This window comes from Neorhodopirellula pilleata (assembly GCF_007859915.1).
In the GTDB taxonomy this organism is placed as follows: domain Bacteria; phylum Planctomycetota; class Planctomycetia; order Pirellulales; family Pirellulaceae; genus Rhodopirellula; species Rhodopirellula pilleata.
Map to the genome: position 1 here is coordinate 574872 of NZ_SJPM01000001.1, position 115343 is coordinate 690214.

93 protein-coding genes and 1 pseudogene (2 of these 94 cut by a window edge) are annotated in these 115343 nt (G+C 55.3%); 54 read left to right on the forward strand and 40 right to left on the reverse strand.

The genetic code is table 11. The annotated features are described in order from the left end of the window. Window positions 1-538, forward strand: partial view of a hypothetical protein gene (locus tag Pla100_RS01860; protein ID WP_146575971.1) — the 3' portion only. The gene continues 80 nt to the left of window position 1, outside the view; the window shows 538 of its 618 coding nt (coding positions 81-618); the start codon falls outside the window, past its left edge; the stop codon is at window positions 536-538. A 326-nt stretch (window positions 539-864) separates the two neighbouring features. Here Pla100_RS01860 and Pla100_RS01865 read toward each other — a convergent pair whose 3' ends face one another. Beyond that, the gene (locus Pla100_RS01865; protein WP_146575972.1) at window positions 865-1224 is read right to left on the reverse strand and encodes a hypothetical protein; all 360 of its coding nucleotides are present in this window, start codon (window positions 1222-1224) and stop codon (window positions 865-867) included. A 421-nt stretch (window positions 1225-1645) separates the two neighbouring features. Between Pla100_RS01865 and Pla100_RS01870 the strand changes: the two genes are divergently transcribed. Then, entirely contained in the window at window positions 1646-2449 is an 804-nt protein-coding gene (locus tag Pla100_RS01870; protein WP_261344775.1) for an Rpn family recombination-promoting nuclease/putative transposase, read from the forward strand. Window positions 2450-2944: 495 nt separating this feature from the next. On the opposite strand, the gene Pla100_RS32350 is transcribed toward Pla100_RS01870, so the two are convergent. From Pla100_RS32350 to fliP, 5 genes are all read right to left on the reverse strand, one after another. Next, window positions 2945-3553 (reverse strand): pentapeptide repeat-containing protein, encoded by a 609-nt coding sequence (locus Pla100_RS32350; protein ID WP_146575974.1) that lies wholly within the window; start codon window positions 3551-3553, stop codon window positions 2945-2947. A 704-nt stretch (window positions 3554-4257) separates the two neighbouring features. Beyond that, window positions 4258-5337, reverse strand: a complete 1080-nt coding sequence (locus tag Pla100_RS01880) for an EscU/YscU/HrcU family type III secretion system export apparatus switch protein (protein ID WP_146575975.1) — start codon at window positions 5335-5337, stop codon at window positions 4258-4260. A gap of 3 nt (window positions 5338-5340) precedes the next feature. Further along, window positions 5341-6231 (reverse strand): flagellar biosynthetic protein FliR, encoded by an 891-nt coding sequence (locus Pla100_RS01885; protein ID WP_231602563.1) that lies wholly within the window; start codon window positions 6229-6231, stop codon window positions 5341-5343. Continuing rightward, the gene (locus Pla100_RS01890) at window positions 6231-6497 is read right to left on the reverse strand and encodes a flagellar biosynthetic protein FliQ (RefSeq protein WP_146576564.1); all 267 of its coding nucleotides are present in this window, start codon (window positions 6495-6497) and stop codon (window positions 6231-6233) included. The genes Pla100_RS01885 and Pla100_RS01890 overlap by 1 nt, the downstream gene beginning before the upstream one ends. A gap of 11 nt (window positions 6498-6508) precedes the next feature. After that, window positions 6509-7300: a flagellar type III secretion system pore protein FliP gene (fliP, locus tag Pla100_RS01895; RefSeq protein WP_231602729.1), complete on the reverse strand. Its 792-nt coding sequence runs from the start codon at window positions 7298-7300 to the stop codon at window positions 6509-6511. A 473-nt stretch (window positions 7301-7773) separates the two neighbouring features. Here fliP and Pla100_RS01900 point away from each other — a divergent pair, with 473 nt between their 5' ends. Beyond that, window positions 7774-9546, forward strand: coding sequence for a TolC family protein (locus tag Pla100_RS01900; RefSeq protein ID WP_146576565.1), 1773 nt, complete (start codon window positions 7774-7776; stop codon window positions 9544-9546). 63 nt (window positions 9547-9609) lie between these two features. Here the strand turns inward: Pla100_RS01900 and Pla100_RS01905 are convergent, their stop codons facing one another. Next, complete coding sequence (locus Pla100_RS01905) at window positions 9610-10299, reverse strand: response regulator transcription factor (protein ID WP_146575977.1); 690 nt, start codon at window positions 10297-10299, stop codon at window positions 9610-9612. A 237-nt stretch (window positions 10300-10536) separates the two neighbouring features. Here Pla100_RS01905 and Pla100_RS01910 point away from each other — a divergent pair, with 237 nt between their 5' ends. The 11 genes from Pla100_RS01910 (at window position 10537) to Pla100_RS01960 (ending at window position 19719) form a co-directional block, all read left to right on the forward strand. Next, on the forward strand, window positions 10537-11088 hold the full coding sequence (locus Pla100_RS01910) for a Na+/H+ antiporter subunit E (protein WP_146575978.1): 552 nt from the start codon (window positions 10537-10539) through the stop codon (window positions 11086-11088). Beyond that, window positions 11085-11438 (forward strand): monovalent cation/H+ antiporter complex subunit F, encoded by a 354-nt coding sequence (locus Pla100_RS01915; protein ID WP_231602565.1) that lies wholly within the window; start codon window positions 11085-11087, stop codon window positions 11436-11438. The genes Pla100_RS01910 and Pla100_RS01915 overlap by 4 nt, the downstream gene beginning before the upstream one ends. Continuing rightward, a complete protein-coding gene (gene mnhG, locus Pla100_RS01920) occupies window positions 11435-11791 on the forward strand; it encodes a monovalent cation/H(+) antiporter subunit G (RefSeq protein ID WP_146575979.1) in 357 nt (118 codons plus the stop codon). Before Pla100_RS01915 ends, mnhG begins: the two co-directional genes overlap by 4 nt. Continuing rightward, entirely contained in the window at window positions 11788-12351 is a 564-nt protein-coding gene (locus Pla100_RS01925) for a DUF4040 domain-containing protein (RefSeq protein ID WP_146575980.1), read from the forward strand. Before mnhG ends, Pla100_RS01925 begins: the two co-directional genes overlap by 4 nt. After that, complete coding sequence (locus Pla100_RS01930; protein WP_146575981.1) at window positions 12348-12842, forward strand: Na(+)/H(+) antiporter subunit B; 495 nt, start codon at window positions 12348-12350, stop codon at window positions 12840-12842. The genes Pla100_RS01925 and Pla100_RS01930 overlap by 4 nt, the downstream gene beginning before the upstream one ends. Further along, window positions 12839-13327, forward strand: a complete 489-nt coding sequence (locus Pla100_RS01935) for a sodium:proton antiporter (protein WP_146575982.1) — start codon at window positions 12839-12841, stop codon at window positions 13325-13327. The genes Pla100_RS01930 and Pla100_RS01935 overlap by 4 nt, the downstream gene beginning before the upstream one ends. Then, window positions 13324-14832 carry a monovalent cation/H+ antiporter subunit D family protein gene (locus Pla100_RS01940; RefSeq protein ID WP_146575983.1) on the forward strand — a complete coding sequence of 503 codons (1509 nt, stop codon included), beginning with the start codon at window positions 13324-13326 and terminating at the stop codon, window positions 14830-14832. The genes Pla100_RS01935 and Pla100_RS01940 overlap by 4 nt, the downstream gene beginning before the upstream one ends. Further along, window positions 14832-16361 (forward strand): proton-conducting transporter transmembrane domain-containing protein, encoded by a 1530-nt coding sequence (locus tag Pla100_RS01945; protein ID WP_146576567.1) that lies wholly within the window; start codon window positions 14832-14834, stop codon window positions 16359-16361. Before Pla100_RS01940 ends, Pla100_RS01945 begins: the two co-directional genes overlap by 1 nt. Then, window positions 16358-16708 carry a hypothetical protein gene (locus Pla100_RS31455; RefSeq protein WP_231602568.1) on the forward strand — a complete coding sequence of 117 codons (351 nt, stop codon included), beginning with the start codon at window positions 16358-16360 and terminating at the stop codon, window positions 16706-16708. Before Pla100_RS01945 ends, Pla100_RS31455 begins: the two co-directional genes overlap by 4 nt. Further along, entirely contained in the window at window positions 16692-18407 is a 1716-nt protein-coding gene (locus tag Pla100_RS01955) for a Na(+)/H(+) antiporter subunit D (RefSeq protein ID WP_146575984.1), read from the forward strand. The genes Pla100_RS31455 and Pla100_RS01955 overlap by 17 nt, the downstream gene beginning before the upstream one ends. A gap of 748 nt (window positions 18408-19155) precedes the next feature. Then, the gene (locus tag Pla100_RS01960) at window positions 19156-19719 is read left to right on the forward strand and encodes a hypothetical protein (RefSeq protein ID WP_231602569.1); all 564 of its coding nucleotides are present in this window, start codon (window positions 19156-19158) and stop codon (window positions 19717-19719) included. A gap of 5 nt (window positions 19720-19724) precedes the next feature. Here the strand turns inward: Pla100_RS01960 and Pla100_RS01965 are convergent, their stop codons facing one another. Beyond that, window positions 19725-20510: a class I SAM-dependent methyltransferase gene (locus Pla100_RS01965; RefSeq protein WP_146576570.1), complete on the reverse strand. Its 786-nt coding sequence runs from the start codon at window positions 20508-20510 to the stop codon at window positions 19725-19727. Window positions 20511-20819: 309 nt separating this feature from the next. Between Pla100_RS01965 and Pla100_RS01970 the strand changes: the two genes are divergently transcribed. Next, window positions 20820-22139, forward strand: coding sequence for a hypothetical protein (locus Pla100_RS01970; RefSeq protein WP_146575985.1), 1320 nt, complete (start codon window positions 20820-20822; stop codon window positions 22137-22139). A gap of 5 nt (window positions 22140-22144) precedes the next feature. Here the strand turns inward: Pla100_RS01970 and Pla100_RS01975 are convergent, their stop codons facing one another. Genes Pla100_RS01975 through Pla100_RS01985 form a run of 3 tightly spaced genes read right to left on the reverse strand, consistent with a single transcriptional unit; the run spans window position 22145 to window position 24361 of the window. Continuing rightward, window positions 22145-23134 (reverse strand): type I phosphomannose isomerase catalytic subunit, encoded by a 990-nt coding sequence (locus Pla100_RS01975; protein WP_146575986.1) that lies wholly within the window; start codon window positions 23132-23134, stop codon window positions 22145-22147. 42 nt (window positions 23135-23176) lie between these two features. Next, on the reverse strand, window positions 23177-24058 hold the full coding sequence (locus tag Pla100_RS01980; RefSeq protein WP_146575987.1) for a hypothetical protein: 882 nt from the start codon (window positions 24056-24058) through the stop codon (window positions 23177-23179). Between the two features lie 57 nt (window positions 24059-24115). Further along, entirely contained in the window at window positions 24116-24361 is a 246-nt protein-coding gene (locus Pla100_RS01985; RefSeq protein ID WP_146575988.1) for a hypothetical protein, read from the reverse strand. On the opposite strand from Pla100_RS01985, the gene Pla100_RS01990 reads away from it, so the two are divergent. The 6 genes from Pla100_RS01990 (at window position 24346) to Pla100_RS02015 (ending at window position 30799) form a co-directional block, all read left to right on the forward strand. Then, window positions 24346-25020 (forward strand): hypothetical protein, encoded by a 675-nt coding sequence (locus Pla100_RS01990; protein WP_146575989.1) that lies wholly within the window; start codon window positions 24346-24348, stop codon window positions 25018-25020. The two genes, Pla100_RS01985 and Pla100_RS01990, sit on opposite strands and share 16 nt — an antisense overlap. 219 nt (window positions 25021-25239) lie before the next feature. Next, complete coding sequence (locus Pla100_RS01995) at window positions 25240-25944, forward strand: metal-dependent hydrolase (protein WP_146575990.1); 705 nt, start codon at window positions 25240-25242, stop codon at window positions 25942-25944. Next, a complete protein-coding gene (gene hisC / locus Pla100_RS02000; protein WP_146575991.1) occupies window positions 25941-26999 on the forward strand; it encodes a histidinol-phosphate transaminase in 1059 nt (352 codons plus the stop codon). Before Pla100_RS01995 ends, hisC begins: the two co-directional genes overlap by 4 nt. A gap of 467 nt (window positions 27000-27466) precedes the next feature. Further along, the gene (hisB, locus tag Pla100_RS02005; RefSeq protein WP_146575992.1) at window positions 27467-28054 is read left to right on the forward strand and encodes an imidazoleglycerol-phosphate dehydratase HisB; all 588 of its coding nucleotides are present in this window, start codon (window positions 27467-27469) and stop codon (window positions 28052-28054) included. Window positions 28055-28141: 87 nt separating this feature from the next. Then, the gene (locus Pla100_RS02010) at window positions 28142-29431 is read left to right on the forward strand and encodes an outer membrane protein assembly factor BamB family protein (protein WP_231602571.1); all 1290 of its coding nucleotides are present in this window, start codon (window positions 28142-28144) and stop codon (window positions 29429-29431) included. 27 nt (window positions 29432-29458) lie between these two features. After that, complete coding sequence (locus tag Pla100_RS02015) at window positions 29459-30799, forward strand: hypothetical protein (protein ID WP_146575994.1); 1341 nt, start codon at window positions 29459-29461, stop codon at window positions 30797-30799. A gap of 247 nt (window positions 30800-31046) precedes the next feature. Here the strand turns inward: Pla100_RS02015 and Pla100_RS02020 are convergent, their stop codons facing one another. After that, window positions 31047-32294, reverse strand: coding sequence for a Gfo/Idh/MocA family protein (locus tag Pla100_RS02020; protein ID WP_231602572.1), 1248 nt, complete (start codon window positions 32292-32294; stop codon window positions 31047-31049). Window positions 32295-32550: 256 nt separating this feature from the next. On the opposite strand from Pla100_RS02020, the gene Pla100_RS02025 reads away from it, so the two are divergent. Continuing rightward, the gene (locus Pla100_RS02025) at window positions 32551-33129 is read left to right on the forward strand and encodes a DedA family protein (protein ID WP_231602573.1); all 579 of its coding nucleotides are present in this window, start codon (window positions 32551-32553) and stop codon (window positions 33127-33129) included. 72 nt (window positions 33130-33201) lie between these two features. Continuing rightward, window positions 33202-34533, forward strand: a complete 1332-nt coding sequence (locus Pla100_RS02030) for a NupC/NupG family nucleoside CNT transporter (RefSeq protein ID WP_146575997.1) — start codon at window positions 33202-33204, stop codon at window positions 34531-34533. Window positions 34534-34761: 228 nt separating this feature from the next. Here the strand turns inward: Pla100_RS02030 and Pla100_RS02035 are convergent, their stop codons facing one another. The 7 genes from Pla100_RS02035 to Pla100_RS02065 all read right to left on the reverse strand — a co-directional run bounded on the left by Pla100_RS02035 (window position 34762) and on the right by Pla100_RS02065 (window position 42323). Further along, window positions 34762-34977 carry a hypothetical protein gene (locus tag Pla100_RS02035; protein WP_146575998.1) on the reverse strand — a complete coding sequence of 72 codons (216 nt, stop codon included), beginning with the start codon at window positions 34975-34977 and terminating at the stop codon, window positions 34762-34764. Next, a complete protein-coding gene (locus Pla100_RS02040; RefSeq protein ID WP_197167706.1) occupies window positions 34955-35734 on the reverse strand; it encodes a hypothetical protein in 780 nt (259 codons plus the stop codon). Before Pla100_RS02040 ends, Pla100_RS02035 begins: the two co-directional genes overlap by 23 nt. A 703-nt stretch (window positions 35735-36437) precedes the next feature. Continuing rightward, entirely contained in the window at window positions 36438-37661 is a 1224-nt protein-coding gene (locus Pla100_RS02045) for a glycosyltransferase (RefSeq protein ID WP_231602574.1), read from the reverse strand. After that, window positions 37658-38104: a DUF423 domain-containing protein gene (locus Pla100_RS02050; protein WP_146576000.1), complete on the reverse strand. Its 447-nt coding sequence runs from the start codon at window positions 38102-38104 to the stop codon at window positions 37658-37660. Before Pla100_RS02050 ends, Pla100_RS02045 begins: the two co-directional genes overlap by 4 nt. A 6-nt stretch (window positions 38105-38110) precedes the next feature. Continuing rightward, window positions 38111-39295, reverse strand: a complete 1185-nt coding sequence (nadA, locus tag Pla100_RS02055) for a quinolinate synthase NadA (protein ID WP_146576001.1) — start codon at window positions 39293-39295, stop codon at window positions 38111-38113. Between the two features lie 249 nt (window positions 39296-39544). Further along, a complete protein-coding gene (speA, locus tag Pla100_RS02060) occupies window positions 39545-41623 on the reverse strand; it encodes a biosynthetic arginine decarboxylase (protein ID WP_146576572.1) in 2079 nt (692 codons plus the stop codon). Between the two features lie 241 nt (window positions 41624-41864). Next, a complete protein-coding gene (locus Pla100_RS02065; protein WP_146576002.1) occupies window positions 41865-42323 on the reverse strand; it encodes a hypothetical protein in 459 nt (152 codons plus the stop codon). A gap of 248 nt (window positions 42324-42571) precedes the next feature. Here Pla100_RS02065 and Pla100_RS02070 point away from each other — a divergent pair, with 248 nt between their 5' ends. Continuing rightward, window positions 42572-44071: a DASH family cryptochrome gene (locus Pla100_RS02070; protein ID WP_231602575.1), complete on the forward strand. Its 1500-nt coding sequence runs from the start codon at window positions 42572-42574 to the stop codon at window positions 44069-44071. A 113-nt stretch (window positions 44072-44184) separates the two neighbouring features. On the opposite strand, the gene Pla100_RS30285 is transcribed toward Pla100_RS02070, so the two are convergent. The 7 genes from Pla100_RS30285 to Pla100_RS02100 all read right to left on the reverse strand — a co-directional run bounded on the left by Pla100_RS30285 (window position 44185) and on the right by Pla100_RS02100 (window position 49907). Then, window positions 44185-45981: a sialate O-acetylesterase gene (locus Pla100_RS30285; RefSeq protein ID WP_197167641.1), complete on the reverse strand. Its 1797-nt coding sequence runs from the start codon at window positions 45979-45981 to the stop codon at window positions 44185-44187. A gap of 176 nt (window positions 45982-46157) precedes the next feature. Beyond that, window positions 46158-46646 (reverse strand): hypothetical protein, encoded by a 489-nt coding sequence (locus Pla100_RS02080; RefSeq protein WP_146576003.1) that lies wholly within the window; start codon window positions 46644-46646, stop codon window positions 46158-46160. Further along, window positions 46543-46917 (reverse strand): FAD-dependent oxidoreductase, encoded by a 375-nt coding sequence (locus tag Pla100_RS32355; RefSeq protein WP_146576574.1) that lies wholly within the window; start codon window positions 46915-46917, stop codon window positions 46543-46545. Before Pla100_RS32355 ends, Pla100_RS02080 begins: the two co-directional genes overlap by 104 nt. Before the next feature lie 45 nt (window positions 46918-46962). Continuing rightward, window positions 46963-47100 (reverse strand): hypothetical protein, encoded by a 138-nt coding sequence (locus tag Pla100_RS30290; RefSeq protein ID WP_197167642.1) that lies wholly within the window; start codon window positions 47098-47100, stop codon window positions 46963-46965. A 220-nt stretch (window positions 47101-47320) separates the two neighbouring features. Further along, complete coding sequence (gene arsA / locus Pla100_RS02090) at window positions 47321-49099, reverse strand: arsenical pump-driving ATPase (protein ID WP_146576004.1); 1779 nt, start codon at window positions 49097-49099, stop codon at window positions 47321-47323. Between the two features lie 31 nt (window positions 49100-49130). Then, window positions 49131-49505 carry an arsenite efflux transporter metallochaperone ArsD gene (gene arsD, locus Pla100_RS02095; RefSeq protein WP_146576005.1) on the reverse strand — a complete coding sequence of 125 codons (375 nt, stop codon included), beginning with the start codon at window positions 49503-49505 and terminating at the stop codon, window positions 49131-49133. A gap of 75 nt (window positions 49506-49580) precedes the next feature. After that, window positions 49581-49907, reverse strand: a complete 327-nt coding sequence (locus Pla100_RS02100; RefSeq protein ID WP_146576006.1) for an ArsR/SmtB family transcription factor — start codon at window positions 49905-49907, stop codon at window positions 49581-49583. 779 nt (window positions 49908-50686) lie between these two features. Between Pla100_RS02100 and Pla100_RS02105 the strand changes: the two genes are divergently transcribed. Next, a complete protein-coding gene (locus Pla100_RS02105) occupies window positions 50687-52108 on the forward strand; it encodes a sulfatase family protein (protein WP_390620554.1) in 1422 nt (473 codons plus the stop codon). A gap of 303 nt (window positions 52109-52411) precedes the next feature. Here Pla100_RS02105 and Pla100_RS02110 read toward each other — a convergent pair whose 3' ends face one another. Then, window positions 52412-53593, reverse strand: coding sequence for an AraC family transcriptional regulator (locus Pla100_RS02110; protein WP_146576007.1), 1182 nt, complete (start codon window positions 53591-53593; stop codon window positions 52412-52414). Window positions 53594-53969: 376 nt separating this feature from the next. On the opposite strand from Pla100_RS02110, the gene Pla100_RS02115 reads away from it, so the two are divergent. From Pla100_RS02115 to Pla100_RS02160, 10 genes are all read left to right on the forward strand, one after another. Continuing rightward, complete coding sequence (locus Pla100_RS02115; RefSeq protein WP_231602576.1) at window positions 53970-54389, forward strand: hypothetical protein; 420 nt, start codon at window positions 53970-53972, stop codon at window positions 54387-54389. 16 nt (window positions 54390-54405) lie between these two features. Continuing rightward, window positions 54406-54771 carry an alpha-L-fucosidase gene (locus Pla100_RS02120; protein WP_146576008.1) on the forward strand — a complete coding sequence of 122 codons (366 nt, stop codon included), beginning with the start codon at window positions 54406-54408 and terminating at the stop codon, window positions 54769-54771. Continuing rightward, on the forward strand, window positions 54768-54965 hold the full coding sequence (locus tag Pla100_RS02125) for a hypothetical protein (protein ID WP_231602577.1): 198 nt from the start codon (window positions 54768-54770) through the stop codon (window positions 54963-54965). Before Pla100_RS02120 ends, Pla100_RS02125 begins: the two co-directional genes overlap by 4 nt. A gap of 67 nt (window positions 54966-55032) precedes the next feature. After that, entirely contained in the window at window positions 55033-57072 is a 2040-nt protein-coding gene (locus Pla100_RS02130; protein ID WP_231602579.1) for a sulfatase-like hydrolase/transferase, read from the forward strand. A gap of 23 nt (window positions 57073-57095) precedes the next feature. Further along, window positions 57096-57380, forward strand: coding sequence for a hypothetical protein (locus Pla100_RS02135; RefSeq protein WP_146576010.1), 285 nt, complete (start codon window positions 57096-57098; stop codon window positions 57378-57380). Further along, window positions 57370-57888, forward strand: coding sequence for an alpha/beta hydrolase (locus Pla100_RS02140; RefSeq protein WP_146576011.1), 519 nt, complete (start codon window positions 57370-57372; stop codon window positions 57886-57888). The genes Pla100_RS02135 and Pla100_RS02140 overlap by 11 nt, the downstream gene beginning before the upstream one ends. Further along, window positions 57885-59321, forward strand: coding sequence for a sulfatase-like hydrolase/transferase (locus Pla100_RS02145; RefSeq protein ID WP_146576012.1), 1437 nt, complete (start codon window positions 57885-57887; stop codon window positions 59319-59321). Before Pla100_RS02140 ends, Pla100_RS02145 begins: the two co-directional genes overlap by 4 nt. Beyond that, on the forward strand, window positions 59318-60565 hold the full coding sequence (locus Pla100_RS02150) for a hypothetical protein (RefSeq protein ID WP_146576013.1): 1248 nt from the start codon (window positions 59318-59320) through the stop codon (window positions 60563-60565). The genes Pla100_RS02145 and Pla100_RS02150 overlap by 4 nt, the downstream gene beginning before the upstream one ends. Further along, window positions 60562-60885 (forward strand): hypothetical protein, encoded by a 324-nt coding sequence (locus Pla100_RS02155; protein ID WP_146576014.1) that lies wholly within the window; start codon window positions 60562-60564, stop codon window positions 60883-60885. The genes Pla100_RS02150 and Pla100_RS02155 overlap by 4 nt, the downstream gene beginning before the upstream one ends. Next, window positions 60878-62056: a putative glycoside hydrolase gene (locus Pla100_RS02160; RefSeq protein WP_146576015.1), complete on the forward strand. Its 1179-nt coding sequence runs from the start codon at window positions 60878-60880 to the stop codon at window positions 62054-62056. Before Pla100_RS02155 ends, Pla100_RS02160 begins: the two co-directional genes overlap by 8 nt. A 318-nt stretch (window positions 62057-62374) precedes the next feature. On the opposite strand, the gene Pla100_RS02165 is transcribed toward Pla100_RS02160, so the two are convergent. Both Pla100_RS02165 and Pla100_RS02170 read right to left on the reverse strand, forming a co-directional pair. Further along, window positions 62375-63505 carry a DUF1559 domain-containing protein gene (locus Pla100_RS02165; protein ID WP_315853430.1) on the reverse strand — a complete coding sequence of 377 codons (1131 nt, stop codon included), beginning with the start codon at window positions 63503-63505 and terminating at the stop codon, window positions 62375-62377. Between the two features lie 147 nt (window positions 63506-63652). Then, window positions 63653-65194: an IS1380 family transposase gene (locus Pla100_RS02170; RefSeq protein WP_146576017.1), complete on the reverse strand. Its 1542-nt coding sequence runs from the start codon at window positions 65192-65194 to the stop codon at window positions 63653-63655. A gap of 219 nt (window positions 65195-65413) precedes the next feature. Between Pla100_RS02170 and Pla100_RS02175 the strand changes: the two genes are divergently transcribed. From Pla100_RS02175 to Pla100_RS02235, 13 genes and pseudogenes are all read left to right on the forward strand, one after another. After that, window positions 65414-66493, forward strand: a complete 1080-nt coding sequence (locus Pla100_RS02175) for an MMPL family transporter (RefSeq protein ID WP_197167643.1) — start codon at window positions 65414-65416, stop codon at window positions 66491-66493. A gap of 101 nt (window positions 66494-66594) precedes the next feature. Further along, on the forward strand, window positions 66595-67293 hold the full coding sequence (locus Pla100_RS02180) for a FadR/GntR family transcriptional regulator (protein ID WP_197167644.1): 699 nt from the start codon (window positions 66595-66597) through the stop codon (window positions 67291-67293). Beyond that, a complete protein-coding gene (locus tag Pla100_RS02185; RefSeq protein ID WP_146576020.1) occupies window positions 67290-70391 on the forward strand; it encodes a DUF1553 domain-containing protein in 3102 nt (1033 codons plus the stop codon). Before Pla100_RS02180 ends, Pla100_RS02185 begins: the two co-directional genes overlap by 4 nt. A 110-nt stretch (window positions 70392-70501) precedes the next feature. Then, entirely contained in the window at window positions 70502-71938 is a 1437-nt protein-coding gene (locus Pla100_RS02190; protein ID WP_146576021.1) for a DUF1501 domain-containing protein, read from the forward strand. Between the two features lie 50 nt (window positions 71939-71988). Then, window positions 71989-74891, forward strand: a pseudogene (locus Pla100_RS02195) (DUF1553 domain-containing protein). Window positions 74892-74937: 46 nt separating this feature from the next. Further along, complete coding sequence (locus Pla100_RS02200; protein WP_146576022.1) at window positions 74938-76383, forward strand: DUF1501 domain-containing protein; 1446 nt, start codon at window positions 74938-74940, stop codon at window positions 76381-76383. Then, window positions 76380-78890: a DUF1592 domain-containing protein gene (locus Pla100_RS02205; protein WP_197167645.1), complete on the forward strand. Its 2511-nt coding sequence runs from the start codon at window positions 76380-76382 to the stop codon at window positions 78888-78890. The genes Pla100_RS02200 and Pla100_RS02205 overlap by 4 nt, the downstream gene beginning before the upstream one ends. Window positions 78891-79007: 117 nt before the next feature. Next, window positions 79008-79358 carry a four helix bundle protein gene (locus tag Pla100_RS02210; protein WP_146576024.1) on the forward strand — a complete coding sequence of 117 codons (351 nt, stop codon included), beginning with the start codon at window positions 79008-79010 and terminating at the stop codon, window positions 79356-79358. Between the two features lie 176 nt (window positions 79359-79534). Further along, window positions 79535-80890 carry a DUF1552 domain-containing protein gene (locus Pla100_RS02215; protein WP_146576025.1) on the forward strand — a complete coding sequence of 452 codons (1356 nt, stop codon included), beginning with the start codon at window positions 79535-79537 and terminating at the stop codon, window positions 80888-80890. 183 nt (window positions 80891-81073) lie between these two features. Next, a complete protein-coding gene (locus tag Pla100_RS02220) occupies window positions 81074-82363 on the forward strand; it encodes a hypothetical protein (RefSeq protein ID WP_197167646.1) in 1290 nt (429 codons plus the stop codon). A gap of 227 nt (window positions 82364-82590) precedes the next feature. Beyond that, entirely contained in the window at window positions 82591-83712 is a 1122-nt protein-coding gene (locus Pla100_RS02225; RefSeq protein ID WP_197167647.1) for a hypothetical protein, read from the forward strand. 626 nt (window positions 83713-84338) lie between these two features. Further along, window positions 84339-84950, forward strand: coding sequence for an RNA polymerase sigma factor (locus tag Pla100_RS02230; RefSeq protein WP_146576026.1), 612 nt, complete (start codon window positions 84339-84341; stop codon window positions 84948-84950). Between the two features lie 133 nt (window positions 84951-85083). After that, entirely contained in the window at window positions 85084-89763 is a 4680-nt protein-coding gene (locus Pla100_RS02235) for a protein kinase domain-containing protein (protein WP_146576027.1), read from the forward strand. Between the two features lie 185 nt (window positions 89764-89948). Here Pla100_RS02235 and arsS read toward each other — a convergent pair whose 3' ends face one another. Continuing rightward, window positions 89949-90992, reverse strand: a complete 1044-nt coding sequence (arsS, locus tag Pla100_RS02240) for an arsenosugar biosynthesis radical SAM (seleno)protein ArsS (protein ID WP_146576578.1) — start codon at window positions 90990-90992, stop codon at window positions 89949-89951. 345 nt (window positions 90993-91337) lie between these two features. Between arsS and Pla100_RS02245 the strand changes: the two genes are divergently transcribed. Together Pla100_RS02245 and Pla100_RS02250 are read left to right on the forward strand one after the other, a co-directional pair. Further along, on the forward strand, window positions 91338-92117 hold the full coding sequence (locus tag Pla100_RS02245; protein WP_146576028.1) for a TVP38/TMEM64 family protein: 780 nt from the start codon (window positions 91338-91340) through the stop codon (window positions 92115-92117). A 5-nt stretch (window positions 92118-92122) separates the two neighbouring features. Next, window positions 92123-93640: a mercuric reductase gene (locus Pla100_RS02250; protein ID WP_146576029.1), complete on the forward strand. Its 1518-nt coding sequence runs from the start codon at window positions 92123-92125 to the stop codon at window positions 93638-93640. Here Pla100_RS02250 and Pla100_RS32360 read toward each other — a convergent pair. The 4 genes from Pla100_RS32360 to ftsY all read right to left on the reverse strand — a co-directional run bounded on the left by Pla100_RS32360 (window position 93623) and on the right by ftsY (window position 97087). Next, the gene (locus Pla100_RS32360) at window positions 93623-93877 is read right to left on the reverse strand and encodes an ECF-type sigma factor (RefSeq protein ID WP_146576030.1); all 255 of its coding nucleotides are present in this window, start codon (window positions 93875-93877) and stop codon (window positions 93623-93625) included. The genes Pla100_RS02250 and Pla100_RS32360 overlap by 18 nt on opposite strands. A 24-nt stretch (window positions 93878-93901) precedes the next feature. Then, window positions 93902-95164, reverse strand: coding sequence for a hypothetical protein (locus Pla100_RS02260; RefSeq protein WP_231602583.1), 1263 nt, complete (start codon window positions 95162-95164; stop codon window positions 93902-93904). Window positions 95165-95474: 310 nt separating this feature from the next. Then, window positions 95475-96056: a tRNA-(ms[2]io[6]A)-hydroxylase gene (miaE, locus tag Pla100_RS02265; RefSeq protein WP_146576031.1), complete on the reverse strand. Its 582-nt coding sequence runs from the start codon at window positions 96054-96056 to the stop codon at window positions 95475-95477. A 5-nt stretch (window positions 96057-96061) separates the two neighbouring features. Then, complete coding sequence (ftsY, locus tag Pla100_RS02270; RefSeq protein ID WP_146576032.1) at window positions 96062-97087, reverse strand: signal recognition particle-docking protein FtsY; 1026 nt, start codon at window positions 97085-97087, stop codon at window positions 96062-96064. Between the two features lie 164 nt (window positions 97088-97251). Between ftsY and Pla100_RS02275 the strand changes: the two genes are divergently transcribed. After that, the gene (locus tag Pla100_RS02275; RefSeq protein ID WP_146576033.1) at window positions 97252-100878 is read left to right on the forward strand and encodes a protein kinase domain-containing protein; all 3627 of its coding nucleotides are present in this window, start codon (window positions 97252-97254) and stop codon (window positions 100876-100878) included. Window positions 100879-101243: 365 nt separating this feature from the next. Here Pla100_RS02275 and Pla100_RS02280 read toward each other — a convergent pair whose 3' ends face one another. The 4 genes from Pla100_RS02280 to Pla100_RS02295 form a co-directional block, all read right to left on the reverse strand. Next, window positions 101244-103349 carry a hypothetical protein gene (locus Pla100_RS02280; RefSeq protein ID WP_146576034.1) on the reverse strand — a complete coding sequence of 702 codons (2106 nt, stop codon included), beginning with the start codon at window positions 103347-103349 and terminating at the stop codon, window positions 101244-101246. Between the two features lie 40 nt (window positions 103350-103389). Next, window positions 103390-104685, reverse strand: a complete 1296-nt coding sequence (gene hemL, locus Pla100_RS02285) for a glutamate-1-semialdehyde 2,1-aminomutase (protein ID WP_146576035.1) — start codon at window positions 104683-104685, stop codon at window positions 103390-103392. 556 nt (window positions 104686-105241) lie between these two features. Continuing rightward, window positions 105242-105499 carry a hypothetical protein gene (locus Pla100_RS02290; RefSeq protein WP_146576036.1) on the reverse strand — a complete coding sequence of 86 codons (258 nt, stop codon included), beginning with the start codon at window positions 105497-105499 and terminating at the stop codon, window positions 105242-105244. Continuing rightward, window positions 105496-106179, reverse strand: coding sequence for a HEAT repeat domain-containing protein (locus tag Pla100_RS02295; RefSeq protein ID WP_231602585.1), 684 nt, complete (start codon window positions 106177-106179; stop codon window positions 105496-105498). The genes Pla100_RS02290 and Pla100_RS02295 overlap by 4 nt, the downstream gene beginning before the upstream one ends. Window positions 106180-106309: 130 nt before the next feature. Between Pla100_RS02295 and Pla100_RS02300 the strand changes: the two genes are divergently transcribed. Beyond that, the gene (locus Pla100_RS02300; RefSeq protein WP_146576038.1) at window positions 106310-107725 is read left to right on the forward strand and encodes a hypothetical protein; all 1416 of its coding nucleotides are present in this window, start codon (window positions 106310-106312) and stop codon (window positions 107723-107725) included. A gap of 404 nt (window positions 107726-108129) precedes the next feature. Continuing rightward, the gene (locus tag Pla100_RS02305) at window positions 108130-110976 is read left to right on the forward strand and encodes a PAS domain-containing hybrid sensor histidine kinase/response regulator (RefSeq protein ID WP_146576039.1); all 2847 of its coding nucleotides are present in this window, start codon (window positions 108130-108132) and stop codon (window positions 110974-110976) included. Here the strand turns inward: Pla100_RS02305 and xylB are convergent. Then, on the reverse strand, window positions 110936-112459 hold the full coding sequence (gene xylB, locus Pla100_RS02310) for a xylulokinase (RefSeq protein WP_146576040.1): 1524 nt from the start codon (window positions 112457-112459) through the stop codon (window positions 110936-110938). The two genes, Pla100_RS02305 and xylB, sit on opposite strands and share 41 nt — an antisense overlap. A 194-nt stretch (window positions 112460-112653) precedes the next feature. Between xylB and Pla100_RS02315 the strand changes: the two genes are divergently transcribed. Continuing rightward, window positions 112654-114036, forward strand: a complete 1383-nt coding sequence (locus Pla100_RS02315; RefSeq protein ID WP_231602587.1) for an ABC transporter substrate-binding protein — start codon at window positions 112654-112656, stop codon at window positions 114034-114036. Window positions 114037-114169: 133 nt separating this feature from the next. Here Pla100_RS02315 and Pla100_RS02320 read toward each other — a convergent pair whose 3' ends face one another. After that, window positions 114170-115343: the 3' portion of a DUF11 domain-containing protein gene (locus Pla100_RS02320; RefSeq protein ID WP_231602588.1), read on the reverse strand. It continues 1652 nt past the right edge of the window; the window shows 1174 of its 2826 coding nt (coding positions 1653-2826); its start codon lies beyond the right edge, outside the window; the stop codon is at window positions 114170-114172.

Below are 115343 nucleotides of genomic sequence, written 5' to 3' on the forward strand. Positions count from 1 at the left end.
GAAAACGCAGACATTCGCTTTGGGACGTTATGAGAGCTACCTTTTCAAACCTACTGACCGACTGATCTTTATCGTCGGAAAGGCGAGTGCAAGCGAAAGCAATCGGTCCGCAGTCGGGGAAAATATTGAGCTAGAGCATCCGAACGGCGATGTCGTTTTTGTGCACAGTGGTCCTGGTATCGCTGTCGATCCAAATGATGAGATAATATGTGTCTTTCACGAGGACAGCGTGCCCGCTGATTGGCACTATGATCCCGAGGGCGGGCTGCTGGTTCTAATTCAAGACATCAGTAGTTCGCGTAAGGCGAGCTACCAAGTGAAGATACTTTCAGCTGACTTGCAGATGGCACAGAATCTGACCAACGAATTTCAGCGAGGCCTTCGTAATTTGGACATCGGACATGGAGATCGCGTGAACACTTCAATTTTCGACCGAGAGAAAAGAGTTCTTGAGTTGAGATTTAGATCTGGCGTGGTCGTAGAAGCCTTTTTCTCTAGTGATCACGTTGAAGTCGGGCTCGCACCGGGGTCCAGCTAGGTTTTCGGTTTTCAGCGGAGAACGATTGCAACGTCCAATCAAAAGAAGAATAGGAACCAGTCTATTCAGGGTGGTCATGACTGAGCGGTGGCACGGCTGGAAACTTTCCTGGGTGACACAGCGTGCTCAGTGTGACTGATAGAAAGCGGTCACTTTTGCTTTGCCGAAGTCTTTGAGAAGTTGGCAGGCGGCGGCGTGGAAGACACGTTGGAACGTGATTTCGGTGATTTGGTGACGCTTTGCTTGAGCCGGCGCGTGCGGCGATCCCAACGCAGTTCGTGATTCTGAATGCGAGTGAGGGGGATTCGTTGGGTGCGTGTGTTGAATCATGGTGGTGGACGCGGTTTCGTGGATACCGTGGCGGTGGCTGGACGGGGCGCGCCGGCGTGAGCATCCAAGGCGGCTTGCGAGCAAAAGTGCGACGGCATGCCGGCGGGTCGGTTGCGAGGCGCGACGGCAAGTTCACCGACTAAGTACGCCAGCACCAGACGCAGCCACGGCATGAAGTGCATTGCCTGAGCGCCCGTCAGTCGACCGTGCACCGCCATCGGTGTTTCGCCGTGACTGCAACGAACTCGATAGGACGTCTGACCCTCACGGCGGAGGCTCGCGCTGGGATCAGACGCGGGATTCGGGATTGACGGACGGTTGAAATCCGAATCCGGAGTTTGACCTTTGCGAAACACCTTCCCGGGCTTGAGCAATTTGTTCCGCTCCCCTTACGCGTTAAGCGTTATTAGCCGGTGGTCGAGCGAAGCGAGTACCACCGGACAACAGAACGCCACATCTCCTTTGGCCCCGAACGGGGACGCAGCACATTCACTCCGGATGCTGCGCCCCCGTTCGGGGTCGACGTACATTCATTTCTTCCCAATCCACAGGTGCGCTGCGCGACCTGTGGCTAATTGCTTGGATCCCTTCGGGATCGTTGAGACGAGATTGCCGAGCAGCGGTTTTGATGTTTGGGAGGCTGACGGTGGAGTGAGGACTCACTTCGGATTCGTCTTGCAGTTCTGGCAGGAAGATTGAGGGCAGGGAAATTGTTGCCGATCTTCTTCCTGCCCTCAATCTTCCTGCCAGTAAACGGATGACTCAATAAGCGAACCAATCAACCCGTTCAGTTACCAAGAGTTTGCCGAAAGCAAACTAATCGTGCTCGATGTCCGGTGCCGCGACGATGCCGGCCGTTGGTTGAACGTGGAAATGCAGGTATCCGTTTATGCCGGTCTGATCGAACGGCTCGTTTACTATGCCTGCAGCATGTACGTCGACCAACTGTCTCCCGGCAGCAACTATGCCCTGGCGTCCCCGTCGATCTCGATCTGCCTGCTCGATCGTGTGCTTTTTGCGAAATCAGAGCAGCCACACCATCGGTTCCAAATGATCGATCGCAAGAGCGGCAAGGAGTTATCCAACGCGATCGAAGTCCATACGGTAGAATTGACGAAGTTTTCACTCGACGAGCAGACGATCGCCGGCGCAAGTAAACTGCAACAGTGGTCGTTTTTGCTGCTTTTCGCACAAAACTACGATGCCGCGACGCTTCGCCGGTTGCTGCCCGGCATCGAGTTTGAGACTGCCATCTCCACGATCGAAATCATTTCCGCCAAAACGGAGAACAAACAAATGTATGACCAACGCGAAAAAGCCCAGCGAGACTACGAATGGGCCATCTCCGGCGCCCGTGAAGAAGGACGAGAAGAAGGACGGGAGGTGGGACGAGAAGAAGGACGGGAGGTGGGACGTGAAGAAGGACTTGAACGCGGAATCATTGCCGGTCGGATCCAGACGCTGCAAGAAATCCTGGGAGATGCACCTACGACGACGGCTTCCTTAGCTGAACTTCACCTGGACGCACTTACGACCCAACTTGCCGCTTTGCAGCAACGTCTCCGCGACCGCCAAGCTTAACCCAACTTCACTTACGATGATCGAAGCTGGGGATCTCGGGGACAGAGCACTTTTTCAAGGGTAGCCTCGTTAACCTGTCCGACGAATACTGATTGAAACGATTTGGACGCTCTGTTTCTTTCCCAATCCATCAAGGCTTTGCCATGGTCCGTCTGGCTCGTCGTGAAACGATCGATCCCAATGAGATTGTCGTCGCCCATGTTTGCACTCGCACGGTTCGCAGGTGTTTTCTGATGGGCCAAGACGAAACGTCTGGAAGAAATTTCGACCACCGGAAGGTCTGGATTGAGGAATATCTCAAACACTTCGCGAGATACTTCTCGATCGACTTACTAGGCTTCGCAATTCTCTCGAACCATGCTCATTTGATTCTTCGCACGCGACCCGATGTGGTGGCGACCTGGAGCAATGAGGAAGTCGCTCGGCGGTGGATGATGCTCTGCCCGCATCGAAAGAATGCGGATGGATCACCCTGCCAGCCGACTGAGCCCGAAATCAAGTCCATCGCAGGGTGTCCAGTGAAAACCAAAGAAATCCGCGAGCGACTTTCAAGCATCTCGTGGTGGATGCGGTTGCTATGCCAGCGGGTCGCGATGAGGGCAAACCGCGAGGAAGATGAGGCGGGCAGATTTTGGCAGGATCGATTTCACGCAACGATTTTGACCGACGAGGCCGCGTTGTTGGCCTGCGTGGCATACGTGGACTTGAACCCGATCCGGGCGGCGATGTGTGAAAAGCTTGAGGACAGCGATCACACTTCGGTGCAGCGGCGGATCGAAGCCCAACGTTCAGAAGACCAGAGTTCAGAAGACCAGAGTTCAGAAGACCAGAGTTCAGAAGACCAACGTTCAGAAGCCCAACGTTCAGAAGACCAGAGTTCGGAAGCCCAGTGTGTTGAAGAATCAAATCCCGATCGCGAGACTGCTGATTCGTTTTTGGCCCCGCTGAGCATCGACCAGCAATCCGATCCGGTAGGGCCTTGTGTTTCGTCGAGCGCGTTTCGGTGTAGCGACAGGGGTTTTCTGGCGATGTCGTTGGAGGATTATCTGTTGCTATTAGACTGGACGGCCCGTCAGTCGGTCGACGGAAAGCGAGGCACGACACCGGTCTGTGTTCCGCCGATTTTGCAGCGTCTTGGGATTGCCCAGTCTAGTTGGTGCGAACTGGTCAGCGACTTTGGCAAATTGTTTTCTTGCGTCGCAGGCAAGCCCACGGTGGTCGATTCGATGCGAACGCCGCACGGACATCGACGAATGTACCTTCGCCGCCGCGCCCGCGAATTGATGACGGCATAACCGCCGTTTTTCGATTCCTCTTCCTGCGGTCGCTCTTCCGGTTTCGTTAATTTCTCGGAGCTTGGCGGTTCCACCTTATCGATCCGCGCTGATCGACACGATCAGCTTCCCGACGGGCGGATGTTCAGGCCGATATTCGTTACCTGAGCGAGGGCAATCGGCGCACAAAAACTGCAGTACCACCGTCGGGTGGCTGTCAACATTATGCGAAAGTAGTATATCCCTTTGCTCGCTTTCCATGCGAAAGTCGTATGTCCCTTTGCTCGCTTTCCTTTGCTCGCTTAAATCGCCGACGACGCCATTCGGTTGTAAAGGGCATTATTCCAAAGCTTAAACTTAAACCTCAACTTATACTTAAACCCGCTCCTCATACGACGACCGACGGATTGAGATTCGTGCTCGGTTTAGGTTTAGGTTTAGGTTTAGGTTTAGGTTTAGGTTTAGGTTTAGGTTTAGGTTTAGGTTTAGGTTTAGGTTTAAGTTTAAGTTTAAGTTTAAGAGCCGACCCGCCGCTTACGCGGCTCGTTGGGCTTGGGGGATGGATTTGCCTTGCAACTGATACACGTAACGCAACACTTCGGCGACGGCTTGGTACTGGTCGATCGGGATTTCTTGTCCGACATCGACGGTTTTGTAGAGCAACTGGGCTAGCGGTTTTCGCTCGACGACGGGGATGCCATGCTCCAACGCCGTGCGACGGATCTTTTGCGCGATCACGCCGGCCCCTTTCGCAACGACGATCGGCGCGGGCATGGAGTGTGGATCGTATTTAATCGCGATCGCCAGTTCCGTTGGATTGCTCACGACCACGTCCGCCGTTGGGACATCGTTGCTCGCCCGGCTCATCGCCAACTGGCGGGCGACTTGACGCCGACGCGCCGCAACCTGAGGGTCACCTTCGGTGTCCTTCATTTCGTCGCGGACTTCTTGGTCGGTCATCTTCAAGTCTTCTTCGTGCTTCCACTTCTGAAACGCCCATTCCAAGAGTGCCAAGACGAACAACCCCGATCCGATCCACAAGCAGACCCCGACTAACGTATGAAACATTCCCGCCGCGATCTGCGGTACCGACAAAGCGGCCATCGACATGACTTCGTCCATGTGGGTCTTGAGCGCGAAGTACGCGACAACCCCGATCAGGGTGATCTTGAACATCCCAAAGATCAACCGCATCACACCTTGCAGCGAAGCAATCCGCTTGGCGCCCGACAACGGATCGATGTTGCTCAGTTTGGGAATCAGCTTGTCTGGGGACAAGATCAAACCCGCTTGGGTGACGTTGATGATGATCGCACCGATGAACATCAATAGTAGAATGGGGGCCGTCGCGATCGCGAGACGATATGCCAAACGTAATAATTCGTTCGTAGCTTCCTGCGGCGTGTAAGCGATCAACCGAGAATTAGACAGCGCCGCTTCGATCCCCCCCGCCATCGCCGCCGAAGTGCGAGCGCCGATCGTTTTCATCGCGAACAACGCGGCTAACAGCAACGCCGCCGACGTCAGGTCTTGGCTCTTAGCGACTTGCCCTTTCTCTCTCGCCTGACGTCGCTTGCGTTCAGACGCGAAATGCTTCTTATCTCCATCAGCCATCGCTTAGTTGTCCGCCACAGCGAGATCGGCTGGCGCATTCACCGGTAGCGTTTCGCTTTGAAGCCACACCGCCGACAAGCGGTCCACGCCATTGGTGAGATCGTCTTGGAAAATCCAAGTCACCGAACCGATCGTCAATGCGGTCACAACTAGTAACGCTAGGGCGTTGACGCTCAGCCCGATCGCGAGAACGTTGATCTGCGGCATGGTGCGGCTGATCAAACCGGTGACGAGGTTGCTGAGCAACAACGCGGCGACGACCGGGGCGGAAACCCGCACGCCCGACGCCATCGCGCCGCTCATGCACTCGATCACCGAATCCATGATCGAAGAATGAAATACGATGTTCCCCGCCGGCAAGCGATCAAAACTTTCCACCAACAAACTCAGCACGACCCGGTGTCCACCCGAGATCAGCATGATCGCTGTGACCAACATGCCGACAAACTTCGCGATGGCGGGCATGCTTGCTTGGGTCGTGGGATCGACTGCGTCGCCGAGCTGCATCCCGCCAGTGCTTGTGATCGCTTCGCCTGCCAATTGGACGCCTGTGATGATGATTTGAACCGTCGCACCGATCAGCATCCCGATCACGCCTTCGCGAACGACCGCGAGCGCTAGATCAATTAAGTTGGTGATCTCGGGCAACGTTTCCATGCCGGGACGCTCGGCGAGCGTCGGCATCAACAGCATGGTCATGGTGATTGCGAGCAACAACCGCACCCGCCGTGGCACGCCCGAACCGATCGCGGGCAACGCCATCAAGACCATTCCCAAACGTGTCAACACCAGGATGCCGACGACCATGTGAGTCATCAACCAATCAAAGAACGGCTGCAGTGCGAACGGCTGCAGGGCGGGCGGGCCGTCGAGATTCGCGACCACTTCGATCATCACAATCCACCAGCATCTTCGAACACGCGTCGGGTGAACTCGAGCATCCGAGTCATTAGCCAGGGCAAACAGGCGACCAGCACGGCCGCCATCGCAAGCAACTTGGGCACGAACGATACCGTTTGATCTTGAATCTGGGTCAACGCTTGTATCAAGCCGATCGCCAATCCGGCCGCCATACCCACGATCAACATCGGAGCCGCGATCACGATCGCGATGATCAACGCTTCTCGAGCAAGGTCCACCGCGGCCGAGGTTTCCAACATCGCCAACAACATCATCCGATCGTCCCGAAGCTGTTCATCAACATCTCAACGACCAACCGCCAGCCGTCGACCAACACGAACAACAGCAATTTAAACGGCAGCGAAATCACCGCCGGGGGCAACATTAACATGCCCATCGAGATCGTGACGCTCGCGACGACCAAATCCACGATCAAGAACGGCAAATAAATCTGAAACCCCATCAAGAACGCCGTTTTTAATTCGCTCAAGATGTAGGCGGGCAACAACACCCGCATCGGGACATCCGAGAACGTGCTCGGCAGTGGTGCGTCTGGGTCCATGTAGCTGTAGAACAAATGCACGTCATCGTGGTTGCCGGCCACGTCGATTTGCCGCGACATGAATTCCCGGATCGGAATCGCGCCGGCGTCGTAGGCTTCCTCGAGTGTCATTGAAATCTCAGGGTCCGTATACGGCGCGATCGCATCGTCGTACACGCGGTTCCATACGGGGGTCATCACAAACAACGTCATGAACAACGCCACACTCGTCATCACCTGACTGGGCGGTAAAGATTGCAAACCGATCGCCTGTCGCAGCAATCCCAACACGATGATGATGCGAACGTAACACGTCGTCATCAGCAAGATCGCCGGTGCCATCGACAGGACCGTCAACAGCAACATGATTTGCAGACTGCCCGTCATGCCCTCCGGGCTGGTCCATTGTTCCGGGCCACCGGCAAGAAAATCGAGCGGTTTGGTTTCATCGTTCGCTTCGTCGGGCGGATCCAGATCGTTGCCTTGGCCGACGCGAACGGGCTCGCGGCCCAATACCTTCACGGTACCGTCGTCTTCAGTGGTTGCTTCCTCACCGACGGTCTGTGACCAAACGGGTGACTGGAAAGACCCGACGAGGCACGCGAGCACCACAAGCGAACAGCGAAGAAGCGTAAATGATTTCAGATTCGGAAACACTGGAAAGAGACCGCCGGTACAAAAACCATTGACGAGAGACCGCCGGACTTTAAAGAAATTCGCTACTTTGCCGAAAGATCGGAATTGCCGGAAGTTTCGCTGGATACGTTTGTGCGGGTTTGTCGAATAACTAGAGGATTGTGGATTGTGTCGTTCACAACGTTTCGTCGTTTGCGCAGCGATTGACCTTGAACTCCAGCCCTCCGTATCCCGTTGCAACGGAACGACCTCGCAATCGAGCGGGGCGCGGTGGAGTGTCGCGCCGTCGAAAATGCGGATCGTGGCTGTCCACCGTTTTGTTCGTTGCGACTTGGTCGGTCATCACGGGTGTCTTGTTGATGACGATCGCCAGCGTGATCGGATGTCGTCACCCCAGTTCGAGCTCCCTGAAAGTTTGGCAGGAAACACTCGGAAACCGGACGACCGAGATCGACGCGATCATGGCGAAAGTCGATGCCGGTGCTCCGCCTGTTGAAATTCCGACCGTTCCTTCGCCGCCGATCACGATCCGTGACGCCGAATCGCTCAAAACAGCCCGATATCGCGATCTGACGCTCAGTGAAACGATCCGGATTGCCTTATCCAACGCGGAGGTGCTCCGTGACCTCAATGCCACCGTGCTGCGGGCGCCCGATCAATTGGCAACCGATGAAACCTTGCCCTTGGTTCAACTGAATCCACAAACCGGCATCGAGGCGGCCCTGTCGGCGTACGATGCTCAGGTCTACGCATTGGGCAAATGGCAAAACAACGACCGCCAGTTCAACAACCGATTCTTTGGCGGCGGGGCCAACGCGTTCCAACAAGATACCCATGACTACGTTTTGCAGTTGAGCAAACGAACCGCCACGGGGGCTCAGATCGCCATCCGCAGCATCACGGATTACGATTCGAACAATGCCACCGGGAACGAAACACCTAGTGCCTGGCAGACGCAGTGGCATGCCGAGCTTCGCCAACCGTTGTTGCAAGGTGCCGGCTTGACGTTCAATCGCATCGGTGGTCCCGCAGCACTGCCGGGAGTCTACAACGGTGTCCTGATCGCCAAAACCAATAATGACATATCGGTTACCGAGTTCCGACGCGACGCGAGGAATTTCGTAAGCAACGTGATCAACGCGTACTGGGATTTGGCGTACGCCTACCGCGACGCGGACGCTCGTGCCGAAGCCTTGGAACGTGCCCGCACGACTTGGCGGAGCTACGAAGCGCAAAAAACGTCCAATCGTCGTGGCGGGGCGGCCGAGGCTCTCGCACGCGAGCAGTACTATCGATTCAAATCCGAATATCAAGACGCCGTAGCCGGCAAACTCGTCGGTCGCACCCAAGTCAACAATGCTTCCTCGGGCGGAACGTTTGCCGGGATCGGCGGCGTGCTTGCCACTGAACGCCGCCTGCGACTTTTGGTGGGGCTGCCGATAAGTGACGGTGAGTTGCTACGCCCGATCGACGAACCGATCACTGCACCGGTGATTTTCGACACCGAATCGCTCAGCGTCGAAGCGATCCGAATGCGGGAAGAGTTGCAGCAACAGCGTCTCCAAGTACAAAAGCGGGAAATGGAATTGCTCGCCGCCAAGAACTTCTTATTGCCTTCTCTGGATCTCGTCTCGATCTATCGCGTCCGAGGTCTCGATTCGCAACTGGCCGGTTCGGGTAGCGCGTTGTCCGAACTCGGTGACATGGACTTTCAGGAATACGAAGCGGCGTTGGAGTTCAAAATGCCTGTCGGATTCCGGCAAGCTCACGCGGCGGTCCAGCACGCTAAACTACAAATCGCCCGCGAGCGTTCGGTACTGCATGAACAAGAACGGCAAATTCTGCACGACCTGTTGTCCACCGTCGCCGAGGCCGACCGCGCGTTTGCCTTGGCCGAAACCAGCCTGAACCGATATCTCGCCGCGAAGGATGCCTTGGATTCACTCGACGCGAATCGACAAGCAGGGCTGCCGATCAGCTTGGAACAATTGCTCGACGCCCAGCGGCGATTGAGCGAATCGCAGACACGTTATTACTTGGCGGTGACCGAGTACATGGTGGCGATCAAAAATGTGCAATTCGAAAGTGGCACGCTGCTACAAGACGCACGCGTGATGGTCGCCGAGCTGTGATGCCCGGCTGTACTGTGAGCGCTGAGGCTTTGATACGAACTGCTCAATGAATCGCTTGTCGATTCAAACGAAGTCGTCAGTGTCGTGATCCTCGTCTCCTTCACCTTCTCCCTCGCCTTCAAAAAACTCGTCTGCGTCGGGGGTGCGGGGGTCTCCGGGGGCGCGTTTTCGTAACTTGCGTTGCAACGACCGGCGGTGAATCCCTAACCGTCGTGCGGCTTCGGAAATGTTGTTATTGCAGTCTGCGAGGACCCGATGAATATGTTCCCACTCATTGCGAGCGAGCGATGGGGCGGGAAACGCCAAGCCTCCCTCGGGGATCAACGGCTCGTCGCCACGGACGAATGCGGACAAAATGTCGTCCGCGTCGGCGGGCTTGCTCAAAAAATTAACGGCACCGGCACGAACGGCGTCGATCGAAGCGGGGATACTGCCGAAACCCGACAACATGATGATGCGGCAATCGGGTTTGATTTCCAGCAGCTTGCGTAATAAATCCAGGCCACTGCGTCCGGGCATCCGCAGGTCGAGAACCGCCAAATCGGTCGGCGCGCGAGTGAAGATACTCACCGCTTCTTCATAATTCGAGGCCGTTCGGACGGCCAGACCACGGCTTTGCATCGCGATCGCCAAGCGATCTCGCAAGATTTCCGTATCGTCGACCAGCAGGATCGACTCCGCGCCGACCATCTCAGCCGTGCAGACGAGGTTACCGGATTGAGGAGGATCAGAAGGGGTGGAAGGGATGCTCATGAGCACAAATGGGGGCATGGACAGAGTGACATCGTCGTGACACGGTGATTGCACAGACGCAGAACACTCATCGTAACGAAAATCGTCACCAACGCGTAGTCTGGCCGCGTTCGATCGTCGAGTCCCACCGCCGGTCCGCCAAACAGAATATTGCGATTGGCCTTGCAATGTTTTTGACGACAGGTTAACTCTGCCGCATACGGATATCCATCTTTTATTTGCAATGAATGCTCGGCCGTGAAGTTCGCCGTCTCCCTCCTCGCCATTCTCGTCGCCAACTGGTTGTTGTGGTCAGGTCACTTCGACAACCTGTTCTTGATCGCACTGGGGATGGGTTCATGCGTTTTGTGTTTGTTGTTGGCACTACGGATGCGAATCGTCGACGACGAAGGCACTCCGATCCAGCTTGGATTGATTCGCCCCTTTCTTTGGTACGCCCCCTGGCTGGCCAAAGAAATTGTGAAGTCCAACGTCGAGGTCGCCAAGATTATTCTGTCGCCGGTTATGCCGCTGCGGCGGAACCTGATTCGCGTCCCGACGAAACAGAAGTCCGAAATCGGCCGGGTGATCCTCGCCAACTCGATCACGCTCACGCCGGGAACGGTTTCGGTGCGTTTGCAAGACAAGACGATCCTCGTGCACGGTTTGAACGTGCAAGGCAGCGCCGACGACATCAGCGGTGAAATGGGGGATCGGATCTGCAAACTAGAAGGTTGCGACCGAATCGATAAAACGGGTGTTGGCGGCGCGAGTGCTGGCACCTCGAGTGACAATGGAGCCAACACGTGAGCACTGGGTTTACCGAGTTGACTAACGGCATCCTCGCGGTGACTTCGTTTGCGGTGCTAGTCACGATGACGTTGGCGTTGATCCGCGCGACGCTTGGGCCAACCGTGTTCGATCGTGTTCTGGCATTGAACATGTTTGGAACGAAGACCGTGTTGTTAATTTGCGTGGTCAGCTTCATGAGCGGACGCAGCGACTTTCTCGATCTGGCATTGTTGTACAGCTTGATGAATTTCATCGGCATGGTCGCGTTGCTGCGATTCACTCAGTACAACGACTTCGGTGGCGAGCAACATGACGAGCTTGGGCAGCGGATTCCCGAATCTTCCGCCAAGCGAAAGGTCTCGGCATGATCGTTCTGGAATTCATAGGCTGTTTCTTTTTGATCGCCGGTGCGGTTTTTTCGATCATCGGCGGTGTGGGTTTGGTGCGGCTACCCGAGTTTTTTTCTCGGATGCACGGCGGCGGTATCACCGACACGATGGGGGCCGGGTTGGTCGTCATTGGGTTGATGTTTCTGGCCGGTCCGAACCTGATTGCGTTCAAGCTAGTTGTTATTTTGTTCTTCTTGACGGTCACCAGTCCGAGTTCCTGTCACGCGCTTGCGAAGTCCGCGATTACGCACGGCTTGAAGCCTGAATTGGACGTCGAGTGCGATACGCCGTTGGATGAAACGGTCGCCTTGGATGAGGTCCGGCGAAAATGAATTTGATTGTATTTGCCATCTTGGCGTTATTGGCGATCACCGCCGTCGCGATCGCCCAATTGCGAGAATTGTGGGCGGTGATCATGTTCACGGGGATCTACAGTTTTCTGTCTGCGAGCTGGATGCTGATTCTCGACGCACCCGACGTGGCGTTTACCGAGGCGGCCGTGGGAGCTGGAATCTCGACGGTTCTTATGCTCAGCACTGTATCGCTGACCGGCAAAGCCGAAGACATTCCGCGGAAGTCTTCTTGGTTGCCGTTGATTACCGTGCTGTTCACCGGCGCAGCGTTGATCTACGGCACCTTGGATATGCCACATTTTGGGTCGCCCGATGCACCCGTCCAGGTTTACCCAAGCCCAACGTTTGTCGAGCGATCTCAAGATGACATGCACGGACTGCCCAACGTCGTGACGGCGTTGTTGGCCAGTTACCGTGGTTACGACACACTCGGTGAGACGACGGTGGTCTTGACCGCCGGAATCGCGGTCTTGTTGATCCTGCGCCGCGAGGACGAGAGCCAAATCGACAGTGACACGACGAACGAGGAAATACTGTGAAGTCATTTCCGATCATTCGGGTCATCACCAAGTTATTGATCCCGTATATTTTGCTCTTTGCGTTCTACGTTCAATTCCACGGCGACTATGGGCCCGGTGGCGGTTTCCAAGCGGGCGTGATCTTTGCCTCCGCGTTGATTCTTTACGGCTTGGTATTCGGTCTCGGATCGATCAAACGGGTCGCTCCGCCGATCGTGATCGAGAAGTGCATGGCGTTGGGTGTCATGGTGTACGCGGGGACCGGTGTGTTAACGATGGCGTTGGGTGGGAAGTTCCTCGACTACAACGTTCTAGAACATCACGTCTTGCCGAGTTGGCACTTGCCGTCCGGGCAACATCTCGGCATTTTCTTGGTCGAGATGGGCGTGGGCATCACGGTGACCTCTGTGATGACGATGATTTTTTACGCATTTGCTTCACGCGGTCGAACGGAATTCAACGGATCGGCGACCACAAGCCGGGCGAATCACGGAAGGAAATCGGTTCGATGAATTGGGAACAAGTCTCCGGACTGTACAACTACTGGGTTGTGATCTTCTTGATGATGACCGGCTTCTACATCGTTCTTGCACGCAAGAATTTGGTGAAGTCGGTAATCGGGTTGAACATCTTTCAAACCTCGGTGTTCTTGCTGTACATCACGATGGGCAAGGTCGACGGCGGAACGGCCCCGATTATCCCCCCGGAAATCGCTGCTGCTGCCGCACACGGGCATCAAGAGCACGCCGTCGATGCGGCTCATGACGCACACATCGCTGATGCAGGGCATGTTGCCGACGTGATTCATGATGCTGGCTTGACGCACGATGCGATCGAGATCGTTTATTCGAATCCGTTACCGAGTGTCTTGATGCTCACGGCGATTGTGGTCGGGATTGCGACAACGGCACTTGCGTTGGCGCTCGTCGTTCGGATCCGCGAAGACTACGGTACGATCGACGAAGAACAAATTTTACGATTGGACCGCGGCGAATGATGGACGCGATTCTGACTCATTTGCCCGTTCTGGCGATCGTGCTTCCGATGTTGGCCGCGCCGCTGTGCGTGGTTCTGCATCATTCGCGGGCCGCGTTCGTGCTCGCACTCGTGGTTTCGGCACTGACGTTTGCGTGCAGCGCCGGATTGCTCAGCCAAGTCTGGTCGCTCAATCAATCAGGACTTCCTGCATTTATCAGTTACGAGTTGGGCAACTGGGCTCCGCCGTACGGGATCGAGTACCGTGTCGATCTGTTGTCGGGGTTTGTGATGACCTTCGTGTCTGGGATCGGCATGATTGTACTCGCCTATGCTCCTGCTAGCGTGGACGATGAAATTCCGCGATCGAAACACTATCTGTTCTATGCGACGTACTTGTTATGCATGACCGGGTTACTCGGCATGTGCGTGACGGGTGACTTGTTCAATGTTTTTGTATTCCTTGAAATATCGTCGCTATCCTCGTACGCGCTGATCAGTTTGGGTCGTTCACGGCGTGCACCCTTGGCGGCGTTTCAGTATCTGATCTTGGGCAGTATCGGGGCGACCTTCATTTTGATCGGCATCGGTTTGCTGTATCAAATGACCGGTACGTTGAACATGGCTGACATTGCCGCACGGCTTCCGCATGATCACGCGCCGCGAACGATCTTGGTTGCTTTCTCGTTCTTGATAATCGGGTTATGCGTCAAGATGGCGGTTTTTCCGCTTCACACGTGGTTGCCCAATGCTTACACCTACGCTCCATCGGTCGTCACCTGTTTTGTAGCCGCTACAGCAACCAAGGTATCCGTCTATGCGTTTATTCGATTGATCTACGGCATAATCACACCGGGGTTTGCGTTCGATACATTGCCATTGGACAGCGAACTGATGTTCTTTTCTTTGGTCGGAATCTTCATCGCTTCGATCGCGGCAATTTACCAAGACAACGTCAAGCGTTTGCTCGCTTACTCCAGTGTGGCTCAGATCGGATACATGTTACTCGGTATTTCAATGGCCACCCCGACAGGATTGACCGGGGGAATCGTTCACATGTTCAATCACGCCCTGATCAAAGGCGGACTGTTCATGGTTGCCGGTTGCTTTGCGTTGCGACTAGGCAGTGTCCAGTTGTCAGATTGGAGGGGTGCTGGCCGCACGATGCCGTGGACGTCCTTGGCGTGGGCGATCGGCGGTTTGGGACTCATCGGCGTCCCGTTGACGGTCGGGTTTGTTAGTAAGTGGATGTTATTAACCGGCGCGTTCGAGTCAGGCCGTTGGTCGATCGGATTGATGATGTTGTTATCGTCATTGCTAGCAGTAGTTTATGTGTGGCGCGTGGTGGAGACGCTGTACTTTACCGAACCGAGCGCGGCAGCCAAGAGAGCGACCGAGGCACCGCTAAGCATGTTGATCCCGACCTATGTCTTGATCTTCGCCACACTCGTCTTTGGCGTTTGGACACCCTGGTCCGCTGGAATCGCTCATCAGGCCGCGATCGCGTTGTTGGGAGTCACGCCATGATGTCGCCCGAGAACATGATTTGGATTTCACTGCTGCTTCCATTGATCGCGGTCGGATTGATCGTCTTGTTCGGCAAGGTACCTGACCTGCGTGACGGTTGCTCGGGTACGGTGGCGGGTTTGTTGTTCATCGTGGTTTGCTCATTGGCGGTGGGCGTGTTCGATGGCGAGCGTCCGGCCTGGTCGATCGGCGAGATGTTGCCAGGCTTCGAAATCGCATTCCGGGTCGAACCGCTCGGAATGCTGTTCGCGATCGTCGCATCCGGTTTATGGATTTTGACCACGGCATACGCGGTTGGGTACATGCGTGGTCATCATGAAGAGCATCAGACACGATTTTTCGCATGCTTCGCGATCGCAATTTTTGCGGCGCTGGCGGCAGCATTTTCGGCGAACTTGTTCACCTTGTTTGTTGCCTACGAACTGATGACGATTTCGACGTATCCATTGGTGACGCATCATGGGACGGAGGAGTCCAGACGAGGCGGTCGCATCTATCTCGGCATTTTGCTGTCGACGTCGATCGCATTTTTCATGTTGGCAATCGTATGGACCTGGGCGCTCGCCGGAACGCTTGACTTTCAGCTCGGTGGTATCTTGGCCGATGCGTACCAAAGCGACCGTATTTCCGACACGGGGTTGGGCGTTCTTGTCGGCCTGTTTGCCTTCGGTATCGGCAAAGCGGCATTGATGCCTTTCCATCGATGGCTACCCGCCGCCATGGTGGCTCCGACACCGGTTAGCGCCCTATTGCACGCCGTCGCGGTGGTCAAAGTCGGCGTGTTCTCGGTCATGAAGGTATGCGTTTACATTATCGGCATCGACTTGTTGCGAGACACCGGCGTGAGCCTTTACTTAGCGTACGTCGCAGGTTTCACTCTAGTGGTTGCATCGTTTGTGGCGATGACGAAGGACAACCTGAAAGCCCGTCTTGCCTATTCGACGATCGGTCAGCTCGCTTACATCACGTTGGGCGCGTTCTTGGCAACGCCTAGTAGCGTTATAGGTGGTGGAATGCACATCGCGATGCACGCGGTCGGCAAGATCACGTTGTTTTTCTGTGCGGGTGCGATCTACGTTGCCGCCCACAAAAAGAACATCTCGGAGATGGAGGGTCTCGGTCACAAGATGCCGTTCACGTTTGCGGCATTTCTGATCGCGTCGGTCAGTATCATCGGCTTGCCGCCCGGCGGAGGTGCCTGGAGCAAGTGGTTGCTCGCGGTCGGAACCGTCGAGACCGATCAGTTAATTCTCACGGCCGCTTTAATGCTCAGTTCTCTGTTAAATATCGCTTACCTTATTCCGATTCCCATGCGGGCATTCATGCCGGCAAGAAACGGGAAGGCAGCATCGACGTCCCATCACGCCGCTGGAGAGGCGGTCAATCGTGAAGGATGGATTTCGCAAATCGACGAAGCCCCGCTGATGTGCGTTGTGCCATTGTGCATCACAGCCCTGGGCAGCGTTGCTCTGTTCTTCGCGGCGCAATGGATCTACGAAGTGCTCTTACCGATCACCCTACAGCCATGAAGACTCCCAAACGAACCGGCAAACGGAATGCTCCGACGCCGCAGAATGCAATCGCGGGCGAATACCACGACGCCGACACCCATCGGCATGTCACGCCGGCGGATGCGTCTTGGTTCGAACGCCCCGAGAACGTTAAGAAGATAATCGTTGCGTTGGTGATCGTTTGCGTCGCGTTGGTTGCAGCCGAATTTTTCTACACGAACCATCATCCCCACTTCGGTATCGAATCGAGTTTTGCGTTTCAGGCGTGGTTCGGTTTCGTCACCTTTGTCGTGATCGTTTTCTTGGGGCGAATGCTACGTTTGATCGTATCGCGACCGGAGGACTACTATGACCGTGATCGCTAATCTGCCACCGGGATTCGTGATGATGGTGGGTGCGTTATTCGTACCGCTGTTTTCACGTCGGATACAACCCTGGGTGGTGCTAGTTCTCTCGTCGATTAGCTTGGCCTTGTTCGTGATGACGCCGGCCGATATTTACGGCAAGATGGAACTGTTCGGTGCGGAACTCAACATCGTTCGTATTGACAACCTTTCAAGACCGTTCGGTTTGGTGTTTCATCTCGCGGCGATCGTCTCAGCGATCTATGCCCTGCACGTTCAAGACACTCGCCAACATGTGGCAGGCGTGCTGTACGCGGGTGCGGCGATCGGTGCTGCGTGTGCCGGTGATCTGATCACGTTGTTCGTGTTCTGGGAACTGACCGCGATCTCGAGTGTGTTTCTGGTTTGGGCGAGTGATTCGGAAAGTTCCTACCGAGCCGGCATGCGTTATCTGATCATTCAGGTTGGGTCAGGCGTTTTGTTGCTATCCGGTGCGATCGTTCAGTATGTAGAAACAGGTTCGGTATTGTTTGTACCGTTCGTCGAAAATGGCTCAGGCGATCGATTGACGTTGGCCGGACAATTGGTACTCGTCGCATTTGGAATCAAGTGCGCGTTTCCGTTGTTGCACAACTGGTTGCAAGATTCGTACCCCAAGGCAACGGTCACGGGCACCGTGTTCTTGAGCGCATTCACGACGAAACTTGCGGTCTACTCGCTCGCTCGCGGATTCGCGGGATTTGAGCCTCTGATCTATGTCGGGTGCACGATGACGTTGTTTCCGATCGTTTTTGCGGTGATCGAAAATGACTTGCGTCGGGTGCTCGCCTACAGCCTCAACAACCAACTCGGCTTCATGGTTGTCGGCATCGGGATCGGGACCGAGTTGGCCATCAACGGGACCGTGGCACACGCGTTTTGTCACATCATTTATAAGTCGTTGCTATTCATGTCGATGGGAGCGGTCTTGTATCGAGTGGGGACAACGAAAGCAACAGAGTTGGGCGGATTGCACAAGTCGATGCCATGGACGACCGGATTTTGCCTGATCGGTGCGGGAGCCATTTCGGGATTCCCTCTGTTGAGTGGATTCGTGAGCAAGTCGATGATCATTTCGGCGGCCGGTGAAGAGCATTTACTCGGTGTTTGGATTGTGTTGTTGATCGCGTCGGCCGGTGTGATGGAACACTCGGGGATCAAGATTCCATTCTTTGCGTTCTTTGCCCACGACAGCGGCAAGCGTCCCAAGGAAGCACCGTGGAACATGTTGCTCGCCATGGGGATCGCTGCGGTCGGATGCGTCACGTTGGGAATTGCCTATCCGTTGCTTTATGCATTGCTTCCCAATGATGTTGAGTACCACCCCTATACTGCGGCCCACGTGGTGACGATGTTGCAACTGTTGATGTTCGCGACGCTCGCGTTTGTGGTTTTGATGAAGACCGGGCTGTATCCGGAAGAGAAACGTGCGACGGTCTTAGACACGGATTGGTTTTATCGCGTAGCCTCGCCAACGATTCTGGGCGGCTTGATCGGAGGTATTGCCGCCGTGGACCGCAGCATTCGTTGGGCATTCTTGGCCGCACTCAGGGGCGTGCTACAGACTGTGGAGGAGGGATTTAACGAAACAGGCCTATTCGGACGAACTTGGTCGACCAACACGATGGCGTTTTGGGCCACGGTACTGCTGGGCGCCTCGTTGATCGTCTACTACCTGTAGTGGTTCGTCAAAATCTAATTTTAGGGTGAGCCGAACGCGCTAGCGTCGGGCGTTGAGCAATGCCCGCGGCTAGCGGGCTGTTGATTTAATCGTAACCCGAAGCGTCAGCGAGGGATTCATCACCATTAAGTCCTTTGTATGTATCCCTCGCTCACGCTTCGGGTTTCGATGAGGACTAAATCAACAGCACGCTAGCGCCGTCGGCTCACTTCACTAACCCTAATTTTAGGGTTTGACGAAGCAGTAGTTTTTCGCCGCGTGTTCGCCGTAAAGCCTCGTTCACCCGGCCTAGATCAGCTAGCGTCACGTTCGGGGTTCCGAGAACGCAATTGATACAAGCCCGACGCGCGCGTTTTGAAGTTGTGCTAATCGCGAGTCAAGCGTACTCGTACTCAGTGAAATGGTACTCGTACTCAATGAAATGGTACTCGTACTCGAAACACACGCACGAGCACGAGCACGAGCACGAGCACGAGCACGAGCACGAGCACGAGCACGAGCACGAGCACGAGCACGAGTGCCCGGCTCAACGGGAGATTCCGGCCCCTTGGTTTGCGTTGCGTAATTTCAAAGCTCACACATCGGGTTACGAGAAAAGGTTGGAAAACTTTGACGATTGGGGGGACGATGGAGGGTTCAGGAAGATCGACCCAATCTGCGAGCCTGGATCGTCGATCTTGACCTAGGTGTTGTTGCGTTGACGTGTTGGTCAGCGTCGTGCGTCTTAGGGAAAAGGATTTCAATCGCGATGGCTTTCACATTTCAACGAAAATCGACCATCTTGATGTTCTTGGCCATGGCAACGGTCTCGGCGACCGCGACGGCTGATTTCGGCAGCTGGTTACATCGCCAGAAGATGACCTACTTCCGTAATAGTGCATGGCCGGATCCATTTACCGAAGCCGACGCTTTGGATGTGGTGGAGCCGTTCGAGATCATGAAGCAAAACGGATGGCGTTCGCACAATACGATCGGCAACAACCTATTCCGTGCTGAAGACGGCGCGTTGCTCGCATCGGGCCAGAATCGCGTTCGTTGGATTGCGACCCAATGTCCTGAGGCGCATCGTGAAATCCACGTTCTTGAGGGACGCTCGGCGGAGGAAACGGCAAACCGCATCGCTTCGGTTCGTGAGGCGATCAAATTGCTTGACCAGGAAGGTGCACAACCACGTGTTTTCGTAACGAGCATTGTGCCTTCAACGACTCCAGGTGCGATCGCCACGAAGATCAATCGTGATCGCTTGGAACAGATGGCTGCACCGAAACTGCCGACGACAACGGCATCAGGCCAAGCTGGTGTGACCGAGTAGACCGTTTACGAATCGGGTAACCACAACGTACCCGCACGTTCGCTGCGAAATGTTCGATCGGCTTGTCGCCGTCTCGCTTTGATCCTGACGTAGGGCGGTACATAGTTCGCTCGGTCGGCGAACGAATTCGGGCTTGCTTTAGGATCCGCATGCATCGGTTCGATCAGATCCTCGATGACAAAGCCCGACCGGCAAAGACCGCCGATCATGTCTTCCCAACGGTGCAAGAACTCGGTGGCACCGGGTTCTCGCAAACGATTGGCAACGGAACTCGAGATTTTCGGATCGGGCACCGGCGCGGACCGATAATAAGCGTGATCGATCGCATAACGTCCTGAAGGACGATCGATCGACGTCTGCAGACTGACGGGCGACTTGTGCTGGCTGATGTAGAGGCCGCCATCGCGCAACACGGTCGCGACCTGCTGGTAAACGACGACGATGTCGGGCAGGTAGCAGGTGCTAACTGGATGGACGACCAGATCAAAGTCTGCACCGGCGAGCATCGAAAGATCGTCCATCGACCCTTCGATCAAGCGGACCGAATAACCTCGTTTTCGGGCCGCTTCGCGATCAAGTTCCAGCATCGCAGGGCTCAGGTCGACGACCGTGACATGCGCCCCTGCGGCCGCGTAGAGGCAACTTTGCCGTCCGCCTCCTCCGGCGAGGCAGAGCACTTTCCAGCCCTGAATCGAGCCTCCGAGCCATCCGATCGAATCGACCGTTCGCAGCGGGTCGGCGAGTTCCGCATCCGAGACAATCCGGCAAAGTGGCGCGTCGGCGGCGGCCATTTTTTGATAGCACTGCCGGTTGGCCTGCAAAATCGTTTCGCGAATTGGTTTCAAGGGACTGGTTTTGTCGTGAAAATCATGGTTTCGGGGCCGCTACGCACGGTCCCAGGGCTGGTTCATGGGCTAATTTACCTAATCTAGGAACTTTCCGCCCGTTGACGGCATCTCACCCTTGGCAACGATCCCGTTGCCCCGGCGCAAGGATCCCCACTCTACCCGCATGGATGCACCGCGTCGTTCCTTTTCGAATTGACCTTTTTTTCGAATATTAAGTTCATTGACGCGTCCCGATGATCGAGACCAGACACTATGTCAGATCCTAAAATTGATTTTCAGCAGCTTCTGAGCGACCATCTCGACGGATGGCTGGCGGGGGAAGATCTGGAAACACTTCAAAAACAACTTCACGACGACGCCGGATTGCGAGAACAGTACGAGGCGATGCTTGGCGACCGCAAAGCACTTCGTGCGATGTTTTCCCAGCCGCACCCGAAATCTCTTCCACCAGACTTTGCCCGCACAGTAGCTGCCCAAGCTGCCCGCCGACGAGACGAAGTGGATGGATTGAATGCACCTGCGAGTCCGACCGAAACGCATCGATCATGGCGACGTCGTATGGTAATCGCAACGGTCGTTGCCACTGCTGCGGCGGTGCTGGCGATGATCTCGATTCCGTCCGGCGTTGGCATTACACCGCCCCGGTTGGCCAATAGCGAGAGTGGCTTAACAGGCGTGATGCCGCTTTTGCCGAACGGCGATTCGAAAACGAATGATTCCGATCCAAGTTCGCTCGAGCGATCCACGCTCATTCCGATGGAACAATTGGCCGATGCATCGGTGGATTCGGATTCGCCAGTCGCATCGAAAAGACCAAACGCAATGCCTGACGTGGCAGAGCAGACCAAACCGGAAGAACGTATCGCATCGATTCCCTCTAAGGAGCCACGCTCGATCGCGTCGACCGGAACTGGCCAGCCCGAAACACGCCGAGCAATGGATGTTTCGACCGCTGTTGCCATCTCACAAACACCGGATGATACGCTGTCGGGTGCAGTCTTGGTTTACGACGTACGTTTGACCTCGCGTGGTCGCATCACACAACCGCTTAGTCTGGCGATGCAACGGGTTGGTTTAGCCGAAACGACGCGGCAACCGATCGATCGTTCGTTGATCGAAGCTGCTAAAAGCGTTGACACGTTCGATCCCGAATCGAACTTTCAAGTTCTCTACCTGCGTGCATCCGCCAAGCGATTGGATCGATTGTTCGAATCGTTGCTTCGTGATAGGGAGAATGTTAGCTCGGTGGCGTTGTCACTGGTGACGGATTCGCCGATTTTAAAGTTGACCGACAATTTGGAACGTGTCGACTCGACGTTGATTCGACGTGAAGATCGCGGCGTCGTCCGTCAACGTGCGGCGAGCTACCAATTGGAATCGAACGAGGGAAGCGAGTTAGCAGTGCTGCGTCGTTTGCTTGATGGCCAGACCTTCGTTCCAGTGACTCCCGGATTAACTGGATTTCCACGATCTGGAAACGGCGATGCTGGAGCCGAAACGGACGGACGTTCGGATCTGGACGGTGCAACTGATCGCGACATCATGAGTCGCGTGCTAGTCATCATCCGATAGGGTTCTTATTTTGGTGGCGACATCCATAGTGCCGCGCCTTGAATGACTCGCAGTTCACAGGCCGACATTGCCGCAGGCAATAACGTAGTCGCTCCCGTGTCGATGACGGTCGTCTTGCCGTCATGAATTAAACTCGCCTGACCGGCGATCACGGATATTAAATGGCACCGGTCGTCTCCACCAATGGTCGCATCGCCCGTGATCCGGTGCAGGTCGAAACGATCACATCGCACCAGTGTTTCTACTTCCCCAGACCTAGCCAAATCGCTGGAGCGAAGAGGCGTGACCGGGTCAACCGGACCACGATCGAAATCAGTTACGGCGAGTGATGATTCGATATGCAACGGTCGGGATCGACCTGTCGCGTCGGTGCGGTTCCAATCGAATAGTCGGAAAGTCGTGTTGCTGGACTGTTGAATTTCGGCAACGAGAAGACCGCCTCCCAAAGCGTGTACGGTGCCGGCGGGGATGAAGATGCAATCCCCGACGTTCGGATGAAAGGCATGGAGAGCTTTTTCCGTAGTCCCGGATGCGATGTGAGTGGCAAGGGATTCGCGATCGATTCCCGCCTTCAATCCGGCGTAAATGACGCTTTCCGGTTCGCTATGAAGGATGACCCATGCCTCGGTCTTGCCCAGATCCGGGGGCGTTAACTTCGAACCCTGTTCGTCGTTCGGGTGAACCTGCACCGAAAGGACCTGGTTGCAATCGAGGAACTTGAACAACAACGGAAACGTTTCACTGCGGTTTGGATTCATCGCCCAAGCGTTACCCATCAACTCAGCCGTTCGCTCGCGATATAAACCGCCGAGGGTCGATCCGGAGAGCGGGCCTTCGGCGACGACGCTTTGATCAGCCCCGTGATCAACGATCTCCCAAGACTCCGCGTAATCGTTGGCGTCGCCGATGGTTTTGCCTAACGAATCGTTCAACCGCCGCCCTCCCCAAATCGCTTGTTTGATCAAAGGGCAAAAACGCAGAGGTTCAGTAAGCATGAGATCGCATTGGAAAGAGATGGACAAAGACGCAAGTCGAATTCATTCGCCTTGGAAAATGATCGATTGAAGTCGATCGATCGACGCTTGCGTTTGTCCGTGGTTTCGCAGCGGTGGAATCCGATCGCAGAATTTTGCGTTGACACCTTTGGTGCGCAGATAGCGTTGGAGTTCACGTGGGTCACCGTCGCGGTACGCTTCGGCGTCATGATAGATTCGCGGTCCGTAGGTCGCGTCGACCAATCGCTCGATCACCATCGTCCACCAATTCAGCCAATCAAGACTCTCAGGGGACCCTTGGCTAACGTTTTCTTGCGAGGCTCGAGTGAGCGACTTGAGTTGTTTTTGGACAGCCGGTGGCAAACATGGGTCGAGCGTCGTTGCTTCAAACTGCATCGCACTGAGCAGGCTGTCTTTCGGGCAGCGTTGCACGTACGCGTCCAACAAAGATCCTCGCCAACTGCCTTTTTCGATCGGAGTTCCCGCAGTGATTTCCATCGCGATGAGATCGGCCAACTCGACATAGATGGCTTCGACGGTTGCTTCGAAAATCGCCGACGCGGGCGGAGCCGATTTGGCCGTCAGCAGAGAAACCGTCACCCGCTCGAGCAACCAGATTTGTTGCTCGGGTTCCCACATCGAATACCAATGCGGCGTTTCAAAACCGAATCCATCCGACGAGTCATCTGCATCCGAATGGTCGATCGCAAAATTCTCGGGATCGTGAAGCGGATCCCTCAACCATGCCGCCAATTCCTCGGCGAGCGGGTTGGCGGTGGCGGAATCGTCAAGCCCGTCTTGTTCGTCATCGATCCGGGCGTTGATATCGATCACCAATTGATCGACCATCATGCCGACCGCGCCGCGAAACAAATTCGCTTCATCTCCTTCGAGGCATCGCAAGCCATTGGTCAGAGGCCACATAGGCGGTCACCGAAAGGAACTAAGAAGAGAAGCAGACGACGTACTATTTTATCTAGCTCAAAAGTAATCAACAGTCGCCAGCGAAGCAAATGTTTCAACGGAGTCAAATTTCTCAGGAAAGACGATTCTAGCAATTATGATGTTCAGCAGATCGACAGAGCAAGGTTTTGTCCACACTTTGCGATCATCGCCGTCGAATCCGCCGCCAACGGTAATTAACGTGAGTCCGTGACACGATTCCCTGGCTTTCCCTTCCCTGTTCATGATCGTCGAAAGATTAGCTGAAAATGAAGATTCACTCATGCGCCTCGCTGTTTGCTTTGGTTGCGATCGCCGCCGCCGTGTCATTGCCCGGCATGATCCAGGCTCAAGAAACTCCGAAGGCGGAACCGGGCAACACTGAACCCGCTAAGGCGGAACCAGTCAAGGCAGAACCGACCCGAGCTAAACCGCTGTCCCCCGCTAATCCGACCGTCCGCCCGCTAAGTGTCACCGTCGGCCTGGTCAGCGCCGACGAGATCGAGGGGACCCTGACGGACACGACGCAGTTGCAGATGCAAACCTCATTCGGCACCGCCAGCATCCCACTCTCGGAAGTCGCCGGCATTCGTTTCGCATCCGCCAACGATGCAACGACAACGGTCGTGATGCTTAACGGCGATTCGATCACCGGGGCCACCGATGTTAAGCTAATCACCGTGGAAACCGAATGGGGCACGGCTTCGATCAATGGACCAAGCATCACGTCTATCATGCTCGTTCCTGGTCTGAAATGGAACCCTCAATCGGGGCTCAATGGGAATCGTTGGAGCCTTTCGGACGAAAAGGAAGAGACGCCGCCAGCCCCTAAACCGTCTGCAACCCCCGCACCGGCTCCCCGGTCGACGCCTGTCCCGAGCAATCAGGCTTTCCCTTCGCAAGGCAGTTTCAATAGCAGCGGCCAGTTCTTCCCAGGAAACTAGTGCTTCATCCACATTTGACTTGAGGGTGTTAACAACGTGGCTCGACGGTCCTCCGTCGAGAATCACGGTGGGGACCACCGTGCCACGTTTTCAGCCAACCCTCATTTTAAGTAATGACGGAGCACGATCGCTTATCCCGTCGGCTTGCCGGGTTGGAAAATCGGGCGTGATTCGTCACGCTAAGGGGAGTTTGTTTGTTCCCTCAGAATGAGACGTCTCATGCCTTTGGTTCTGACTTGGCTTTCGCACGCCTCCTGGCTGGTCGAGACCGATTCGTATCGCGTGTTGCTCGACCCGTTTTTCACCGACAATCCGGCCGCGGCCGTGAAGGCGGATTCGTTCGATTCCATTTCCCATGTCCTGGTCTCACACGGGCATTTTGACCACATCACCGACGCCGAATCGATCGCGCGACGGAACCGATGCCCGATCGTGTCGAATTTCGAGATCGCCGAGTGGTTTGCCGCCAAAGGGTTCGGATGCGATGATTTGCCGGCCCCGATCGGGATGAATATTGGTGGCCAAACTTCGCTGCCATTTGGGAGCCTGCGAATGGTACCGGCGGTCCATTCGAGCGGATTGCCGGATGGAAAATATGGCGGGCAGGCTGCCGGATTCGTGCTCACCGTCGGCAAACAGCGCGTCTATTTCGCCTGCGATACGGCTTATTTCAGCGACATGAAGTATTACGCCAAAGGCGTCGACGCGGCGGTTTTGCCGATCGGCGATCTGTACACGATGGGCGTCGACGATTGCATCCAATCGATCCGCCTGATCGAACCAACGTTGGTGTTGCCGACTCATTACGGTACCTGGCCACCGATCGATCAAAATCCGCAAACTTGGGCCAAGAAAGTCCGCGAACAAACCGCCGCGAAACCGATCGTGTTGAACGTCGGTGAGCGTTACGAGGTGGGAACTTGAACTACCGCAGCGCACTAGCGCAGATGAAACCTTACACGCCCGGCGAACAACCGCCGCCGGGCAAGTTCATTAAGCTCAATACGAACGAGAACCCTTACCCGCCAGCACCTGCGGTCGTCGAGGCGATTCGGGCGGCGGCTTCGGGCCCGCTGAATCGGTACCCCGATCCGGTCGCGACTAGTTTTCGCCGAGCTGCGGCCGATGCCCTTTCGTTGCCGGGACCGGAATGGATCCTGGCGGGCAACGGGAGTGATGAGATTCTGACGATCCTCGTTCGCGGATTCGTAGGCGAAGGACAGAAACTGCGTCTGCCGTACCCCAGTTATATTCTGTATCGAACCTTAGCGGACATCCAAGGTGCCGCTTGGGAACAGACTCCGTTTGTCGACGATTGGAAGTTACCCGCCGCATTCGGTCACAGCGATGATGACTTGAAGTTGGTGTTGTTGCCGAATCCGAATTCGCCCAGCGGCACGATCGTCCCGCCGGATGAAGTCGCTGCGATCGCCGATTCACTCACGTGTCCGCTCGTCGTCGATGAAGCCTACGTGGATTTTGCCGACGATGATTGCCTCGACTTGGTGCGGCAGAACGAGAACGTCCTGGTGACCCGCACGATGTCGAAGTCTTACGGCTTGGCGGGCGTGCGATTTGGGTTCTTGGTCGCCCAACCACAAGTGATCGCCGAACTTGCCAAGATCAAAGACAGCTACAATTGCGACGCGATTTCGATCGCCGCAGCCACCGCCGCGATCTCGTCACAAGATTGGCTTGCAGACGTGGTCGCCAAGATGAACACGACGCGCGATCGGATGGCATCCGAACTGTCCGCGATGGGTTTTCGCGTTACACCGTCACACGCGAACTTCGTATGGTGCCAACATTCCTCCGGCCGACACTCGGAGATTTACGAGTATCTCAAACGTAATCAGATCCTGGTCCGCTACATGGCGTTTCCCGACTGGGGCGACGGCTTGAGAATCAGTGTCGGAACGGACGACCAAATCGACGCCTGTTTGCTCATGATCGGCCGAGCCATCGGATCGTTAGGTTAGCCGTATCGTAACCCGCAGCGTGAGATCAATAAGTGAAGTATTTGTAGTGGATGATCCAGCGATGCTTAGTGACGTATTATTAAGGTGGCATAGGCTTCCAGCCTCTTTATACCCCACATCTTTTTGACCCCCACGAGCTCGTCTCGTGGGTGAATAAGGTTCGCAAGCTAGACAACGACGCCCTCCCAACCTTCCGATTTTCACTTGTGCTCGCCGCTTCAAGCGGCGAGCACAAGTGAAAATCGGAAGGTTGGGCGAATTGCGGCTCGTGTCTAGCTTGCCAACCTGGGCTTCCTGTCAGACGAGCTGGCAGGGGAGCATTACACAAGGACTTGTGGGGTATAAAGAGGCTGGAAGCCGATGCCACGTATTGTTCACGCGATCCTCAACGGGTCGTCAACTTCAATCTTCAATCTTCAATCTTCAATCTTCAATCTTCAATCTTCAATCTTCAATCTTCAATCAGAATGCCAAGAACCGCCACGATTCAGCGCCGAACCGGCGAAACCCAAATCGAGCTTTCCGTTGACCTTGACGGCACGGGCAGTGGTTCGCGTCGAACCGGCGTCGGTTTTTTCGACCACATGCTTGATCTGTTCGCGAAACATTCGTTGATCGATTTGACCGTTCAAGCCACCGGCGACCTTCACGTCGACGACCACCACACGACCGAGGACGTGGGCATCGCGTTGGGAACAGCGATCGACCAAGCACTCGGGGATCGAGCGGGCGTTTATCGCTACGGCCATTTCACGTTGCCGATGGACGAATGCCTGGTCACCTCGGCGGTCGACATGGGAGGACGGTATGCGTTCGAATACCACGCGCCGATCGGGGCTTCGAAGATCGGAACGTTTGACAGCGAACTGGTGGAACATTTCTGGCAATCCTTCGCGGCGAACGCGAAGTGCAATTTGCACGTCGTTTTGCACCACGGCAAGAACGCTCACCACATCTCCGAGTGCGTCTTCAAAGCAACCGCCCGAGCGATCCGGATGGCGGTCGAAAAAGATCCACGAAACACCACTATCCCGTCGACCAAGGGTGTGCTTTAGAATACCGTCAACGGGCAGGGAAGCCTGAAGTTCGATTTGACGCAATTCATGTCTCTGCCAACTGATCCAAAAACAAACTCCAACGCCATGACGAAGTCTCGATTAATTGCCTTGTTACTGTTGTTCACCGGTATGTCGACCGGTTTCGTGAACGCCGCCGAAACGGATTGGCCTCAGTGGCGAGGTCCGCAACGCGACGGACATGCCGCCCCGCAGTTGTTGGCCCAATCTTGGCCAACCGATGGACCGGCGTTGAAGTGGGAATCGAGCCAAATGGGTCGAGGCTACAGCAGCATGTCGATCGTCGACGGGCGCTTGTTCACGATGGGTGCCGACGAACAGAACTGCTTCGCCGTGTGCTTGGACTCACAAACCGGTAAGAGTCTTTGGAAAACGAACGTCTCGCGAGCCGGTGCTAACGGTGACTACAACGTCGGCTGGGGCGCGGGACCACGCAGTACACCGACGATCGACGGCGATCAAGTGTTTGTGCTCTCGGACGTCGGCACCGTCGCCGTATTGAAAAAGGATTCCGGCGACGTCTTGTGGTCCGTTGATTTGGTCAAAGAGTACGGTGGCCAGATTCCCAAGTGGGGATACAGTGAATCGATTCTCATTGACGGCGACCGTGTGATCGTTTGCCCCGGTGGAGCGAACTTCATGGTCGGATTGGACCGGCAATCCGGACGATTAGTTTGGCAATCGCGGGGTTACGACGCGCCCTCGCATTATGTCTCGGTGATCAAAGGCAACTTTGGCGGCGTGAACTATTACGTCACCGCATCGAATAAAGGGGTGGTCGCATTTGATTGTCAGAACGGAAACAAGCTGTTCGAGAATCCGACCACTGGCAATGACGTCGCCACGATCCCAACTCCGATCGTGACCGGCGATTTGGTCTACCATACGAGCGACTACGGGGCCGGGAACGTGTTGCTGAAACTGACCGCCTCGGGGAACACCCTTCGCGCTGATCAAGTCTATCACCTCGACGGCAAGACCATGATGAATCATCACGGTGGCGTCGTCTTAGTCGACCAAGTCATCTACGGATTCACGAAAGCCAACGGGGGAACCTGGATGGCCCAAGACCTTCCCTCCGGCGACACGTTGTGGGAAGAAAAACTGCGTGGCAATAAGAGCGGATCGATCGCCTATGCCGACGGTCGATTGTATTGCTACAACGACGGTGACGGAACGGTGATGTTGGTCGAACCGAGTCGCAAGGGTTTCCTAAACAAGGGGACGTTGACCCTGCCCAAACAAACGTCGATTCCGCGTGATCGCGGAGCGATCTGGGCGCACCCGGTGATTGCCAATCAAACCTTATTCATCCGTGACCAAGATTTGCTGTTCGCGTTCGAGATCAAGCGATAAAGGATCGGTCGTTTGAATGGCCAGTCCATGACGCCGTCGCCGAAGACGTTTCCGTTGCGATTGGCGACCGCGATTGCGGCGTTGATGCTGGTCTGTTTCGTTAGCGGACGGATGACACCCCACTTGGTGTCTGATACACCAAGCTACATCGACTATCGGTTCGCTTCAGCCGATGAAGTCGCTCGTTCGGTCCGCACACCCGGTTACCCGTTACTGATTCGGGCGAGCGAGTTGCTTTTCTCGTCGGGTGAGTCTTCGTTGCAGGCACTGGTGATTTTCCAGATCGTCGTGCATGCGATCGCCGTCACCGTTTGGCTTGACGAGTTGTTCCGATGGTCGGTGCCACGCCGCGCCGCCATTGTCGGCTGTATCGCCTTCGCCGTTACCAATACCTTTTGGGACCACATCAATACGATCGCGACGGATTCAATTTCCATGTCGCTTGGGATGATCATCGCGGCACTCGTCGTGCGAGTGTGGAGAGTCGGGAACTCATGGCGAACAACAATCGCGATCGGAACGCTGGTGATCGCGGTGATTGCGATTCGTCCCGCCTATCTTTTTCTGATGCCGTGGATGTTTGCGGCGATGATGTTTCGCCCTGCCGGTTCAGCTTATGTGGTTGGACGAACGCGATGGTTCGACGCGATCGGGATAATCATGCTGCCGCTGGTCGCGTTGATTGTCTGGTGTGGATTCCGCGGGTCGGTCACCGGTGACTATGGAATCTTGCCCTTCGGTCATCAGAACATGGCCGCCGTCACCACTCAATTGCTCGACAACGATGAACTCGCTGATCTGACGAAGGAGCGATTCGATCCGCCGCTTGCCGATCTCGGAGCCGCCATCGGCCGCGCCCGCTGGGAGGTGATGGACATGCATTCTCGAGCGGACAGTTACATGTCGTTGGAAAACCGCTGGGACGAAATGACCTATTCAATCGTCATCCCGGCAGCGGAAAGGGTGATCGGCGGGGATGTCGTGGTCCAGCATCGAGCGTTGTCAAAGCTCGACTCGGCGATTGTTGCCGAGTATCCCTGGCGATATGCCAAATGGCTTGCATTGGCGATTCGACGCGGAGTTTGGGGGTCGGCCGCGAACATGGTGATGCATCCGGTTTATTTTCCATGTTGGATTGCGTTGGCGGTTTGGGCTTTCGTCTGGTCAACCCGTAGTTCGGTACAAAAGAACGCGATCGATTGGTCTCCGATCAAGCCACTCGTGATGGTCACCGTCAGCTACGCGCTCATGAAAATCACATTCGTCGCACTCACGAGCCCGCCGATCGGACGTTTCTCCGACGCGGCGATGGCGCTCGTTCCGATGTTGGTTGGCGTTGTGGTTGCTCAGCTGAATTCATCGCGTTGATACGCAAGTCGTCCAACGTAGCGGCTATTCTTGACGGAACCGACAATCGTAACCCGCTGCGTAAACGAGGGATTCCTGTTTATCCCTCGCTTGCCGGGCTGTTGATTGAGTGCACGATTGGGCGTTTTCGTTTAACGGCAAGCCGCAGGCATCGGCGTTCTCAAACTCTGTCGCCTGCGGCTTGCCGTTAAACGACTAAATCAACAGCCCGTTGCGCTGCGGGTTACCGTAGGATCAAGCTCGGAATTCAATTCATTTTGACGGGTCGCGATTGACGGATCGATTCGTCTAACGCCGCAAGAATCCGCATGTCTGCGAGTCCTTCTTTTCCTGGCGTGCGGTTGGCTTGGTTGTTGATGATGCACTGTGAAAAGTGATCCATCTCGGATGCAAATTGGTTGACGGCCGAAAGCTCGTGCTGGATCACCACGTTCGGTTCGTCGGAACCGGACGGCTGGTGAGTCATCAGTCGCTGTCCGTTGTAGCTGAACGCGGGCGATAGTTCGATCACGCCGTCGGCGCACGCAACGCGATAGAAGTCGCTGCGATGGGTATTAAAACTGCAGTCCAAGTTCGCCAGGACTCCTGAGGGAAACTTCAGCAAGCACGACACACTTTCGGGGACTTCGCGAAACCGCGGATCGTCGCCGGGTTGATGAGCGTGAGCGAACACCTCGACGGGTTCTTCGCCGGTCACGTATCTCGCCGCATTGATCGGATAAACACCGACATCGCCGACCGGCCCGCCTCCGAGCTCACGTGCCAAGCGAATGTTAGGGGCATCGACATTGATGCAAAAGCTACCGCTGAATGTCTTGATCTCGCCAAACCGCTTTTCGTCGCACATTTGCATCACTTTGCGATTGAAGGGTTCGTAGTGCAACCGATAAGCGATCATCAGTTGCCGATTGACTTGCTCGGCGGAGTCCATCATCCGTTGGCACTCGTCGATCGAAACCGCCATTGGCTTTTCACACAAGACATGCTTGCCGGCCTCAAGGGCTCGGATGGTGTACTCGGCGTGCATCGAGTTGGGCAGCACGATGTAGACGATGTCGATCCGATCATCGTTGGCGATTTCATCAAAATTGTCATATTGGTAGATCGCGTCTTTAGCGACATCGTAGGCCTTTGCGACCGTTTTGGCTTTGGCAGGATGACCGCTGACCAACGCCCGCGGTTCACTGTAGTCGCACAGGCCGAACGCCGGCATGATTTGGCCCAGTGCGAGTTGCCCCAGACCGACGACGGCCCAGCCCATTTTCTTTTTGGGAACTTCCGGGATCGGCAGGTTGGGCGGCTGATCGTTGGGCGGAGCGAGCGGAATCTTGTTTCCGGTCGTTTCGATCGTGTTGCCGCCGACGGGCTGAATCTGCGAGGAGCTGGCTGAGTTGGACGGTGACGGAGAAGACGAATCGCTAGCTCCTGCTTGCTGACTCGCGGTCGCTGCGACGGCCGCAAGGCTGGCGAATTGCGTGAAGTTGCGGCGTGACATGGGCTGGGTCATTTTCAGTCTCGGCTTTGAGTGGAGTTGCTTTCGAATAGAAGCTGTCTGCAATCATCGCGCCGATTGTTCAGTTGGAACCTTCTGACCAATGGAACGGTCTTTGCGAACCCATTCCGTTGACGCCCCCGTTCTTTCGTAGTCGCGATCGTTTGCGACTCGATCGATGTTGGGTGGATGAACTTGTTTGAACAGGCGATGCAAAATGGACCAATGGATTCAGAACACACTCGAACAATTTGGCGTTATGGGCGTCGCTTTTTTGATGTTGATCGAGAACATCTTTCCGCCGATTCCATCGGAAGTGGTCATGCCTTGGGCAGGCTATTCGGTGAGTCAGGGCGACCATTCGTTGTTGGCGGTAGTCGCCGCAGGAAGCATCGGATCGTTCCTCGGCGCGCTGTTGTGGTATGGCGTTGGGCTATGGATCGGCAAAGATCGACTTTCACGATGGGTCGACCATCACGGGGCTTGGTTGACGATCTCGCCCAAAGATATCGATCGCGTCGACCAATGGTTTGATTCCTGGGGTGGTTGGGCCGTATTGATTTGTCGATTGATTCCTGGATTAAGAACGTTGATCAGTCTGCCGGCTGGATTTTCGAACATGAGCTTCCTTCCGTTCGCGATCTACACGGCCATCGGCACCGTCGCCTGGACCGCGTTGTTGGCGTCGCTGGGTTGGTGGCTGGGTAACAACTATGCTGACTTAACCGGTCCGCTCGGTTGGGTCAGCACGGCGGTCGTCGTCGGGCTCTTCGTGTGGTGGTTGTTCCGTTTGTTGTCTCAGAAACGCTGGTCTAAGAACGCCGCGAATGCTCGTTGAGAACGACTAGGCCGCCGTTTCCCTCAGGTTGCGAATCGGTTCTAATGACGTCCTCAACGGGGGAATGAATCCTTGGAAGAATTATCATCTCGAGCGGCCTGCCTAATCGGCATTGTCGTTTTCGTCGGCCTCGCGTGGTCGATCAGCACCGATCGTCGTCGGTTTCCTTGGCGGGTCGTCTTGGGCGGTTTGTTCTTGCAAGTCGTCTTGGCCTATCTCGTAACGGGCACGCGTGCGGGACGTTGGCTGTTTTCACGGATCGGAGATGCCTTCACTTCCGTAATGAGCAATGTCGATGTCGGAAGCGGCTTTCTATTTTCAACGAGCGATTCCTCGTCCGGCGGATTGTTGGCCACGTTCGCATTCGGCGTCTTGCCGACGGTGATTTTCTTTTCCTCGTTGATGAGCGTTCTGTATTACCTCGGCGTGATGCAGCGTTTGGTGGCCGCCATGGCTTGGGTCATGCGTTTCACGTTGGGCACGAGCGGCCCCGAAACGCTCGCCGCCGCCGCGAATGTCTTCGTCGGCCACACCGAAGCACCGCTGGTTGTGCGACCTTATCTGGACACGATGTCCCGCAGCGAATTGTGCGCGATGATGACCGGCGGATTTGCGACCGTGACGGGCGGATTGCTGGGTGCGTATGCCGGGATGGGGATCGACATCGGACACCTGCTGACCGCGTCGGTGATCAGCGCCCCGGCGGCTTTGTTGATCGCGAAAGTGATGGTTCCCGAGACCGATCGATGCGATTCGACGAACCTTCCCCTCGAACATGATGCGGAGGAATCGCCCGCCGTCTCGAACGATCCGGATTCGATGGTCGACTTAGTTTCCCCGTCGAGCGAGTCGCTATCGTCGACCAACGTGATCGGTGCCGCTGTCGAAGGGGCCAGCGAAGGGATGAAATTGGCCATCAACGTGGCGGCGATGCTGATCGCATTCTTGGCCTTGATCGCTTTGATCGACACGTTGCTTGCGGGCACATGTCAAGCGATCGGTTGGGTCGGCCCAGACGGCGAGGCACTTGTGTCGTTAGGCTTGATCCTCGGTTACCTCGGGGCACCGTTGGCGTGGCTGATCGGCATTCCGGCGGGAGAATGTTTGGTCGCCGGACAATTGATCGGCATGAAAACCGTCGCCAACGAGTTTGTCGCGTTTCAACAACTCGGCGAAATGATGCGTCGAGACGAACCACCGATCAGCGCTCGATCGGCTCAAGTACTGACCTACGCGTTGGCCGGATTTAGCAACTTTGCCGCGATCGGCATTCAAGTCGGCGGCGTGGGCGGTTTGGCACCGAAACGCAAAGCGGAACTGGCCCAGCTTGGATTGCGTGCCATGTTCGGCGGACTGCTCGCGTGCTGCATGACCGGAGCGGTCGCCGGTTTATTATTGCGTTAGCAAACCGTACCGGCGACTTTTAGACGCCGAATCTAAAACGCGCGAGCGATTAGCGACCTTCAATGATTCCATGCTAACGTCTAAACGCAGAGTTCACCGAGGCGCAGAGGGCCGCAAAAGTTGGCATTCAACATACGGCATCAAACTCCGCGATTCTCTGCGTCTCAGCGTGCTCTGCGTTTGAAGAAAACGACGATTGTGCCTACCACCATCTGCTACTTGGCGTCTTTACGCGTAGTGATGATCGATCGCTGGGCGGACCATCACGTTCGGGCGAGCGGTGCTGGTCTTGTAGAAATCCGGCGCCCAACGGTTCAACTCCATGTACATCGCGATCACCGCGATCAACATGAACAAAGTCGCCAACAACAACATGACCGTGAAAACCGATGGTGGTTGTTTGGTCGAGCGGACGCCAGGTTCATTCGATAGTTGTGTCGACACGATCGCCCTCCGTAATGTTACCTTCGCTGTAGTCACGCAAAATTTCGGCGACCGCCCGATCGGGCTCGGTCTCTCGAACTCGCAAGCGAGTGACATAACGACCACCGCGAGTGACCTCGAGAAAATGACCGGCTCGCAATCCATCGTCATAACCGATCGACACTTCGACCAACTTGCGAGGATGATTGACGACCAAAACCTTTCCGTTTCGCTCTGGCGGAGCACCATCAAGCGGATCGTTCATGTTCAATCCAGCCGCGTCGACGACTTCCTTGTACCGGGTCACCTGGGTCATCAATTGATCGTTCCGATCTTGTTGAAGCTGAACGATCCCTCGCAGGCTATTCATTTGGTCGGTCAACGACAGAGTTTCGGCAAACAGATTGTCGCGATCTTGCTGCTCGTCACGAATCGCCTGCCGTAGTTTCGCGGTTTCCGCAGTTAACTTTTCGAGTTCTTCGGCTCGACTACGGTCCAATTGAGCCAACTCGGTGTTCTTAGCTTGGAGTTGTTGTACGGTCGATTCACTCTCACGAAGTTGCGATTCGAGCTGATCGAGCTGGGTTTGCAATGCCGCCAAGGCGGTTCGTCGAGCGGCTTGCTCACGATCGAGTGCCGCTTGGGTGCGAGCCCGTGAGTCGCGCAGTTCGTTGTTGGTTCGCGCGATCGTTTCGATTTGAGCTTTCAGACCGTCATCGGCCAGGACTACATCCCGCCAATTGCGGTGCGAAGCGTTGACCGCGAGGGCCAAAACCATGAACACGACGCTGAGCAGCAAGATCAAAACCGAGAAGGATTTCCCGAGGAGATTCATGGGAAAAGGGTTCCGAAGGGACGAGTGAAGAGAAGGTGGGGAGTGCAATCCAAGAGTATAATTGGGCTCGAAAATGGGTGTCAACAAAATTGGCGATTTTGCGAGCCTCCACGCAACGGCCTTATACGCACCGAGGAATATAACGGTTGTGCCGATTGCCCGCCTTCGAGTGCAATCGGCCACAACGCGATAACGCCGTGTTGATTGAATCGTAACCCGACGCGTCAGCGAGGGATTGAACGCCATTAAATCCTTTGTAAGTATCCCTCGCTCACGCTTCGGGTTACGATGCAAACCAAATCAACCGCCCGATAGCGCCGTGTTGATTGAATCGTAACCCGACGCGTCAGCGAGGGATTGAACGCCATTAAATCCTTTGTAAGTATCCCTCGCTCACGCTTCGGGTTACGATGCAAACCAAATCAACCGCCCGATAACGCCGTGTTGATTGAATCGTAACCCGACGCGTCAGCGAGGGATTGAACGCCATTAAATCCTTTGTAGGTATCCCTCGCTCACGCTTCGGGTTACGATGCAAACCAAATCATCGGCCCGATAGCGGCGTCGGCTCACTAAATCAACACGCCGATAGCGTTCGTTTATCGACGATACCGCACGCGATCGCGTTGCGACAGATTGCACTCCATCACCGGCGTGATCGTTTTGCAGCCGTTCCTTGCAGTTTGGCAATGATTTCACCGACGATTGGCCCCACCGAATGGTTGCCAATAACCCACCGCGCGGCGGAATCGACCTGGAATCTTCCATGTTCCGAATCCTCGACAAATTGCAACAATGCAAGCGAAAGCGAGTTCGGGTCGCCTGGGTCGGCCCAAAAACACGTCGGTTCGGACGGATCCGACTGAAGTTCAGCGGTCCCGCCGGCACGGGTGGCGATAACCGGCGTTCCCAACGCGAACGCCTCAAGCACCACGTTGGGCATGCCTTCAAAATGTGACGGACATACCAATGCGTCTGCGGCGGCAATCTCGCCGACCGCAGGTGAAATGATTCCGCAAAATTCGATCTCGTGACCGTTGACCGTCCCCTTGGAATCCGCCAGCGACTCGGCCCGCCGCTGCAACTCTCCGCGTAACGGGCCGTCGCCGATGAAACGAACCCTGAATCTCGGGAAATCTTCGGGCCACGGTTGCGGCAATCGGGCGATCGCCTCGACCAAATCTCCCTGTCCCTTTTCCGAACTCATCCGACCCACGCAAACGAGATTCAGTCGTCGTTGGTCGATCGTGCTCCGCATGGGAAGCTCAGAGAGTTGAACGCTGGATCGAATTGCGTTGAGATCGACCGGGTTGCGGATCACGGAAATCCGTTCGATTGGCAGACCGTAATAGCGAGATGCCGATTCCGCGACGGCGTGGCTGACCGCGATGACTTCGTCACTGCGCCGATAGGCATCCGCCAATCGACGGCGTTTCTGTTGGACGAATCGTTTCTCGACACTCGGCAGTGCCAAGTGCGGCGGACTGACGATCGTCGAAACTCGTCGAACCGGAGTCGTGACCGACGGATGCCCGGCGATCAGCGTATTGTGAAACGCTCGGTCGTATACGACGTCGATCTTTTCGCGACGCAGTAACGCATCAAAGTCTCTCGCCTGATTGCGAAGAATTCGGCCCGGCCAACGATTGAGGACCTTTTCCAAGAACGAAACTGGCGCGGCTTCGGGGGAATGGATGACGACGTCGTCCGGTATGCGCGGAAGCAGATCGCCGACTCGGTGGGTCAGATAAAGATGAACTTCGAACGATTCCCGAGGCAGGTGTTCGGCCAACAGCGCGACTTGGTGTTCGCTGCCACCGCCCCGCATCGAACTGGCCATCAAGAGAACGCGAGTGCGATCGACGTTCACCGCTCACCCGGCCGTGATCGTCGACAAAACCCGAGCAAGCACCACGCGACGATCCAACTCGTCCCGCCGAGCGGCGTGATCGCGCCGAGGGCAGGCGTATTGGTCAAGACGAGGAGGTAGAGGCTGCCCGAAAACAACACGATCCCCGCGATCATCAACGCAAACGCAAGCCGAAAAAATCTTGTCGGCGTGAACGAGGAAGCGGCCAGCACGAGCAACACGACCGCGTGAGCAAGGTGGTACCTCGCTCCGGTATCGAACTGGCTCAATCGTCGCTCGAGTGTTTCGGCGTCGATTCCGGTTTCAGGTAAATACGATTGCAAACCGTGGGCTCCGAACGCACCGATGATGATCGCGGTTGCGCCGGCGATCGCGGCCGCGATTAAATACCCACGCGTTGGCGTTGGGGAAATCAGTGAATCGGACGCCAACGGATTGCTCATGCCGCTTTACTTCACCGCCAACATGCGTTCCAACGCGATCAGACTCCACTTGGTCGTTTCGTCGTCGACGCGGATCGTATTGACCAGCTCGCCGTCTCGCAGGTTTTCCAATGTCCACGCCAAGTGTGGCAAGTCGATCCGGTACATCGTCGCGCACATGCAAACGACCGGACTGAGGAAATGAATTTCCTGTTCGGGGTGTTCCGCTTTGAGTCGATTGACCAAGTGCAACTCCGTACCGATCGCCCACTTCGTTCCCGCCGGGGCGGCTTGAACGGTGCTGATGATCTTCCCCGTACTTCCGCTGATGTCAGCGATATCGTTGACCTCGCGAGGGCACTCCGGATGAACCAAAATTTGGATCCCGGGGTGTTCAGCTCGGAACCGGGCGACGTGTTCGGCGCGGAACATCTGATGAACGCTGCAGTGGCCTTTCCATAAGATCACGCGGCTATTCTCGATCGCCTCGTCGGTGTTGCCGCCCATTTCCAACGCGTATGGATCCCACACGGGCATTTGGTCTTCGGTGATGTCCATCGTCAACGCGGTGTTGCGCCCGAGATGTTGATCGGGGAAAAAGAAAACCCGCTGTCCGCGTTCGAACGCCCATTGCAATACCGCTCGTGCGTTACTGCTCGTGCAAACGATACCGCCATGCCGACCGCAGAACGCTTTTAAACTCGCGGCGCTGTTGATGTACGTGACCGGAATAACTTGTTCGGTGTCGATGATTTCGCCCATGTCCTGCCAAGCGGCTTCGACTTGCGCGATCCCGGCCATGTCGGCCATCGAGCAACCCGCCGCCATGTCGGGCAACAACACGTCGACTCGACGTCCGTTTCGAGCGGCCACGCGATCGGGACGGTTGGCAAGAATGTCGGCCGTTTCCGCCATGAAGTGGACGCCACAAAACACAATGGTGCGGCACTTCTGGCTCTTGGCGGCCATCTCAGATAGTTGATAACTGTCGCCTCGCAAGTCGGTGTGCGCGATGACTTCGTCTTGCTGGTAATGATGCCCGAGAATCAAGAGCTCCTCACCGAGTTCGCCACGAACCGCTTCGATTCGAGTCCGCAATTCGTCGTCGGTCATCGTCTTGTAAGGTGCCAACGGATGCTTGGCATTGGCCTCGGCGGGCTTGAAGGGTTTGCCCTTGGGAGCGGCAGCGATCGGGATCGTGGAGTCGGCCATCGGAGATATGAAAGTTTGAGAAGGCGACAATATAGGAGTGAGTCTGTCAGACTAACGTTTTTGCCAGCCGATCGGAAGTGATCGCCATCTCGGTGGATCGACGTAGGCTGGGTGGAGGAGAGCTTTGGCGACGAACACCCGGCAGATGGCTATTGGCTATTGGCTATTGGCGATTGGCGATTGGCTTTGGTTGCCGGGTCTTCGCTATCGCTGCGACCCAGCCTACTTTTGACCCAGACTACTGGTTGATTATTTGGGCAATACGATTTCTTCGTTTTCGATCGCGACCGCGTTGCGGTGCGATGTCAAATAAGTGTAACCCGCCAAGGCCCGCTCGTAGGCGGCGACCGTTTGGCCGGCTTGTTGGTGATTGATGCGTTCGTGAACGACCGCGTTTTCGACTGCTTGTTGGATCGCTTCGACCAGTTCGCGGTCTTCGTATTGCACGTATCCGAGCACTTCGCGAACCGTGTCGCCTTTGACGATGGATCGAATCTTGGTGATCTCGCCATCGAGTTCGACATGAACCGCATGCGTATCACCGAACAGGTTGTGGAGGTCACCAAGGATTTCTTGGTAAGCGCCGACCATGAATACGGCCAATTGATACGATTCGTTCGGACGCAGCGGATGCAACATCAACGTTTCGGTACGGCGACCGTCTCCAACAAACGCATCGATCTTGCCGTCGCTGTCGCAAGTGATGTCGCCCAAGACCGCATGACGCGTCGGCTCTTCCTCCAACCGGTGGATCGGCATGATCGGGAACAATTGATCGATCGCCCATGAATCGGGCATCGATTGAAATAGCGAAAAGTTCGCAAAGTAAATGTCCGACAACATTCGATCGAGATGCTGAAAGTCTTCCGGAATCTCGTCGAGTTCATTCGCGAAATCGCGTGCCCGATGACAGATTTCAAAGAACAATGTTTCGGCCGCGACGCGTTGCTCGAGCGGCAAGTATCCGCCGCTGAATAAATTCATGCTGAGGTCCAACGCGACCTGCGCGTCGTGGAACGTCTCGAGCATATTCTCCGGCGTCAGGTTCTTGTAACCATCCCACAGATCATGGACAGGTTGCTCGTATTCCTCGGGCGGACCGCAAGGCTTTTCGGATTGCAGTCGCGATGCTAGTGTCGCTTCGTCGAGTCGATTCTCGCCAAGATTGTCGTCGCTGAACGCGGGTTCCTCGGCGGCCGCATCGTCAGATGAAACCTGGGCCCATTCCGGAAGATCGGACGCTCCCTGGCTGGTCACACCCAATGTCTCCATCACCAAGACGCTGTGTTGGGCCGCGATCGCTCGTCCGCTTTCGGAGATCAATTGCGGATGCGGCACTTCGGCTTCATCACAAACTGTTTGCACGTGATAGACGACGTCGTTGGCATACTCTTGCACCGTGTAATTCATGCTCGATTCGTTGTCGGTTTGGGAACCGTCGTAATCGACTCCGAGTCCACCACCGACGTCGAGATAACCCATCGCCGCCCCCCGTTGTTTCAGATCGATGTAGATCCGGGCCGCTTCCAAAATCGCCGACTTCAATTGGCGAATGTTACCGATCTGGCTGCCGACATGAAAATGCAACAACTGAAAACAATCGCCCATGCCCATCTCTAACAGGCGATCCAATTGGGCGAGCACTTCGGCGACCGTCAAGCCGAACTTGCTTCGGTATCCGCCGCTGGCTTGCCAACGTCCACTGCCTCGGGTGGCGAGCTTCACGCGGATGCCGAATGTCGGGCGAACGCCGACCTCCTCGGCCACCTTCAAAATCAAATCCAGCTCGCTGACTTTTTCCACGACCGGCAAAACCGTCCGACCGAGACGCTGGGCCAACAGTGCCAAACGAATGAACTCCTCGTCCTTGAATCCGTTGCAGATGATCGGCACTTCCAACGTGCCCATCGCGACAGCCGCGAGTAGTTCCGGTTTGCTGCCCGCTTCAATTCCAAACCCCAGCTTCGAACCTTCCTCGACGATCTGCTGGACGACTTCACGCTGCTGGTTGACTTTGATTGGAAAGACGCAGCGATACTTATTCCCGTAAGCATGATCTTCGATCGCTTTGCTAAAGCACTGATCGAGACGACGCAATCTGTCCCGCAAAATGCCATTGAATCGAATCAGGATGGGCAACTCCAAGCCACGCTCAAGCAAACGATCGACGAGAGCCTTCAGGTCAATGAAACCAGGTTGGGTCGGGTCCGGAGAAACCAATACGGTGCCATCGGGCGATATCGAAAAATAGCCATCGCCCCATCGTTCGATGCCGTACTGCGCCGCTGAATCTTCGATCGTCCAAGGATCGTTCGTGACCGTTGCCAAATGTTTGCTGCCTGAAAGAGGGTCAGAGGGTGGACTGAACACTGCCCATGATTGCTTCTTGACAACGAATTGTCGAGTTGGGGGATTGTCGGGCTGAGGAGGGCGAGACTTGGATCGGTCGGGTCGTCGCCCAATGCGATAAGAGACCGCAAAGTCAGTGCCAAGCCGAAACCAACAAAAAATCCTCCGCCCACGTTTCCGTGGACGGAGGATCCCCATCTTCAAGCACTTGCTCGGTTGGTTATTTCATAGATTTCACCAGCATCACGCCGTTGTCAGCCATCCTGACGGGCGTCTTGACGGCAACTTGCACCGTCGAACGATTCGCGGGCATTAGAATCGGCGAGATCGAAACCAGTACCTCGCCTGGAGCTAATTCGGGCATCGAATAACTCGCGCAGCATGGCTCTGGAGCCGGCTCCGGCTCACAGCACACTGGTTCGGGCTCTGGTTCGCAGCAAACGGGTTCTGGTTCGGGCTCACAGCACACCGGTTCCGGTTCGGGCTCGCAACAAACAGGTTCTGGCTCGCAGCACACCGGTTCCGGCTCGCAACAAACCGGTTCAGGCTCGCAACAGCAACATTCGTCTTTCTTTCCAAACAGCTTGGCGAACAAGCCGGCCTCGGCCGTCGGTGCCTGGACCGCCAACATCGATCCGGTCACCGCGAGAGCCAATCCAAGTCGGACCCATTTTTTCATCTTCGTCTCCAAAACGTTGCAAGAATGTGTTTCAAGTTGCCGTCGTCGATCGGGCGTTTGCATGCAAAGCAACCAACGTGCCGGATAACGTTCCAAACCCTCTAATCGTTAAAGTCAATTCGCAAGATAACCCGCGACTGCGTGAAACCGTCGTGTTTCACAACGGTTCGTGCAGCAGGACTGTGCGGGTTGCAATCCTTCCTCGTCGGCACTTTCGGTACGCAGGCGATCGCATGTGCCCAAACCCGATGCACCGACGTTTTGATTCGGTGCAATCCTGCCTATTTTCAGAGCGACTCGAGATGGCCAATTGTTTGGTTTGGTTTCGAAATGATTTACGCACCCATGATCACGAGCCGCTACGGATCGCGACGGAGCATGCAGGAAGCGGGGGCAACACTTTCGCCCTGTACTGCTTCGATCCACGTCAATTCGGACGCTCTCGCTTCGGATTCGATCGGACAGGTCCGCATCGGACGCGGTTTCTGATCGAATCGGTTGCCGATCTCCGCGACCAGCTTCGGCGTCTCGGGGGCGAATTGATCGTGCGCCACGGCAAACCGGAAGAAACGATCGAGCAGTTGATCCAGGAGCTATCGATCGATTCAGTTCACTACCACCGCGAACCGGGAACCGAGGAATACGACATCGAGCAGGCGGTCGAACTCGCATGTCAACGCGGCCGTGTCAGAACCGTTCACCGTTGGGCTGGAACGTTGCACCTGCCTGAAGATTTACCGTTCGAGATCGCACAGGTCCCCGAGATTTTTACGCACTATCGAAAATCAATCGAAAAGTCATCGTCCCATCGCGATCCGCTCGCGGCACCGGATTCGATTCATTGCCGACTGCCGGAATGCTGTGTTGTCGGCGATCTTCCTGGCGCTACCGAACTCGGTGTCGAGCCACCGAAGTTCGATGAACGCAGCCACCGAGACTATCGAGGTGGCCAGACCGCGGGAATGGAACGACTGCAGGAATACCTATGGGACCGCGATCGATTACGCGTTTACAAACAAACTCGCAACGGAATGCTGGCCGTCGATGATTCGTCCAAGTTCTCGCCTTGGCTGGCCAATGGAAGTCTTTCCCCGCGAACGATCGCGGCGGAAGTCAGCCGTTACGAGCGAGAACGTGTCGCGAACGAATCGACTTACTGGCTGATCTTCGAACTGATGTGGCGAGACTATTTTCATTTCATCGCCGCCAAGCACGGTCGACATCTGTTCCAAATTGGCGGTTTGCAACAAACTCAATTACCGTGGTTGCGTGACGTCGAACGAATGGACGCTTGGAAGCAGGGTCGGACCGGCTACCCACTCGTTGATGCGAACATGCAAGAACTCGCCGCCACCGGATTCATGTCCAACCGAGGTCGCCAAAACGTCGGAAGCTTCTTGACGAAGAACTTAGGGATCGATTGGCGAATGGGAGCCGAGTGGTTCGAATCCTTGTTGATCGACTATGACGTGGCGTCCAACTACGGCAATTGGAACTACGTCGCTGGCGTGGGCAACGACGCGCGAGGCTTTCGTTTTTTCAACATCACAAAACAGGCTCGCGATTACGACCCCGACGGGGATTACGTTCGGCACTGGTTGCCGGTGCTGGCCAACATTCCGAGTGACCGGATTCATGAGCCCTGGAAACTCAGCCGTGAGGACCAAGCTCGATACGGCGTACAAATCGGGCGAGAGTATCCGACCCCGATCGTCGACCTGTTCGTTTCAGTTGGTGCCATCAAGTAAGAGAAGTTGCGAGTTCACGATCAGGTTTCCTCCATTGTGGAATACAAAAGCTCCCCAACATCGAGGCCTTACGAGTTGGGCAGGTTACCTCTGAAGTCTCTGCTTGTGAGCTCTTATTTTTTGATGAGTCTGAGGTTCGCTTCGGCGAAGGCCTTTCCAATTTGAGCGAATATTTTGGCACTACCGAAGTAGTGATAGCCGCCATTGGATGCGCCTTGAAGTGCTTCTCTGTCTTTGGGAGAAAGGACTTCCTCCAAAGCGAGGTCGAGCTTCTCCTGATCCGCCTTGGTGAGTCCCTCAATCCATGCATCGAGCGCCGCATAGTGTTCTGGCGAGCTTGGAGCGTATTGGTCGTTAGCATAAACCGCCAAGACGTTCTTTCCCTCTTTCAAGTATTGAGTCTGTTGTTTGTCGAGGACAATGGATCGGTATTGCGGCTTATCCTGCCACCAGATGTAGGTATGAATCCTGTGGCCGTTCAAATAAACATGATACCCCTGTCGCGCCAGAATCGCGATACGATAGGAATCGTAGTCAAGGTCATCAACTTCAAAAGTGGAACGCATGAGCAGGAACTCTTCTTTGCCCCACATTGACGAATACTCGTCCAATGTGATTCCGCTGTGATTCCAAACGCCCTTGCCAATGGGTGCCTTGCCTGTTGTCCATTGGCGGTCATCGAACTCGGGTAAATACCAATTCTCCATTCCGGCTGGCAGTGTGATGTCACGGAATCTCCTATCGGTGAACTTTTCCAATTTGTCACTCGTTTCGGTGGCATCGACCGTGACGAAACGCCATTCTCGCTGCTCTGGCAAAGGCTTTCCAATCGGCTTCCAAAACTTATCCCATGTCCGCTTTGTATCGAGCGAGCCATCTGCTTTCAATTTGTGAGCCGTACCGACGATCTCGTTATACTCGCCCTGCTTGGGTACAGCGGCTTCGATGACACGATCCCAAAAAGGAGCGGTATCAACAGCAACCACGTTCCCCTTGAACTCGGGCATTTCAGCGGGAGCGGCCATGGCTTTGCGGAAGTTGACATTCTGCTCGCCATCGACACCAAGTACGCCAATGATGAATGGCATCTTCGGAGCGGAAAGGTCATTGCGAACGTCGCGGATGAAATGTGCCAATAGACGTGAGTATTCATCGTAATCGCCATTCGGATAGGTCTGGCCATCGACGAGATCGTTGAAACCCTGAAACCATACAAACCCCGCAAGCTCGTAACCCGCCTTGGGATCATAGGCGGGGCAGACCCGAGCGGGATCTGCGAGTACTTTTTTCACATGCTCAACCATCATGCGGTAGAACACGCCTGAAGCCGCCTCTTTGTCTTCCTGCCATTTTTTTCGATCTTCAAGCTTGGGAATGCCGTGGGCACCTTGCGGATGTTTGTCCCACCGATCTTGAATCTGCTTGGACAGCTTGTATGGCCCGGCGCTTGGCGGACGAAATTCGGTGTTGAGCGACCTGCCGCCCCAAGCAGTCTTGATGATGAGGATGGGTTCCTTCAGTTCTTTCTCCATCGCGATGCCAAAGGTGAACTCAGGTCCAATCTTTCCGCGATCCTTAGTGGGTTGGTCTCCGCGTGCACCAAAGCCTGCGGTCAATTTCCCCAAGCCCTCGCCATTCGCACTGCCATCATAAGGCCCGGTCAAATAGGACATCCAAACCTGGTCACATACCCGAGGTGTTCCATCGGGATTACGCATCTCCTTGAGCAAAGGTGCCGTCGCCGGATCGTTGCCGATGTAATCAAAGGTCCGGACTTCCGCATGTCCTTCCATGTTCGACTGGCCCGCGAGGATAAACACTCGGAGCGGCTTTGACTGAGCCTCGGCCACTTGTGCGGAAAGGAGAATAAAGGCAAACAGAAACGTGGCCAGTGCTTGGGTGTTTTGCATTCTAAGTCTAACTGTTGTGTTACCGAATCTGTTGACGGACAGGGAACATTGACGGACAGGGAACATTGACGGACAGGGAACATAGTCCATTAGCGGCGTAGCACTTTGCTACGCAACCCGCTTGCGGCGTGTTGATTTAATCGTAACCCGAAGCGTGAGCAAGGGATTCATCACCATTAAGTCCTTTGTATGTATCCCTCGCTCACGCTTCGGGTTTCGATGAGGACTAAATCATGGTCATCGAGGAATGGAAAGTCGAGATCACGATGAAAAATATTTCCCCGTGGCAGAGCGATTTCCTGCTCCAGATCCAGCGGTGATTTCACCTCAATTGCCAAGGAACCATCGCTACATGGAGCGAGAACGGACTCGATGGGATCGAGCAAGAATTCATTCAGACTGGACAAAGCACGTTCTTTGGCTAGCTTCTTTATGCCCTGATCGTCTGTATCAAAGAGCTTCGCCGGAGTATGCAACCCAAACAGGGTGAGGGTGTGAAATCCCTTGGCAATCAAATCCTGGGACAGGATCGATGGGTCCGTAAGAGTATGACAATACATCTCAAGCGGCAACGGATTGGGCAACTGTCCACCGTGAGCCTGACGATACGCTACCTCCAATTGTGAGAAGCTCTCGTTGACAATCGGCCGAAACCAAGAGTCCATCGTTTCGACCGTCGCGCTGGTAAGGCGTGTACGAAGCGACAGCGCGTCCCAAGGTCGTGAAGCGAATTCCTAGATCACGGACAATCTGATCGGGCAGCAGTGAGACCAAATAAGAGTAGCTCGAAAGTCGCGCATCGTACTCAGGGAATGGATTGACACTGGTGGTGGCACCGCCGAGTTCGTCGCGTGCTTCTAAAAGCAAAACGGATTTGCCAGCCTTCGCCAAATAACTGGCCGCCACCAATCCGTTATGCCCGCCACCGACAATGATCGCGTCATATCGCTTGTGGTTTTATTTCATACTTTTCTTTACGGCCTAGCAATCGATCGAGTGTCGGTCTTGGGCGATCAAGACGTGATGCATCGAACTCGGGATCGTTCGACAATGTTGGAACTTCTTGCCGCGGTGAAGATATTCTTCGCGGGTGACATGGGGTTTGGAGACAATCGCCATGGACACGATCCTGAATCGAACAGAACGAATTTTTGTTCTTATGATGTTAACCGAAAATCGGTGCATCTTGCTATCTAGCATCGCGTGAACAATCAGTGGTACGGCGGTAGCGGTCACCGTGAACTGTATCGAGAGTGCCTGGGCGACCGCCTATCGCCTCCGATTGACTCGTTTCACAGAGCAATCATTTGAAGTTGTCAAATGACTACTGCTTCATCTCTCAAAAGGTCGTTGCAGAAGAGTTGTTTGCGGTGATCCTCCGAAGGCCGGTCAGCCCCGTCGGTGGCTCGGTCTGCCAGGCGACCAAAGCAACGCGACTTGCCAAGGTTTTCGTGACTTCGTCGAGGAAAGGCGACTCATTGTTTTGTCGATGACGAAGCGTTCGATTCGAGACGTCAAGCGGCACAAGACTCTGATTGATTACCCATGCATATGGCTCGATCTCCGCGCGACGCAGATCCTGCTGAAGCTTGGCTGCCTCATGAACCGGAGTTGCCTCGGGAAGTGTGACCACCAGGACTCGCGTGAAATCAGGATCTCGCAATCGCGGTAAAAGATTCTCAACAGCGTCGGGCATCTGGCTCGCCTGCCTCGTCACTTCCCGGTGATAGGCCAATGCGGAATCAAGCAGCAAGATCGTATGTCCGGTCGGAGCGGTATCAAGAACCACGAACCGATCCGTGCCTTCGCTCACCGCCTTTGCAAACGCTCGAAACACAGCGATCTCTTCGGTACAAGGAGATCGCAAGTCTTCTTCAAGAAGGGCACGGCCATCTTCGTCCAAATCAGCACCTGCCGTCCGCATCACTTCATCGCGGTAGTCAGCCGTCTCCTGAACAGGATCGATGCGACCGACCGTCAGACCAACAAGCTGATCGGCCGCCATGGTCGCGGCAACATGGGCCGCAGGATCCGTTGTAGAGAGGTGAACCTTAAAACCGCGATCAGCGAGTGCGACAGCCACGGCAGCCGCAATGGTCGTCTTGCCGACTCCGCCTTTGCCCATCGTTAAGATCACTCCGTGACGTTGGCTCGACAAATCATCCATCAACTCGCCAAGACCCGCAGGATAAGACTCAATCGACGTCATCTGATCCAAGGTCGGAAGTACCGGATGCTGGTCGGAACCGATCGTTCGCAACGATTCGACGCCCATGAGTCCGTCTCCAGTCAGCGGAATAACAGATTGCTTGAGTCCCCGCAACGATTCAGGCATGCCTTCGATCGCCTGCTCTGCTCGCTGTTGCATTGCCGTTGCAATCGGATCCGATGTCGACTCAGCGGTGAAGACACCATTGATGATCAAGTGTTGATTGTTGACTCCGAGGTGTCGCAGTTCCGCACTTGTGCGATCCGCTTCCCGAAAAGCGGAGGGCTCGGCGCGCGTGACCAGCACCAACGTCGTCGCCTCAGCGTCAGCAAGTGCTTCGACCGTTTTTTGATACACCGCTGCTTGGGCTTGCAAGCCTGCAAGTGGTCCCAAGCATGAAGTGCCAGTTGTGTTTTGCTCGATGTATCCCGACCAAGCCGATGGCAAAGTCAGCAGCCGAAGCGTGTGTCCGGTCGGAGCCGTATCAAAAATAACGTGATCAAAATCGGCGGTAGCATCCTTGTCACCCAAGAGCTTCGCAAACTCGTCAAAGGCCGCGATTTCAATCGTACAAGATCCTGATAATTGCTCTTCCATGCTGCGCACCGCAGCGTCAGGAAGGACGCCGCGATAAGGGCCGACCATCCGTTCCCGATACTCAGCAGCGGCAGCTTCCGGGTCGAGGTTCAACGCGAATAGACCAGGAACCGAGTTGACGGGCGTCGGCCGATTTCCCAGTGAAGTCCCAAGAACTTCGTCTAGATTCGAGGCGGGGTCCGTCGACACCAACAAGACTCGTCGCCCACGATCAGCCAATTGCACTGCGGTCGCGCACGCCATCGACGTCTTCCCAACTCCACCCTTGCCTGTGAAGAACAAGTTTCGCGTCGGCGTATTTAGAAAGTTCATGACGAATCCCTTACTCAAACATTGGAAGTCCCTAGCAGCAACCGGAATCACCGCCGCAGCATCCCGAGTCGGAAGCCATTGGCAATCTCGCCATGGCTTTCGTTGAAGTCCCCGTCCACAAAGCGAGGTTTTCGCGAGTTGGGTACTCGCTGCGGCTGACGACGCGCTGGTCAACGATCACCAGAGGCAGACACTCGACGCCTTCGTCGGTCAACCATTGCTGCACGGTTGCATTCTTGACAAACTCGGCGGGGTCCTGTGCGAGATTGAAACGTTCGACATCGTGTCCTTGAGCTTGCAACCACTCCAGGTCGGCCGCAAATTTCGGGAGAACCGAATCGACTTGCGGGCCACAAACCCCCGTCGAGCAGCACATGGCTTTGTCAAAAATCTGGACTTTCGGCATTGGAAATCTCCTGTCGTATCAAAGTTAAATCGAATATCGGCGATATACGATAAAAGAACGCAAAAAAAACTCACGTCACAAATCGGCAACGAGCGACTTGAGTCTTTCAAGTTGCTTTGGGTTGATGCAGTAACAAACCTTTGGTCCATCGACTTCACCTTGGATCAACCCTGACTCCTTCAGGATCTTCAAGTGTTGTGAAACGGTGGACTGGGCCAACGGCAAACAATCGACGATCTCACCGCACACGCACGCCTCGCGACCGATCAGCAGACGAACAATTTGAACGCGGGCGGGATGGGCAACCGCCCAAGCCAGCCGCGCAAACTCCTCGGCCGTCGGGTCGGCTTTCAGCTTGACCGGTGTCGAATCGCACGATTTGGTTTTTGACTTCTTTGCCATAACGTTTTTATATCGTCTATCTACGATTAACGATAGGCCCGGGGAAGCTTTGGGTCAAGAGTTGTTTCGGTTTCGGATCGCCACCTCGCCATCTAAGAGACTATCGCCACAAGCCTGGGTGGCACAGGAGCGAAATACCTGTTGTCCAGACGAGCCCGACCCGCCGGCCAGTTCGACATCACGGCCGCCGAGCACAACCGACTGTCGGCTGCGGCCGAAGCAGCGCATCGTAACTAACTTCCCGGCGGTGCGGGACCACGCACGCATCTGCGAAACGCCTCCACCGTTCGCGATCACAACAAGCCCGCTTTGGTCAGACCGATTGGCGGAGAAGGAAAGGGAAACGGCGTCGTTTGTGATATCACTTATTGACCAATAGGGCTCACGTGTTTGCTGACCTGAGGACTTACTGGAGTCCCGAAGCAGTCTTGTCGGCGTGTGATGGCTACGATCTCGATGGCATGGCGAGCGATGGATTGCTGCACCTGATCAATTCCGTCCCTGCGGCTTTGGACGGGACCGGCGAGCAATCGGCGGTAGACGGAACGCCGACGACGAAACCATTTTGGGAAATCCGCGACGATGAAGTTTCGATATGCTTGAAGGAGACGACATGGCATTGCCTTGGAAAGCACGATCCGTGCCGGGGACTACCGCGGTGTCGGACAGATCTTCAGACTAACATCGCTTGCCAACGTGATGATGATAGTTCACACGGCAAATGTCCAATCTCCTTTCCCTCTCAAAGAATTCCCGTGAAAACCACGTCACTCGCTCATGTGCTAAGCGTACTCCTGTTGACGACCTTTGCGACCTATGCTGCAGAGCGTGCCGAAGTTTCAGAAGGTGCCGACAAGCCTAACATCCTGTTCATTTTTGCTGATGACTGGGGATGGGGTGACCTCGGCTGTCACGGGCATCCCTACCTGAAGACGCCGAACCTAGATCGGCTTGCGAAAGAAGGGACCGATTTCCATCGCTTCACGGTCGCAAGCGGTGTCTGTTCACCGAGTCGCACCGCAGTGATGACTGGTCATTTTCCAGCACGGTATAATATCGATGGCCATTTCGCCTGGGTGCCGAGCAACGCCAAACGCGGAATGCCCGACTGGCTGAACCCAAACACTTCAACGCTTCCAAAGATGTTACAGTCGGCGGGTTATGCGACGGCACACTTCGGCAAATGGCATCTTGCCAACAATATGATCCCTGATTCGCCATTGCCGAAGGACTACGGATACGACGAGTATGGGGCGTTCAACTGCGCCGGTGAACAAATGCCGGTGCATGAGGATGCTGCTCGTGCGATCGCGTTCATCGAAAAGAGCGCGGCAGCGAAGAAGCCATTCTTCATTAACTTGTGGATGCACGAACCGCACACGCCATTCCACACGTTGCCGGAGTACCGTCGCCGATTTTCTGAACTAGATGATCCAGACAATGTTTACGCGTCCGTGCTCTCACACGCGGATGATCGGATCGGTGAAGTACTGGATGCCCTGGATCGGTTTATGTTGTCCGACAAGACGCTGGTGATTTTCAGCTCAGACAATGGACCTGCGGGCAGCGGTAGAGGGAACAAGCTTAAAACGATGTACGATTCCGCCACCGGCGATGGATTCGATGGCGGCGCCTCCGTTGGGACGACCGGCGGTCGCAACGGACGCAAGGGTTCGATCCTGCAGGGCGGACTAGGCGTCCCGTTTATCGCTCGCTGGCCTGGAAAGATCAAAGCCGGTGCGATCGACGACGTGTCGTGGATCTCTGCCGTCGATCTGTTACCAACTTTCTGCGAGATCGCTGGTGCAGTTCTCTCCGAGCGATACCAGCCCGACGGCACAAGTCAATTAGCAACCTTGCAAGGAACGCATGCTCCCATTCGCAAAAAGCCTCTGTTCTGGAAAGGCACCGGCGGCAATGGCCCCCTCTACTCGATCCTGGATGGAAAATGGCGACTGCTGGTGAACGTGAAATTCGAAGTGCTCGAACTGTACGACGTCAATGACGATCCCTTGGAAAAGAACGATCTGAAGTCGTCTCACCCTGACATCGCCAGCGAGCTGTTAAGAAAGCTTCAAACCTGGCACGCAACGCTTCCGGAGACGCCTGATCCCGAGTGCTTCTCAAAGTATCGAGACGAGAACGCCAGCCCGATGCCTCCAGAGGTTAAACCGCTCTTTCAATTTGACCCGTCGCGTTAAGTCCAAAGGTTGAGCAATGAGAATCAATGTTTGAGAACAAAGCCACCGGTCACGAAGTAATCGAACATCATAACCGCTCCACTTTCAGATCGGCTTACCAAAGAGCGAGTCGGCCGCATCATTGCCATGATTGGCGAGGAGGCGGGCGTGGTCGTTCATCAGGAGGACGAGCGGACACAGGCTCGGGTCAACGAGCACCTAAACTCCGGCATTTGTTCATGGAACCCGTCTTCAAGCGATCATCGGTCGAGACACACCTACGGCTAGCAGGCGTCATGCTACTGATCAAGTCGCTGAACCGGCTCAGTTTCCGAACTTGCGGTTTTGGGTGCGGTATTCACCCGGGGTAAGACTGGTTTCTCGTTTGAAAACAGCGCTCAGGCTTTCTTTGTGACTATAGCCTGCCTTGGGCGCGATTTGCTCGAGTGTCATGTCGGTTTCGCGGAGCAGTTGCTTGACTCGCTCAATTTGTGTCAACGTGATCTGCTCATGTGGCGTTCGCCCCAGCACCTTATGAAATCGCCTTTCCAGCTGTCGTCTTGATAGTGATGAGTACTGAGCCACGTCACCGACGTTAACTCCGTCACAGGCATGTTGACGAATGTAGCGGCACACGTTCGCCAATTCGACGTCCTCGACAGCAACCACGTTGGTGGACAATCGCTCTGAAACTGATTTGGGGGCGATGTACTCAACGCTCGCCTCGGGTAGGTAACCCGAGTGCATCTCGTGCAAAACTTCTGCTGCCCGATACCCAACTCGCTCGGCATCGGGTTTCACACTCGATAGCGGTGGATCGCACAACAAACAAATGGCATCATCGTCATCAACACCAATCACCCCGATATCATCGGGTACCGCGATATTCGCCGTGCGACACGCATTGAGCACTTGCTGGCCACGAATGTCGTTGCAAACAAATAAGCCCGTCGGCCGTTCAAGTTTAGAAAGCCATTTCGACACCGACTCGATATCCATCATTCCAGCGTACTCCAAGCTCGTCAGTGTATCACCGGGTTTGCCTTTGGACTCATAGTGCGTAAACGGGCATGATGCGAGCGTGACCAGTTCACGAAAGAATTGCAGTCGGGCTTCAGAGTACGCTGCCGAGCGAAATCCACAAAAAGCAAAACGACGAAACCCGCGATTCCAAAGGTGCTTGAAAGCAAGTTCAGCTACCAATCGATTGTCCGTCTCGACTTGGGGAACTCCCGCGAACACTCGATTGCACCGAACGTCAACTATCGGCACTCTCAACTTGCGAAGTGGTTCGATAGTGTGCGAATCGACGCGGGCAATCACGCCGTCGATCCGCGAACTCGTCATCCAATCTGGTATCGCAGAGTCCAACATCATCTCTTGATGCAGTAGCGACCAATTGACCTGAGTACGTGCGAAGTACGCGACTCCGCGAAGCAATTCGCGTCCGTAGGCTCGCGATGCCTCAACGAGCAGAGCGATCTGGGGACGAGATTTAGGATTCACGAGTAACGCCTAGAATTCCTCATGACGCAAAATATTATTGCGATGTCGCAAATCGCTATCGCTTTCATGATGGCGAGAGATATTTTTTGTCTTTATCGATTTTGGGTGTGGCGTATTCTATTCCCTATCGTGGTTCTTGTGAAGCCTCGCACCAAGGTTACCGGAATCGCCCATGACCCTTGTTGATTCAACCAGGCAACCAAGTTCAACCAGGCATCGTGATCGCAGTCTTTGGGTTTCTGGTCCACTTCGCCCCACGAAAAAGTGTAGCCTCCCCAGCGTGAGCATCGCCCGATAGAGCAAATAAAACCCGAGGTTCCAGGTGAACCTCCGTTTTAATATCTTTCCAGTTCTGAATTTTCCATCAAGCTCAAACATGAATATGCATCAATCGTCGCCTACCGTTTGGAAAGGTGAACTTCCTAAGATTGGCATTCGCCCGACCATTGACGGACGCCTGGGCGGTGTACGTGAATCGCTCGAACATCAAACGATGAACTTGGCGCGGCGTGTTGGCATGCGAGTCGAAGACATCGACATGACTGAGTTTGTGGGGCGAATGAACAAAGGCCAATTCGATCAAGCGGAGTACGAAAAGGCGCTCGCCTGGGCCAAGGAAAACTGCCCCGAAGGGAAAGACTACAACAGTGACAGCACCAAGCGTTCTCGCGAGCAAATAGACAGCGAATGGTCCGACAGCGTGAAGATGTCCTTGATCGCTCGCGACTTGATGGTCGGAAAGCCTGAAGGCAATCCGATTCATGCCGATGCGTTTGATCTTCTTCACACCTTTTAAATTAGTGAAACCATCGATGAATCATTCAAAGACTTGCATTTGGTTGTGGATGCTGGCAACCGTTGCATCCGGCCAGGAGATTCAACCGTCGGCGGAGCCGAGGATTGAGCCGACTTGGGAATCGATGGCCGAATATTATCAGGTTCCCCAATGGTTTGTGGATGGAAAACTTGGCGTCTGGTTTCACTGGGGGATTTCATCCGCGATTGATGAGAATCGTCCCAACGACGGCTCGCATTACGGTCGCCGGATGTATGGGCCAAACGACGGCGAGACTGGAAGGCAACTCAAGATGACCGAGACGTTGAAAACCATCAGCCATTCTCCCAAGAAGACATTCGTTTCACAACGAAAAACGGCAAGCTCTACGTCTTTGTGTTGACCAAGCCGACCAAGGATATCATCATCAAGACACTCGCGACCGGCGGACTGCTCGATCAAGAGATTGCCAACGTCTCACTGATGGGCAGTGATGAAGAAATCAAGTGGAACCGAAACGCATCAGGTCTAACTATCCAGTTGCCAAACACCCCGCAGGAAACGTTGGTGAGCGGTTTCCGGATTATATGCAACTGAATTGTGGTTTTCGTAGCGAAACTCGCAGACCACCAATGAACTCGCAGCTCAAAATGAATAACAAACGATGAACCGAAACCTACTATCGCTACTTAGTTTGCTCCTTGTTGCCTCGGCACTGCAGGCTGCCGACAAACCCAACATCATCTTCGTCATGCCCGACGACGCGGGCTATGGCGACTATGCCTGTCTCGGCAATCTATTCAACGCAGGGATGAAATGCGGCAAAAACACACCCTATCAAGGCGGCACCCGTTCGCCCGCCTTCCTCCGCTGGCCTGCGGGCGGTTTCCTGGCGAATGCTCAGTGCGATGCACTCACGTCGATCATCGACATTGATCCAGCGCTGACCGAGATCGTCGGGGCGTCACTTTCACCCAAAGCGAAGCAGCAGGTCAACGGATTCAGCTTGATGCCGCTGCTGAACAATCCGCAAGCCGCATGGCCGCAACGAACGCTCACACACCAATGGTGGGACGATGTGCAACCGATGATGGTGAACGAAGACACCATGGGGTTCAATCACTTCACCTTTCGAGAACGTTACGAAGAGCAATTTGGTCAGGCGGAAACCACAAAGGCTCTGCAAAGCGGGGAGGAAACACGAGCGCAAAATCCCAAAAAGGAGTCGGAAGCCAGCCCCGCGATCGACCGCGAAAAGTTACTCGAGAGACGCAAAGAACGAGTTGCGAGGAGAGCACAAGAAAAGATTTCAGAGAAGGTTTCCGACAAGCCCCCTGCGGCATCCGCAATGAAAGCCGAAACCGAGGCCCAGCCCAAAGTCGCTTCTGCCGCAGTTGTCGACGGAAAGCCCGAACGGCCCAACATCGTTGTCTTTCTCGCCGACGACATGGGATGGGGCGATTCAGGAACCTACGGACATGAACTGATCCAGACGCCGAATTTGGACAAGCTGGCCTCCCGTGGTGTCAAGCTGACGCAGTGCTATTCCGCCTGCGCCGTCTGCTCGCCTTCACGATCGGCGATCCTGACCGGCCGCCATCCCTATCGCAATGGCGTCTGGCGGCACCTCTCCGGCAATGGCGAGGAACATTTACGCGTTAGCGAAATCACTTACCCCAAGCTACTCAAGTCGATCGGCTATGAGACCTGCCACGTTGGCAAGTGGCATCTCAATTCTCTGCCCCAGTTCAATACGACCGAGTTTCCGCAGCCGAGCGATCATGGTTATGACCACTGGATGGCGACTCACAACAATGCGAATCCGAGTCACAAGGACGCGGACAACTTCGTTCTCAACGGAACTCCCCTGGGTGAACAAAAAGGATACTCGGCGCAGGTGGTAGCTACGGAAGCGACCCGTTGGCTAACTGAGATTCGCGACAAGTCCAAACCGTTTGCTTTGTCAGTCTGGGTTCACGAACCTCATTCGCCGATCGCCACGGACCCGAGGTTCGAGGGTCTCTATGTCGACCACGATAACAGCACCTACATGGGCAACATCAGCCAACTTGATGACGCGGTCGGCCAAGTGCTCGACACGCTCGACAGGCAAGATGTCAGCAAGGAAACGCTATTCTTCTTTACCTCGGACAATGGTCCCGTTGCCAGAAATGGAGGCTCGACCGGCGGTTTGCGCGGCGGTAAACGCAGCGACCATGAAGGCGGTATTCGCGTACCCGGCATCGTCGTCTGGCCGGGACACATTCAGCCCGGTTCAACCAGTTCCATCCCGGTCGTTGGCACTGACTTCTTTACAACCGTGCTCAACATTACTGGCATTCCCCTTCCCGCCGACCGAACGATTGACGGCGTGAACATGCTTCCCGCGTTGGCTGGCGAACCCGTCGAACGCCCCATTCCGTTGTTCTGGCGAACGCATGTATCGCGACCTGAAGATCGTGTCGCGATGCGGATCGGTGACTGGAAAATCGTGGGGGATTCCACCCTCACCCAGTTTCAGCTCTACGAGATTGAAAAAGACTGGAAGGAAACGACCGACCTTGCCAAGGCGATGCCGGAAAAGACGGCACAGATGAGGAAGCAATTGATGGAAGTTTGGCAGGCTATCGAAAAAGAAGGTCCCGACCATTGGTGGAATACGCCAAGCGGCAATCCGACCGCTGAATCCCAGATCAACTATTGATAAACCGCAGGAGATAAAATGTCATGATCAATCAGTTCACCGAACCGATGACTGCAGTTCTGCTGGCGTTGTTATGCCTCGCCTGGACTCACGTCGCCTACCCAGATGAAAACTCAACGAGGGAAAAAGGCCAGAGCATCTACACGCCTACCCGATTAACGACCTACAAAGAAGTCGGCGATATCGAACTGAAGTTGCACATTCTCGAGCCTGAAGGGCATCAAGCCAACGATCGTGCGCCAGTGATCGTGCTGTTCTTCGGCGGTGGCTGGTCCGGTGGGCAGCCCGAGAGACTTTATGGGCATTGATCCAGATAAGATTATCGCGGGCGGTGCCTCGGCAGGCGGGCATGTCGCGGCGGCAGTCGGAACGAACGTCTCCTTCGACGAAGAGACCGATGATCTGAAAGTCAGCTCACGACCGAGTGCCTTGGTTCTGTTCAATCCAGTGTTCGACAATGGCCCCGGCGAATACGGTCACGAACGCGTTTCCGATTACTGGGAACAGATCTCGCCCACGCATAACATTGATGACCAGACACCGCCGACCATCGCGTTGTTCGGCGATCAGGACAAGCATGTGCCGGTGGCAACCGCCAAGGAATACAATGAACGGATGGAAGCGAAAGAGGGGGGACGCTGCGATCTGTTTATCTACGAAGGTCAGGGCCATGGATTCTTCAACCATCGCGAAGATGGAGGCTCAAAGGCGAACAAGAATTTCGACGAGACCATGAACCAATCCATCAATTTCCAACGTTCGCTCGGTTATGTCAAACCAACGAACTCGAAGCCCGGAAGCAGTAACCAACGATGAACACAAGACTTTTTTTTCTGCTAAGTTTGCTCCTCGTAGCAACTCGTTTGCAAGCCGCTGACAAACCCAACATCCTGTTTATCTTTTCAGATGACCAGTGCTTTGAAACGATCGGGGCTCACGGATTGACGGACATCGACACGCCGAACTTGGATCGGCTGGCCAGAGAGGGAGCGAGCTTTAGCCATGCCTACAACATGGGGTCGTGGAGCGGAGCGGTGTGTATGTCGAGTCGCGCTTGTCTAAATACGGGCCGCTTTTTGTGGAACGCCCAAGAGGCAACTCGTGAATGTTCACAGGGTAAACGGAAATCCTGGTCACAATTGCTCTCCAGTCAGGGATACGAAACCTACATGAGCGGAAAGTGGCATGTGGGCGGGATGAGTGCGCCGAAAGTGTTTGACCGCACGGGAACGATTCGCGCCGGGATGCCGAATCAGAAGCCGGCAGGATACAACCGTCCCAAGGACCAAGCCGACTACGAAACCGGCTGGAAGCCATGGGACAAGGCACAAGGCGGATTTTGGGAAGGTGGAAAACACTGGAGCGAAGTGCTGGCCGATGAGAGCGTCACTTATGTCGAGGAGACAGCTGATAGCGAAAAACCGTTCTTCATGTATGTCGGTTTCAATGCACCGCACGATCCGCGACAGGCTCCGAAAGAATTCATCGACATGTATCCGCTGAGCCGGATCAAAGTGCCGGAAAACTTTATCCCACAGTATCCCGACCAGGGCGACAAGGGTGTGCCAATCATTCGTGATGAAAAGCTGATACCGTTCCCGCGGACGGAGTACGCTGTGAAAGTCAACCGGCAAGAATATTACGCTAGCATCACGCACATGGACTCACAGATCGGGCGGATTCTCGATGCACTAGAGAAGAGTGGAAAGGCCGACAACACTTGGATCATCTTCAGTTCCGATCACGGGCTTTCAGTAGGCCATCATGGACTGGTTGGAAAGCAAAACATGTATGAACCAGCGATGCGAGTGCCGTTCATCGTTTGGGGTCCAGGCGTGAAGCCTGGTATCAAGATTGATGCGCCCATCTACATTCAAGATGCAATGGCGACTGCGTTGGAAATCAGCGGCCAGGCCGTGCCGGATACTATCGACTACAAAAGCGTGCTTCCATTGCTCGATGGACGAGCCAAACAAAGCTACGACAACATCTATGGCGCTTACATCAACTCGCAGCGCATGATCCTGAGCGGCGACTGGAAACTGATCGCCTACCCCCTATTGAAAAAAGTAAAGCTCTTCCACGTAGAGAATGACCCACTCGAGATGAACGACCTCGCGGGGAATCCGGAACACGCCGGAAAGCTGAATCAGCTCACCACAATGCTAGAAAAGCTCATGGATGAGATGAATGACCCCATGACAACGCTCGCCAAAGCGGATTATCCACGATCAAAAGAAAAGCAATGAAGAACGTCAAAGCAGGTCTTTTGATCATGTCCATGCTGGTAGCGCTGCCCGTCTTCGCCGAGAGTCCTAGCAAAGCAAATTTGAAACCTGGGCAAAAGATTTTCGTCACCGGTAAGGTGATGGATACGGACGACAATTGGCTCAATGATGTGAATGTCTCGATGAGGCCGATTGGCGGTCAGACCAGTACGGATCCCAATGGTGATTTCGCCGTCGCATTTTTGTGGAGTGAGAAACTCAAACCAAACAAACGCGGAATCATCGCCGCATTAACATTCGAGAAAGAAGGTCATCTTGTTAAGACGATCCGAATCACATCGATTGACTTTTTCTTCAATTCAAAACCACTCGTGGTCAAGCTTGAGCCAAAGCCCATCGAGAAAAACATCGTGGGTTTTACCACGCCAATGAACACGTTCAACGCAGTTGGGAAAGAGTCGAGCGGTGATGCCGAATTTCATGTCTATATTCCCGCGTCTGTAGATAAGGTGAGGGCTGCGTTCTATCTAACTCGTCATGGAATCGGAAATATCACACACCCCATCTTGCAGAAATTCGCACAAGAACAGAAGGTCGCTCTCGTCAGCATGTATGGAGATCCAGTGCAACGAGGCCTCACGGACGTGAGCCTCACGGATATGCATGTGAAAAAACTCGCGGAGCTCTCGGGACACACTGAACTGGTGGATGCTCCGATACTCACATTTGGGCATTCCAATGGCACCGGGTTTGCCGCCTGCTGGCCCTCCCAGCGACCAGAGCAATGCATTGGATGGATTTCCTTTCACCCGGGGTTCACCGAGTATCTGAAATTCCCGAATACCGAAAATATTCCTTCCATGGTGATGTTAGGAACGGAGGATAAGTATTTTCTCAGATCCCGTCAGGACCAGACCGTTCAAGAGATGCGTCAAACGCGTAACGCCGCCATGAGCACGATGATGGAGGCTGGTGTCGGGCATGGTCCGGTCGATGCAGAAATCGTTTGGAAGTTCGTCGTCGAGTTTTGCAAAGCAGCCATCCGTGTGCGTCTTGGGGAAAGTAGTGAGCTCAAGCCGATCATGATTGAAGACGGGTGGCTAGGGGCCAACTACGATGTCGAAGCTGGCGGTCGGCAACACTTAAAGATCGCTCCCTACTCCGAATTTCAAGGCGACAAATCAACTGCGAACTGGCTGATGGACGAACAGTTCGCCAAAGCTTGGCAGCAGTATGCGCGGACGGATCACGTTGAGGGAAAATGAAAGTCGACAACACGGTCCCTATCTACGCCAGCGACAACAGCTACGCCAGCGACAAAAGCTACGTCGGTGACGTCCACGGACGCACATCGAAAACAGGACACTTCTCGCTAATCGCCACCGTCTCGAGCATACCGATTCGTTTAACGGCAAGCCGCAGGCGATCTGTTCTGCGGGGCGTCGTCGCCTACGGCTTGCCGTTAAACGATTTCATGCAAGTCGATGCCGAAGACGGGCTTAACTCAAAAGGGGTGGCGATCAGCGAGAATTGTCGAAAACAGTCTGTTTTTTTACTTCAACTGAAAGACCACTCGCGTGATTAGAAAACTGTTACTTGGACTCCTTGCCGGTACTTTGATCGTCACAGTTCAGGATGCCGCGTCTGCCAATGACGCTGCCAAAACCCAAAGTCGATTCCCTGATTTCAGTTGGGATCGTATCCCGCTGTATATGCACGTTCGCAAAGCGACGAACTTCGATGAAAACGAAATCGCTTTCCTCGCGAAGTTTCCGTTGATCACATTCGAAAAGGCCACCGGTCATCAAGACCATGGGTCTGTTGAAGCGGGAACCTTGGTTGCGGCCCGGGCGGTCAAGGAACTCAACCCGAATGCCAAGATATTGTATTACCGCAATGTGATCGTTCACTACGAAAACTATGCGGCAGACAGTGAGATAAAAGCCATACCACACGCTTTTTTGGTCGGAAAAGACGGCAACGAAAATTTGGTTCGCGGGCGAGTGAAAAGCTATGACCTTTCCAACCCGGCCGTCCGCGACTGGTGGGTTCGAAGCTGCCAAAACGTGGTCTCTGACCCGGCAATCGACGGCGTGTTCTTGGATGGAAACATCAAAGCTTTGGAAGAGGGATATCTTCGCCGCGACATCGGTGACACGAAAAAGAAAGAGACGATGGACGGCTATCACAAAATGATCAAGCAAACGCGAGAGGCGATTGGCACGGATGAACTTATGGTTGCCAATATCTTGCGCGCTCGCTTTCCCAATGGTGGCCTGGAGTATCTCCCCATGTTCAACGGCTCCTATTTGGAGGGTTTCTTTCACAACGTCGGCAACACCAGCTACGAGGACTATGTCGCTAAAGGCATTGCATCCATTCAGACGGCGGCGAAAAGCGGGAAGATCATTGCCTTCACATCGGGATTATCTGGAGCGGGCAACGGAAGTGAGATGGGGATCGACGAAGCACACGGGGAAGTTTCCTCGGACGAAGCTGCCGCCGCAGCCCTGACTTATCCGCTTGCCCTGTTTTTGATCTGTGCAGAAAAGTACAGCTACTTTCGCGTGCATGAAGGATATGCGGCCGACAACAATTCGAAGTGGATGCGATGGTTTCCCGAATACGATCGACCACTCGGTCCACCCGCCGGACCCGCCCAACGTAACGGCCATCTCTACCATCGAAGTTTTGAGCACGCCGAGGTCTGGCTGGATATTAAAAACCGTCTCGGAAAAATCAATTGGAAACCTTGATCAAGAAGAAACTCACCTGCAGTGCGTTCACTAGTGGCTTGCTTTGTGGCTGCCGTGGGTTCGCTTGTCACCGCAGAGGATATCCGCCGCCCCCGAGAAACGGGTAGGCGTAAATCAGAAATGGAAGTCGCTTTAAGCCAAACGCTACTATCCCAAGTTCAGTTGGGAGGTGACGCCGCAGTACTTTATGTTCACAAGTTGTGCGGTGAGGATTGATCGCTAGCGTTTTGTCAACAATAACAGTTTGACGCTTTCCGATTGACGGAAAGCGATTCCTGACAAACCTGAGGCCCTGAACTTCGCGCCTTTGCGATCGTCCTAGAACGAAGTGTCGATGGTCTCTCTGGCACCCCGCGTTCCAAGAGATCCCCAGAGCCCAAATGGGCTGACACGCCCAGCCGCGAGTCCTCCAACCGCGTTGGAGACCTGAGCGCTCCCACTGTCGCCCGCCTCAATGGAATCGGTGATGAATTTCACTGCTCCATCACCCATCAAAACATGACAACCGCCTTGGTGCCGGCTTCCTGGAGGAGCAATCCCCGCAGCCCCGCGGCTCGAAGTTGCCATGCAAAACTCTTTGTTCGGCGGAAGTATCGTATTGATACCGCAGTATCCAATCCGTCCCCATGCCCAGCAATAACCGCGTCGATGTTCCGCATTAATAATGGTCGTTTGAGTTCCCCAAAACTGAGGTCGGCTCGGATCAGTTCCATTGCAGGCGATCGCCCCCCCCGCTGCCACCGAATCCCTGCCGTCGTCGTTGGTGCTGCCACCTGGAGCAATACCAAACTGCGTTCGTTTATCACGATCGCCAAGATCCGTCACGATCTCACCAGCAGCAATCGTGTTCGAAAGCCCATCAAGAATATCGCGAAATCCAATATCCTGACGCGGTACGAAGAAACCTCGCTGTCCATGCCTAACTGCGATGGCGCGGGTATTGTCGACCACTTCATTGTTGTCCAGCGCGCCCCAGTCACCCATGTGGATGGAATCACCTGCGCAATACGCATAGTTAGTTCGGCCTTTTGCGGGAAGCCCGACACCAGGATCACTTGGGCATCGAAGCGCCGCAAGTTCGGTGTACCACGGCTCATATCGATTGACGGCGTGATCGCTTTGGTCCATCTTCGGATTTGGCCCCATGGCCTGGAATGTTCCAGCGGCAACCGTCAGAGGATTACTGATTTGCTCCCAAATTGCTTGCTGTTCCATAAATGGTGTCAATCCAACAAGCCAGCTCAAGTCATTTCGGTTGTTTCCAGTGCCAACTAAAAGGGTCTGAGCGTCGGTAGTGACCGGGTTGCCGCTTCCGCCCAGGGATCTTGGGCATTGATTGTATGCGGCATGATAGTTGTGCAATGCCAAACTGCACTTTAGGCGATTGCCTATCACTTCAAAATTGATCTTGCCACGAAAAAGGCCCTCAGAGAAATTGGAGGTTCTCACACCAAACCAATACTCAAAGGGCCAAGGATGGCTAAGAATATACGCTCTTGGTTCGTGATCGAATTGGCATGGCGGTGGTCTTTCGTGGCTGGGTGGTTGCGGCGGTACTGAAGCATCCAGACTTCAGCTTCAACGTGCGTTGTGCAGTCAACTTCGCAGCGGCATCGAGACGTGATCATGAATTGTCCAAAGCAAGTCGACTCCAGGCTTGTACGTCAGCAGACGAAAGACTCGCTGCCGGGCCGTGCGGATCACCTGCGCCGGAATCAACATAACAGAGTTCATGTAAGTCCAGAATTCCATCTTGATGACTCGCAGACGAGCTTCGCGACGAGTTCGTTTCTGACCTTCATTGCCTTTGACACGAATCAACATCCCGCTCCACAGCTTCAACGTCCAAGCCAGCGAAGCGAACAGCATGTAGGCGCCGTTGCTGGTCAGGTTGTCCAGCGGTGCCGCAAGCGCACCGCAAGCTTTCAGCTGGCTGATCGTGTTCTCTTGGTTGCAGCGACGATTCGCACCACCGATCACTTCACGGGCTGGAACGTCACCTGCCGTTTCGTTGGTAATGTAGAAGAAGTACTTCTCTTTGGAGAACAAGAATTGCTGACCCTTGGTGACGTCGATTTCTTTTCGCACCACAACCATGCGGTAAGCTCGCGTGCATTTGTGCGGTTGGTAGTCAAACTCAGCGTAAGATTCCGCTCGGAGCTTTTGGTTCTCATAACCTTTGGCGATCACGAACGCTTCCTTGGCATTGTCGTGCTTGACGCGTGCTTTCTCCGGTGGTGCTGGCAAAGAACCTCGCTGAAGCGGTTTCCACACCTTCTCGTCGAGGTTTTCGGCAATTTCGGTCAACGCTTTGTTGGCGTCGAAGCCGAGAATGAACTTCACACCGTCATCGTTCCAGCGATCCAGGTGCTCCGTCGATGAGAAGTCCGTGTCACCGCGAAGAACGATCTTTCGGAACCCTGCTTTGCGGCATTGATGGATCGCCAAGTCAAAGAAGAACGAGGAGTTCTCATGACTGGGGCGGTTGCCGCTTCGGTTGACTAGATACAGGACCTCTTGGGTTTGCGCCAGCGTGATGACCAACGGATGGTATCCCCACTGACGCTTGTAGTTCATGCCAATGCCTTGCTTTTTTTCGCCGTAAGTCTCGACCATGGTGCCGTCGGCCTCGATCGTGGCGACGTCGAAGAAACTGTCTTCCTGTTGTTTCCAAACCCGCTGGCGTGTGTCATTGATGGCTTGCATCACCATTCGTAATTGCTGCTCGGTGAAGCGTCGGCAGAAGTCGCCGGCAGTGGTGGGGTCGGGGATACGAACTGCTCCGACGGCATCGAGATAGGCTTCATCGTTTCGGCGGTGTTCGATGTGATCGAGACATGTTCCACCGGCGAGCAGGTTCAGCGCGATGTTGAAGACGTGGTCGGCTTCGTCGTAGGGCAGGTGCAGTTTGAAAACGTTAGCGGCATCATTGATCGATTCACGAAGCCCGATGGCCTTTATCAGTTGCATGATGGCGGCAATGCCGCCGCAGGCGACGGCTTGTTGTCGTTCGGCCATTTCCAGTTTGGTGGTCGCTGGTCGAATCATCGGCGACTGCCATGTGCCGTGTTCGACTGACAGTCGCCGGCGAAGTTTCCGTTTGCGTTGTTGGAGTTGTTTGCGTACTTTGGCGTTCACTCGAAACCCTCGTTTGCGTGCGTGGATTGAAGTCTTAGTAACCTGCAATACACGCGTAAAACGCCGAGGGTTTTCGAGTTTTCTAAATAAATCGCAAATCAAGCTTCGCTTGATTGAGGTCTAATAGCGACGGTCGGAATTATCGGACTCGGCATCGGCGTCAATCGTTTACAAGCGAGCGTGCGGATCGAAACAATGTTCGGCAAGGGAAGTCGTTTGATGAGCGACTATTCCTGGTTAGAGAGCAATGTGGGACCCCTGGTTCCGATCGAGGCGGTGGTAACAATTCCCAATTCCTTGAATGTGGATGCCGGTCAGCAATTCACTTTGCTTCGCAGCATCGAACGAAATCTCGAACAATCACCCAATGTAATCGCAGTCACCTCTTGCCTCGATTTTCTTCCCGAAACAAATCTTCCTGTCGACGGAGAATTGGCAGCGAGCTTCCACGATAACCTCGCGACGGTTTCCGGTGCTGGCTATTTCAATGTGAGTGGCATGGCGAGCCATTGGCGACTGACCGCCCATGTCACCGCACGAGGGAACCTTAATTACGGCGACGTATTGCGTGATCTGCGGGCTTCACTTTCAGCCGACTCCGATTTCAGTCTCCATGAAGGCTGCACGGTCCAGCTTTCAGGCTTGATGCCATTAGTACATGAAATCCAAAGCCAATTGTTGCATGACCTGTTTGCAAGCTTCTTGACTGCGTTTGTGCTCATTGCCGTCTTGATGACCATCGTCCAGGCCGGCTTCGTCGCTGGTGTTTTATCGATGATCCCCAATGTCGTCCCGGCCTTGGCGCTCTTTGGTTTTCTCGGTTGGATCGAGCATCCGATCGACATCGGCTCGATCATGACGGCCAGTGTTGCGATGGGAATTGCGGTGGATGATACTCTGCACTTCCTCACATTCTTTACCCGGCGTCTCAGCGCGGGCGCGACACGGACTGAAGCCGTTTACAGCGCCTACAAACATTGCGGGCGTGCGATGATTCAAACAACTCTGATCTGTGGGGCGGGGCTTGCCATCTTCGCGCTCAGTGACTTCATTCCTACAGCGCGTTTTGCTTGGATGATGGTCGCCTTACTCACTTGTGCCATCATCGGCGATCTGCTGATTTTACCCGCAATCCTGCTAAGTCCTGTTGGTATCGTTTTTGAACATCGACGCCCGAGTCGGGAACTCGGTTGTATGATATCGCCACCAGATAGCGGGTTCAGTTTACGGGCAACCGAATTAATCAATTCCGTGCCGCCCTCGTCTTCCGCTGCCGATTCCACAACGTCGCAAGTTTGATTGGTCCGACGTCGCGGAAGTGAAAAATGGATTCTTGACGCTCGGATGCGGCCTGGTTAACCTGTCTGACATGTTGACACGTGATGGATGAGGACATTTCCATGCAGATTGAAGCCATTGAGCGACAGACGACGGCGGATTTGGTGGTCCAACGGATTGCGTTGGTCATCAAGGAGCAGAATCTTTCGGCGGGCGAGCGGCTGCCAGGTGAGCACGAACTAGTCCAACAGCTCAAAGTGAGCCGACCGGTGCTGCGAGAGGCGCTGGCCCGGCTGCAGAGCATGGGACTGGTGGATATTCAGCGTGGTCGCGGCACGTTCGTGGGCAACCGAACCAGTTTGGCCAATTGTGTGCGACTGTTGCGTTCCGCGGTAACGATCTCGCCACAAGAGCTCCGCGGGTATGCCGAGCTTCGGACAGCGATCGAGGTGCAGGCCGCGCGGCAAGCTGCGGAACGGGCCACCGACGACGACATCGCTGAGTTAACGGCCATGTTGAAGCAACTTGACGATCAAAACTTGCCGTATGCAGAAGCATTGGAACTGGACTTTCGCTTTCATCGCAGGCTGATTGACATCGCGGGTAATCCGCTGATGCAAAACATGATCGAGGTGATTTACGAGTTTGTTCTGATCCAGATGGTGCGAACCACACCGTCCCAGCGCGAGAACGCACACGTCAGAAAACTACACAAGGCGATCCTCCGTGCGATTCGGGCACGTGATCCCGATGCCGCTGCTGAGGCGATGCATCAGCACATGCAGGCTGTGCTCGATCGTTTAGGTAGGGAGACGCCATGAGCAGACCGAACACCCTTGGTGCCATCGCAGATACTCGCTATCTGCCCCTCACGTTTCGAGTGTACGGGTTCGGTATCGCATGGTTCTTCGCTGCGCCTTGCGCGTTGACCGCAGCCAACGAGCCGGTGGACTTCCGTGAGCAGATCTCACCGATACTTCAGCAGCATTGCGTACGCTGTCATTCACACGAGAACAACCAAGGTGGAATCTCGTTGGCAACGTTCGATGACCTGAGTTCGAACGATTACGTTGTTGCAGGAAATCCGGATGACAGTTATCTGATCGAGTTGGTCACGCCGCAGGATGGCGAGCGGCCAGCCATGCCGAAAGAGGCACCGCCGCTCTCCGACACGGAGGTGGACGTGCTAAGGCAATGGATTCGTCAGGGCGCAAAGTGGCCCGACGGCTTCGTCGTCAAAGAAAAATCAATGGCGGATCAATCGTGGTGGGCGTATCAACCTCTCCTTCGTGAAGTTCACCTTGAGTCGACGGCCAAAAGCGAGTCACAAGAATCGGGCGAAAGGATATCCGGCGAGCGACACGGCATTGATGAGTTCATTCATGCAAAACTCGCTGAACACAACCTTAGTTCGAGTCCACAAGCGGATCGTCGCACACTCATTCGACGTTTGTCATTCGATCTCCACGGATTGCCGCCGACTCCGGAGGCGGTCAAGGCGTTTTCCGACGACACCGATCCGGATGCTTATGAAAGGCTTGTCGATCGGATGCTGGATTCACCGCATTATGGCGAACGATTTGCAAGGCATTGGCTGGATATTGCCCATTACGCCGACACACACGGTTTTGAACGCGACCGGAGGCGAGACAACGCATGGCGGTATCGCGATTACGTGATCGATGCACTCAATGAAGACAAGCCGTACGACCGTTTTCTTCAGGAACAGATCGCTGGCGACGTACTTTGGCCGGATAACGAACAGGCGGTGATCGCAACCGGTTTTCTCGCGGCCGGTCCATGGGACTATGTCGGACAGGTGGAAACAAAGAGCCCCGAACTGCGCCGCTCTGCGAGGTCGCTCGATCTGGACGATATGGCGACCCAGGTCATGACCGCCACGATGGCGATGACCGTCAACTGCGCAAGGTGCCACGATCACAAGCTCGATCCGATTTCGCAACGGGAGTACTACCAGTTGCAGGCGGTCTTTGCGGGAGTCAAGCGCGGCGACCGGGTCGTCAGTGATGCGGCTTTCAAACAATACGAATCACAGAAACAGGAACTAATCGCTCAACGCAATAAGCTTGATTTCGAGAAAAAGAGGCTTGTGGGTGAAGGTCTGAATCTTGCCGACATTGTGGGTGGCGGCAACGGATTCGGCACCGGTACGCTTCGCAATGCCATCGACCCACGCAACGGCAAAGTGCAAACTCGAGACTTTGGAAATCTCGCAAACGTGGTGACGAATCGTTTCTCGCCGTCGGCGTTTGAGTTTGTCGATGGCGTGTTCATTCCAGACGGGGATAACGGCAAGGCCGAGATTCCCATCGCTTCCAGCGGTGTCACGATCACAGGTCTTCCAACGACCTCAGGCAACGCCTGGGACATGATTCGCAACGGCCCCGTCGCGAGTCAGCATTCGCCCGAGTTGGACGGAGTCGACTTCACCAAAGAAGGACACAGCCTGCTGGGACTACACGCCAATGCCGGAATCACGTTTGATCTGGCCGCGATGCGCAAAGTAGCGTTGGGTTCCAGCCGCCTTGAGAACAACGAGGACGGTGATGGAAGCCCATCACTGCGTTTCACCGCCCGACTTGGTTATTTCGGCGCGGAGGGAAACAACAATGCCGATGCCTGGGTGTTTGTGGACGGTCGCAAAGTCGCCGAATTCCGAAAGCTGAGCCGAGCTGATGGTTTAAAGAAAATCGACATCGAATTACCCGTTTCTGCCCGCTTTCTCACGTTGGTTTCGACCGACGGCGGCAACGGCTACAGCATGGATCAAATCGGATTCGGCGATCCGCGAGTGAAGCTGGCTTCGCCGCATCCGCTGACCGACGACGAAGGGAACCTGCTTGCGGAAATCGAAGCTCAGCGTGAGCAAATCGAAGAAGAACTTGAGCGACTCGGTCCGCCGCCGCACTTCTATGGAGTTGTCGGAGAGGAGCCCGTTCCGGAAGTGCGGTTATTAACTCGCGGCAATCCGGAATCTCCGAGTGGTGATGCATTGTCTCCAGCCGCGTTCGCCTCGTTGGCGATGCTCGATCCCGAGTTAGGAACACAGGAAACCGATGAAGGAAAACGGCGAGCGGCACTGGCCCGCTGGATCACTCACCCGGACAACCCGCTCGTCCGTCGAGTCATCGTCAATCGATTGTGGCAATGGCATTTCGGCAACGGACTCGTCGATACACCCAGCGATTTTGGATACGGCGGCGGTCGGCCTTCGCATCCTGAATTGCTCGACTGGCTCGCCGAAGAATTGGCGAAGCGGAACTGGTCACTCAAAGCCATGCACCGGTTGATCGTCACAAGCGAGGCTTACCAACAGGTTACCAAAGACAGTGATCATTCAAGCATCGATGCGGATAACCGCCTGATTTGGCGACAGAATCCACGCCGCATCGAAGCCGAGGCGATTCGCGATGCGGTGTTGTTTGTAAGCGGCAAGCTGAACCTCCAACGTGGAGGCCCCGGTTTCGAAGACTTCGAATATCAGGACGCCTATGCCCCGATTTACACTTATGTCACGGCCGACAAGCCGGCGCTTTGGCGGCGTAGCATTTATCGTTACATCGTTCGCACGACGCCCGACCAGTTTCTCACCACGCTCGATTGCCCGGACCCGGCGAACCTGACGCCGAAACGACTCACGACCACGACGCCTCTGCAATCGCTCGCGTTTTACAACAACGACTTCATGCTCCGGCAAACGCGATATTTTGCCGAGCGAATCAAGTCAGAAGCCGGAGACGACATCAACCATCAGGTCCGACGAGGCTTTGCCTTGGCGTTTGGACGACAACCGACCGCTGGCGAAACTCGTCTTGCAACGGATTTCGTGAAGCAGCAGAGCCTGTTCTCGCTATGCCGCTCCCTTTTGAGTTCCAACGAGTTTGTCTATGTCGATTGAAGCTCTCTCGATCACGCTGGATGTATCACGTTTAATTTATCTCGCAGTGGAGTCGTGATCGTGGAGTGGCTCACAAGAATGAACACTTCTCATCTCAGAGGACATTTCGCATGACCAACCCGCAATTCCATTGCGATACAGCACTCACACGTCGCAGGTTTCTACAGACTGCGGGTGGCGGACTCGGTGGACTGGCACTGACGGCGATGCTGAGTAGCGAAAGCCTTGCGCAGTTACACTATGCCCCGAAGGCGAAACGCGTTATTCAGATTTTCTGTCCGGGAGGAATGAGTCAAGTAGACACCTTCGATTACAAACCAGAGCTCGAGAAGAGGAACGGATCTCCGTTTGATCCCGACGGCAAACTACAGTTCTTTGCCTCCAAGCCCGGCAATTGTCGCGGGAGTCACTGGAAATTTCGTCAGCACGGACAATCCGGATTGTGGATGAGCGACTTGTTTCCAAAACTCGCGACCTGTGTCGATGACATGGCGTTCGTTTATTCGATGCACAGTAAAACCGCGTTGCACGGCCCGGCGTGCTTCATGATGAATACCGGTTTTACCTTGCCTGGTTTTCCGAGCATGGGGTCGTGGGTGACCTATGGCCTCGGTAGCGAAGCCGAAGACTTGCCGGCCTTCGTGGTCTTGCCGGACCCGCGAGGTCTTCCGCCGGGCGGGATCATCAACTGGGGGGCCGGCTTCTTACCTGCCGAGCATCAGGCGACGACGCTCAACTCAACCAATACCAAACAACCCATCGCTGACCTGTTTCCACCCGACGATGTCCCCGAAGTCACGCCGGCAACGGATCGGGCTGGATTGGACTTTCTACAGAAACTCAACCATCTTCACCGGGAAAGTCGTCGTGGCAACAGTGAACTCGACGCCCGTATCAAGGCGTTTGAAATGGCGGCCCGCCTTCAACTCAGCGCTCCCGAAGTGACCGACCTGAGCCAGGAAACCGCCACGATGAAAGAACTCTATAACATCGACCATGCGGAGATCGGCCCCTTCGGCCGACAATGTTTACTAGCACGACGTCTCGCCCAGCGCGGTGTGCGTTTCGTTCAGATCTATTGTGGGGCAGAGAACACGACGGCCAAAAAGATTCGACCAAACTGGGACAGCCATGAAGACCTGACTCGCGACCACGGATACTGGGGTGCCGTGCTAGATACCGGCGCATCGGCGCTTCTCAAAGACTTGAAACAACGGGGAATGCTCGATGAAACGCTGGTCATCTGCACCACGGAGTTTGGGCGCCAGCCAGCCGCCCAGGGCGACGGTGGAAAAGGCCGAGACCACAATGCCGGCGCGTTCACGGCATGGCTTGCCGGCGGCGGGATTAAAGGCGGTATCGGTTATGGAGCAACCGATGAACTCGGTTTCAAGGCCGTCGAGCATCCTACCTACAGCTACGATTTACACGCGACCGCTCTCCATCTGCTGGGCGTCGATCACACACGTCTGACGTTCTATCACAACGGCATCGAACGACGTCTCACGGATGTGCATGGGCAAGTCATGAAGGAGTTGCTGGCATGAGATTGTTCATCAGGATTCCCATTGGCATCGTCGCGATCCTCGCTGCCGTCATGGCTTGTTCCGCCGCAAGTTCGCAGGAGGGAACGATCGATTTTCAACGTGATCTATCGCCGCTATTGCAACGAAGATGTTTGAGTTGTCATAGCGGAAATGAACCAAAAGGCGATTTCTCTCTGCAAGTCGCCGACGCGGCGATGTCGGGCGGATACATCGAACCCGGGGACGCGTCAGCGAGTCATCTTGTTGATCTCATCACGCCCGTCGACGGTAAAGCGGAGATGCCCAAAGATGCCGATCCGCTGACGTCAGACGAAATTATGTTGATCCGAAAGTGGATCGATGAGGGTGCGAGTTGGCCGCAAGGATTGACGCTTCATGAACCGCGTGTCGATGACTTTAACTGGTGGTCTTACCAACCGCTGATCCGTCCGCCAGTTCCCCAAATCGATCACCGGTGGGCGACGTCCTCGATCGACAAGTTCATCCTCGACAAGTTGAATCAAAAAGAACTGACGCCGTCGGAACCAGCCGACCGTCGCACTTTGATTCGCCGAGTGACTTATGACCTGATCGGACTTCCGCCGACTCAAGAACAAGTTGATCAGTTCGTCAATGACACTGACCCCCAAGCCTACGTAAAACTGGTTGATCGATTGCTTGGATCGAAACATTACGGCGAACGCTGGGCACGTCATTGGTTGGACGTCGTCAAGTATGCCGACACGCATGGTTATGACAAGGACAAACTGCGAGACAACGCATGGCCCTATCGTGACTACGTCATTAGATCGTTCAACGAAGACAAGCCGTATTCGCGTTTTGTCCAGGAACAGGTTGCCGGAGACGTTTTGTTTCCGGGCCAGCCGGACGGGATCCTCGGACTCGGTTTCATCGCCGCCGGACCGTGGGACCACATCGGTCACGTGGAAGTTCCCGAGACAAAGATCGACGGCAAGGTGGCTCGAAATCTCGACCGTGATGACATGGTTTCCAACACGCTCAATACGTTTTGTAGCGTGACCGTTCAGTGTGCTCGCTGCCACAATCACAAATTCGATCCGATCACTCAGGATCATTACTACGGACTGCAATCGTTGTTTGCCGCCGTTGACCGCGCCGATCGTGTTTACGATTTGGATCCAAACGTTCAGCTCCAACGTGACGAGTTGGAGGCTCGCCTGGCAGAGTTGCGAAAGCAGGAGAGTGAATCTGCCAAGGAAACCGCCGCGTTGGGCGGTCCCAGGCTAACCGAACTCAAGAAACAGATTGCAGAGTTTCAGGCGAAAACCAAAGTCGTCAAGAAGCCGCAGTTCGGTTATCACACGGCGACCTCCAATAACCAAGACGATGAAAAATGGGTGGAAGTGGATCTTGAGAAAAAGATCGAGGTCTCTCGGATCGTGCTGCGTCCATGCCATGATGATTTCGGAAACATCGGCGCAGGTTTCGGATTCCCTGTTCGGTTTCGCGTCGAAGTGTCCGCGGGCGGGGATTGGAAAACGGTTTTCGATCAAACCACGGCCGATTTTCCGAATCCGGGATTGTCGCCGGTGGAAGTTGCGACAACCGACCAGATGATTCGCAGGATTCGTGTGACGGCCACTAAGTTGGCCGATCGCAAAGGCGTCTTCATCATGGCCCTGGCCGAGTTGCAGGGCCTGAAGTCAGACGGCACCGATGTGGCGTTGGGAGCGAAAGTCACATCAGTCGATTCGATCGAAGCGCCCGTGCGTTGGGCGAGACAAAATCTGACCGACGGAGAATGGGCACAGAGCGGCGATCCGGATCTACAACAACAGCTCGATGCGGCGACCAAAGAGTACGACAAGATCATGGCGTCGATCAATACACCCGAGCGAATTCGGCACGACGATGAGATCCGCAAGGAAATTAACCAGACACAGGACCGGCTCAGTAAACTGCCAACGGGAAAGATGGTTTACGCGGCAGCGACCAACTTCCGGCCGCAGGGCAGTTTCATGCCCACCGCAGGCAAGCCGCGGATGATCCGCGTACTTCATCGTGGAAATGTTGAACAACCCGGCGAGCCCGCAGTCCCTTGCGTGCTGCCGTTTGACGAATCGGACGACTTCTTGCTTGCGACGGAACTCGACGAGAGTCAACGCCGCGCCGCGCTGGCCCAATGGCTGACTCGCAAAAATCATCCGCTGTTATGGCGATCGATCGTGAATCGGATTTGGCAGTATCATTTCGGCCGCGGAATCGTCGAAACGCCCAATGACTTCGGACGGATGGGGGCCAAGCCGACTCATCCCGAATTGCTGGACTGGCTGGCGGCCGAGTTCCGCGATTCCGGTGAATCAATGAAGTCGCTGCACCGTCTAATCGTCACCAGCAATACATACCAGCAGTCAGCCCGGCACGATACTGCCAATGCGGCGATCGATGCAGACAACCAATACTTGTGGCGAGCCGATCGACGGCCGAGGAAATCCGAGACTCGATTCTCGCGGTCAGCGGTGCGTTGGATCCGAAGATGGGCGGTCCCGGTTTTTATCTGTTCGAACTGGAGAAGACGGCACACTCCCCGCACTACGAGTATCATAAGTTCGATCCTAACGACACAGCTTCGCACCGACGCAGCATTTACCGATTCATCGTACGGTCGCAGCCCGATCCCTGGATGACCACGCTCGACTGCGCCGATTCATCGCAAAGTACTCCCCGACGAAATGAAACACTGACGTCACTGCAAGCTCTCTCGATGCTGAACAATCCATTCAACCTGGAGCTGTCAAGGCGTTTTGCATCACGCGTCGAGCAGGAGGCCGGGGATCTGGAGTCTCAGGTCCAGCGTGCGGTGCGGTTGACGCTACAACGTCCCGCAAGCGAAACAGAACAAGTAGAACTCGTCGACTACGCTCGATCCCATGGCCTACCCAATATGTGTCGAATGCTGTTTAACCTCAATGAGTTTTTGTTTTTGGACTGAACCCCTCCTACAGCAGTTATCATTGCGATGAACTATGAATTACCCCATGCCAAACAGACGTGACTTTCTAAGCAGCGGCGGCGCCGGTTTCGGTAGCCTCGCACTGGCGGCGATGCTGCAGGAGGAATCGCAAGCATCATCGGGCGGCGTGGTGAAAGTCTTACACCATCCGCCCAAAGCGAAACCAGTCGTGCAATTGTTCATGGCGGGGGCTGCCAGCCATATCGATCTGTGGGATCATAAACCGATGCTGGAAAAGCATCACGGAGAAGAATCCGATTTCGGTGAACACGTGGAGGCGTTTCAAAACGGACTTGGACCATGGATGAAATCCCCTTTCAAGTTTTCGCCGCAGGGCGAGTCGGGAAAGATGATCAGCGAGGTCGTCGAGCCCCTCGGCTGCTGTGTCGACGATATTGCGTTTGTGCATAACATGGTCGGCATAACCGGCGTGCATTCGCAAGCGACTTATCTGCAGGCAACCGGCTTCCAACGCCCCGGCTTTCCCGGCATGGGCTCATGGATCAGTTACGCGTTGGGATCGATCAACGAGGACCTACCGACCTTCGTCGTCTTGCCCGACCATCGCGGTTATGCAAGCAACGGACCCAAGAACTGGGGATCAGCGTTCTTGCCTGCCAGTTCGCAAGGGACCGCGATCTTTCCTCAGCGTGACAATCCGATCGAAGACCTGATGCCCCACGCCGACTACGTTACCCAAGAAGGCGACCGCGACGGACTCAAGCTGCTCAATCGCATGAACCGGCGATATCAGCAGCAGCGTGACCACGATTCTCGGCTCGTCGCTCGAATCCGTTCCTATGAATTGGCGGCTCGCATGCAGCTATCCGCACCGGAAGCCTTGGACATTTCAGGCGAGCCAGACCATATCATGAAAATGTACGGGCTTGATCGACTTGGTGCGACCTATCCCGACGAGATCAACCCTGCCGAGGAAGCGGAATACTTTGGGCGGAAGTGCTTGATCGCTCGAAGGTTGCTTGAACGGGGAGTGCGGTTTATCCAAATTTGGTCCGGCAACGACAACGGTTTTCCCCGACGCAACTGGGATTCTCATGAAGATATTCAGCGTGATCATGGACCACTGGCGCGAGGCATGGCCGTTGGCACCGCAGCCCTGCTGAAAGACTTAAAGCAAAGCGGCCTGCTTGAGGATACGATTGTCTTGTGGACCACCGAGTTCGGCCGCATGCCAAGCACACAGGGAAACAAGGGACGCGACCACAATCCATATGTCTTTACGAATTGGCTCGCAGGTGGCGGGATCAAAGGAGGCGTGACCTATGGTGCGTCGGATCAGTGGGGATACAAACCGCTCGATCGAAGCAATCCAACACAGGTCTACGATATTCACGCTACTATTTTGTACTTGCTCGGCATCGACCACACACAATTGACCGTCCGGCATGACGGCATCGATCGACGTCTTACCGACGTCCATGGACACGTAATCAAGGACATTTTGACATGAGCAACTTAGTAATCTCAAGTAGTGGAGTTCCGCTGAATTCTCGATCGATGCATTCTTGGCCTTATGGATTTCTGTTGAAATCGACTTGGAGTTTCATCGTGTTCGCGTTCTTTTCCGGAGCGGCGTTCGCTTCCAATGCGGAACCGTTTGAAAGCTTTTTGGCGGAGCACTGCTTTCGGTGTCATGGCCCTCAGACTGAAGAAGGTGACATTCGTATCGACCAGCTTTCGCGTGACTTCAAAGCGGGAGTGGACTCGCACCACTGGGCCGAGGCGCTCGATAAGCTCAACAGCGGCGAGATGCCTCCGAAAGATGAACCGCAGCCGACTCAAGACGAGATCGCAGCGTTCGTCACCAAACTCGACTCGTTGCTGAAGGAAGGGCGAGCAGCGAGGATGGCGGCGCGGCCGGCGGTCTCACATTACCGTCTCAGCCGCAAAGAGTATCAAAACACGGTCTATGATTTGTTAGGCGTTCGATATGATCCGGCCAAACCGGGAGAGCTGAACGAGGACACGTTGTGGCATGGATACGAACGCATCGGATCGCAACTTTCGCTTTCGCCTTCGCATGTGGACCGCTTTTACCGCGCGGCGGACATCGTGCTCGACCGCGCCTTCCCCGCCACGTCCAGCGACGCTCGCAAAGTTCGCAAGACGGCGGCCGAACTGCGATACGGAGGCGGCAAGGAACAGCAGGAGGCGCTGGATCGATTCGGCATCAAGCGGCCGATGCGCTACCTTCTTTTCCCCGGTCGAGTCGAACAAGCACTTTCGTCCAACTGGTTTGGACAAACAGGCCCAAGCCACAGCGGGCTTTACAAACTACGATTGCAGGCCAGCGGTACGCGTCCGCCCGGCGGCCAACCGGCGCACCTGAGCATCGGCAAGCAAACCAGTGAGGAGACTGTTGAAGGACTCGTTGAATTTGACATCACGTCATCGGAAGATACTCCACAGGTTTATGAGTTCGAAGTCTTTCTCGAAATGCCAACCCAGTTGCACTTCGCCGTGGTGGCCACCGACGTGGTGGACCGACGTGCCGGTGCCGCATTCCGCAACGCGCTCGCTAGTCGGGGTGGATACATCTTCACGCACAGCAGCGAAACACTTCTGCTCAATCCCAACGCTCCGCAGATGTTTGACGAGAGTGGCAACGGCATCTTCTCGACGGTGATCCTCGACTGGATCGAATGGGAAGGGCCGCTCGTCACCGAGGATGAAAAATCCCGGCGTGATGGTGTGTTGCCACCAGACGACGCGACTCCTGAGGTCGTCGCCGAGCACTTGCGACGCTTCGCCGAAAACGCATGGCGGCGGCCGGTGAAAATGGAAGAGTTGAAGGACTATCTTGAAACTTACCACGTCGAGCGCGGAGCCGGCGAAAAGCCCGCTGATGCTTTTCGAATCATGCTGCAGAGCGTGCTGACATCAAGAAACTTCATCTATCTCGTCGAAGGCGAACCCGACGCACGCCAACACCTTACCGATTGGGAACTCGCCACACGGTTGTCGTACTTCCTATGGAGTTCAATGCCGGATGACGCTCTGTTCTCCGCAGCCAGGGACGGAAACCTGAGCGATGAGCGTCTGGAGAAGGAAGTAGACCGGATGTTGTCGGACGACCGGATCAACCGTTTCATCGACGACTTCTCGCGGCAGTGGCTGCAATTGCATCGCGTCGGGATGTTCCCACCGGATAAGAAGCTCTATCCCGCCTACGACGACTGGCTCGAGACGAGCATGCGTGAGGAACCGGTCGAGTACTTCCGCGAAATGCTCGCAAATAACCTGCCGATTGAAGACTTCCTCGATTCCCAATGGACGATGGCCAATGCCCGGCTTTGCGATTTCTACGGACTGGCCGAGCCGAAGAAGGACGGTTTTCAGCGAGTGTCGTTCAATGCCGAAGACCATCGAGGTGGACTGCTCACGATGGGCGCGGTGCTCGGGTTGACCTCCGACGGGACGCGACACCGACCGGTGCACCGCGGCGTTTGGGTCAGCGAAGCGATCTTCAACAGGACTCCCCCGTCACCTCCGGCCAACGTGGATCCGATCGAACCCGTTCCGCCCCAAGGAAACAAGATCACCATCCGCGATCGAATCGAAGCACATGCTAAGAACGCAAGTTGCGCCGCCTGCCACCGCAACATCGATCCGCTCGGATTGGCGTTTGACCAGTACGACGCGATCGGCCAATGGCGCACCCGCGAGCACGTCCCAACGGGTATCGGTGAAGATCCGCCGGTGGATGCGTCGGGCGTGATGCCCGACGGTCGTCCGTTCACCGATTCGGAACAATTCAAACAACTGTTACTCGACGACCGCGAGAAGGTCGCCCAAGCTTTCATCGAACACCTTTGCACCTACGCCCTTCGTCGCGTACTGACCGTGGATGATCGGGACGGAGTCCAAGCGATAGTCGGCGAAGCGAAGCGACATCAATACCGCGTCAGAGACATCGTTCGCTCGGTGGCTTTGTCGGACTTGATTAGGAAACGCTGATTCGGTGGAAGAGCAAAATGATTAATGAGTAGTGGAGATTGGAAAATGCATAATGAAGCGAGGATCGAAAGATGAGAATCGACTCGGAAAGGAGCCAATATTGAAGATCGACTGTTGATGTTCGCTGTTCGCGTTGGGAAGGCAGTCGATGCATTGCCGGAGACTCGGCTTGGACGACACATTGCCGGACAACTCGTGCGGTCGGGAACTTCCCCGGCTCCCAACTATGCCGAAGCTTGTGCGGCTGAGAGTAAGAAAGACTTTATTCACAAGCTCGCGATTGCATTGAAAGAGCTTCGTGAAAGCAGCGTGTGGATACGAATGATCGTAAAATCAGAGTTACTTCCCGAACAAAGGCTCGAACCACTTCAGGACGAATGCGATCAGCTTTGTAAGATCATCGCCAAATCGCTCGTAACTGCGAAATCCAACCAAACACGACGGGACTCAATTAGTAAACGAGAATGATTATTGATCGATGAATAATAGAAAATGAAAAACGCAGAATCGACGAGCAAGCAAACATCCCTCATCGCGAGAAAACGCATAGCCTTGCTTAATTTTTCATTCTCCAGTCTCCATTACTCATCAATCATTCTCTTCCACAATGAAAACAGAACCACTGACCCAAGGAACCAAGAACGATGAACTACCTTTCCCAATCCTGGCTGATCGACCGCCGCCATGCGCTTCGTGCGATGGGCACTTGCATCTCACTTCCATTCCTGGAATGCATGGTCCCATTGAATGCGGCGGAGAAGCAAACGGAGACGCCTCGGCGAAGCGCTTTTATCTATCTCGCCAACGGTGTTCATTCGCTGAACTATCAGATCACGACTCCAGGGAAAGACTTTGAATTTTCAAGATCACTGAAACCTCTGGAGAAATACCGCGAGGTTGTCACTCCTGTCAGTGGACTACATCATCCAGGAAGCCTGGGGCACCATCACAACTGCATCAACATCTGGTTGACCGGCGGAAAGATCGGCCCGTCGGAACGCAACACGATCTCCGTCGACCAGAAGATGGCCGAAGTCACCGCGCAGCACACTCGATACCCTTCCATGGAGATTGCCCTCACGCAGGGTTCCCTCGCCTGGACCGCAGACGGCGTCCAGCTTCCCGCGATGCGTCGTTGCAGCGAGATCTTCAAGTCGCTGTTCGAAGAACCGAAGGGAGGCATCGAAGCGCAGCGAAAAGCGTTGCGCCGCAAAGCCAGCGTTCTCGATGACAACCTCGCGGAGGTACGGCGGCTTGAAGAGCAGATGGGAGCGGCCGACAAAGGTCGCCTCGATCAATACCTTACCTCGGTTCGCGAAGCCGAGATCCGGGCACGACGGGCCGATGCGTGGCTCGACACGCCGTTGCCCGAAATCGCCGATGCCGACCGCAAACGGACCAACCGGGACGTGCCCCAAACCCAGGCGGGCGACTATTTCCGCACCGTTTATGACCTCATCGTGCTCGCCTTCCAAACGGATGTCACTCGTGTGGCCACGTTCAGCCTCGGCGGCGAAGGCGATGCGTTCGCCATACCGGAGATCGGCATCACCGAGTCGCGGCATCAGCTCAGCCACCACGGCGGTGATGAAGGCTACATGGAGAAGCTCACCAACTACGACACCTTCGCCATCGAGCAGTTCGGTTACTTCCTCTCGCGACTCGAAGAGACAAAAGATCTCAACGGAAAGCCGCTGCTGGGTTCAACGATGTCGCTCTTCGGCAGCGGGATGTCTTACGGCCACAGCCACGGGAACGCTAACTTGCCACTGGTGTTCGCTGGCGGAAACGACCTCGGACTTAAACACGGTAGCCATCTCGACTTCAACCAAGATCACTTCGACGGTTACCAACTCGACAATCCCGGTGCACACTACGGACTATGCAGCCGTCCCGCGAATCCTGACGCTCACATGAGCAACCTGCTGCTTCTGATGGCTCAACGCATGGGCGTGGAAACCGACACGTTCGGTGATAGTAATAAGGTGATTGAAGTGTAGAGCGAATTTTATGGTACCGCGTTCAGCCCTAGAATTTTCATTTTTCAATCTCCATGAATCAATAACCATTCCTCCGAAGTGCGAACAAACCACAGCGAGAGAAGGAATGATTATTGAGTAATGAGAGATGAAGAACTCAAAAGGGATATCAATTGGAGAATCTGTTTGAGCAAGCATACAACAATGAGTCGTTTTTTGCATTTTGCGAGATTGCTTCCCGCCTTTTCGCTGGGGATGTCGTTGATTTTGGTAGTCCCCGCACCTGCAGCCGAAGTTTCGTTTCGTCCCGAGCCGGGAAAGTTCCCTCCGCTTGAAAAGGCACACTCCTATCGGGGCGAACTGGTCTTTGTGGATCATGCCAACCGTCGTGGCAGCATCCGTGTGCAAGGAGACGGCAAGTTTTACAGAAATGATCCACACCCCTTCGCCATGCTGCCCTATGGCATCGTGAGGTACCACGGCGCTCCGGCGGATCTCCGCGATGTTCCGCTCGGCACCGTGTTGCACGTGCGAGCCTTTCTCCCGCCTGACCCGAAGCAATCCGCAGTGCCGGTCTTGCCGGTCGACAACAAGGAGAAAGATGCAGGGCATTATCGTGGAACCGGTGTCTTTCCCGCTGAGAACCACGTGCTTCTCCTCGAGGACGAACCCAGTCACTGCCTACGCGAGGGGTTGGCTTGGAAGCTTATCGAAGTGGAACTCAAGGACGACGCAGGGAAGATGATCGCCAGCCGCGAGCCGAAGGCCGGCGGTGACGGTAATGCCGCAAAAGAAAGCTTGACTTTCGATGCCGCTACTCGCATCTGGCGCGGCCGTGAGCGTATTCGGGTTGCGGACCTTGTCGCCGAAGAAGCATGGCCCGCCAGCGGAAAGAAGCAACTCGATGGGCAGGCCGTCTTGCTCGGAATCACTTGGAAACCGGCACCCGGCGACGGCTTAAGTGGTGCCTTTACTCAATTCCATATCTCGGACATCTGGTTGGACGACGACGCCATCGAGAACGCGGCCCATTTTCAAACCGAGACGCACAAAACTTTTATCCGCAGCCGCTGGATGCCGGCCTGGATTGATGCTGTTGAGTACGGCAAATTCGGCCGCGCAAACGTGACCGCGACGCTATTCGGCGGCATGGACGACACGCTCTATCAAGACTTTACAAAAGGCATCGAGGCGCAGATCAATGGAGCCGAGAACACATTGAAGCACGCAGCCGGCCACTACGGGCCGTCCCACGTCGCTTCGAGTGGCAAGATCCTTGACGTCACCGCAGCAACGGGAGAAGTGCCTCTTGGCAGCAGCGGTATCCAAATCCATATCGAGACCGACCTAATCATCGAAGGCATTCGCCCCGGAAGAGTGGTCCGCATTCGACCGGAAAGTTGGCCCAAGACCCAGATCCCTCGGGAGGAATATCTTCTTGAAAACAACCCGGAGGATCGCTTTCCGTCTCCCGACATCTTTCCGAAATACTGATTTTTTGTTTTCTTTGTCCTTCGTACTTTGTTCTTTGTTGGTGCGTCATGATCCGTTGCTTGTCATTGGTTCTGGTCAGCTCGCTGTTTGTTGCTGCGACTGGTGTTGGCGAAGACACCGGAACAAAGAACGATGAACCAGGAACTAAGAACGGCGCCCCCTTCCGCCCCGAGGCGGGGAAGTTTCCTCCTTTGGAAGAATCGCTTCCCTATCGAGGCGAGTTGATATTGGTCGATCATGCCAACCGTCGCGGCAGCATGCGCATTCAGGGAGAGGGGACCTATTTTCGAAACGCCCCGCACCCTTTTGCCATGCTGCCCTACGGCATTGTCCGCTATCACGGAGCGCCAGCGGATCTTCGGGATATTCCAGTCGGCACTGTCTTGCATGCCCGAGGTTTTCTTCCGCCCGATCCGCAGACCTCCGTTGTGCCGGTGCTGCCGATTGATAGTCGCCAAAAAAACTCAGGCTACAGCGGCGCTGGTATCTACCCCGCCGAAAACCACGTTCTTCTTCTTGAAGACGAGTCCAGCTACTGTCTTCGAACGGGCAAAGTCTGGAGGCTCAAGGAAGTGGAACTCCATGACAATGCCGGGATGATTGTCGCCAGTCGCGAACCGAAGGAAGGCGGTGACGGCAAGACGAGCGAGGAATCGATGACCATCGACGCCGCCATCCGCATCTGGCGCGGCCGCGAGCGTCTCGGTGTCGAGGACCTGGTCGCCGAGGACACTTGGCCCGCCAGCGGAAAGAAAGCCCTCGATGGCCAAGCCGTCCAGCTCGGGATTACCTGGAAGCCGACACCGAGCGGAGTGTTCACCCGATTCCACATCTCGGATATCTGGATGGACGAGACCGCGATTGAACGTGCTGCCCGCAATCAAAACGAAACGCATAAGGCGTTCATCCGCAGCCGCTGGATGCCGGCCTGGATCGATTCCGTCGAGTACGGCAAGTTTGGACGCGCCACCGTGACGGCGACGTTGTTCGGCGGCATGGACGAATCGCTTTACGCCGATATCAAGAAGGGTGTATCCGCCGTCATCAATGGAGTTGAAAACACCCTGAAGCACACCGGCGGCAACTATGGCCCGGCGCACATGGCCTCGAAAGGCACCATCCTAGATGTCTTCAAAGCGACCGGCGACGTCCCGCTGGGCAGTAGCGGCATCCAAATTCTTTTCGAGACCGACCTCATCATCGAAGGCATCCGTCCCGGCCGTGTCGTGCGGGTCTGCCCCGCGAACTGGCCCCAGGTCGACCTCCCTCGTGAAGAATTCATCGGTGATGGCAGCAACCCCGATGATCGTTTCCCGAGCCCGAACATCTTTCCCAACTACAAGAAATGACCCAGAGAGACCTTCGCTGTCGGTGACCAACCATGACCGAACAGCAGTTTCGATTTAACCAACGGCGATGCCATCACGATCGAAGCAGCGACCAATACGATGCACATCAAGAATCGCCACGAATTCCTATAACCGTTCTCGGCCTTCGGCCGTAAACGTCGGTGCGGCTCATCGACTCGCAATGCATCAGACAACGGATCGTGATTAGCATCGCGTGAACATTAAGTGGTGGCGACTTTCAGTCGCCAAACCCTGAAACGTCGACTGAAAGTCGACGCCACGTTAAGAATCCATTACTTATTGTTCACGCGATGCTTAACAACAAACACGTTCGGCTCAAGCTTCGTGATCCGTTCCATGTACTCACGATATTCGCTCGTCCCCAGTCGCTCGCTCTTGTCCTGTCGGTTCTCAACGGACCGCGTCATCGAGTTGTGCGTCATTGCTTGGTACGCGCGGTGCGATGCCCACGCCGTTAAACCCAAATAGGACTCATGCACCTAGAGAGCGGGGATTCGAAGTTTTGCGATGCATGGGTCGAAAGAAAGCGTTGAACTCCCGTGCCCAAGCTGGCTTGGCTTGACCCTGTTGATCGTGGATAATCCCTTGGAAAGGTCCACTTCAGTATGCACAAAACCTCGCTTAGTCTTCTCGAACGCATCCGACATTCGCCTGAGAATGAGGGTTGGAATCGACTGGCGGATCTCTATGCGCCGTTGGTTCGCGTGTGGTTGAGAAGGTACGACGTTCAGGACAGCGACGCGAATGACCTTGTTCAGGAAGTGTTACTGGCCGTATCCAAGGAAATCGCCACCTTCGAGCATCGTGGGCAGCCAGGCGCTTTTCGAGGATGGCTCAAGGCGATTCTGATTCATCGGTTGCGGAAATTCTGGCGTGCAAGGGACCGTCGCCCAGAGGCTCGCGGTGACTCAGACATCGATGCCAGGATCGCACAGTTGGATGACCCAACCAGCGAAACGAGTCGGATCTGGGATCGTGAGCACGACCAATATGTCCTCCGGCAACTGCTGACGCTTGCGGAGCCGCATTTCGAGCCGAATACCTGGAAGGCATTCTGTCGCGTGGCTTTGGAAGGAGCGAAACCGGATGTGGTAGCTCAGGAAATGGGAATTTCCCTGAACTCGGTCTGCCTCGCTAAGTCTCGTATCACTCGTAGGTTACGCCACGAGGCGGCAGGCTTGATCGAGTCGTCGTCAAGTTTTTTCCCAAAGAGCTGACAAGATTTCTCGCCAGCGGGTCTTTGTCACTAGAAGCGATTCGTTCGATCCGAACTCAGCCAGTATTGTTGAATCGCTGACCAACTTCAAAAGTCGTGCGTCCGCGACAGAACAGTTATCCGAGAGATGTCCCATGCCGAAACTTACCGACCACCCGAGCCGAGAGGAATTGAGTGCATACAGCCTTGGGCAATTGCCCGAGGAAAGAGCGATCGCTATCGATAGTCATATCAGCGAATGCGAGCCTTGCTGTGAGACCATCGTTGAACTGTCGTCCGAAGACACATTCGCAGGTTTGTTGCAGGAAGCCGGTCGATTGCCGACGGATCAGACGGCCGATCACGACAGTGCAACGGCAAACTCGGCTTCTTTCGACGACATTCCACAACCTCTGAGCGAACATCCGCGTTATGAGATTCTCGGCCTGATCGGCAAGGGTGGCATGGGCGACGTCTATCAAGCCCGTCACCGGAAGATGGAACGCACGGTGGCGCTGAAGGTCATCAATCGCGGACTGGTTCAAAAAGCGGAAGCTAGTGATCGTTTCCATCGTGAAGTCAAAGCAGCCGCACAACTTTCTCATCCCAACATCGTGACTTCGCATGACGCCGATCATGCCGGTGACTTCCACTTCATGGTGATGGAGTTCGTTGACGGAATTGATTTATCTCAGACGGTCAAGAAGCGAGGCGCTTTGCCAGTCGCAGAAGCGTGCGATTACATCCGGCAGGCAGCGATCGGACTGCAGCACGCACATGAACGCGGCATGGTGCATCGCGACATCAAGCCTCACAACATGATGGTCACGGCAGATGGCACCGTAAAAATCCTCGACTTCGGCCTTGCCTCGCTGGCGCCAGAAGCATTGGTAGAAGCCAGTTCAATCGAAGCTCGCGGCGAATTGACGGCGGCTGGCGCGATCATGGGAACGCCTGACTTCATATCCCCCGAACAAGCCGACGACGCTCGCAAAGCTGACATTCGCAGCGACATCTACAGCCTTGGGGCAACGCTTTATTATTTGCTCTCGGGTCGAGTGCCGTTTGACGATGGCAGCGTGATGCAAAAACTCAAAAGTCATGCACAGTTCGAACCCGCCCCGTTGAATTCGGTGCGCGACGACGTGCCTGAAGAACTTGTGGCAATCGCGTCCAGGATGATGGCCAAGGATCCCGACGAGCGGTATCTCACGCCAAAGGAGGTTGCAGAAGCGCTTGAGTCGTTCCTGCGAACTTGGCAACCGGGTGAGGAAAACACGCCTCGACAAGGTGCCTCAAGTGGTGGAAACGATTCCGGTTCAGGCGGGCAAGAACCCCTGCCTGACGATTCGAATCCCAGCCGGCTGCCTATGGTGGCAAAGTTCCTGCTCTACACGTCGCTATTTCCTATCGGGCTCTGCGTCGTGAACGAATTCGTTCCCCTGGGAATGTTTAGCAGCGATACGGATTGGGGCTGGTATATCTTGCTCCTATCGCTTGCTCTGTCAACAATTGGCGGCACCATGTTAGGTGTCCACCAGGGGATATCAAGCATTAGTGACGGGCAGCGCGCGAAAAGGATGACGACGGACAATACTCTCCTGATCATCATCTGCTTAGCCGTTTCTGCTTTTATTCTTTTAACCTACTTGAGCGATGATAACATGCACATTGAGGTCACGCCGCAGTCTGACCGCATGACTCTGGGGACACACCCCCTGACGATCGTTAATACTTCCGGAGAGAAGCCGTTCGGCGGGACACACAGGACCCATAACGACAAAGCCGCTGGGATCACAACCCATTCCTTCGAAAGCGCCAACGGTCGATACAAGATCACGCTGGTGGACAAAGTTCTGACAGTCAACGGCGAAAAATACACGCTTGAAAATCCGACCGACGCGATTCGCATCGTGGACGACCGAGTTGAAATCACGCGTGTTATGGTGGGACCTCAGAATGGTCAACCATCTGTTCGCGACAGTGTTCAGGTGAGTGACGCATTCCCAACGTTGCAGATTATGCGTGTCGAGGAGGAATCGACAAATCTCGGCAGTGATGTTCAGAGAACATGGAAGCTCCAGGGACGCGGATTGGACATGGTCTTCGCACAAATCCTGCACATTTCGAATGGAGAACGGCGGACCGCCTATCAAACGAAACTCGAATTGAATGACGCCGGTCACGGCGACCGGCAGGGACAACTCGTGCTCCACAGTCAGGATCGCCCGAATGACCAGGTGGCTTTGTCACTCGATCTCTCATTTGGAAACGATCACGGCGAATCGAAGTCCGAGCCAGTCTCCTTTGCAAAAGGGCTTGGTCTGAGTTCCATATCATCACAGAGCCTTTGGGATGCTCAGCACATCGATCAAGATGACATCGCGTTCCTTTTGACCCGGGCTCAATATCCGTCCGATGAGAAAGGCAGCACCAGGCATCGCATGGACGACCTCGGGGCCATGGTGCGGGCATCCCAACAGGGAGCAGAGTTTCTGGTCGTCATCCTGCATTGGGAAGCCGTACGCTGGAAGCCGAAGGGTACCACCAACAACGGCGAAGTCACAGAGCGGATACTCGACCGGATGAAGAAAGCGTACGCCGAGTGCAAGTCCTACCGTGATTCCGGCGTCATCAAGTCTGTGTTTCTTAAGAACACTGTCTCACCCGAATTTACTGTTGAGTATTCGTTCGATACCGCATTTGTGCGTCCCGACCGGTTTCGATTCGAAATCAAGGACGAGGATGACGAGAGGTCGCTGATCTTTGTCAACGGGCAAGACCTTAGAACCTGGTGGGACGTGGAACCGGGAATCCAAGAACCGGAGTCGCTGGAAATCGCCATGTCTCAAGCGATTGGTTTCACGGGGGGAGATGTCGGTCGAATTCCGGGCATGCTCATGCCGCAAAGACTGGGGGGGTGGGTTGACTTGGACCTCATCGACCCGAAGCCGATCGAAGACGGCGAGCTGCAGAACATTGAATGCTTTCGTTTGGAATACAGCTTCCGCGACGAGCAAGTCACACTATGGATCGATAAGCAGTCCTATCTCGTTCGACGGATTGACGAACGGATCAAGGCTGACGACGTTCGCATCGAGCGGACGACGACCTACGATCCAACGATCGACGGCGAGATTACGGATCAGATGCTCGAATTCGATCCGCCTGCTCGGCGAACCGCCGATGACAGTGCGAATACACTTCCGGACTCGGCCCTCGGCGAGCCAGCGGAAGCAGCGTCTGCGTCGGATGGGTCGGCGGCAACTGGTGACCCAGATACGTCGCCCAATGCCAAACCGATCACCGAAGAGGAAGTTCGCAAGCTCGTCCGGAGGGTTGCCAAGGATTCCGACTTCAAGCAGCTTCAGGGCGAGTGGGAATCTGCCTCGGTCACAGAAGGCGGAAAACAGCTTACCGCCGAAAGCGGCTTTGCCGGTCTCCTGCTCCAGATCAAGGGCGACACGTTTGCCATCACGGAAAGGAAGCGGAACGGTGCGAAGTCAGAGGTCGATACGGGCCGCGTTGAGATCAACAGCACAACGTCCCCCAAGACGATTGACTTCCTTGGCCGCGCCCAACCAACGATTGGCATCTACGAGATTAAAGACGGTGCGCTGCGAGTTTGCTTGGTCGAACACTCCGGGACTGAAAGCCCTCGGGGTGAACGCGTCCCTGACACGCAACCCTTGAAACGTCCCACGACCTTTGAATCTCCGGCTGGCAGCAAGGTAATGCTGCTGGAGTTTTGTCCGATGGCAGAAAACGAGTTTCAAACCGTCTCGCAGCTGATGCGTCAAGCCAATCAACCTGACCCTGGCAGTCAGTTGGCGATCAACGAATTGCTCCGCCGTGAGAACGGGAGCCTGCTCGACAGCGATCAATTGAACGACCTCATCGACCTGATACTCAAACACCAAGTCGACCGGGAACGCCGCTGGCGGACCGGGATGGGCGACCTGATCGAAGAACGCTGGGTCGATGGTAAGCTGGATCGCGACATCTGGGAAAAATACACCGCGCAGTTCCTCGTCGACATATGCGAACTCAAGGTCCGGCCGCGGATCGTGATCGGCTCACCCAGTGGTGTGCTCGTTCAGCGGAACTTTCGGGACTTGCGGTGCGGAAGCGGCAAGTACATCGAGTTTCTGCTTCGAGAAACCAACGGGGTCACCCGTGTCGGTTCCACGATCGTGGGGCGTGTCGACCTTGCCAGGACCACAATCGGGCACGACAGTGAGGCGTCTTCGGCCAATTCAAGCGCCCTCACCGAGCAACAGTGGGAGCCCATCAAGCCTGGGAAACAAAAGATCACCTTCGATGTTGAGTTGGCCATTCTGGAATCCGTCGGCCCGGAGGGGGATGAGGGGTTAGACGTCTTCGCTTCTCGGAAGGCCACCTTGGAGACAGAGGCGACATTCCTGCCGGCGGGCCAGTCGACGGTCAATCTCAACGTGGACCCAGCGATGAAGGCCGAAGTCGAACGCGCCATTACGCTCAAGCGTGTCGAGATGGGTCCAATCTCACAGCCAACGACCGGCGCGAATTATTCTGCAAGGGTCGTACTCGCCGTCCAGCCGCGGCCGATCGACAATATCTTCACCATCGTTCTGAAGGATGGTGAGACTGAGTACGACGCTGGATCGTACGCTCACATAATCGCGGCGGGAGATGGAAACGACCACCGCATCAACATGGCGGGCATCGCAGGCGACCTGAGCGGCAAACGTATCGACGTGATCCTTCGCCCAGCCCCCGGCGAGGCAGAGAATTCAATCGACCTCTTCGAAATCTGGGGCGAAGAAATTGTCTTCGAGGACGTGCTGGTTCAGTAGAAACAGCAGAAATGAGCCGAAACAGCAAGGCGTGGACCTTGGTTGAGATGGCATGGGTGTTCCGCTCATCGCCCATTGGCCAGGAAAGGTCACGGCCGTTGCGGTGGACGACAAGTCGTGGATCTCCGCCGTCGACCTACTGCGAAATCGCCGGTTCGAGTTTTCCCGAGGGATAGACGACGGTCTTATTTGACCAAGCTGCCACCGCAACTTGATCCACAACCTGCCGTGCATCCATAGCAATGGTTGGCGGTTCGAATGGCGCGTTCGGCCAGTAGGTCGTCCGTCAGTTGCGAGATGTGAACTCGCTCTGCACCTTCAGCGACCACAAGGTCGAGCATTTGATTGAAGTCGCAATCATAAATCAATCCGTTCCAATCTACCGAGATCAGAGAACGGCACATCAAATTGTCGATGGTGCTTGGATTGAATTTCTGAATCAGCTTCTCCATGTACTCATCGTACTTGCCGCGTCGCAGCAGGTCGTCCAGGAATCGACTGACCGGCATATTGGTGATCGTCAGCAGATTGTTAAACTGAATGCCATATCGGGAGTCCAGTTCTGACTTGTATGCGGCCTCCAGTTCATGTTGCCCTGGAGGTAGACCGAGACCAGTTGGATTGTAGACAAGGTCAAGCCGCAAATCGGAGTTCGGCTGTGCGTAACCAAGTTCGTTCAACCTGCCAATGGCTTCGATCGACTTGCCGAACACTCCGTTACCCCGCTGGGCATCGCAGTTTTCTTCTAAGTAGCATGGCAGTGACGCGACGACGCTTACCTGATGCTCGGCTAAGAACTCTGGCAGATCCGTAAAACCATTTGCTAGTAAGATCGTGAGATTACAACGATCGATGACTTGCTTGTCGAGCTTCCGCGCTTCTCGGACCAGCATTCGGAATTGCGGATTCATTTCGGGAGCGCCGCCGGTGATATCAAGCGTTTTGACCTCAGATCTCGCCAGAAAGTCCATCACGTGTTGGGCAGTTTCGTGCGACATGCTCTCACGACGATCTGGCCCAGCATCGACATGGCAATGCGTGCATGTCTGGTTGCATAACTTGCCGACGTTAATCTGCAGGGTGGTCAGTTGCTTGCGGTAGAGCGGCAAAGCGACGTGCTCGGCAAGCTTATCGCTGAACGCAACGACGGGGCTACATTGCAAGATATGCAATTGCTCGCTGGGTGAAGCTAGCCGGTTCCCCGTGCGGACTAAAGTTTTGAGTTTCATAGTTAGTTGTTTGGCAAGTTCGATGCGGTAGAAACCGGCGTCTTCGAAGGCTTTCAAGAATTCATCTTCCCAAAACCTACCGGAAAGACAACCTGATCATTTTCCGAACAATTCTCGATCAGACATGAAGCTGGTCTCAACCGTTGGCACGTCGATTTTAGGGGGAAGACTCCCCTTTGCGATTATTGCGCCTATGCGTGAAACCCGATAGAGCATGAATAACAACCAGCCGCTGAGAGCTTAGAATGGTGCAGATGAATCAAATCTGATTCTGGCCTGTAAGCTTGAGCGGTTTGCGCCGACAACGTTTCGCTTACCCCTTTCCATGTAAAGACATCCGCCGCAATGGTCATCGACCCCGATTTTCCGCACTCTGACGAGTCGGCCAAGTTATCCCAGGAAGGGGATTCTCCTCAGAAACACGGGAACGCACTCAAGATCGGCTTGCTAGCTATGCTCGCAGTTGCGGCGTTAGGGGGATATTGGCTGATTGGGGATCGGCTGTCGTTGGAGTACCTTGCGACGCAAGAATCTGCTCTGCGTGAATACCGCCAAAGCTACCCGTTTTTGGCGGCGTTCGTGGCCATTGCGGTTTATGTCGCGGTTGCGGGGTTTTCGCTGCCTGGAGCGGTTGTGCTTACGTTGGCCTGCGGCTGGTATTTTGGATTCTGGCAAGGCCTGCTCGTCGTTAGTTTCGGCTCGACTGGCGGAGCGACAATGGCGTTCTTGATGACACGGTACATTCTTCAGGATTGGGTCCAGCGAAAGTTTGCGAAACGGCTCGAATCCGTTAACGATGTCTTTGATCGCGAAGGAGCATTCTACCTCTTCACACTGCGATTGATTCCGGCCGTCCCATTCTTTGTCATCAACGCAGTCATGGGGCTGACCAAGATTAGTGCGATTACGTTTTGGTGGGTTAGTCAGATTGGCATGTTGCCCGGAACTGCAGCCTACGTCTACGCAGGCTCGACGGTTCCCAGCCTGACGCAACTTGCGCAAGAAGGAGTTGGCACGGTCATCAGTTGGCAATTGTTTCTCGCGTTTGCGATTCTCGGACTGCTACCACTCGTGATCAAACGCGTCATGGCTGCCGCGAGATCATTCACCCTTCAAAACGACTGAAAAACATGAGCTATCTCGAGCAACTAGAACCCGCTGACCATCACAACCAAACTTTGCAGTCGAATGTCCATCCGATCGACTGGACTAATCCTGTGCCTGATGGCCGCTATCACCTCGTCGTTATTGGCGCTGGCACCGCAGGCTTGGTAACCGCAGCCGGAGCCGCAGGGCTGGGAGCTAAAGTCGCACTCATCGAACGCGGATTGATGGGAGGCGACTGCTTGAATGTGGGTTGTGTTCCTTCCAAAGCTCTGATCTCTGCCGCGCGGCAAGCAGCAGCGATACGCGAGGCCGGGCAATACGGAATACAATCGACTTCACCGAAAGTTGACTTTGCCGAAGTCATGCAGCGCATGCGACGACTGCGGGCCTCAATCAGTCCTCACGACTCAGCGAAACGGTTCAGTGAGCTTGGGATCGATGTCTTCTTCGGCCAAGGTACTCTCACGAGCAGCAACACGGTTGTCGTGGGAGACCGAACGCTTCATTTCAAGAAGGCAGTCATCGCCACAGGAGCCCGTGCCGCTGAGCTACCAATCCCAGGCTTGAAGGATACCGGATACCTCACTAACGAGACTTTGTTTTCGCTGACGGAATTGCCCAAACGATTGACCGTCATCGGCGGCGGTCCCATCGGCTGCGAGATGGCTCAGTGCTTCGCTCGCTTCGGATCACATGTCACACTAGTTGAACAAGCATCGCACATCATGAGCCGCGAAGAAGAAGACGCTGCCTTGATCGTTCAAGATGCGATGCAAAAGGATGGCGTCGAGATCGTACTTGATGCGAAAGTGATTCGTGTCGAGATGGATGGCTCTGATCGCGTGGTTGTCGTGTCGCGGGCCGGACAAGAAGAACGAATTTGTGGCGATCAGATTCTGGTCGGCATCGGCCGAACACCGAATCTCGATGGACTCGGACTTGAGGCCGTCGGTGTGGCGGCGCATCCAAAACACGGTGTTGAAGTCGACGATCGATTACGAACGACCAACACGAATATCTACGCGGCAGGCGATGTCTGCTCTAAGTACAAGTTCACCCATTCGGCGGACTTTCTCGCTCGTATCGTCATTCAGAATACGCTGTTCATGGGACGAGCCAAAGCCAGCACGCTGATTGTTCCCTGGTGTACGTACACGTCTCCTGAAGTCGCGCATGTTGGTATCTATCCCCAGGAAGCAGCCGATAAAGGCATCGAGTTAAACACCTTCACTCAGCCACTCTCGGGCGTTGACAGAGCCATACTCGACGGAGAAATCGATGGATTCGTTCGAGTGCATTGCAAGAGAGGCTCCGACCAAATCCTCGGTGCCACGATCGTGGCTGCGCATGCCGGTGATATGATCGGCGAGGTTGTCATGGCCATGAAGCATCGCATCGGCTTAGGGAAGATCGCATCCGTCATTCATCCCTATCCAACTCAGACGGAAGCCGTCCGCAAACTGGGTGACCAGTTCAATCGAACCAAGCTGACACCGACCGTCAAGTCGCTGTTCAGTATATGGTTACGTTGGACACGATAGGTTGATACGAGGAACCTGCTCAAAAAGAATGCGTTGCTTCGCCAACGCGGCTAGGCCAAGAAAGTGTCGGCGATTTCGCCAAGTCCGTTGTTCGCTGCCATCAAGACGTAAGAATGCCTCATGGATCAGAGTTGTTGCCTGCGGAACTTGACCTACTTGCTCGTGCTGCATTCGATTTTCCGGCCCGTTAGCGCGGTTCATCAGTTGCACAAGCCTCTTCGAACCATGCGGTCCCATACATTCGCTATGGCGGTGGGTGGCTTAATCGGTCGCAATGTTCGATCCGAGATCGGTCAATCGAAACGATTCGAAGTCGTTGCCGATTCGTCTTGTTTGCATTTGTTGCAATGACTTGCGAGCGTCGCAGTAATCCAACGCCAATACCCGCAATGACGTCGGTAGTTGCCGAATGATCGCGTCGGTATGCGGGTCCGCATTCTCGAAAATCAATCGATCGACCCAATCGCCATGAACGTCGACACCGCTTGGATCCAACTTCGACGCGACATGACGGATCAGATTGGACAGCGAGTGTGTCGGCGTGGTCGATCGTATCTTTTTGGCTTGGGCACGCAACATCTGCTCGGTTTCGATCAACGTTTCGGCTGCCATCCATGCGTCCGGGTCACCTTCGGCATGAACGGCAACGACAAACCGGGCTTGGCCGATCGCACGCATGGCATCTTGGTCTTCGCCCAAGACCGGGATGTGGGAAAACGCTTCGGACACCGGGTGACCTTCGGCGGGTTTTCCGATCGCGATGACCGAAACATCGAGCAGTCCGGCGCGGAAGCCCTGTGGGACTCCAAAGGTGACTTTGAATTCTTTCTCTCCTTCGAGCACTTGGCTCGATGTCCAACGCAACTTGTAATAGACCCCGCGTCCCCGTTCGATCGTGCCTGCGGCGGTCACGGCATGCAACGGAGCCTGACGATCGAACTGAGTGGATTCGAGATGTTTTTGAGCTTTGTCGAACCCCATGTGACCGCTTGCGCCCACGAATGCTCCGTGCACCTTGATCGGCGCGGCGTCACTGGACATTCCGAATGACGACGATCGCTCGTCGGTAGTCTTGATCTGAATCGGACTGGCGTATTCGCTAGCCGTTTCCGTGCGTGGTGCGTAATCGACCACTCGCCAAGAAGTCGATCGCGGGACACAGCGAATCATCCAACGATCAATGTCAGGTAGCTTGGAACCACAGACCAACGAAGAGAGTCGTAGGGACACCTCGACGGTCTCGCCAACTCCGCCGGGCAATACGATGTTTTCGTCGACGTTCGAGACGGGGATTGCAACCGCAGTCGGAGGCAAATCAAAAGAAATGCATGAGGCGTCGCCGGCGGACACGCCAATGGACGCGGGAAGGGTTGCCAAAGCGACGGTGATCGCGGGGATCCAACCAAACAAGCGAGCGGGGGCGGTCTTCATTTTTCGTTCTCCGTTCCGATACAGTGGGCTGCGTTGCCGAAAGTTCGCGTGGACGATCCATGTCAATGACAGAGACGACAATGCGAACGACATGCCGGTTCATCCGACGGGCAACCGATCCCTCGTGGATACGGGCGATTCATAGCTGTTCGAACCGCAACGCAATCATGCCGTTTGAAAAGCGAAAGGCAAGTCGAAGTAAGCCGATGCTCTCGTGCAGCGTCTGGCAACGCAGCATCCACCATCCGTGAAACAATTAGCTGTTGGCTATTGGCTGTTGGCTGTTGGCTGTTGGCTGTTGGAATCCACCTCTCGCTTCTCGCCACTCGCTTCTCGCTTCTCGCTTCTCGCTTCTCGCTTCTCGCTTCTCGCTTCTCGCTTCTCGCGTCGCCGTGAAACTCGTTTACGAGTGCATCCGAGGTAAATCGCTGCCGGTGGCGATGATCTCCGCTTCCATTTTGGACAGTTGGTCGAGTCGCTCTCGGACCAACGCACGCGGGGCAAAATGTTCGGCCAAGCGAACGTAGGTCGTGTGGTGCCGTGCTTCGCTTTCGAACAGCCCGGCGTAAAAATCCGCAAGCTCGGAATCTCTTTCGCGAACGTGCTCACTTAACAACGAAAATCGCTCGCAGCTTCGGGCTTCAATCAACGAAGCGACCAGCAAGCGATCCACGGCCCGGTCTGGCTCGGCCGACCGGATCAGACGATTCAACTCCCGGCCGTAGGGGCCGACCGCTAACCGCCGAAAGGGAATCTGACGTTTTTCCAATATCTCGATCACCATGAAGAAATGTTCGAGTTCTTCTTCGACGACCCGGCTCATTTCACGGCACAGTTCAAGATCTTCGGTGTACGCGTTCATTAGGTTTAGCGCCGTCGTCGCGGCTTTGCGTTCGCAATGAGCGTGATCGATCAGCAGTTCATTGAGGTGTTGATCGACGTGCAACAACCACCGCTGTGTCGATTCGGATTGCAGATGCAACATCGCGTTTACCCCTTCAACAACGCTTCGGCAAACGAATCCGGATCGAAGGCAGCCATGTCTTGCATGCCTTCACCGAGACCGACGAATTTCACCGGCAATTGAAACTGATCTCGAATCGGCAACACGACGCCGCCTTTGGCCGATCCGTCGAGTTTGGCGAGCACGATGCCGGTGCATCGGGCCGCTTCGCTGAACCCTTTCGCTTGACTGATTGCGTTTTGTCCGGCGGTTGCGTCGAGTACCAGCAACACTTCATGCGGTCCGCCCGGCAATCGCTTGTCGATCACTTTGCGAATCTTTTGCAGTTCTTGCATCAGATTGCTTTGCGTTTGCAGACGTCCGGCGGTATCGATGATCGCGTAATCGGTCCCCAAACTGATTGCTTTATCGACGGTTTGGTAGGCAACACTGGCGGGATCGGCGCCGCTGGCCCCGGTGACGATCTCGCAACCGATCCGTCCGGCCCAAATGGTTAGTTGTTCCACTGCGGCGGCGCGAAACGTATCGCCGGCACCGAGCACCAACGAATGTCCTTGGGAATGCAGCAAGTGAGCGAGTTTGCCGATCGAGGTGGTCTTGCCGCTTCCGTTGACCCCCACGACGAGGATCACCGTCGGAGGGGAATCGGACTTGGCCAATCCGCCGTGGTCTTGTCGCAACTGTTGTCGTATCTCGTCGGTGATCGTTTCAATCACCTCCTCCAGTTGCACGACACGCCCACGAAATTTCTTGGCAACTTCGTCCTTGATCAAATTCGCTGGTTTGATGCCCATATCGGTGCGAATCAACCTGGCGAACAGCTCGCCGAGGAACTCTTCGTCGACCAGCCGCCCTTCGCTCTTGAAGAGGTCGCGAATATCGGTCGCGAGCACCCGGCGGGTTTTATTCAAACCACCCGTGATTTTTGCAAGCACGCCACCAGAACCGCGCGGTTGAACCGGTTGAATCGTTGGCTCAGCATCGCCCGATCCGGTGGTCGCGGCGGGCGGGGTCGGATCGGGGTCAGATTTCTTGGAACGCCAAAACGCCATCGGGTATCAATTTCCTGCGGTTGAATCGAGATTTCCCGAATTGTGCCGCGCCGGCTTCGTTCTCACCACCCGGCGTCGGTTTGTGTTCGAGAGATCTCGGTTATACTGTTACACTGATCGGGTGGGGCGTCCCACACATCGCAATTCTTGTGCAATCCATCTCCATGGCCGTCCAAATTCAACGCGGACTCGAAATCGTGCCCGGCTATACGCTGGTCCGGCGCGTCGGTTCTGGAATGGCGGGCGAGGTCTGGGTCGCTCGAGCTTCCGGCGGCGTACACGTGGCGATCAAGGTCATTCGCGATATGAGCATGGTCGGGTCCAAACGCGAACTCGGCGCGCTGCGGATTGTTCGTGAGGTCAAACACACCAATCTGTGCCCATTGATCGGGGTGTGGTTCTTCGACGCCAACGGTGAACTACTGAGCAACTCAGCGACCGATGAGATTCTCGGCCAAGAGTCCTCGTTGATCGATACCGACTTCCTGTCGACTCAGCACCCCCTATCGGGAGATTTGAGAGAAACGCCGGCGGTCCGACTGGGGCCGAACCGTTCGGAATCCAAGGAAGACCGCTTCGACGCGCACAGTACGGTTGGGCCGGATGAAAACGACATCACCGGTGGCGAGCTCGAAGAAACCTCGGACATCTCGGGTTACCAGTCGTTTCGCGGTCCTGCCGACGATAACGGGACGGAGGAATCCTCTTCGCCGCTCGGCGAAGCTCGACAAATGGTCGTCGCGATGGGATTGGGTGATCGTACGTTGTTCGATCGCCTCGTCGAGATGCGGGCGCCGGACAACCAACCCACTCAGCCCGATCCGCTGCACCTGCCCGGAGGTATCCACGCTAAGGAACTGATTCGTTATATCGCCGGGGCCGCGTCGGCGATTGACGAATTGAATCTCAAACACAATATCTATCACTGCGATATCAAACCGCAGAACATTTTGGTCGTCGGTGGCAACGCTCAAGTGTGTGACTTCGGGTTGGCCCGTCGTGTTCACGAAAACCGGCGGACTCAGTTGGCCATCGGTACGCCCGCCTACGGCGCACCGGAAATGTTGTTCGATCAAACTTACACGAAAACGATCGATCAATATTCTCTGGCCATTACTTACTACGAACTCCGAACCGGCAAGCTGCCTTTCGAAACGACACGACGATCGACGTTCTTGCGTGCCAAGGCCCAGGGCGAATTGCTGCTCAATCTTTTGCCGGCGGCCGAAGAAGCGGTCATTGCGCGGGCGTCGGACTTGGATCCCGAACGACGCTACCCCACCTGCACGGATTTTGCCGAAGCCCTCGCCGCCGCGATCGATGCCAAACCGGACGAACCTAAGCATGACCCAAAGCGATGGATGATCGCGGGAATAAGCAGTGGGATTGTCGCCCTGGTCGTAGCGTCATGGGCAATCATGAACTTCGGCAATAACGGCAACGATCTGGTCGACAACGGGACTTTCAAGGATCTGCCAGACCTCCCCGCGGAGATCGTTGAAGCGGTTCAGCCAACCGAAGCCGCCGCAATGGATTCGGACACCACAATCGAACCAACCATCGGTAAGGGGCCAACTGCCAGCGACAAACAACCAAGCGGGGAACCAATGACGGTCGTCGAACCCGCGACATCATTAACACCATCGCCACCGCCGCCACCACCTCCTCCGACGCTGGACGATTTCATCGCCGAAGCGAACGATCAAGCCACTCAATTAATCGAGCGATTCGGCGAGCTGGGTGGAACGGCCAACGGACAGGCATTGTCCAAATCGGTGATGACGGAAATGCAGTCGTGGCTTGACCAACTCGCACAAGTCCGCGAACTGCCACCGCTCCGCGACGGCGTGTCGGCGTCGCTCCCCGACCCACTGCAATCGAGCGTATTGCAATCCGGGTTACCGGCGACCGGTTGGGATCTTCTGGACCGCTCGACGCGGATCCCTGCCACGTTCATTGCCGGAGTCCTCGCTTGGGACTCAGGCCGTAGTTCCAACGCTTTAGAACTTTGGTATTCGATCCAGAACGAGAACGAACTGATTAGTTTGATCGACCCGACGCATCGTCGCGGCGTCGTCGAACGCGTCCTTCCACGCTTGATCCAAGGTACCGGTGTCAATGACTCCAACACGAAACAACATCGGTACGCTCGCTCGACCGCGAGTTATCAAGGAGTGCTGAACTTGCTGGCAGACTTTTCGGTCGATGTGGCCGAAATGCGGCGTCAGGTCGACGGACAGCGTTTTCTGCTCAGTGCCGCCAAGAAGGACCCGGAATCAGGTTTGAAACTTTGGCGATCGTTGCGGTTGAACGAACAAGAAACAACGCCCCAGGCGGGATTTGCATTGGCAGGTCTGGTCGACGTTCGGCTGGCCCAATCACCGCCGAAGGAAGAACGCGGCAACCTCATCACTGAGCGGATCGTTGCTTGTCAGCTTCAGGACCCACTCACCAACCAAGACTCGGTGCCTCCATCGGACCAGACGGTTGCTAACTACAACTTACTGCGATCCGAAATCGAGTTTCCCGACGACGGACTGCCCATCGTCCCTGATGCGCTTGCCAATTCAACGGTTGAAGATTTTTGCGTCCGCTTCGCCGGAGCCTTGGTCGGGCTACCCGCTGCCAAGGGTCATGATGTTTTCTTAGCACGACTTCAAGACATCGAGCGGGTTGCAGGGATCGCATTAGCATTGTCGGACGAGGACTCGCGGCAAGAGGCGATGCGATTGATCGCGGCGGAATCATTCCTGCAGACTCGATACGAACAAAATGACGATGTTCCGCCGACCCGCATTATCGAGCGATTGCGAGCCTATGGCGGCTCAGAATCAAGTGATTCCGTCAACGACGTATTTGTGAACTCCCGCATCGCCGACCAGAACGGGTATCTGGCTCGCGACGAAAAACAGATTCGGAGTTCCTATCAACGTGCCCAAGAACTCTACGGTCGTGTCGTCGATGATCCCAAGACACCCGCCGACCTTCGCGCGAGCGCCCTGCGATGCCGAGCAAACCTACTGACGCGGATTGCTGCCATCAGTAACGACGAAACGATTGTATCACTGCTCGACCAAGCCGCCGCCGACTCGGAACAATCGTTGAGCTTGCCCTCACGCTGGCATTTGGACAACGATGATCGATTGATGACCGCCGCCGAGGTCAATCTGGCGATGGTTCGGCTGATCGATTCGTTGTCGGTGCAGCGAAAACAAGATTTCCTCGATGATGCCGATCAATATCTCGCCCAATCGATCGCCGAACGCGACCGGCGAGGCTATCCGTCCCACCCCCATGCAACCGCACGACTCAACGGATACCTATTGGACCTCATCGACAGTCCGCCCGGGCCTCGACGAGATCAAAAAAGTCTTGATGCTCGCCGTTGGATGCAAGCCAACGCGACAGCACCGTTAAATCCACCGGTCGGCGATATCACGATGACGATCAATACCACTTCGTCGCGTTTGCGATGCCACTGGCATTGTATGTGTTCGATGGTGCTCAGCGAGTTGAATGCAAAGAGTTCGGCACTTGCCCAGATTCAGTACGCGTACCAAGTCGGCCAAGAACAATTGGACGTCGGTGATGATCGTCGACATTTAGCGACATTGGTATTGACGCGTCTCAAGAGCACGGCATTGTACGCGAGTATCGCCGCCGGGCGAAAACCAGACGCTGACTTGATCGACGAACTCATCGAACTGTTGAACTCGATTGAAGACCCCAAGCCCGATTACCGGGCAAAGCAAGAGCTATTCTTAAACGATTTGCAGGCGATGAAACGGTAGATTCCCATCGACTTCTGGATCAGCGATCGCTGCGTTCGATGTCTTTTGAGCGCATTGGATACAAGCCCGAGGCTCGACGGCTCGTTGAATGAATCTTAATCCGACGCGTCACGCGCGGTTGGTTTCATCGTAACCCGAAGCGTCAGCGAGGGATTGAGCGTCATTAAATCCTCTGCAGGTATCCCTCGCTCACGCTTTTTGAAGTTGCGCTTTTTTCGTAACCCGCTGCGTAAGCGAGGGATCATTGATATTGACTCATCCCTCGCTAACGCTTCGGGTTACGATGTGGACGAATTCAACACGCCGTTACGCGTCGGGTTTGTATGAATGTGGTGTAGCCGTCTTTAGTAATTGTTTGACGCGTATCACTCACTCAAACCATTCAACCACGTTCTCAATTCGGGATCTTCCGGCGGGTTAGTCAACAACATCAACTCGGCTTTTGCGATCGCTGCTGCTCGATCGCCGCTTTGGAACTGACAACGGATCGCTTCCACCTGCGCCTCAATACCGCCTGGTGCATCGCTTGGTAAACCCTCAGCGAGTTCCGTCCACAGTCGCGAGGCCAACTTCAAATGAGCCAGCCACTGGGGATGCGATCGAGGCGTCGTTGATAGCGTCGATGCCATGAACCGTAGCCATTGTCCTGGGTCGGTCGATGCCCTCATCTGCGTTCGCATGAAATCCAATGCTCGGTCGGTCTGACCGTTTTGGACCATCCACCGCAATCGATCTCGCTCGGTACCGCCGTCATGTTGCAATAAAACGGAAGCAATAACGGAAGCCGTCTCAGGACGTTGTTCGATGTCCCTTTGCAATCGCCATCGCACCGCTGCCTTCAAATTGGAATTTTGTTCGATTCGATCCCAAAGATCACCGAACGTGGTCACTTCCGGCGTTGTTCGGAACTCGGCAAGACGTCGAAAGATCGGGTCGATGATCTTGTTGCTCTCGGGGATGGTGTCGCCTAGGAGGGCAAGCAAACAAAGTCGCAACTGCTCCGTATCGAATTGCTCATTCGATTCGTCCAGTCCTCCCAACGTCCCCCGCATGACCGACAAGGCTTCCCGGTAGTCGTCCGCCGCAAGCACCGCACGAGACCAGAGTTCGCGGCTGCGTATCGGGGTGGTTTCGTTTGCGTGATCGATGGGAACCGTCGTGGCGAACCGGGCCGCCTCCAAAAGGTCACCCTTTCGCGAGAGAATCTCGATCAACCAATCACGGGCTGATCGGGAAGCATCCGATTGAGGCCACGACAAAAGACATTGTCTCAAAATCGTCTCGACCTCGTCGTCGTTCGCGGTGACCGATTGACTTGCCAACGACGCTGCTTGCAAGACGAGATCCGCCGATTGAGGCCGATCGGAAAACCGCCCCGCGACTTGCAATAACAGCTCCTTGCCCGCATCTGGCTTGGTTAACTTCTGTAAGATTGCGGCGGAACTGACCGCCGAGTCGATCGCCCGATCCGCTCGGTCGTCTTGCACCGACGCCTTCGCGAACGCGATCGCGGCTTGCAAAAGTTTCTCGGTGCGGTAGTAGTAACGCCCGTCGGCTCGCATCAATCTTGGATCGGACGTGACTTGTGACGGCTTCTCGCTGAGTTGCCGTTGGCGAGCGACCCATGTTTCGGCGCGACGGCGGGCAAACGGACCACCACGTATTTCGATCGTGTCCAACCAATTCCCTAATTTCGCCGCATCTCGCAATGGTGACGACCAAAGAAACTCAAGCATGGCGAGGTCCATCGCGGTCGAGTTTGCCGCGTTGACCGGATCGGCACCGTAAAACGCTCGCAGCGACCGTTCCGCTTCTTCATATCGGCGATTGGCCAGGTCGATACGAACCGACATCACCAATTTCTCCGGTGCAGTGGATGGTGCTGAAGCGTCTTTTTGTGACGACCAAACCTGTTGAGCCGCCCATCCTTCGCCGGCCTGCAGGTGGGCGTCGATCAACAGCCGATTGAGTTCGCCCGCAACCAAATCGCCCGGTCGCTGACGTCCATCGATTTCGGAAGGGCGCGATGGCAGTTCAGTGGACGCGGCTTGGATCAAACGAACGGTTTCATGGGCCGCTACGACGGCGTCGGGCGATCCTGCCAAGAAACATTCTGACTGCATGGCGGAAAGCTCGATCCGACGCAGCCAGATCAGACTTCGTTCGCGACGTAGCGATGCGATCGCCTCCGCGTTCTCGACTGGATCACCATCGCGTTGCCGTTCGGCAAGCTGACGATGGGTTCGGTCAAGCTGACCGGATAAGTCGTTGTCGACTTGTCGTCGTCGGTCGATCAAGCGGAGGATCAAGGATTCCGGTGCCCCGTGCACGATCGCCTCCGTAAAATCCTTTTTCAGGGTCTCGATTTGGCTTTCAGTGGTGTCCCGGTTGTCCAGCTCGATCCGGTTCGTAGTGGTCGTTTGACCGGTCGCTGACTGGATGTTCCAACCACAAGAGACGATCAGGAGCAAGATCTCGATAGGTCGAGACCATTGGTTGTTCCAAAGAAACTTACAAAGAGGCGAGTACACGGGCGGCCGCGTCGATGGTTTCATCAATGATTGCTTCATCATGCAAGCGGCTAAAGAACAACGCTTCGAACTGACTGCACGGCATGTAAATGCCTTCGCCGATCATTCCCCAAAAATATCGCCCGAACGCTTCACGGTCACAACGATCGGCATCGGACCAACACGTCACCGGATCTGGGTGGAAAAACAACGTCATCATACTGCCCACATCGGCAACGGTGTGAGGAATTCCCGCTTCGGTGGCAACGCGATCGAGCCCGTCGGCGAGCCGGCGTCCCATCCGTTCGAGCTGTTCATACGGCGGATCATTCTTGAGAATCTCCAGCGTCGCCGTGCCCGCCGCGACCGCGACCGGATTCCCGCTGAGGGTTCCCGCCTGAAACACTTTTCCTGCCGGCAGGACTTGATTCATGATCTCGGCTTTTCCGCCGTACGCCCCCAGTGGCATTCCGCCGCCAACAATCTTCCCGAGGGTGGTCATGTCCGGCGTGATGCCGAATCGTTCCTGAGCACCGCCGAAGGCGACACGAAACCCGGTCATGACCTCGTCAAAAATTAAGATCGAACCATGTCGCGAGGTTAGGTTGCGAGCCGCGTGTAGAAACTCCATCGTGGGAACGACGCATCCCATGTTCCCGACGACGGGTTCCAAAATCAACGCGGCAATTTGATCACCCATTTGCGTGAACGCCGCCTCAAGCCCGGACACATCGTTGTAGGAAAGCACGATCGTGTCCATGCCCGCCCCCGGTGTAACGCCTGGTGAATCGGGGACGCCGAGCGTTGCCGCAGCGCTTCCGGCGGCCACGAGCAGCGAATCCACATGACCGTGATAGTTGCCCGAAAACTTCACGATTTTATGACGCCCCGTTGCGCCGCGGGCGACCCGAATCGCGCTCATCGTCGCTTCCGTACCGCTGTTGACCAATCGAACCTTCTCGATACTCGGGACCGCCTCGATGATCTGTTCGGCGAGTCTCGATTCCGCTTCGGTGGGTGCTCCGTAACTGGTCCCACGCGATGCCGCTCGCGTGATTGCCTCAATGACGGGTTGTTGGGCGTGACCCAATATCATCGGTCCCCAAGAACCGATGTAGTCGATGTATCGCCTACCATCGAGATCAAACAAATACGGGCCCTCGGCTCGCTCAATGAACAGCGGGGTACCGCCCACGGCACCGAACGCCCGGGCAGGCGAGTTGACTCCGCCGGGCATCAAACCGACCGCCCGTTCGAACGCGGCGCGACTGCGCGGTCCGGCTGAAGAAGACGTCATGGAAGTGGACGGATTTGCTGAGGTCATCGGTTGGGCTGAGAAAGAGACAACAAAATGTTTAATGTGCGATGCAGCATCTAATTTAACGTAGCGGGATTCGGAGGAATTCCAATTGTATCGGGCAACTCTTGCGGGCTGTTGATTGAATTAGCCGTACCGCGTTAGCGGCGTGTTGATTTAGTTCGCATCGTAACCCGAAGCGTGAGCGAGGGATACATACAGAGGATTCAATGGCGTTGAATCCCTCGATCAGCGGGCTGTTGATCTAGTCCTCATCGAAACCCGAAGCGTGACGGGCTGTTGATTTAGTTTTCATCGAAACCCGAAGCGTGAGCGAGAGATACTTACAAAGGACTTAATGGTGATGAATCCCTCGCTGACGCTTCGGGTTACGATTAAATCAACACGCCCGTGAGTGAGGGATCTATAAAGAAAATTGAATGGCGTTCAATCCCTCGCTGACGCTTCGGGTTACGATTAAATCAACACGCCCGCTTGCCAAGTCTGGACGACAAAATACGTCCCGACGAAAGAGCAAGCTAGGGTTGGCAATGAGTCACCGGGCGGATTCTTCGCGAAGCGTCGGCGTCGCGTAAGCCGGGCGTATTTCATTGAGGATCGACCAACCACAACCACCCGCCACGATCGCGATCAAGAACCAAATGCCTCGAGCGGTCGGCTTGCCGAATCGTGAAGAGAGCGCCGCCATGGAGCGAATTTGATAGGGCCGGTTCCAGGGTCCGCAAGCGATCGCCAACGCGATCACTGAAACACCAATGGCCAAGCAGCCCACTAACAGTTCATCCGAAATCACGTCAACCCGTTCCCACTGTCACTTTGCCGCATCCGTCGACGAATCAAGCGACGCTGCATCCTTGCGGTTTCAAGATCAGGATTGATATCCAAGCAATGATCCAGTGCTTGCAACGACTTTTCCATGTCTCCCCGAAGGAATCGAATCTTGGCGAGGCTTTGCCATGCCAAGTAGTGAAAACGACAGTGCCAAAGACAAGCTTGGTAGGACCTCTCGGCTCGCTCGTAGTCTTCCAATCCGTGCCAACAGATCGCCAATTGATGATGGGCCTCTGAATACGTCGGCGCGTGTTCGATCAAGATCAACGACAACGACAAAGCGGCCGCGTATTCGGCACCGTCGTTGAGATGCATGACACGCAACAGTTGTTGATGATGCAGAGGTGCGGCGTCACGAATCAAAACGGCCCGGAAAGAATCGTCGGCAACCAATCGAACTCCTCGATCATCGTTGGAAATCGCACGGCCGAGAGAGTCAAGGCAACGGTGATCACCGAGCATTCCCAATGCCAAAGCCGCGGCACGGCGTTGCTCGATCTCGCCCCGCTGAAGCAGTACCATCAGCGTCGAAGGCGTGTAGTATTCATCCACCTCATGGGCAAAACGACACGAGTTGGCGGTTTGAAGGTAGCGTCGATAGGCCGCAGCCAACCGGGTCGTGTGAACAAGCGGGGTCGTCACGTCAACATCCATAGGGATTGGAATTTTCGGTTCAATCGTTTTTTTCGCTGTCGTCTTCCCGATCGTTGTCGGGCATTCAGGAGAACGGCTTTTTTCGATCCCCTTCGTTTGACTTTTCGATGTTAGACTGATGAATCTGATGGGCAAGATGGCAAATCAAAAAGAGTTGGAACGAATCGTCGTGAACTACTGCGAAGATCCCCCGCCGCCGCCGCGCGGATTTCGCCCGATGAAAGGCCGAAACCGCGTAATTCGTTGGTTTTGGGCCCCATTTTATGTCCTCGTGTCGATTGGATTGATCGCCGATTCGGTCGCCACGGCCCAGCCGCCGCCCGAGAGCCCTTTTTCGGGCGAGTCGCTTCGACATACGAAGATCACGTTAACCGTCCAGAATCAGGCCTTCAGCGACGTGTTGCGACAGCTACTCGAAACCGTCAACATGGGTATCCAGGGAAAAACGGGCGATGTATCAGCCGAGCCCGTCGATCGCGATCGTCCATGGTCTTTATGGCTGGACCGTCGCGTCGATCCATCTCAAACCGTCGACGTGACTGTCGACGCGACTCCCGCCGCCAAGGTGATTGTGGATGTCCTTGAACCGATCAGCTTGACGGCCTATCCGCTTCCCGGCGTACTGCTGGTCGGACGCAGCGAATGGGTGGAGTCGACGCTGGCATGCTTGCCGACACCCCCGATCGCGAAAAATCGAGCCGACGCCAAGCAAGCAGATCAACGGGAGCTAATCTCGATCGCTTGGCCTAGCGGAACGACAGCCGCCGAAGTGCTCGCCATGGCAGTTTTGAATCAATCCAACGTTGATTCCAAAAAGACTCCGGATTGGTTGCCGCACGACGTTTGGGGTGGTGGCCGTTTGATCCGAGTCGACCCGACGCTCGCCAGTGCGTTGATATTGGCACAATTCGACCTTCGGTTGCGGCGCACCAATTCGCTCTTACCATTGCTCACTCGATCACTCGACGCCGGATCGAGTGGCGTGGAGGTCACCGGTGCCGCTGTCCGTTCCGATGCATCTCAAACCCCCGTCGGCTTGCCATCGACGGTTACCCGATGGGCCGAAGATGAGCAAAAGGATCCGTTCGCAAACTTTGAATTCAATCAATCTTACCCCGCCGGCGAAGCTGCTTTGGCCGTTCGGCAAGCGATCCAGCGGAATCAGCTTAAGGCAAGCGTCCGCAGTTCCAACAACGCACTGAACATCCGCACGACGGCCAAGAGTCACTTGATTCTATTGAAGACGTTGTGGTCAATCGTGCCAGAGAATCTGTCGCGAAGGAAGCCTTCGGATTCCGAACCGGTGTTCGATCTCAAACTCGTCAACAAGCCGGTAGGCGAAGTTCTCAAACAGGTCGCCGCCTCGGCGGGCAAAACCATTCGATTCGAGCCGGGGACCGAACTTGCCACGGAGCGATTAGTAACTTTGGATGCGGTCAAGAAAACGCTCCATCAACTGGCCCAAGAGGTCGCAGGACAAGTCGGCCTCGACGTGAATTGGGAAGACGAGCAAGTCATCGTTACTCGACCATAACGCGTTCATCTGTTTACCCCGAAACTCCCGGCCTGGATCGTTCAATCGATCGAAGTCCGACCAGTCGCCCGAATGCGCGGGAAACAGCTGGTCGATTTTCAGACAGATTGATCGTCGGCGTGTCCGCCATTCTTAAGCTAGTGGTCTGTCACAGCTAAAAGTTAGAGTAGTGGATCTTGTTAAAGATCCTGTAGCGGTCGGATCTTTAACAAGATCCACTACAGCGAACCCTAATGTTTAGCTGTGACAGACCACTAGTGGACAAAACGCGGTCGCCTTCAACTCGTTTGGCAAGACATTTGCACTACTGGATGGACATACGCCTTTGAGGCAACCGACCAGCAAGGAAGACGGGACTGAGCCGCCGCTAGAGCGGCCCCGAATGTCCACCAAGATGGGACTCTATGAAACAAATCACGACTTACCAGCAGCGATTGCGTTTGGCCGTTTCCATGGCGGATATGGGATTGATCGAGATTGACTACGAGAAAGACACCGCTATCGCCGACGAACGCGCGGCAACGATCTTCGATTTACAGGCCGACGTGCCGCTGGCTCGGAAAGAAGTGCATGAGCGATTTCACCCTGCTGATCGTGCAATCATCGAGCAGAAGATTCGGGATAATCTCGACCCTCAGGGGAAGGGCCACTTTTCGATGGATCATCGCGTCCTCCGTCGCGATGGTTCTGTCCGCTGGCTGAACGTTCGCAAGCAAGTTTTTTTTGAAGAAGTCGGCGGGCAACTTCGTCCCGTATCCGGTTTATTGGCCGCCGTCGACATCACGCACCGCAAACGCGTCGAAGAACAGATGCGCCAGTCCCGTGATACGCTCGGCCAACTGGTCGAGGAAAATCCCTTCGGCGTTTACGTCATCGATTCCAATTTTCGAGTCTGTTATGCCAGTGCCGGAGCACGAAAGGCTTTCGCAAATATTCGATCGCTCATCGGGCATGATTTCGCTGATGCGATCGCTTTGATCTGGCCTAAGAATGTTGCTCAAGAAGTCATCGATCGATTTCGCCACACCTTGTTGACCGGCGCGACATATCACGCACCGCAACTGACTCATCAACGGGCTGATATTGATCTTGTCGAATCGTACGAATGGAAGATTAAACGCATCAAGCTGCCCGATGAACAATACGGTGTAGTGTGCTACTACTACGACGCAACCGAGCGTCAGAATTGGGAACAATCGCTTCGAGAAAGTGAAACCCGTTTCCGCCGGATGACCGACGCTTCGCCCGCCGTCGTTTGGGTCACCGATGTGAATCATCAGTGCACGTTTCTGTCACGTGGTTGGTATGAAAATACTGGCCAAGAACCCGATTCAGGTTTGGGGCTCGGCTGGCTCGACATGATTCATCCAGATGATCGGGAGGACGCCAAGCGGGTCATCTTGACCGCCATGACACAGCGCGAGCCCTTCGAGTACGACTACCGGTTGCGGACACCCGATGGAAGTTACCGCTGGGCGTTGGATTCGGGCCGTCCGATTTTTGCATCGCCAAGTGGATCGACCGAATCATGCCAAAAACCGACAGGGGAGTCGGCGAATGACCCGACCGACGTCCAGGCGACGTTCGAAGGTTACGTCGGCAGTGTCATCGACGTTCACGAACGGCATAGCGCCCAGGAATCACTTTCGCGTCACGCGGCGAAGCTTGAACGAAGCGAAAGCCGGTTGCAAATGGCGGCCGAGGCCACCGGGTTCGGCACTTACGAATTGGATGTCTTGACCGGCGACGCAGTGTGGTCCGACGAGATGTTTCGAATCACCGGAGTCAATCGTGATCGGCCGGTGTCGCCCGATCAAATGGAGACCCTCGTCCACCCACTCGATCTTTCCCGGTTTCGAGAACTCGTTTCCAGCCTTCGTGTTCCGGCGGGGCCGGATCGATATCAAAGTGAGTTTCGAATCGTCCGGCCCGATGGTCAAACTCGTTGGGTCGCCGACAGCGCGAGAGTTTATCACGACGAGTCGGAGCCGCGCCAAAATCATTCGCGGATCGTAGGGACACTTCAAGACATCACCGATCGCAAGCTGTTCGAGCAATCGTTGCAGCGGGCCAAGCGAGCCGCCGAAGCGGCCAATCGATCCCGCGGCGAGTTCCTGGCCAATATGTCCCATGAAATTCGAACACCAATGTCGGCAATTTTGGGCCATGCTGATATCCTGCGAGATCATTTGAAAGATCCCGACAACATTCAAGTCGTCGAAACGATTCGTCGAAACGGGAGATTCCTGCTCGAAATCATTAATGACATTTTGGATCTCTCCAAAATCGACGCAGGAAAGTTAGAAATCGAGCGTGCGCCGATGCAACCGGATCGCCTCGTTGCTGAAGTACGTTCATTGATGGACGTCCGCGCATCCGAAAAAGGCTTGCCGCTGACGATCGAGTTCAAGAACCGGATTCCCGAAAAGATCGAGAGTGATCCGGTTCGGTTGCGCCAGGTGCTTGTTAATCTTTTGGGCAACGCGATCAAGTTCACCGACGATGGCAACGTCCGGTTAGTGATCAGCTACGACGAAGACCGCCAGCGATTAACGTTTGACGTGATCGACACCGGCATCGGGATCCGCCGTGACGATTTGAACCGAATTTTTGAACCCTTCAAACAAGCCGATAATTCGGCAACCCGGTCGTTCGGCGGCACCGGGCTTGGCCTGGCCATCTGTCGACGCCTTGCCGAAGCTCTCGGAGGTCAAGTCACTGCCCGTAGTAAGCTCGGCGATGGGAGTCAGTTCACCCTATCGATTGATGCTCCCGCTCTGGGGCCGTTGATTCAACCGAATCTGAGTCTCGACCGGCGAGGCGAATCCGATGCATCGCAAGTTCAGCTCACCGGTCACTATTTGATCGTTGATGATCGACGAGACATTCGGTATTTGGCCCAACATTTCATTGAGAAAGCCGGAGGCACGGTGACGACGGCGACGAACGGTCGCGAAGCGGTGGAAGCCGTTATGTCGCCTTCCACTACCGGACTCGATCTGATCGTGATGGACATGCAGATGCCGGTCATGGACGGCTATGAAGCGACGCGAGAACTGCGCCGGCGCGGTTGCGAGTTACCAATCATTGCCCTGACTGCCAACGCCATGAAAAGCGATCGCGATCAATGCCTCGCCGCCGGATGCACCGACTACACGACCAAACCACTCGATCGCGATTACCTGATTCAACTGATCGATCGCCTGACGATCAAGAAGACAACTCAGCCAGGCGGTGCATCGAATCCTTGAGGTTTCCATAAAGATCGCGGTAGATCGGAAACAATTCGTTGTAGGTTGCCTTGGCCTTTGCGTCCGGTTTGGTTTCTTCGGCAACCTCGATCGTTGCTTTGCAAGCTTGTTCGATCGACTTGTAAGCGCCATCGCCGACGGCCGCCAACAACGCCACTCCGTACGCCGGTCCCTGTTCGACTTTCAATGTCGTGATTTTTTTACCAAACACATCCGCTTGCATTTGTCGCCACAATTTGTTCTTGCTGCCGCCGCCGCTGGCGCGGATTTGACGAACCGGTACCCCCATCGATTCGATGATCGCCAAGCTATCTCGTAGCGCGAACGTGATTCCCTCCATCACGCTGCGAGTCATCGCCGCGCGGTCGTGGGTCAGGTTCATGCCGACGAATGCGCCCCGCGCATGCGGGTCGGCGTGCGGGGTGCGTTCACCGTTGAGATAAGGCAGGAACACGAGCGAACCGCTGCCTGCGGGAACGCCGGCGGCTTCGGCTGTCGCGGCCTCGAACGATTTGGCGGCGGGAACGCCCGCGAGACCTTGAATCACGTTTTCGACCCACCATTGCAACGATCCGCCACTGGTCAGGTTCACGCCCATCATGTGCCATTTTCCACGTACGGCATGACAGAACGTGTGCAACCGTCCGGCCGCGTCGATGCTCGGTTCGTCACTGTGAACGAACATCACGCCGCTCGTTCCGATCGACGTACTGAGAAGTCCCGATCGGACGATGCCGTTGCCGATCGCGCCAGCCGCACAGTCACCTGCGCCTCCGACGACTTGGCATTGAGTTGTTAAGCCGAGTTGTTTCGCCGCTGCGGCGGTGAGTTTACCCGTCACGTCTTCGGACTCCACCACGTCGGGCAGCAGGCTGCGATCGAGTTGCAATCGCCCCAACAGTTCGGTCGACCAATTGCGAGCTTGAACATCCAACAACAACGTGCCACTGGCGTCGCTGACTTCACTGACATATTCACCCGTCAGGCGGCGACGGATGTCGTCTTTGGGAAGCAATACCTTAGCAAGCTTGTCGAAGTTTCTTTTTTCGTTGTCCCGCAACCAGAGAATCTTGGGAGCTTGGAATCCCGTCAGCGCCGGGTTCGCAACCAACTTAATGAGTTCTTCACGCGATCCGGCGGCGGACGTGATCGACTCGCATTGGACGGCCGTTCGCTGATCGTTCCATAAGAGCGCCGGCCGAATCACGTTGTCTTGAGCGTCCAGAAAAACCGATCCGTGCATTTGTCCGGACAACCCGATCGCCTTGACATCGTTCTTGTCCACTTTGGATTGACGCATGACCGCTCGAACGGTTTTCACCGTCGCATTCCACCAATCCTCGGGATCTTGCTGAGTCCATCCGGGACGCGGTTGTTCCATCGGGTAACCGGCATCGGCCTCGGCCAAGACTTTACCGGATTGATCAATGAGAAGCGTCTTCGTGCCGCTGGTTCCGATATCGATGCCGAGGTAGTAACTCATGGGTTGTGTTCTGAAAGGGGAAAATGAGGTGAACCGGGCGGCAGTATACCGCGTAGCGTCCGGCGGATGAGGCCCCCTTCCGTTTCCCCCATTTTCATTTGTGGTCGTCCCGTTTTATGACTGTTTCGAACTTCTCGCCGGAATCCGTCCCCGGCTCATCGGAGGTACTGAATTCGCCAAGTGTAAACCGGGGGTTGAACCGCAGAACTTGGTTGGCGGGTGCCAGTTCACTGCTTGCCGTCGCCGGATGCACGCATGATCCGACGGAGACACCATCGGTTGATTCGAAATCCGCGTCCGTCGTCAGCGGCGTGCCACTGCGAATCGTGTGGGTGGGAAGCGATTCCGAAGTCGAAACAATGCGTCGGACTTGGCGATCGATCAGCGAACAACCGCTCGACATCCGTCTCGCCAAGCCGATCGACTTCTCAAAGGCCGGATCGAGTGACGCCGGAGCGTTGTTCGAACAAGCCGGTAAGGCCGATGTGGTTGTCTACCCATTGACGATGATGGCCGAGATGGTTCATCAGGAACGGTTGATGCCGCTGTTGAGCGATCGCATCACGGCAGATGAGTCGGACGTTTTCGTCACGTCGGGCCGTCGATCAATGCCGGCCGCATTGAAGGTTGCCACTTCGTTTGCGGGGGAAAGCCGGGCCGTCCCTTTGGGCGGCCATCTGCCCGCGCTCTTGATCGGGGAAACGCTGGCGTCCGGAGAAGCCGCCGAGTCCGTGACCACATGGGCCGACTACTACGAACTGGCCAAGCGCAGTGACGGAAAGTGTGCCGAGCCCAGCGCCGCCGGGTGGGCTGGAGCAACGTTTTTGTGGCGACTTGCTAGTAGCCTTGACACGACTTGGCTGTTCGACCGCGAGACGCTCAAGCCGCTGATCGATCAACCGGATTACGTTGCTGTTTTGGAACAAATGTCCCAGTCGGTGAAGTTGAGTTCGGCGACCGATGGACGAACTCCTGGCCAGATCTACCAAGGCGTCGCGAAGGGCGAGTTGGTTGCCGGAATCGGTTTCCCGACCAACCGATCCGAAGGCGACGAGACCGGCACCCAATTGTCCTTCACCGCGCTGCCGTCAAGTCGCATCGGCAATGAAGACGAGTTCTCCACCCTTGCCGCCACGGGTGATTTAGGTCGTTTGATGATGAACCCGTTCATGTTGGTCGGATCGCTCGCATCGTCGTGTCGACAAACAGCGGCCGCCGATCAATTCCTCGACTGGTTGGCGGGCGGCGAAGGTAGCGAGCCGCTCTATCGCAACATCGATTCGATCATCGACGTCCAATCAACCTCTGGGTCAGGCGACTCGGGCGCAGGCAATGGATATGTCAAATGGTTGCGCAGTCAGCTATCCAACCCCAACGTCGTTCCCCCGCTACAACTGATCGGCGCTTCAGAATACTACATGGTACTCGACGAGGCCGTTCGCGAGTGTGTTCACGGTCCCGTCAGTCCCCAAGCGGCGTGCGATAAGATTGCGAAAGCTTGGTCGAGTTTGCACCAACGATTCAATCTGGCCAGCCAACAAAGAGCTTGGCTCAGGGCTCAAGGCATCGCGTCTTAGCGTCGTTGTGTTTTCACGCACTTATCGTGGAACGGCTTTGCTGGTTCCCTTAGCTTGCCAACCGCGGCTTCCTGCCAGACGAGCTGGCAGGGGAGCAATCCATGAGGACTTGCGGCTGATTGATTCGAGCGTCTTACCGCGTGACTTCGGTGGTTTGCGATCTTGCCACGCCGCCGGGGAAGTTGCGACTGACCGCTTCCAGGACCAGATTGAAGGTTTGCGGCTGGTTGCTGCTGAGCACGAGTTCGTAGTTGATCGTTTCGTTCGCCTTGAGCGATCGAATCTCTTGAAGCAGGATGGTGTTTCCCGCTCGGTCGAAACGGCCCAGTTCAGGGCTGGTGGTTTGCGTCAAACGCCCAATCGAAACCCCTGGCGGCAGCTCAAACCGGAGCTGTACCGCGTTGTCGATCCGATCGGTGTCGTTGGTCAGCGAGATCGAATACCGGATCGGATCATTCACCCGCGGCGAGATGTCCCGTTGGAACACGTCCAATCGCAACGATCCGTCTCGTCGATTGTTCGCACCCGAGTCGAATCGGCTTGGCGGAGCGGACGGTTGAGATGAAGGTGCCGGCGTTCCGGGCCCACCCGGAATCGACGGCGGCGTCAATGCCGGCGGAAGAACGGGAGGGGCCGTCAACGGTTCGTTGGGAACCGTCGTGGGGAAAATTCGAATTTCGGTGCCGTCGCGTCCAGTGGCTCCTTCGGTGGACTCCGCCGTGAATACGAATTGACTCCGTGGGCTTTCCGATTGAGCCCGGAACTCGGCTTCGAGAACGGCGGTTTCCCCGGCGGGTATCTCCGTGATCGTCCACGCGATCAAATAGGGCGTATCCAAGTTGCGAGGAAAATCGATCGTCGCTTGTTCGGGAATCAACTGCGGATCGTAGGACATCGTCGCACGGACGTTCTTCAATGGGATACTGCCCGTGTTCTCGACGCGGCCTCGCACGAGCACTCGATCACCGACGACCAAACGATCTCGCTCGGGCGAGACCGTGACGGACATCGCCGGTGTCGGTGGCGGTGGGTTGATCACGGTAACACATGACTGCGCTTGAGCTTGTTGTCCGCCGGCGGCGGTCGCGTCGAACGTAACACACCTCAGGCCGGAGTCGGTTGGAATGAAGGTCACTGTCGTAGCCCAAACTTCACCGGGTTGGAGTGGTCCGCCGGTTTTGTCATTGCGAACTCCTCGGATTCCTTTCTCGGCGTGCAACATGCCGGTGTCTCCGACCGCAGCCAATGAGACATCTCGTAAAGGCCGATCGCCGGTGTTCTCGACTTCGACACTGTACATCACTCGG

What these genes read in the sequence shown, in the direction of transcription:
- hemL (WP_146576035.1), bottom strand. Translation starts at nt 104,685, where the DNA reads ATGACGTCTTCTTCAGCCGGACCGCGCAGTCGCGCCGCGTTCGAACGG.
- Pla100_RS02015 (WP_146575994.1), top strand. Translation starts at nt 29,459, where the DNA reads ATGACGCCGTCGCCGAAGACGTTTCCGTTGCGATTGGCGACCGCGATT.
- Pla100_RS01890 (WP_146576564.1), bottom strand. Translation starts at nt 6,497, where the DNA reads ATGTTGGAAACCTCGGCCGCGGTGGACCTTGCTCGAGAAGCGTTGATC.
- Pla100_RS02120 (WP_146576008.1), top strand. Translation starts at nt 54,406, where the DNA reads ATGAATCATTCAAAGACTTGCATTTGGTTGTGGATGCTGGCAACCGTT.
- ftsY (WP_146576032.1), bottom strand. Translation starts at nt 97,087, where the DNA reads ATGGCGTTTTGGCGTTCCAAGAAATCTGACCCCGATCCGACCCCGCCC.
- Pla100_RS02220 (WP_197167646.1), top strand. Translation starts at nt 81,074, where the DNA reads ATGAGTCGTTTTTTGCATTTTGCGAGATTGCTTCCCGCCTTTTCGCTG.
- Pla100_RS02190 (WP_146576021.1), top strand. Translation starts at nt 70,502, where the DNA reads ATGACCAACCCGCAATTCCATTGCGATACAGCACTCACACGTCGCAGG.
- Pla100_RS01925 (WP_146575980.1), top strand. Translation starts at nt 11,788, where the DNA reads ATGAATTTGATTGTATTTGCCATCTTGGCGTTATTGGCGATCACCGCC.
- Pla100_RS01965 (WP_146576570.1), bottom strand. Translation starts at nt 20,510, where the DNA reads ATGGCCGCCGCCGACGCGCCACTTTGCCGGATTGTCTCGGATGCGGAA.
- Pla100_RS02080 (WP_146576003.1), bottom strand. Translation starts at nt 46,646, where the DNA reads ATGGACTCTTGGTTTCGGCCGATTGTCAACGAGAGCTTCTCACAATTG.
- nadA (WP_146576001.1), bottom strand. Translation starts at nt 39,295, where the DNA reads ATGGCCGACTCCACGATCCCGATCGCTGCCGCTCCCAAGGGCAAACCC.
- mnhG (WP_146575979.1), top strand. Translation starts at nt 11,435, where the DNA reads ATGATCGTTCTGGAATTCATAGGCTGTTTCTTTTTGATCGCCGGTGCG.
- Pla100_RS02245 (WP_146576028.1), top strand. Translation starts at nt 91,338, where the DNA reads ATGGTCATCGACCCCGATTTTCCGCACTCTGACGAGTCGGCCAAGTTA.
- Pla100_RS02175 (WP_197167643.1), top strand. Translation starts at nt 65,414, where the DNA reads ATGAGCGACTATTCCTGGTTAGAGAGCAATGTGGGACCCCTGGTTCCG.
- Pla100_RS02205 (WP_197167645.1), top strand. Translation starts at nt 76,380, where the DNA reads ATGAGCAACTTAGTAATCTCAAGTAGTGGAGTTCCGCTGAATTCTCGA.
- Pla100_RS02210 (WP_146576024.1), top strand. Translation starts at nt 79,008, where the DNA reads ATGTTCGCTGTTCGCGTTGGGAAGGCAGTCGATGCATTGCCGGAGACT.
- Pla100_RS01935 (WP_146575982.1), top strand. Translation starts at nt 12,839, where the DNA reads ATGAATTGGGAACAAGTCTCCGGACTGTACAACTACTGGGTTGTGATC.
- arsA (WP_146576004.1), bottom strand. Translation starts at nt 49,099, where the DNA reads ATGAACTTTCTAAATACGCCGACGCGAAACTTGTTCTTCACAGGCAAG.
- Pla100_RS30290 (WP_197167642.1), bottom strand. Translation starts at nt 47,100, where the DNA reads ATGGCGATTGTCTCCAAACCCCATGTCACCCGCGAAGAATATCTTCAC.
- Pla100_RS02260 (WP_231602583.1), bottom strand. Translation starts at nt 95,164, where the DNA reads ATGTCGTTCGCATTGTCGTCTCTGTCATTGACATGGATCGTCCACGCG.
- Pla100_RS02065 (WP_146576002.1), bottom strand. Translation starts at nt 42,323, where the DNA reads ATGAAAAAATGGGTCCGACTTGGATTGGCTCTCGCGGTGACCGGATCG.
- Pla100_RS02235 (WP_146576027.1), top strand. Translation starts at nt 85,084, where the DNA reads ATGCCGAAACTTACCGACCACCCGAGCCGAGAGGAATTGAGTGCATAC.
- Pla100_RS02135 (WP_146576010.1), top strand. Translation starts at nt 57,096, where the DNA reads ATGATCAATCAGTTCACCGAACCGATGACTGCAGTTCTGCTGGCGTTG.
- Pla100_RS02025 (WP_231602573.1), top strand. Translation starts at nt 32,551, where the DNA reads ATGGGCGTCGCTTTTTTGATGTTGATCGAGAACATCTTTCCGCCGATT.
- Pla100_RS02050 (WP_146576000.1), bottom strand. Translation starts at nt 38,104, where the DNA reads ATGAGCAATCCGTTGGCGTCCGATTCACTGATTTCCCCAACGCCAACG.
- hisB (WP_146575992.1), top strand. Translation starts at nt 27,467, where the DNA reads ATGCCAAGAACCGCCACGATTCAGCGCCGAACCGGCGAAACCCAAATC.
- Pla100_RS02140 (WP_146576011.1), top strand. Translation starts at nt 57,370, where the DNA reads ATGGGCATTGATCCAGATAAGATTATCGCGGGCGGTGCCTCGGCAGGC.
- Pla100_RS01900 (WP_146576565.1), top strand. Translation starts at nt 7,774, where the DNA reads ATGACGATCGCCAGCGTGATCGGATGTCGTCACCCCAGTTCGAGCTCC.
- Pla100_RS01980 (WP_146575987.1), bottom strand. Translation starts at nt 24,058, where the DNA reads ATGTGGCCTCTGACCAATGGCTTGCGATGCCTCGAAGGAGATGAAGCG.
- Pla100_RS02040 (WP_197167706.1), bottom strand. Translation starts at nt 35,734, where the DNA reads ATGGTTTTGGCCCTCGCGGTCAACGCTTCGCACCGCAATTGGCGGGAT.
- Pla100_RS02130 (WP_231602579.1), top strand. Translation starts at nt 55,033, where the DNA reads ATGAACCGAAACCTACTATCGCTACTTAGTTTGCTCCTTGTTGCCTCG.
- Pla100_RS02250 (WP_146576029.1), top strand. Translation starts at nt 92,123, where the DNA reads ATGAGCTATCTCGAGCAACTAGAACCCGCTGACCATCACAACCAAACT.
- Pla100_RS02145 (WP_146576012.1), top strand. Translation starts at nt 57,885, where the DNA reads ATGAACACAAGACTTTTTTTTCTGCTAAGTTTGCTCCTCGTAGCAACT.
- arsS (WP_146576578.1), bottom strand. Translation starts at nt 90,992, where the DNA reads ATGAAACTCAAAACTTTAGTCCGCACGGGGAACCGGCTAGCTTCACCC.
- Pla100_RS01945 (WP_146576567.1), top strand. Translation starts at nt 14,832, where the DNA reads ATGTCGCCCGAGAACATGATTTGGATTTCACTGCTGCTTCCATTGATC.
- Pla100_RS01995 (WP_146575990.1), top strand. Translation starts at nt 25,240, where the DNA reads ATGCCTTTGGTTCTGACTTGGCTTTCGCACGCCTCCTGGCTGGTCGAG.
- Pla100_RS01990 (WP_146575989.1), top strand. Translation starts at nt 24,346, where the DNA reads ATGAAGATTCACTCATGCGCCTCGCTGTTTGCTTTGGTTGCGATCGCC.
- Pla100_RS02275 (WP_146576033.1), top strand. Translation starts at nt 97,252, where the DNA reads ATGGCCGTCCAAATTCAACGCGGACTCGAAATCGTGCCCGGCTATACG.
- Pla100_RS02230 (WP_146576026.1), top strand. Translation starts at nt 84,339, where the DNA reads ATGCACAAAACCTCGCTTAGTCTTCTCGAACGCATCCGACATTCGCCT.
- Pla100_RS02100 (WP_146576006.1), bottom strand. Translation starts at nt 49,907, where the DNA reads ATGGCAAAGAAGTCAAAAACCAAATCGTGCGATTCGACACCGGTCAAG.
- Pla100_RS01970 (WP_146575985.1), top strand. Translation starts at nt 20,820, where the DNA reads ATGTCAGATCCTAAAATTGATTTTCAGCAGCTTCTGAGCGACCATCTC.
- Pla100_RS32360 (WP_146576030.1), bottom strand. Translation starts at nt 93,877, where the DNA reads ATGGGACCGCATGGTTCGAAGAGGCTTGTGCAACTGATGAACCGCGCT.
- Pla100_RS01975 (WP_146575986.1), bottom strand. Translation starts at nt 23,134, where the DNA reads ATGCTTACTGAACCTCTGCGTTTTTGCCCTTTGATCAAACAAGCGATT.
- miaE (WP_146576031.1), bottom strand. Translation starts at nt 96,056, where the DNA reads ATGTTGCATCTGCAATCCGAATCGACACAGCGGTGGTTGTTGCACGTC.
- Pla100_RS02010 (WP_231602571.1), top strand. Translation starts at nt 28,142, where the DNA reads ATGACGAAGTCTCGATTAATTGCCTTGTTACTGTTGTTCACCGGTATG.
- Pla100_RS02200 (WP_146576022.1), top strand. Translation starts at nt 74,938, where the DNA reads ATGCCAAACAGACGTGACTTTCTAAGCAGCGGCGGCGCCGGTTTCGGT.
- Pla100_RS02180 (WP_197167644.1), top strand. Translation starts at nt 66,595, where the DNA reads ATGCAGATTGAAGCCATTGAGCGACAGACGACGGCGGATTTGGTGGTC.
- Pla100_RS02020 (WP_231602572.1), bottom strand. Translation starts at nt 32,294, where the DNA reads ATGTCACGCCGCAACTTCACGCAATTCGCCAGCCTTGCGGCCGTCGCA.
- Pla100_RS02150 (WP_146576013.1), top strand. Translation starts at nt 59,318, where the DNA reads ATGAAGAACGTCAAAGCAGGTCTTTTGATCATGTCCATGCTGGTAGCG.
- arsD (WP_146576005.1), bottom strand. Translation starts at nt 49,505, where the DNA reads ATGCCGAAAGTCCAGATTTTTGACAAAGCCATGTGCTGCTCGACGGGG.
- xylB (WP_146576040.1), bottom strand. Translation starts at nt 112,459, where the DNA reads ATGAGTTACTACCTCGGCATCGATATCGGAACCAGCGGCACGAAGACG.
- Pla100_RS01885 (WP_231602563.1), bottom strand. Translation starts at nt 6,231, where the DNA reads ATGATCGAAGTGGTCGCGAATCTCGACGGCCCGCCCGCCCTGCAGCCG.
- Pla100_RS01955 (WP_146575984.1), top strand. Translation starts at nt 16,692, where the DNA reads ATGACCGTGATCGCTAATCTGCCACCGGGATTCGTGATGATGGTGGGT.
- Pla100_RS01940 (WP_146575983.1), top strand. Translation starts at nt 13,324, where the DNA reads ATGATGGACGCGATTCTGACTCATTTGCCCGTTCTGGCGATCGTGCTT.
- Pla100_RS01880 (WP_146575975.1), bottom strand. Translation starts at nt 5,337, where the DNA reads ATGGCTGATGGAGATAAGAAGCATTTCGCGTCTGAACGCAAGCGACGT.
- Pla100_RS01960 (WP_231602569.1), top strand. Translation starts at nt 19,156, where the DNA reads ATGGCTTTCACATTTCAACGAAAATCGACCATCTTGATGTTCTTGGCC.
- Pla100_RS01985 (WP_146575988.1), bottom strand. Translation starts at nt 24,361, where the DNA reads ATGAGTGAATCTTCATTTTCAGCTAATCTTTCGACGATCATGAACAGG.
- Pla100_RS02155 (WP_146576014.1), top strand. Translation starts at nt 60,562, where the DNA reads ATGAAAGTCGACAACACGGTCCCTATCTACGCCAGCGACAACAGCTAC.
- Pla100_RS02300 (WP_146576038.1), top strand. Translation starts at nt 106,310, where the DNA reads ATGAATCTGATGGGCAAGATGGCAAATCAAAAAGAGTTGGAACGAATC.
- Pla100_RS02215 (WP_146576025.1), top strand. Translation starts at nt 79,535, where the DNA reads ATGAACTACCTTTCCCAATCCTGGCTGATCGACCGCCGCCATGCGCTT.
- Pla100_RS02115 (WP_231602576.1), top strand. Translation starts at nt 53,970, where the DNA reads ATGAATATGCATCAATCGTCGCCTACCGTTTGGAAAGGTGAACTTCCT.
- Pla100_RS02305 (WP_146576039.1), top strand. Translation starts at nt 108,130, where the DNA reads ATGAAACAAATCACGACTTACCAGCAGCGATTGCGTTTGGCCGTTTCC.
- Pla100_RS31455 (WP_231602568.1), top strand. Translation starts at nt 16,358, where the DNA reads ATGAAGACTCCCAAACGAACCGGCAAACGGAATGCTCCGACGCCGCAG.
- Pla100_RS30285 (WP_197167641.1), bottom strand. Translation starts at nt 45,981, where the DNA reads ATGCAAAACACCCAAGCACTGGCCACGTTTCTGTTTGCCTTTATTCTC.
- Pla100_RS01905 (WP_146575977.1), bottom strand. Translation starts at nt 10,299, where the DNA reads ATGAGCATCCCTTCCACCCCTTCTGATCCTCCTCAATCCGGTAACCTC.
- Pla100_RS02185 (WP_146576020.1), top strand. Translation starts at nt 67,290, where the DNA reads ATGAGCAGACCGAACACCCTTGGTGCCATCGCAGATACTCGCTATCTG.
- Pla100_RS02070 (WP_231602575.1), top strand. Translation starts at nt 42,572, where the DNA reads ATGCACCGACGTTTTGATTCGGTGCAATCCTGCCTATTTTCAGAGCGA.